General features: G+C 36.8%; 99 protein-coding genes and 4 tRNA genes (2 of these 103 only partly in view). 45 read left to right on the top strand and 58 right to left on the bottom strand.

Going from position 1 to position 115343, the window contains the following annotated elements; genetic code table 11:
- The 5 genes from ftsA to CGC58_RS08060 form a co-directional block, all read left to right on the top strand.
- On the top strand, window positions 1–677 hold the 3' portion of the coding sequence (gene ftsA, locus CGC58_RS08080) for a cell division protein FtsA (RefSeq protein WP_095897166.1). It extends 700 nt beyond the left edge of the window; the window shows 677 of its 1377 coding nt (coding positions 701–1377); its start codon lies off the left edge, out of view; its stop codon occupies window positions 675–677.
- An 18-nt stretch (window positions 678–695) separates the two neighbouring features.
- The gene (gene ftsZ / locus CGC58_RS08075; protein ID WP_095896259.1) at window positions 696–2537 is read left to right on the top strand and encodes a cell division protein FtsZ; all 1842 of its coding nucleotides are present in this window, start codon (window positions 696–698) and stop codon (window positions 2535–2537) included.
- A gap of 267 nt (window positions 2538–2804) precedes the next feature.
- Window positions 2805–3218, top strand: a complete 414-nt coding sequence (locus CGC58_RS08070) for a bactofilin family protein (protein WP_095896258.1) — start codon at window positions 2805–2807, stop codon at window positions 3216–3218.
- Window positions 3181–3411 (top strand): AtpZ/AtpI family protein, encoded by a 231-nt coding sequence (locus CGC58_RS08065; protein ID WP_095896257.1) that lies wholly within the window; start codon window positions 3181–3183, stop codon window positions 3409–3411. Before CGC58_RS08070 ends, CGC58_RS08065 begins: the two co-directional genes overlap by 38 nt.
- A 2-nt stretch (window positions 3412–3413) precedes the next feature.
- On the top strand, window positions 3414–3800 hold the full coding sequence (locus tag CGC58_RS08060) for a hypothetical protein (protein ID WP_095896256.1): 387 nt from the start codon (window positions 3414–3416) through the stop codon (window positions 3798–3800).
- Window positions 3801–3831: 31 nt separating this feature from the next.
- On the opposite strand, the gene era is transcribed toward CGC58_RS08060, so the two are convergent.
- The 7 genes from era to CGC58_RS08025 all read right to left on the bottom strand — a co-directional run bounded on the left by era (window position 3832) and on the right by CGC58_RS08025 (window position 10763).
- Complete coding sequence (era, locus tag CGC58_RS08055; protein ID WP_095896255.1) at window positions 3832–4713, bottom strand: GTPase Era; 882 nt, start codon at window positions 4711–4713, stop codon at window positions 3832–3834.
- 99 nt (window positions 4714–4812) lie between these two features.
- Window positions 4813–5517 carry a hypothetical protein gene (locus CGC58_RS08050; RefSeq protein WP_095896254.1) on the bottom strand — a complete coding sequence of 235 codons (705 nt, stop codon included), beginning with the start codon at window positions 5515–5517 and terminating at the stop codon, window positions 4813–4815.
- 36 nt (window positions 5518–5553) lie between these two features.
- Window positions 5554–6468, bottom strand: coding sequence for an OmpA family protein (locus CGC58_RS08045; RefSeq protein ID WP_095896253.1), 915 nt, complete (start codon window positions 6466–6468; stop codon window positions 5554–5556).
- 296 nt (window positions 6469–6764) lie between these two features.
- The gene (gene hemB / locus CGC58_RS08040) at window positions 6765–7754 is read right to left on the bottom strand and encodes a porphobilinogen synthase (RefSeq protein ID WP_095896252.1); all 990 of its coding nucleotides are present in this window, start codon (window positions 7752–7754) and stop codon (window positions 6765–6767) included.
- A 58-nt stretch (window positions 7755–7812) separates the two neighbouring features.
- Window positions 7813–8466: a tetratricopeptide repeat protein gene (locus CGC58_RS08035; RefSeq protein ID WP_095896251.1), complete on the bottom strand. Its 654-nt coding sequence runs from the start codon at window positions 8464–8466 to the stop codon at window positions 7813–7815.
- A 137-nt stretch (window positions 8467–8603) separates the two neighbouring features.
- A complete protein-coding gene (locus CGC58_RS08030) occupies window positions 8604–9449 on the bottom strand; it encodes a metallophosphoesterase (RefSeq protein ID WP_198540716.1) in 846 nt (281 codons plus the stop codon).
- Window positions 9450–9584: 135 nt separating this feature from the next.
- Window positions 9585–10763 carry an immunity 26/phosphotriesterase HocA family protein gene (locus tag CGC58_RS08025; RefSeq protein ID WP_095897164.1) on the bottom strand — a complete coding sequence of 393 codons (1179 nt, stop codon included), beginning with the start codon at window positions 10761–10763 and terminating at the stop codon, window positions 9585–9587.
- Window positions 10764–11003: 240 nt separating this feature from the next.
- Between CGC58_RS08025 and CGC58_RS08020 the strand changes: the two genes are divergently transcribed.
- Window positions 11004–11885 carry a helix-turn-helix domain-containing protein gene (locus CGC58_RS08020; RefSeq protein ID WP_095896250.1) on the top strand — a complete coding sequence of 294 codons (882 nt, stop codon included), beginning with the start codon at window positions 11004–11006 and terminating at the stop codon, window positions 11883–11885.
- Window positions 11886–11956: 71 nt separating this feature from the next.
- On the opposite strand, the gene CGC58_RS08015 is transcribed toward CGC58_RS08020, so the two are convergent.
- Genes CGC58_RS08015 through CGC58_RS08005 form a run of 3 tightly spaced genes read right to left on the bottom strand, consistent with a single transcriptional unit; the run spans window position 11957 to window position 14163 of the window.
- The gene (locus CGC58_RS08015; protein WP_095896249.1) at window positions 11957–12934 is read right to left on the bottom strand and encodes a N(4)-(beta-N-acetylglucosaminyl)-L-asparaginase; all 978 of its coding nucleotides are present in this window, start codon (window positions 12932–12934) and stop codon (window positions 11957–11959) included.
- Window positions 12935–12936: 2 nt separating this feature from the next.
- Window positions 12937–13431, bottom strand: coding sequence for a YqiA/YcfP family alpha/beta fold hydrolase (locus tag CGC58_RS08010; protein ID WP_095896248.1), 495 nt, complete (start codon window positions 13429–13431; stop codon window positions 12937–12939).
- Window positions 13432–13461: 30 nt separating this feature from the next.
- Window positions 13462–14163, bottom strand: a complete 702-nt coding sequence (locus tag CGC58_RS08005; RefSeq protein WP_232748815.1) for a Crp/Fnr family transcriptional regulator — start codon at window positions 14161–14163, stop codon at window positions 13462–13464.
- A gap of 122 nt (window positions 14164–14285) precedes the next feature.
- On the opposite strand from CGC58_RS08005, the gene CGC58_RS08000 reads away from it, so the two are divergent.
- The gene (locus tag CGC58_RS08000; protein ID WP_095896247.1) at window positions 14286–16673 is read left to right on the top strand and encodes a heavy metal translocating P-type ATPase; all 2388 of its coding nucleotides are present in this window, start codon (window positions 14286–14288) and stop codon (window positions 16671–16673) included.
- Between the two features lie 59 nt (window positions 16674–16732).
- Here CGC58_RS08000 and CGC58_RS07995 read toward each other — a convergent pair.
- The 4 genes from CGC58_RS07995 to CGC58_RS07975 form a co-directional block, all read right to left on the bottom strand.
- Window positions 16733–16805: transfer RNA gene (locus CGC58_RS07995), tRNA-Met, on the bottom strand.
- 68 nt (window positions 16806–16873) lie between these two features.
- Window positions 16874–18013, bottom strand: a complete 1140-nt coding sequence (alr, locus tag CGC58_RS07990; RefSeq protein WP_095896246.1) for an alanine racemase — start codon at window positions 18011–18013, stop codon at window positions 16874–16876.
- A gap of 59 nt (window positions 18014–18072) precedes the next feature.
- Window positions 18073–19413, bottom strand: coding sequence for an alpha-L-fucosidase (locus CGC58_RS07985; protein ID WP_095896245.1), 1341 nt, complete (start codon window positions 19411–19413; stop codon window positions 18073–18075).
- A gap of 418 nt (window positions 19414–19831) precedes the next feature.
- Complete coding sequence (locus CGC58_RS07975; RefSeq protein ID WP_232748814.1) at window positions 19832–21535, bottom strand: beta-N-acetylhexosaminidase; 1704 nt, start codon at window positions 21533–21535, stop codon at window positions 19832–19834.
- A 90-nt stretch (window positions 21536–21625) separates the two neighbouring features.
- Between CGC58_RS07975 and CGC58_RS07970 the strand changes: the two genes are divergently transcribed.
- A complete protein-coding gene (locus CGC58_RS07970; protein ID WP_095896244.1) occupies window positions 21626–21814 on the top strand; it encodes a hypothetical protein in 189 nt (62 codons plus the stop codon).
- Window positions 21815–22141: 327 nt separating this feature from the next.
- Here CGC58_RS07970 and CGC58_RS12695 read toward each other — a convergent pair whose 3' ends face one another.
- The 6 genes from CGC58_RS12695 to CGC58_RS07945 all read right to left on the bottom strand — a co-directional run bounded on the left by CGC58_RS12695 (window position 22142) and on the right by CGC58_RS07945 (window position 27120).
- Window positions 22142–22288: a hypothetical protein gene (locus CGC58_RS12695; protein ID WP_157909233.1), complete on the bottom strand. Its 147-nt coding sequence runs from the start codon at window positions 22286–22288 to the stop codon at window positions 22142–22144.
- Between the two features lie 156 nt (window positions 22289–22444).
- Complete coding sequence (locus tag CGC58_RS07965) at window positions 22445–23098, bottom strand: hypothetical protein (protein WP_095897161.1); 654 nt, start codon at window positions 23096–23098, stop codon at window positions 22445–22447.
- A 286-nt stretch (window positions 23099–23384) separates the two neighbouring features.
- Complete coding sequence (locus CGC58_RS07960; protein WP_095896243.1) at window positions 23385–23588, bottom strand: hypothetical protein; 204 nt, start codon at window positions 23586–23588, stop codon at window positions 23385–23387.
- A complete protein-coding gene (locus CGC58_RS07955; RefSeq protein ID WP_095896242.1) occupies window positions 23585–24355 on the bottom strand; it encodes an enoyl-CoA hydratase/isomerase family protein in 771 nt (256 codons plus the stop codon). Before CGC58_RS07955 ends, CGC58_RS07960 begins: the two co-directional genes overlap by 4 nt.
- 398 nt (window positions 24356–24753) lie before the next feature.
- Window positions 24754–26169: an MBL fold metallo-hydrolase gene (locus CGC58_RS07950; RefSeq protein ID WP_095897160.1), complete on the bottom strand. Its 1416-nt coding sequence runs from the start codon at window positions 26167–26169 to the stop codon at window positions 24754–24756.
- A 144-nt stretch (window positions 26170–26313) separates the two neighbouring features.
- Window positions 26314–27120, bottom strand: coding sequence for a sulfite exporter TauE/SafE family protein (locus tag CGC58_RS07945; protein WP_095896241.1), 807 nt, complete (start codon window positions 27118–27120; stop codon window positions 26314–26316).
- A 153-nt stretch (window positions 27121–27273) separates the two neighbouring features.
- Here CGC58_RS07945 and CGC58_RS07940 point away from each other — a divergent pair.
- From CGC58_RS07940 to CGC58_RS07910, 7 genes are all read left to right on the top strand, one after another.
- Window positions 27274–27347 (top strand) — tRNA-Ala (locus CGC58_RS07940).
- Between the two features lie 95 nt (window positions 27348–27442).
- Entirely contained in the window at window positions 27443–28849 is a 1407-nt protein-coding gene (locus CGC58_RS07935; RefSeq protein WP_095896240.1) for an arylsulfatase, read from the top strand.
- A 46-nt stretch (window positions 28850–28895) separates the two neighbouring features.
- On the top strand, window positions 28896–29345 hold the full coding sequence (locus CGC58_RS07930) for a FixH family protein (protein ID WP_095897159.1): 450 nt from the start codon (window positions 28896–28898) through the stop codon (window positions 29343–29345).
- On the top strand, window positions 29345–30061 hold the full coding sequence (locus CGC58_RS07925; protein WP_095896239.1) for a sulfite exporter TauE/SafE family protein: 717 nt from the start codon (window positions 29345–29347) through the stop codon (window positions 30059–30061). The genes CGC58_RS07930 and CGC58_RS07925 overlap by 1 nt, the downstream gene beginning before the upstream one ends.
- Window positions 30062–30209: 148 nt before the next feature.
- Complete coding sequence (locus tag CGC58_RS07920) at window positions 30210–32939, top strand: PD-(D/E)XK nuclease family protein (protein ID WP_095896238.1); 2730 nt, start codon at window positions 30210–30212, stop codon at window positions 32937–32939.
- Window positions 32940–33010: 71 nt separating this feature from the next.
- Window positions 33011–33676, top strand: coding sequence for a DUF4294 domain-containing protein (locus tag CGC58_RS07915; RefSeq protein ID WP_095896237.1), 666 nt, complete (start codon window positions 33011–33013; stop codon window positions 33674–33676).
- Window positions 33677–33822: 146 nt separating this feature from the next.
- Entirely contained in the window at window positions 33823–38079 is a 4257-nt protein-coding gene (locus CGC58_RS07910; RefSeq protein WP_095896236.1) for a T9SS type B sorting domain-containing protein, read from the top strand.
- Window positions 38080–38131: 52 nt separating this feature from the next.
- On the opposite strand, the gene map is transcribed toward CGC58_RS07910, so the two are convergent.
- The 12 genes from map to atpB all read right to left on the bottom strand — a co-directional run bounded on the left by map (window position 38132) and on the right by atpB (window position 53490).
- Complete coding sequence (map, locus tag CGC58_RS07905) at window positions 38132–38932, bottom strand: type I methionyl aminopeptidase (RefSeq protein WP_095896235.1); 801 nt, start codon at window positions 38930–38932, stop codon at window positions 38132–38134.
- Window positions 38933–38980: 48 nt separating this feature from the next.
- Window positions 38981–40600 carry a glucose-6-phosphate isomerase gene (gene pgi / locus CGC58_RS07900; RefSeq protein ID WP_095896234.1) on the bottom strand — a complete coding sequence of 540 codons (1620 nt, stop codon included), beginning with the start codon at window positions 40598–40600 and terminating at the stop codon, window positions 38981–38983.
- Between the two features lie 141 nt (window positions 40601–40741).
- Window positions 40742–42082 (bottom strand): M23 family metallopeptidase, encoded by a 1341-nt coding sequence (locus tag CGC58_RS07895; RefSeq protein ID WP_095896233.1) that lies wholly within the window; start codon window positions 42080–42082, stop codon window positions 40742–40744.
- Window positions 42083–42241: 159 nt separating this feature from the next.
- Window positions 42242–43018: a DUF3108 domain-containing protein gene (locus tag CGC58_RS07890; protein ID WP_095896232.1), complete on the bottom strand. Its 777-nt coding sequence runs from the start codon at window positions 43016–43018 to the stop codon at window positions 42242–42244.
- 242 nt (window positions 43019–43260) lie between these two features.
- Window positions 43261–44367 (bottom strand): ISAs1 family transposase, encoded by a 1107-nt coding sequence (locus tag CGC58_RS07885; RefSeq protein ID WP_095895210.1) that lies wholly within the window; start codon window positions 44365–44367, stop codon window positions 43261–43263.
- Between the two features lie 207 nt (window positions 44368–44574).
- Entirely contained in the window at window positions 44575–48240 is a 3666-nt protein-coding gene (purL, locus tag CGC58_RS07880) for a phosphoribosylformylglycinamidine synthase (RefSeq protein WP_095896231.1), read from the bottom strand.
- Between the two features lie 234 nt (window positions 48241–48474).
- Entirely contained in the window at window positions 48475–49332 is an 858-nt protein-coding gene (atpG, locus tag CGC58_RS07875) for an ATP synthase F1 subunit gamma (RefSeq protein ID WP_095896230.1), read from the bottom strand.
- Window positions 49333–49361: 29 nt separating this feature from the next.
- On the bottom strand, window positions 49362–50942 hold the full coding sequence (gene atpA / locus CGC58_RS07870; RefSeq protein ID WP_095896229.1) for a F0F1 ATP synthase subunit alpha: 1581 nt from the start codon (window positions 50940–50942) through the stop codon (window positions 49362–49364).
- A 69-nt stretch (window positions 50943–51011) separates the two neighbouring features.
- Window positions 51012–51560 carry an ATP synthase F1 subunit delta gene (atpH, locus tag CGC58_RS07865; protein ID WP_095896228.1) on the bottom strand — a complete coding sequence of 183 codons (549 nt, stop codon included), beginning with the start codon at window positions 51558–51560 and terminating at the stop codon, window positions 51012–51014.
- Window positions 51561–51566: 6 nt separating this feature from the next.
- Complete coding sequence (locus tag CGC58_RS07860) at window positions 51567–52058, bottom strand: F0F1 ATP synthase subunit B (protein ID WP_095896227.1); 492 nt, start codon at window positions 52056–52058, stop codon at window positions 51567–51569.
- Window positions 52059–52150: 92 nt separating this feature from the next.
- Window positions 52151–52357: an ATP synthase F0 subunit C gene (gene atpE / locus CGC58_RS07855; RefSeq protein ID WP_018280211.1), complete on the bottom strand. Its 207-nt coding sequence runs from the start codon at window positions 52355–52357 to the stop codon at window positions 52151–52153.
- Window positions 52358–52419: 62 nt separating this feature from the next.
- Window positions 52420–53490 (bottom strand): F0F1 ATP synthase subunit A, encoded by a 1071-nt coding sequence (atpB, locus tag CGC58_RS07850; RefSeq protein ID WP_095896226.1) that lies wholly within the window; start codon window positions 53488–53490, stop codon window positions 52420–52422.
- Between the two features lie 471 nt (window positions 53491–53961).
- Between atpB and CGC58_RS07845 the strand changes: the two genes are divergently transcribed.
- Window positions 53962–54411, top strand: coding sequence for a hypothetical protein (locus CGC58_RS07845; protein WP_095896225.1), 450 nt, complete (start codon window positions 53962–53964; stop codon window positions 54409–54411).
- Window positions 54412–54518: 107 nt separating this feature from the next.
- Here the strand turns inward: CGC58_RS07845 and pdxA are convergent, their stop codons facing one another.
- On the bottom strand, window positions 54519–55568 hold the full coding sequence (gene pdxA, locus CGC58_RS07840; protein WP_095896224.1) for a 4-hydroxythreonine-4-phosphate dehydrogenase PdxA: 1050 nt from the start codon (window positions 55566–55568) through the stop codon (window positions 54519–54521).
- Between the two features lie 194 nt (window positions 55569–55762).
- Between pdxA and CGC58_RS07835 the strand changes: the two genes are divergently transcribed.
- A complete protein-coding gene (locus CGC58_RS07835) occupies window positions 55763–56659 on the top strand; it encodes a GYDIA family GHMP kinase (protein ID WP_095896223.1) in 897 nt (298 codons plus the stop codon).
- A 92-nt stretch (window positions 56660–56751) separates the two neighbouring features.
- On the opposite strand, the gene CGC58_RS07830 is transcribed toward CGC58_RS07835, so the two are convergent.
- Window positions 56752–57321, bottom strand: coding sequence for a hypothetical protein (locus CGC58_RS07830; RefSeq protein ID WP_095896222.1), 570 nt, complete (start codon window positions 57319–57321; stop codon window positions 56752–56754).
- A gap of 160 nt (window positions 57322–57481) precedes the next feature.
- On the opposite strand from CGC58_RS07830, the gene CGC58_RS07825 reads away from it, so the two are divergent.
- The 6 genes from CGC58_RS07825 (at window position 57482) to CGC58_RS07800 (ending at window position 63434) form a co-directional block, all read left to right on the top strand.
- Window positions 57482–58588 carry an ISAs1 family transposase gene (locus CGC58_RS07825; RefSeq protein ID WP_095895210.1) on the top strand — a complete coding sequence of 369 codons (1107 nt, stop codon included), beginning with the start codon at window positions 57482–57484 and terminating at the stop codon, window positions 58586–58588.
- Window positions 58589–58703: 115 nt separating this feature from the next.
- A complete protein-coding gene (locus CGC58_RS07820) occupies window positions 58704–59480 on the top strand; it encodes a carboxylesterase family protein (RefSeq protein WP_095896221.1) in 777 nt (258 codons plus the stop codon).
- A gap of 208 nt (window positions 59481–59688) precedes the next feature.
- Window positions 59689–60495 (top strand): SDR family oxidoreductase, encoded by an 807-nt coding sequence (locus CGC58_RS07815; protein ID WP_095896220.1) that lies wholly within the window; start codon window positions 59689–59691, stop codon window positions 60493–60495.
- Window positions 60496–60972: 477 nt separating this feature from the next.
- Window positions 60973–61647 carry a DUF6261 family protein gene (locus CGC58_RS07810; RefSeq protein ID WP_095896219.1) on the top strand — a complete coding sequence of 225 codons (675 nt, stop codon included), beginning with the start codon at window positions 60973–60975 and terminating at the stop codon, window positions 61645–61647.
- Between the two features lie 252 nt (window positions 61648–61899).
- A complete protein-coding gene (fsa, locus tag CGC58_RS07805) occupies window positions 61900–62553 on the top strand; it encodes a fructose-6-phosphate aldolase (protein ID WP_095896218.1) in 654 nt (217 codons plus the stop codon).
- A gap of 50 nt (window positions 62554–62603) precedes the next feature.
- On the top strand, window positions 62604–63434 hold the full coding sequence (locus tag CGC58_RS07800; RefSeq protein WP_198540715.1) for a 1,4-dihydroxy-2-naphthoyl-CoA synthase: 831 nt from the start codon (window positions 62604–62606) through the stop codon (window positions 63432–63434).
- 75 nt (window positions 63435–63509) lie between these two features.
- On the opposite strand, the gene CGC58_RS07795 is transcribed toward CGC58_RS07800, so the two are convergent.
- The 6 genes from CGC58_RS07795 to CGC58_RS07770 all read right to left on the bottom strand — a co-directional run bounded on the left by CGC58_RS07795 (window position 63510) and on the right by CGC58_RS07770 (window position 68498).
- Entirely contained in the window at window positions 63510–64670 is a 1161-nt protein-coding gene (locus CGC58_RS07795) for an AI-2E family transporter (RefSeq protein WP_095896216.1), read from the bottom strand.
- A gap of 143 nt (window positions 64671–64813) precedes the next feature.
- Entirely contained in the window at window positions 64814–65605 is a 792-nt protein-coding gene (locus tag CGC58_RS07790; protein WP_095896215.1) for a superoxide dismutase, read from the bottom strand.
- Between the two features lie 62 nt (window positions 65606–65667).
- Window positions 65668–66702: an RluA family pseudouridine synthase gene (locus CGC58_RS07785; protein WP_095896214.1), complete on the bottom strand. Its 1035-nt coding sequence runs from the start codon at window positions 66700–66702 to the stop codon at window positions 65668–65670.
- The gene (locus CGC58_RS07780) at window positions 66702–67325 is read right to left on the bottom strand and encodes a PASTA domain-containing protein (RefSeq protein WP_095896213.1); all 624 of its coding nucleotides are present in this window, start codon (window positions 67323–67325) and stop codon (window positions 66702–66704) included. Before CGC58_RS07780 ends, CGC58_RS07785 begins: the two co-directional genes overlap by 1 nt.
- 39 nt (window positions 67326–67364) lie before the next feature.
- On the bottom strand, window positions 67365–67709 hold the full coding sequence (locus CGC58_RS07775) for a phage holin family protein (RefSeq protein ID WP_095896212.1): 345 nt from the start codon (window positions 67707–67709) through the stop codon (window positions 67365–67367).
- Between the two features lie 18 nt (window positions 67710–67727).
- The gene (locus CGC58_RS07770; protein WP_095896211.1) at window positions 67728–68498 is read right to left on the bottom strand and encodes an alpha/beta fold hydrolase; all 771 of its coding nucleotides are present in this window, start codon (window positions 68496–68498) and stop codon (window positions 67728–67730) included.
- A 178-nt stretch (window positions 68499–68676) separates the two neighbouring features.
- Between CGC58_RS07770 and CGC58_RS07765 the strand changes: the two genes are divergently transcribed.
- Window positions 68677–69669 (top strand): DUF4837 family protein, encoded by a 993-nt coding sequence (locus CGC58_RS07765; protein ID WP_095896210.1) that lies wholly within the window; start codon window positions 68677–68679, stop codon window positions 69667–69669.
- Between the two features lie 63 nt (window positions 69670–69732).
- Here CGC58_RS07765 and CGC58_RS07760 read toward each other — a convergent pair whose 3' ends face one another.
- The 4 genes from CGC58_RS07760 to hemH form a co-directional block, all read right to left on the bottom strand.
- Window positions 69733–70212 (bottom strand): DUF2271 domain-containing protein, encoded by a 480-nt coding sequence (locus CGC58_RS07760; RefSeq protein ID WP_095896209.1) that lies wholly within the window; start codon window positions 70210–70212, stop codon window positions 69733–69735.
- A 6-nt stretch (window positions 70213–70218) separates the two neighbouring features.
- A complete protein-coding gene (locus CGC58_RS07755; RefSeq protein WP_232748813.1) occupies window positions 70219–71697 on the bottom strand; it encodes an ankyrin repeat domain-containing protein in 1479 nt (492 codons plus the stop codon).
- A 97-nt stretch (window positions 71698–71794) separates the two neighbouring features.
- Window positions 71795–72319: a menaquinone-dependent protoporphyrinogen IX dehydrogenase gene (hemG, locus tag CGC58_RS07750; protein ID WP_095896207.1), complete on the bottom strand. Its 525-nt coding sequence runs from the start codon at window positions 72317–72319 to the stop codon at window positions 71795–71797.
- Window positions 72320–72334: 15 nt separating this feature from the next.
- Window positions 72335–73360, bottom strand: a complete 1026-nt coding sequence (gene hemH, locus CGC58_RS07745; RefSeq protein ID WP_095896206.1) for a ferrochelatase — start codon at window positions 73358–73360, stop codon at window positions 72335–72337.
- Window positions 73361–73575: 215 nt separating this feature from the next.
- Here hemH and CGC58_RS07740 point away from each other — a divergent pair, with 215 nt between their 5' ends.
- Window positions 73576–75207 (top strand): ABC-F family ATP-binding cassette domain-containing protein, encoded by a 1632-nt coding sequence (locus CGC58_RS07740; protein ID WP_095896205.1) that lies wholly within the window; start codon window positions 73576–73578, stop codon window positions 75205–75207.
- A gap of 75 nt (window positions 75208–75282) precedes the next feature.
- Here CGC58_RS07740 and dnaB read toward each other — a convergent pair whose 3' ends face one another.
- The 3 genes from dnaB to CGC58_RS07725 form a co-directional block, all read right to left on the bottom strand.
- On the bottom strand, window positions 75283–76791 hold the full coding sequence (gene dnaB, locus CGC58_RS07735) for a replicative DNA helicase (protein ID WP_394336612.1): 1509 nt from the start codon (window positions 76789–76791) through the stop codon (window positions 75283–75285).
- Between the two features lie 259 nt (window positions 76792–77050).
- Window positions 77051–77875 carry a DNA alkylation repair protein gene (locus CGC58_RS07730; protein ID WP_198540714.1) on the bottom strand — a complete coding sequence of 275 codons (825 nt, stop codon included), beginning with the start codon at window positions 77873–77875 and terminating at the stop codon, window positions 77051–77053.
- A gap of 85 nt (window positions 77876–77960) precedes the next feature.
- Entirely contained in the window at window positions 77961–78914 is a 954-nt protein-coding gene (locus tag CGC58_RS07725) for an acetyl-CoA carboxylase carboxyltransferase subunit alpha (RefSeq protein ID WP_095897157.1), read from the bottom strand.
- A 322-nt stretch (window positions 78915–79236) separates the two neighbouring features.
- Here CGC58_RS07725 and CGC58_RS07720 point away from each other — a divergent pair, with 322 nt between their 5' ends.
- The 3 genes from CGC58_RS07720 (at window position 79237) to uvrA (ending at window position 84908) form a co-directional block, all read left to right on the top strand.
- On the top strand, window positions 79237–79485 hold the full coding sequence (locus CGC58_RS07720) for a FeoA family protein (RefSeq protein ID WP_095896203.1): 249 nt from the start codon (window positions 79237–79239) through the stop codon (window positions 79483–79485).
- Complete coding sequence (gene feoB, locus CGC58_RS07715) at window positions 79485–81599, top strand: ferrous iron transport protein B (RefSeq protein ID WP_095896202.1); 2115 nt, start codon at window positions 79485–79487, stop codon at window positions 81597–81599. Before CGC58_RS07720 ends, feoB begins: the two co-directional genes overlap by 1 nt.
- Before the next feature lie 537 nt (window positions 81600–82136).
- Window positions 82137–84908, top strand: coding sequence for an excinuclease ABC subunit UvrA (gene uvrA, locus CGC58_RS07710; protein ID WP_095896201.1), 2772 nt, complete (start codon window positions 82137–82139; stop codon window positions 84906–84908).
- Window positions 84909–84974: 66 nt separating this feature from the next.
- Here uvrA and CGC58_RS07705 read toward each other — a convergent pair whose 3' ends face one another.
- Window positions 84975–85841 carry a sugar-binding protein gene (locus tag CGC58_RS07705; protein WP_095896200.1) on the bottom strand — a complete coding sequence of 289 codons (867 nt, stop codon included), beginning with the start codon at window positions 85839–85841 and terminating at the stop codon, window positions 84975–84977.
- Between the two features lie 300 nt (window positions 85842–86141).
- On the bottom strand, window positions 86142–86813 hold the full coding sequence (trmB, locus tag CGC58_RS07700) for a tRNA (guanosine(46)-N7)-methyltransferase TrmB (RefSeq protein WP_095896199.1): 672 nt from the start codon (window positions 86811–86813) through the stop codon (window positions 86142–86144).
- 244 nt (window positions 86814–87057) lie between these two features.
- On the opposite strand from trmB, the gene CGC58_RS07695 reads away from it, so the two are divergent.
- Window positions 87058–87969, top strand: a complete 912-nt coding sequence (locus tag CGC58_RS07695; protein WP_095896198.1) for a ClpXP adapter SpxH family protein — start codon at window positions 87058–87060, stop codon at window positions 87967–87969.
- 21 nt (window positions 87970–87990) lie between these two features.
- Window positions 87991–88500 (top strand): gamma carbonic anhydrase family protein, encoded by a 510-nt coding sequence (locus CGC58_RS07690; protein WP_095896197.1) that lies wholly within the window; start codon window positions 87991–87993, stop codon window positions 88498–88500.
- Window positions 88501–88809: 309 nt separating this feature from the next.
- Here CGC58_RS07690 and CGC58_RS07685 read toward each other — a convergent pair whose 3' ends face one another.
- From CGC58_RS07685 to CGC58_RS07670, 4 genes are all read right to left on the bottom strand, one after another.
- Window positions 88810–90651: a RagB/SusD family nutrient uptake outer membrane protein gene (locus CGC58_RS07685; RefSeq protein WP_095896196.1), complete on the bottom strand. Its 1842-nt coding sequence runs from the start codon at window positions 90649–90651 to the stop codon at window positions 88810–88812.
- Between the two features lie 12 nt (window positions 90652–90663).
- Window positions 90664–93858 carry a SusC/RagA family TonB-linked outer membrane protein gene (locus CGC58_RS07680; protein ID WP_095896195.1) on the bottom strand — a complete coding sequence of 1065 codons (3195 nt, stop codon included), beginning with the start codon at window positions 93856–93858 and terminating at the stop codon, window positions 90664–90666.
- A 565-nt stretch (window positions 93859–94423) separates the two neighbouring features.
- Window positions 94424–94497, bottom strand: a tRNA-Asp gene (locus tag CGC58_RS07675).
- A gap of 150 nt (window positions 94498–94647) precedes the next feature.
- On the bottom strand, window positions 94648–95199 hold the full coding sequence (locus tag CGC58_RS07670) for a hypothetical protein (RefSeq protein ID WP_157909232.1): 552 nt from the start codon (window positions 95197–95199) through the stop codon (window positions 94648–94650).
- A gap of 98 nt (window positions 95200–95297) precedes the next feature.
- Between CGC58_RS07670 and hflX the strand changes: the two genes are divergently transcribed.
- From hflX to CGC58_RS07645, 5 genes are all read left to right on the top strand, one after another.
- Window positions 95298–96515 carry a GTPase HflX gene (hflX, locus tag CGC58_RS07665; RefSeq protein WP_095896193.1) on the top strand — a complete coding sequence of 406 codons (1218 nt, stop codon included), beginning with the start codon at window positions 95298–95300 and terminating at the stop codon, window positions 96513–96515.
- Between the two features lie 214 nt (window positions 96516–96729).
- The gene (locus tag CGC58_RS07660; protein WP_018279821.1) at window positions 96730–96966 is read left to right on the top strand and encodes an acyl carrier protein; all 237 of its coding nucleotides are present in this window, start codon (window positions 96730–96732) and stop codon (window positions 96964–96966) included.
- 120 nt (window positions 96967–97086) lie between these two features.
- Window positions 97087–98334 carry a beta-ketoacyl-ACP synthase II gene (gene fabF / locus CGC58_RS07655; RefSeq protein WP_095896192.1) on the top strand — a complete coding sequence of 416 codons (1248 nt, stop codon included), beginning with the start codon at window positions 97087–97089 and terminating at the stop codon, window positions 98332–98334.
- 10 nt (window positions 98335–98344) lie between these two features.
- Window positions 98345–99094 (top strand): ribonuclease III, encoded by a 750-nt coding sequence (rnc, locus tag CGC58_RS07650; protein WP_095896191.1) that lies wholly within the window; start codon window positions 98345–98347, stop codon window positions 99092–99094.
- Window positions 99095–99272: 178 nt separating this feature from the next.
- Window positions 99273–100601, top strand: coding sequence for a sugar MFS transporter (locus tag CGC58_RS07645; protein WP_198540713.1), 1329 nt, complete (start codon window positions 99273–99275; stop codon window positions 100599–100601).
- A gap of 75 nt (window positions 100602–100676) precedes the next feature.
- Here CGC58_RS07645 and obgE read toward each other — a convergent pair whose 3' ends face one another.
- Window positions 100677–101678, bottom strand: coding sequence for a GTPase ObgE (gene obgE / locus CGC58_RS07640; protein WP_095896189.1), 1002 nt, complete (start codon window positions 101676–101678; stop codon window positions 100677–100679).
- Window positions 101679–101768: 90 nt separating this feature from the next.
- Entirely contained in the window at window positions 101769–102887 is a 1119-nt protein-coding gene (locus tag CGC58_RS07635; protein ID WP_095896188.1) for an adenylate kinase, read from the bottom strand.
- Window positions 102888–102986: 99 nt separating this feature from the next.
- Here CGC58_RS07635 and CGC58_RS07630 point away from each other — a divergent pair, with 99 nt between their 5' ends.
- The gene (locus tag CGC58_RS07630) at window positions 102987–104447 is read left to right on the top strand and encodes an oligosaccharide flippase family protein (protein ID WP_095896187.1); all 1461 of its coding nucleotides are present in this window, start codon (window positions 102987–102989) and stop codon (window positions 104445–104447) included.
- Between the two features lie 45 nt (window positions 104448–104492).
- On the opposite strand, the gene CGC58_RS07625 is transcribed toward CGC58_RS07630, so the two are convergent.
- Window positions 104493–105095 carry an SCO family protein gene (locus CGC58_RS07625; RefSeq protein ID WP_095896186.1) on the bottom strand — a complete coding sequence of 201 codons (603 nt, stop codon included), beginning with the start codon at window positions 105093–105095 and terminating at the stop codon, window positions 104493–104495.
- Window positions 105096–105183: 88 nt separating this feature from the next.
- On the opposite strand from CGC58_RS07625, the gene CGC58_RS07620 reads away from it, so the two are divergent.
- A complete protein-coding gene (locus CGC58_RS07620; RefSeq protein ID WP_095896185.1) occupies window positions 105184–105762 on the top strand; it encodes a PhnA domain-containing protein in 579 nt (192 codons plus the stop codon).
- A 60-nt stretch (window positions 105763–105822) separates the two neighbouring features.
- Here the strand turns inward: CGC58_RS07620 and CGC58_RS07615 are convergent, their stop codons facing one another.
- On the bottom strand, window positions 105823–108114 hold the full coding sequence (locus tag CGC58_RS07615) for a glycoside hydrolase family 20 protein (protein WP_232748886.1): 2292 nt from the start codon (window positions 108112–108114) through the stop codon (window positions 105823–105825).
- Window positions 108115–108208: 94 nt separating this feature from the next.
- Here CGC58_RS07615 and CGC58_RS07610 point away from each other — a divergent pair, with 94 nt between their 5' ends.
- The 8 genes from CGC58_RS07610 (at window position 108209) to CGC58_RS07570 (ending at window position 114410) form a co-directional block, all read left to right on the top strand.
- Window positions 108209–109180 carry a YheT family hydrolase gene (locus tag CGC58_RS07610; protein ID WP_095896183.1) on the top strand — a complete coding sequence of 324 codons (972 nt, stop codon included), beginning with the start codon at window positions 108209–108211 and terminating at the stop codon, window positions 109178–109180.
- Between the two features lie 125 nt (window positions 109181–109305).
- A tRNA-Ile gene (locus tag CGC58_RS07605) sits at window positions 109306–109379 on the top strand.
- Window positions 109380–109509: 130 nt separating this feature from the next.
- On the top strand, window positions 109510–110400 hold the full coding sequence (locus CGC58_RS07595) for a hypothetical protein (protein ID WP_157909231.1): 891 nt from the start codon (window positions 109510–109512) through the stop codon (window positions 110398–110400).
- 158 nt (window positions 110401–110558) lie between these two features.
- Window positions 110559–110876: a helix-turn-helix domain-containing protein gene (locus CGC58_RS07590; RefSeq protein WP_095896181.1), complete on the top strand. Its 318-nt coding sequence runs from the start codon at window positions 110559–110561 to the stop codon at window positions 110874–110876.
- A 2-nt stretch (window positions 110877–110878) separates the two neighbouring features.
- The gene (locus CGC58_RS07585) at window positions 110879–112039 is read left to right on the top strand and encodes a VapE domain-containing protein (protein WP_018279785.1); all 1161 of its coding nucleotides are present in this window, start codon (window positions 110879–110881) and stop codon (window positions 112037–112039) included.
- Between the two features lie 386 nt (window positions 112040–112425).
- On the top strand, window positions 112426–112869 hold the full coding sequence (locus CGC58_RS07580; protein WP_095896180.1) for a plasmid mobilization protein: 444 nt from the start codon (window positions 112426–112428) through the stop codon (window positions 112867–112869).
- An 11-nt stretch (window positions 112870–112880) separates the two neighbouring features.
- Window positions 112881–113789, top strand: a complete 909-nt coding sequence (locus CGC58_RS07575) for a relaxase/mobilization nuclease domain-containing protein (RefSeq protein WP_095896179.1) — start codon at window positions 112881–112883, stop codon at window positions 113787–113789.
- Window positions 113790–113795: 6 nt separating this feature from the next.
- Window positions 113796–114410 (top strand): hypothetical protein, encoded by a 615-nt coding sequence (locus CGC58_RS07570; RefSeq protein ID WP_232748811.1) that lies wholly within the window; start codon window positions 113796–113798, stop codon window positions 114408–114410.
- A 59-nt stretch (window positions 114411–114469) separates the two neighbouring features.
- On the opposite strand, the gene CGC58_RS07565 is transcribed toward CGC58_RS07570, so the two are convergent.
- Window positions 114470–115343 carry the 3' portion of a Fic family protein gene (locus CGC58_RS07565; protein WP_232748810.1) on the bottom strand. 68 nt of this gene lie beyond the right edge of the window, so 874 of the gene's 942 nt are visible here — the last part of the coding sequence; its start codon lies off the right edge, out of view; its stop codon occupies window positions 114470–114472.

The following is a 115343-nucleotide window of genomic DNA, read 5'->3' as shown; positions in this document are numbered from 1 at the left end:
GAGGAAACATCATTACGGAAGACATCAAAGAAGGGTGCGGCATTTTAGGAAGACAAGCCGAAATGCTAAAAGTAGAATTTGGCTCGGCTTGGCCAGGGGAAAATCGCGATAATGAAATCGTTTCAATTCCGGGAATTAAAGGCAAAGAACCGAAAGAAATTACTCTGAAAAACCTTTCAAAAATAATTCACGCTCGTGTAAGTGAAATTATCAATTTGGTTTTCAATACAATAAAAAGTTACGGACACGAAGAGCACAAAAAGAAACTAATTGCAGGCATTGTGCTTACAGGCGGTGGAAGCCAGTTAAAACACATTCAGCAATTAGTGGAATACATCACAGGAATGGATACCCGTATTGGTTACCCTAACGAACATTTGGCAAACAATTCGGACACGAAGATAATTTCTCCAATCTATGCAACATCTATAGGACTGGTAATGAGTGCCATTGATTATGAAGCAGAAGAAATTATCCGACAAAAAATGGAGGCAATAAAGGAAGTTACACCTCCTCAGCCCGAAGTTGTATATCAAGAATCTCCCATCTCTGAAAATTTTGACACTTTTCAAGAAGAAAACACTGAAAATCAGGAAGAAGTCAAAAGAAAGCCAAGAGGATTTTGGGAAGGAGTAGGCAGACGAATTAAAGATTTTTTAGACAGTAGCGACGAATAAATAATAAAACAAATAGTTATGAGTACAAATGATATGAACAACACAGGATTGAAATTTGACTTACCCAAAGGTAAAAGCAATATTATCAAGGTTATAGGCGTTGGTGGTGGCGGCTGTAATGCCGTAAACCATATGCATATTCAAGGAATAAAAGGAGTGGATTATGTTATCTGTAATACAGATGCTCAAGCTCTTGAAAATAGTCCGGTTACCAATAAAATTCAATTAGGAGTAACACTAACGGAAGGATTAGGTGCTGGTGCGGACCCTGAAATTGGCGAAAAAGCAGCTGAAGAAAGCTTGGAGGAAATCCGCAAAGTTCTGGAAGGAAACACACAAATGGTTTTCATCACAGCAGGAATGGGCGGTGGAACCGGGACCGGAGCGGCTCCCGTGATTGCCAAGCAAGCCAAAGAAATGGGAATTTTAACAGTGGCTATTGTTACATCTCCTTTTACTTATGAAGGCCTAAAAAGAAGTAAACAAGCACAAGCAGGAATCAAAAAATTAAGAGAATGTGTTGATTCATTGATTGTTATCAATAATAACAAAATCTCTGAAATCTACGGAGACTTGGGTATCAGAGATAGTTACGCTAAAGCTGACGAGATCCTCTTGAAAGGAGCCAAAGGAATGGCAGAGGTAATCAGTAAGCACTATATCGTAAACATCGACTTGAATGATGCCCGCACTGTACTTGGAGAAGGAGGAACTGCAATTATGGGGTCTGCAATCGCCGAGGGAGAAAACAGAGCTTTCGAGGCTATTTCAGGAGCTTTAAATTCTCCTCTGTTAAATGACAACAAAATCACCGGAGCCAAAAACGCCTTGTTGTTAATCGTTTACGGAAGCAAACAAGCAACAACTAAAGAAATTGAAGAAATCAGTAATTACGTTCAGATGCAAGCTGGCGAAAATATGGCTGATTTAATCACAGGTATTGGTGAAGACGAGTCGTTAGGTGATGCTTTGTCAGTTACTGTAATTGCCACAGGGTTCGATGCCAATCAGCAACACGAAATCGTCAGTGGTGAGACGAAGAAAGTTATTCACGTGCTTGATGATACTCAACCCATTGTACACGATTTAACAGAACGTAACACCCCAATTGTGAACACGAATGAGTGGCAGCCTGTTTATCCAACACCTACTGCTCCTTCTTCTCAAGAAAAGAAACCAAATCCTCAGGCTTCTTCTCTTGCTGAATTGTTCAACATTTGGGTTGATTGTGAAGTACTTTCTCCAGAGCAGCTTTTCACAATTGTTGAAAAACCCAAAGCTACCTTGAACAACAATTCATTTGCAGCAAAAGAACGAGTTCAACCTCAAAGAGTTATAAAACAAGAACCTGTTAAAGAAATTAATAAAAATTCTGACACGCCCGTTTTCTTTCATTTGAGCAGTGATATTAATGACGATTACGAAGAACCAAAACAAATCACTCCAACTGTAAATCAAAAAGGAGAAATTCGTCATTCTCTGGAAGATTATATGGAACTGGAAAAAACTTTTAACGAAGCTAAACCGTTTTCTTCTCGTTCCACAACAGAGGAAAGCAGAAATGAATTCATCCTTTACAGAAAAGAAGAAGTTGAAACTCCAAAGCCTACAAACATTGACGAACAAGGACAAATGAGTATGTTTTTGGAAGATGAACCTCAAGAAATTGACCCTGTAAATAGCAGAATTTCAGACGTTATGGCAAGACGCTCGAACAGATTGCAAAGTTACAATCACACTTTTGGTTCGTCAAGCAACTATTCTGAAAGTAACCAGTCAAGAACTTCAATCAGTAAGGACAGTTCAGGTGAATACCAGATACGCAGAAACAATTCGTTCCTACACGACAATGTGGATTAACGGTTGAAAAATATTCTCATAACAAATAAATTTTTAAATTTTCTTAGCATTCCAATACAAAAAAACTGTATTGGAATGTTTTTATTTTCTCAAAAAACAATACTCTAAAAATCAATATATTATCAAAAAACTAATCAGCAAACAATGGAATAAATTTTCCTGCCTCCTTCTTCAGTAACTTCAAAAAAGATTTTCATTTCTTTTTTTATATTTAAAAAAAGATTAACTTTGGGGGATAATTTTTAATCTCTCTAAAAATAGAAAATTATGTTTAAAGAAAATAAGAAAGTTATGGCTGAAAACACATCATCAGGAAGTAGCAACAGAATCGTTGCCGAAACAAAATTTAAAGGAGATATAATTTCTAAAACTGATTTTAGAATTGATGGTGAGATTGAAGGAAATTTCCAAACAAGTGGAAAATTAGTCGTTGGAAGAACAGGACTTATTAAAGGTGTTGTTATTTGCGAAAATGCAGACGTTGAAGGTAAAATTGAAGGAACATTACGTGTAAATGGCGTGCTGAGTTTAAAATCAACTTCAGTAATTGAAGGAGAGGTTTTTACAGACAAACTATCTATTGAACCTGGGGCTATCTTCAATGTTTCGTGTACTATGAAAGGCTCTAAACCTCAGATTTCAAATGAAAAATTACAAATTGCCGACAAAGCAACTAAATAAGTGGATAAAATTCTCCCAAGCGGGACTGCAAATGGCTATTACCATAGCCATTTGTGTTTTTTTGGGCGATTGGTTGGACGGAAAATTCCCTAATCTGTACCCGCTATTTACTGTGGTTCTCTCCCTTTTAGGAGTTTTTGTGGCTATATATTCCGTAATCAGGCAAGTGATGAATATGTCTGACAAATCTTAATTATGAGTATTTTTTTTCGTTTTTTTCTTCTTATAATTGCCTTGACTGTTCTGACGTATTTTCCTTTGGAAACTATTGTCAGCAAGTACGGATTTTCGTCTTTTTTGGGAGTTGACAAGATTTCTCTATTTCACTTTAGCCTATCTGTATGTGTGATAAGTATCATTTACACAATCTACTTATTTTTAAGAAAATACACTGCTTTTGCTTTTCTTGGGACAGCTTTAATTCGTATGATAGCTATTATCATTTTTATTTTTCCTTTAATAAATAACACGGAAAAAACACCCATATCCGATACCTTATTCGTGATAATTCCTTACTTTATTTTCACAATCGTAGAGGCTATTTTCACAGTAAAGCTAATCAAACGGAAGGCTGAAAACTAAAAAGAAGACAAACCTGTGTTCTTTAAATTCACTAATTTTCTTTGTAGCCAAATCGCCTCAATTGCCGTGCGTTGGAACGCCAATCTTTGTTTACTTTTACAAATATCTCAATATGAATTTGTTTTCCGAAAAATTTCTCTAAATCGGCACGAGCTTGCACACCCACCTTTTTGAGCGCCTCACCTTTATGACCGATGATAATTCCTTTTTGAGTTTCACGCTCCACCATAATCACCGAGCGAATATGAATGATTTGTTCGGATTCAACAAAAGCTTCTGTTTCAACCTCAACCGCATACGGAATTTCCTTTTTGTAATTCAGTAAAATTTTCTCACGGATGATTTCATTAACAAAAAATCGTTCGGGTTTGTCCGTCAATTGGTCTTTTGGGAAAAAAGGAGGTGATTCGGGCAATAATTCCAAAATACGATTGAATACTTCCCCAGTTTGAAAACCTTCCAAAGCCGAAATCGGGAAAATTTCTGCCTTTGGAACTTGTTCTTTCCAATAAGCAACCTGATTTTCTAATTCTTCCTGCGAAGATTTATCGATTTTGTTAATTAAAAGAAGAATTGGAACATTCATTTTGTTTATTTTTGCAAAAAAAGCTTCATCTTTGAGCTCTTTCTCCCCTACTTCAACCATATAAATGAGAATATCGGCATCTTCTAAGGCACTTTTCACGAAATCCATCATTGAATGTTGCAATTCATAGGCAGGTTTAATAATCCCAGGTGTATCTGAAAATACAATTTGGAAATCATCACCACTTACAATTCCAAAAATACGATGCCTTGTTGTTTGAGCTTTTGAAGTAATTATGGACAACCGCTCACCAACAAAGGCATTCATCAAAGTAGATTTTCCAACATTTGGATTGCCTATAATATTTACAAAACCTGATTTATGCATAAAACGAGAAATTTAATACGCAAATGTACTGAAAAAATAAACACAAAAAATGGTTTGCCGTAAAAACAAACCATTTTTAAACCTCTAAAAATCGTGTATCTATGATGGCTCCACGCCCCCGACAAGGAAATCTTGCCATTCTTTGAGTTCCTGCCACTTGCCTTGATATGCTAACTCTGCTTGACGAGGCCACGTGCCGGGATTATGAATGATAAATCGTTCTCCTCCGATGGTAAGAATTTCTTTAAGCCTTTCCACTGATGTTTCCGAAAGTTTTTTCCAAGTAGAAATTCCGTTTTCTTTAAACAATTCCTGAATTTTAGGACCTATTCCCTCAACGATTGTCAAATCATCTTCTTTGATTTTCTTACCGAAAACAAGTCTTGCAGCTTCTTCATCGAACAAAAATTGAGGAACTGGCGGTCTTTCCAAATCTTTTATTTGGCTTTGGAATCCAAAAATTTCATTTTCTTTGGATTTAAGTTTCTCTTCTAAATCAAATCGTATTCTTTCAAATTCAGAACGTTCTTTTTCAAAATCATTTAGCATATTTTTACGAAGCGACTCGCAATCATCAAACTTGCTTTGAAATCCTGAAATTTCACTTGTTTTTAGCTTAAGTTTTTCTTCCAAGTCGATTTTTATCTTCTGAAACTCGGAACGTTCCTTTTCAAAATCTTTCCGCATATTTTCACGGATTGATTCGCAATCGTCTAATTTTTTACACGCACAACGCTTGCCAAGTAAATAACCTAACAAAGCACAAATAAGTCCAACGATAATAGGTATAATCCAACACAACATATTTTTTGTAATTTAATGATTAACAATTTATTTTGATTATTCTAAAGTAATTTCAACTCTTCTGTTTTGGGCACGCCCTTCTTGGGTTTTGTTACTTGCGATGGGTTTGTCCGGTCCGTGCGAAATTACCTCAACAAGTGACTCAGGAAAGTTATTTTTAACCAAATACGATTTCACAAAAGCCGCTCTTTCTTCTCCCAAACGCAAATTGGAAGGTCGTTTCCCAACATTATCCGTATGTCCGATAACTTGCACACAGGCGCCTTCCACGTGCGAAATGTAATCGTTCAATTTTTGAATTTTTTCGCGTTCTTCCATCGTGAGATTGATGTGCGACTCACCCGTTTCAAAGTACAATCGGATAGGATTTTCACGAAGTTCTTTAGCAAAAGCCTTGAAAGATTCCATTTTTTCTGTCTGACTTTCAGCAGTTACCTCCGTTACCTCAAAAACGGTGGCAATATCTGCTTCTTCCAAGTTCTTTCCTATGCCTTGCTCCAATCGGTCTGAAATTTTTAACTGTCGGGAAGGGAAGCCTCTTTTCTCGAAGTACATTTTAACGGCGTTAGCCCTTGCCAAACCAATTGTAGGAAAAACAGAATGATTCGTTTCATCTGAGGAATACAAGCCAATAATTTCCAATACTTTAGACTCATTTTCTTTGAAATGTTCTTTTGATTGGTCAATTAAAGCATCTATTTGCGCAACTACGGGACGAATTTCATACGAATTTTTCGTGAATTTGAAATTATCCGTATGCTCTAATTTCAAAGGGCTGGTAACAATCAAAAAACCTAACGTTTTTTGCTTTTCCTTAGGAAGTTCTTCTTTTACAGTCTGTTCAGAGGAATTATTTGAGCAACAAACTGCCTGACAACAAAAATGGTACTGCAAAAAAGCACCAAGAATGATGGTCAATAAAATACCAAGTAAGTAAAAAAGTTGTTTCATAGTTTTCTTGTTGAAATACAGTCACAAAGTAACAAAAGATATACAAATAAAGCAACTCTATTTTAACATAAAAACTACTGAATAACAATATTTTAAGAATATAAAAAGATAAAAAAAATTGATTTTCAAACACATACAGAAAATCATCTCAAAATCAGCGGTTAAACTTTAACATTACTTTATGCTATATTCCTATTTTTCAGCACATAACATCAGAAAAATACAAAACTTAGTACCGCCCTAATATATAAAAAAATCACACAGATAACATTTCATATCTGTGTGATTTCAGCGTTTTAACCTATCAATTTAGCTACATCTTTAGCGAAGTAAGAAGCGATGATATCCGCTCCTGCTCTTTTAATAGCGGTTACTTGTTCGAGCATTACCGCATCGTGGTCAAGCCAACCTTTTTCGGCAGCGGCTTTGAGCATTGCATATTCGCCCGAAACCTGATACACCGCAACGGGAACTTCCGACATATTTTTCACCTCGCGAACGATATCCAGATAGCACAGCCCAGGCTTAACCATCACAATATCTGCACCTTCTTCAATATCCATTCGGGTTTCTCTGATGGCTTCCAAACGATTGTGATAATCCATTTGATATGTTTTTTTGTCTTTCGGAATATCCTGAATATCAACGGGAGCACTATCCAAAGCATCACGGAAAGGACCATAAAAAGCAGAAGCATATTTGGCACTGTACGACATTATCCCAACATTCTGGAAATCATTATTTTCCAATGTTTCACGGATATTCAATATTCTTCCGTCCATCATATCGCTGGGAGCAACAAAATCGGCACCCACCTGAGCGTGTGAAAGGCTCATTTGGCAAAGGGCATCTACTGTGGCATCGTTGGCAATTTGTCCGTTTTCGATAATTCCGTCGTGTCCGTAAACAGAATATGGGTCAAGTGCTACATCAGTCATTACCAACATCTGCGGAACGGCATTTTTCACGGTTTTAATGGCACGTTGCATTAATCCGTTAGGATTAGCAGCTTCCGTTCCTTTGTTATCTTTCAAATTGTCAGGAACTTTCACAAACAACAACACCGATTTCAAACCTAATTTCCAAAGCTCCTTCACTTCTTTTTCAAGCAAATCCAAGCTATATCGGTAATAATTTGGCATTGACGCGATTTCTTCCTTCACTCCTTTACCTTCCACCACAAAAAGTGGCACCAAAAAATCATCGGGCGTAACAATGGTTTCACGAACCAAACTACGAATGGCTTCGGTGGTACGCAATCTTCGGTTTCTTCTTAATGGATACATATTTTTCTCAAAAAAATTAAAATATTCAAAAAATTAAACAATCTAAAAAAAGTATTTTTTAGTTTATTAACTTCTTGAAAGCAATTGCTTTATAATTATATGGAACAAGTTCTATCGCCTTATCGTATTGAAGTAATGCAAGAGATTTATCTCCCTTAAATTCATACAACAGCCCCAAAAGAACATAGTACTCTCCTATTTGACTTTTTTGTGTATCATTCATTTTATTAATGTCAACTTCGTCTAATGTCTCTTGCATTTTCTTTATAAGCACTTCCACTTCTTTTTTGCTTTCAGAAGAAGCATCTTGTGTTGCTTTTTTGATGTAAAACGTCTTAAAATCACTCATTCCTTTCAGATAAATATCGCAATTATCAAGTGACTGTACAAGCATTTTTTTTCCTAATTGCCTTCCAAAAAGTCTTTCTCTTTCATAATCGGATAAGTTTGAATCAGGATAATTCAGTATTGCAAATTTACGTATATCAGCATACAGAATCTCATTTTCAGTGTATTGTTTCATTATTTTGGCTATACAATCCACCCATACTTGGGGAATTTGCTCTCCGTCTTTGCCTACAGATTCTTTTTCCAAGCAAGTACACCAATCCTTACTAAACATTGTTTCCAATTCTGCCTGAGTCAATTGTTTTTGTGCACAACCAAGATAAATGGACAGTATCAATGTAACTAATACAATTTTTCTTTTCATTTTTATAAAGCTAAAAATTTGATTTTATTAATGCTTTGAAATAATACCAAATCAGTAAAAAAAATAGACTTCCTAATAGCACAAAGGTATTAAAAAATTGTAAACTTTGTCCTTTTTAGGATTGTTTTTTTAATAATTTACCCTTTCTCAAGTTCAAAGATAGTAATTTCAGGACGAACATTCAACCGAATTTTCTGCGAATGTCCCAACCCACGATTGATATAAAGTGTTCTTCCGTCAGATAAGTTGAATTTTCCTGCGGTATAATTTTTATTTTTCACGGGAAGTATTGGAGGTGGTAAAAAAGGTGGTTTGCATTGCCCTCCGTGTGTATGTCCGGAAAGAATCCATCCTTTGTAATTGTGCCATACATCCAAATCGCACACATCAGGATTGTGGCAAAGCACTATATTTGCCTTAGTTGGTTCATAATTTGCAAAAGCTTTTTCTGCATCAGTTTGCTTTGCCCAATAATCATCAAGCCCAATAAAATTTAATCCTTCCATTTCCACAGAAGAATTTCTGAGCACAACAATTCCCTCTTTTTCAATTGTTCTTGTTATTTGGTCAGCAACTTCGGATTCACTCCACTCAAATCCGTAATCGTGATTTCCCAAAATAGCAATTGTACCAAGATTACCTTTGACGCTCTCTTCAAACACTTCTTCGAGTTTATCGTGCATCAGCCGTTCTTGATGAAGCGTAACATAATCGCCTGTATACACCACAAAATCAGGATTATATCTCTTTGCCTCTTTTAGCGAATTTATTAGGTAAGAATTATCTACCCGATTTCCCGTGTGAATATCACTTATCTGCATTAAAGTTTTGCCAACCAACGATTCAGGGAGATTCTTAATAGGCATTTTTACACGGACAAACTCCAACCAGTGAGGCTCAATTCTCCAAGCGTACAAGCCCGTCAAAGCCGTTACACCCACAGTTCCCCAAAAACTTTTCTTTATAAAACTTCGTCTATTCACTTACTGATTTTTCTTTTGAAAGAGGATTCACGACAATTTTTGTACCACAGCATTGTAGATACTTTTGACAAATATAAAACGTCCTGATTTTCTATTTTTTACTTGGAGTAACCTTTTTGAAGCTCTTTGTATTTTTCACATTCCAACTTCACTTGGTAGCCTCACACCTAATTTTTTGCAATTTTCAGCGTAGTTGTTCTTTGAGTCAAGCCCAAAAATGGTAAAAAGTTCGTTTTTAGCCTCTTCCCACTTGGGGTTTCGCAAGTCCTCTTTCCATATCCAATGATTGGGGTCAATCCCAATGCCTTTTAGTGCATTGTTGATTTCAAAATTATCGTATGCAGGCGAAAAACCAATGGTATTGTGTTTGAGTTCATTTTCCTTTAAAACTTGTTGTAACTTACTGGAAATATGTTTATCAAAATCACTTCGTTTCATTTCCAAGTGAATAAATCCCCATTGTAGTGTACAGATTTCAGGAGCGTTGTAATCCGTGAAACCGTAATAAAACGATATAGGAAAATCATACGCCTCATCTGCAATAGGCTCGTAGTCAATCACTTGATATTCACCATAGAAAAACGCATTATCCATCATCACCGAAGCAGGCAAAACAGATTGACTTTTAAGTATTTGTAAATCAACATTTTTAGTAGAAGATGCAAAAACAAACAACTGTACCAGCACAGGTTTTCCCATCAGCCAAAACAATTTATGGTCAAGAGGTAAAACATTGGTTTTCCGAACTTTATCTATATCCATCAAAATCCTGCCAAAACCAAACTCGGTACGGTTGAGCTTAAAGCAAAAATAATCGCCCTGTTTGAATTTTAAATTCTGCCGTTTTAACTGTCTGAATTTTTCAATTTCCTCAAAATGATTTTCAGGCGAATTTTGGATAAATTCATCTATTAAATCGGTAGGTTTCAGTCCTTTTTGCACAGGATACTCCCACAATCTTCGGTAAAAGGACGTTTGTGAGGTAAGGCTTCCTATGGTTAAATCTCCATATTCACCCACCGACAGATAAACCCCGATGGGCGTGCGTTTTTCAAAAGTAGAAGCATTGAGTTTCTGTTCTTTTCCTCTGGAAGTTTTCGGCAAAAGCACTTCTCTGTTGCGAGTCTGCTCGTTGTAATGGGCTTCTTTGTATTCCTTTTCGGTGGAGATAATACGGCGTTTGATAGTATCGCCATCAAAATACAAAATGCTATCGGGACGATGCATATCGCCTTTCAAAATCACTCTATTCCAATGAGATGCGATTGGGTCAAGCCCAAAATATCTTCGTTGGTGGTTGTTTAGTTCGTACATTTGTTGTTCTACGTTTATCAAATTACCTTTCACAGTACAAAGGTAACACCATTTGGAGTAAAACAAAATAAATTTCCAAAAAAGTTTGTCGAAAACAGCAACTTGCTCCGTATTTATGCCAAATTCTTACAGAAACATCATTCATTTGTGGTTTTATTCTGAAAATGACGTAAAAAAGGCGTATCAAAAATTAAAGAAAAAAGCTGAAATCCTCATATCTTTGCGAAAAATTAGGAGGCTATGAATATCGAAAAACTATCACAAAAAATTAAGGAATTACGAAAAGTTAAATGTCTTTCGCAAGAAGAATTGGCAACCCAATCGGGAGTTTCTCTCCGAACGGTTCAACGGGTGGAAAATGCAGAAAGCACTCCTTCGGGAGAAACTTTAAAACGTATTTTAACTACTTTGGGCACTTCATACGAGGCACTAATTACTGAAACTATAACCGAAAAACCCTTGCGAACCCTACAAGGTGTAAAAGAGTATCTGCATATTTTTAGTGATAAACTGATAATCAATAGGTCTGTTATTCCTGAAAATATCACAAAAACTTACGAAAAATCCATTTCGTTTTTGTTTAAAACGTTAGGTGTTGTATTTATTGGAACATTATTATTTTCTATAATAGCCGTTGTATTTTTCTTTTTGGACAACACTGATTTGGCTATTTTTGCAACTGGTTTTGCAACCATTTTTCTGATAGTGACTTTCCTCATAATGTGGTTTTCTTCGGGAGCAGCTCCCTATATTGAACGTAAACATATTGTAGCAACAAAAATAGAGAACACGAAACTCGGAAATATTCATTTCATAGTAACTTACCGAGACGGAAAACGTATAAAAGAAAGATCAATTACTTTCGAAACTCGTGATTTAACCTATATTCAAGAGGGATTACTATCAGAAAACCTCATTGAAACCAACAAAGTAAGTCAAAACTATGACACTTTAATTATTATGTTCTCCATACCTGTATTATCTTCCTTAACAAGATTTTCTGATAAATTTGATTTTCCTGTAGTTATTACTCTATGGAGCTTAACTGGTATTGTTTGTATAATAATCAAAGTCATCATAAAATCAATTCGAAATAACAAAAAATACGCTCAATCACTTTAAACTTTTCCAAACAAAAACGCACCAAATAATTGAGTTATTCGGTGCGTTTTTTTAAATTTATAAAATTATTTCTATTCCATCATATAAGTTGCATCAATGAGTGTATTTTGTTGATTTTTAGATTGCAGTGCGTAATTAAATCCTTTACGAACGCAAAATGCCCCAATTTCTCCACTTTTACTTAAAGCGATAAATCCAACTTGCAGATGTTCCAATTCGGGCGAGTTTTTGTACAAATCATAAATGCGTTTAGTAACGATTTCACAAGCTTCTTGCGGAGATTTCCCGTGTCGCATCAACTCCACCACCATCGCACTGCCTGCCGTACGGATAACCGCTTCGCCTAAACCTGTTGCTGCGGCTGCTCCTACTTCATTATCCAAAAACAGACCTCCGCCGATGATAGGTGAATCTCCCACTCTACCTGCCATTTTCCAAGCCATTCCGCTGGTGGTACAAGCTCCGGAAAGATTCCCGTTTTCATCCAACGCTAACATACTAATCGTGTCGTGGTTTTCAATATTGATAATAGGCTTATATTGAGAGGTTTTTAGCCATTCTTCATAAGCCTTCTTTGACTTTTCAGTTAGTAAATCTTCTTCTTTAAATCCCTGTGAAAGAGCAAATTGCTTAGCTCCGTCACCCACGAGCATTACGTGAGGCGTTTTTTCCATCACCAAACGAGCTACCGAAATGGGGTGCTTGATATTTTTCAGGCAAGCCACCGAACCCGCATTGTTTTGGCTGTCCATAATGCAGGCATCGAGCGTTACGTTTCCTTCTCGGTCGGGATAGCCTCCGTAACCTACGGAAGTTTCTTCGGGGTCGGCTTCAGCAGTCATCACGCCTTTTTCAACGGCATCTAAAGCATTTCCGCCCGAAGCGAGAATTTCCCAAGCAGCGTCATTGGCTGGCAATCCGTGATTCCAAGTGCTGATAACCACAGGTTTTACATTGACAGACGCTGTTTCTTCAGAGGTTTTTTCTGATGAATTCGATTTACAAGCAACTAAAAATAAAGGAATTGCAAAAAGATAAATTGTTTTCATTTCTATAAGTTTTGGTGAATCATTTTTATGAAGAATTCGGTTTCTTTTCGGAAAATTTCAATCGGGTAAGAATGTTCCATTTTGTTAATTAAGTGGATTTCAACATTCTGATTTTCAGAAATATCGTCACGAAGTAATTCCAAAGATTGCCAAGGCAGAATAACCTCATCCTGCAACCCGATTACAATTTGCATATACTGGGAGTATGAGCGATTGAAATTCGTAACGATGGGCATTTCACTGCGGAAAGCCAACGCGGGATTGAACAACAAACAGGGTTTTTGCAAGGCTTGAGCTAAATAGTAAGTTACTAATCCTCCGGCACTTGACCCAACTATAGCATCTACATCGTGGTATTCTTCCTGCAAGGTTTGAAACAGATTAGGCGTATTTTTATAGTCCAAAACAGGAGCAAAAACCGTTGCATATTGCTGCAAAACTTCTCTTCGGTCATCTTGCAGAAAACTATCCAATCCGTGTAAATACAGTATTTTCATTTTCGTGTATTTTTTAGAAAATTTGCATCATTAGTTCCCTAACGATACTTTTTCCAATTTTCTCTTATCCAGTATTTTAATCTTCTTCACACGCGTTTCAATCCATTTATTTTTACTAAATTCGGAAAGCATCCTGATGAGTGATTCTGTTGCAGAACCTATCATATTTCCAATTTCTTCACGTGAAAGTTGAATATTGATATAACCTTGTTCGTCGGTTCCGAAATTATTTTCTAAGAAAAGTAACGTATCTGCTAAACGCTGTTTTACAGTCTTTTGTGCCAAATCAACAATCGCGTTGTCGGCTTTCTTCAATTCATCACACACATTTCGGAATACTTCTACGGAAAACCCTACGTTTGTTGCAAAAAAATTAAATACTTCCTCTTTCGGAATAAAACAAACTCTCATATCGGTCAGAGCTATCGCACTCAAATTCACAGGGTCGCGAGCAATAACGCTGCGTTGCCCCAAGATATCTCCTTTTCCGACAAAACGAACAATTTGGCTTTTCCCGTTGGCACTCAGCTTACTAAGTTTGCAAATTCCTTCTTTAATACAATAAACACCTGCGAGTACATCACCTTCTTCAAAAATAACTTTACCCTTTTTTATTATTGAAGCCGTTTTGCATTCAGAAATAACCCGAAGTTCACCATCATTGAGCGTTCTTAGCATTTTTTGATGCCTTACAAAACAATGTTCGCACTTCGTATCCGCTTGATTACTCATATGTTCTTGTATTTTATCGCAAAGATAAAATTTTTTATGATAATTATCATATCTTTGCGAAGAAATAAAACTTTGCTTAAACTAACTTTTTCACCTGTGCAAAGTGAACAAACTCACTAAATATGAATTGCTATCATTGTGGAAATGAATTTGATAACGAACCACTTTCGGCAGACGACAAGGTCTTCTGTTGTTTGGGTTGCAAAACGGTTTATGAAATTCTGTCAGAAAATAATTTATCCTCATACTACGATATTGAGCAAAATCCGGGAGCTCGCCCTGAAGAATCGTTAGAAAAATATTCTTTCTTGGACAATGAAAAAATCGTAGAAAAGTTGCTTGAATTTAACGACGGAAATATTCAAATTGTAAATCTGTACATTCCTCATATTCACTGTAGTTCCTGTATTTGGGTGCTTGAAAATTTAGACAGATTGCATTCCGCAGTGGGAGGCTCTGTGGTTAATTTTCCTCAAAAAACAGTGCGTATTACCTTCAATTCCGACAAAGTTTCTCTTAAGGAATTAGTGTTGTTATTGGCTCACATTGGCTATTCTCCATACATCAGCTTGGAAGATTATCAGACGAAGAAAAACAAACCTAACCGACAGATTTACTACAAATTAGGTGTAGCTGCCTTTGCTTTTGGGAATGTAATGTTACTTTCTTTTCCTGAATATTTTGAAGCAGACGAGTTTTGGATTGAACAATACAAACCTTTCTTTCGTTGGATAATGTTTTTTCTGTCCTTGCCTGTGATGTTTTACTCGGCTTCGGATTATTTTATTTCGGCATATAAAGGCATCAGAAGCAAGATTTTAAATATTGATATTCCTTTGGCTTTGGGGATTTTGGCTATGTTCGTTCGTAGTTGCTACGATATTTTTACGGATTCCGGTCAAGGATTTTTTGACAGCCTGAACAGCTTGGTTTTCTTGCTTTTAATCGGAAAATTCTTCCAGCAACGAACATACAGTTTTCTCTCCTTTGAAAGAGATTATAAGAGTTATTTTCCCATCGGAATTACTAAAATTCTCCCTGACGGAAAAGAGGAAAGCGTTCAAGTTTACGATATTGCTCAAGGAGATAGATTACTAATTAGAAATCAAGAACTTATACCCGTAGATGCTATCTTGATTCGAGGAGAAGCTCACATCGATTACAGTTTTGTGACGGGTGAAGCCAATCCTGTTCAAAAAATCAGCGGAGATAAGCTTTTTGCAGGAGGAAAACAAACGCAAGGAGCCATTGAAATTGAAGCACTTAAAGGAATTTCACAAAGTTATTTAACTCAGCTTTGGAGTAATGAAATTTTCAGTAAAGATAAGGACGACAAATTCAAAACCCTGACAGATAAAGTTAGTAAATACTTCACAATCATAATTTTAGCAATATCTTTTATCTCTTTGTTCGTTTGGATTTATTTGGCATATAAAAATCTTGCCGAGCCTGTGATGCCTTTGAATGTATTCACCGCGGTTTTGATTATCGCTTGCCCGTGTGCATTGGCTATTTCTGCTCCGTTCACTTTGGGGAATATGTTGCGTATTTTCGGACAACGTAAATTATACCTGAAAAACAGCAAGGTTATTGAAAAAATGGCAAAAATCGACACGATTATTTTCGATAAAACGGGAACAATTACCACTGCCAACAAATCGGATTTGACTTACGAAGGAACAGAATTAACACCTGAGGAACAGATAGTTATAAAAAAGACATTACGAAACTCCAACCATCCGCTTAGTAGGCAAATTTATGATTACTTAACTGTTTCGGACACTTCAAATTTCATTAATAATTTCAAGGAAATCACAGGAAAAGGAATCGAAGCCAAAATTGGTGACGTTTTTGTTAAAATAGGTTCAGCAAAATTTATTGGCAAGGAAATAGACAAAGACAATCTGAAAACAAGTGTGCATATTTCGCTAAACGGAATCTACAAAGGTTGTTTCATTTTCAGCAATTCTTACCGAAAGGGAATTTCAGAGTTGTTCAAATCTTTAGCAAGTAAATATAAGTTGGTAATTCTTTCGGGAGATAATGAAAGTGAGCGAGATACGTTGGAAAAATTACTTCCTTCCAATTCCACTATTTTGTTCAACCAAAAGCCTGATGACAAATTAAATTATATCGAATTATTGCAGAAAGAAGGCAGAAAAGTAATGATGATAGGTGACGGACTAAACGATGCCGGAGCGTTGAAACAGAGCGATGTAGGAATTGCCTTAGCCGAAAATGTAAATGTGTTTTCTCCTGCTTGTGACGGAATTATGGATTCTACCAAAATTGGTGATTTGAGGGCTTTTTTAAAGCTTTCCGAAAAATCAATACAGATTATTAAAGGAAGTTTTATGCTTTCATTTCTGTACAATATTATAGGGGTTTCGTTTGCTGTAATGGGACATTTGTCTCCTTTGGTAGCAGCCATTCTGATGCCGTTGAGCTCCATTACTATCGTGCTTTTCACCACTCTGAACACGAATATAGCCGCAAGGAAATTGAAATAGTTCAATATTGAGTAGAAACAAAAAAAGAGTGATTTTTAAATCACTCTTTTTTAACCTCGTAGCGGGAACAGGACTCGAACCTGTGACCTTCGGGTTATGAGCCCGACGAGCTACCTACTGCTCTATCCCGCGATTTCTGGGTGCAAATATACAACAATATTTTATACTACCAAACTTATTGATAAAAAAATCTGAAAAAACTATTCTACGTACACGCGTTTTATCCTTCGGGAAAGCGATGTAATTAGCTCATATGAAATGGTTTGTGCCGTTTCTGCGAGAATTTCGGAAGTGTGTTTTTCATCAAAAATAATTACCTCATCTCCTTCCTTGCAATCAATTTCCGTAATATTAACCATCAGCATATCCATACAAACATTGCCCACAATCGGAGCTTTTTTATCGTTAATATACACAAAACCAATGCCTTTGCCGTAAATTCTATTCAGTCCGTCGGCGTGCCCTACCGAAATAGTTGCTGTTCGAGTAGGGATTTCAGCCTGAAAACCAAAGTTATACCCCACATATCCGCCTTTGGGAACATCGTGAATTTGAGAAATCAAACTTTTTAAAATGGTTATCGGACGGAAATTCGGCTGATATTCAGCATCATTCCCAAAACCATACATCCCAATTCCGCTGCGAACCATATCAAAATGTGCCTGCGGATAGTTCAAAATTCCCGAAGTATTACAATTATGATACAACACCTTATATGGAAAATATTTTTCAATAATTTTCTGACATTCAACAAATTTACGAATTTGTTCCTGCATACAATCTTCAGCGTTTTTGTCTTCCGAAGCAAACAAATGCGAATATGCCGTTCTTACCCTGACTTGCTTTTTATCTGATAAAATCTGACAAACATCTTCAATTTGCTCTGGAAGAAACCCTAAGCGATTCATTCCCGTATTACACTTAATGTGAACAGGATAACTATCCAAATTTTTATCCGTAGCGAAATCAAGGAATGCTTCCAAGGTTCGATATGAATACAAAGTAGGTTCTAACTCATACGTTACAATTTCTTGAAAATGTGCCACTTGCGGATGAAGCACCAAAATAGGCTTTGTTACTCCCGAATTGCGTAACTCAACACCTTCCGAGGCATAAGCCACAGCAAAATAATCTGCTAAGTCCTTTTTTTCCAAATATTTGGCTATTTCACAATGATTATTCCCGTATGAAAACGCCTTTACCACCGCCATAAATAGCGTATTTTCTTTCAATTTGCTTTTCAGGAAGTTTACATTGTGTTCCAAATTATCCAAACGGATTTCCAAAGTGGTTTCTTGTACTGATGTATGTTCGTTTTGCTCTTCTTTTTCTGTATTCATATGTTAATTTTTGTACTTACAATCCTTTTTCTCCTATTTACCGACTGATTTTTCATCTTTTATCGGGTTGGAAGTTCTTTTTCAAAGGTAAGTTTCAACACATAATCGGGAGATTCAGGTGTTTTTGGGAATTTTAGCAGTATTCCGTCTTTATCTTGAGTAAATTTAATCGCTTTTTTGCCATTATATTCAACGGCTTTGATAAGTTTATTGCCCGAATAAGGCAAAAATAAGGCTTTGTCAGTCAAATCCAACACGTGAACGTATAATGTCTTCCCTTTTTGAGTCGTTACTCCCCAATGGCTCGGTGGGACAACTCCTCCTCTTGTCCCCTGAATGGTAGGTGCGTAGGTTTGCATCCATTGTCCCATTTCTTTAAGGCGTTGCACGGCTACGGCAGGGATTTCTCCATTAGCTTCTGGCCCTACATTCATCAGTAAATTAGCATTTTTGCCTGCTGCTTTAACTAAATACTGAATAAGCGTTTTGGTGGACTTATAATTCTGGTCAGTAATTTTATAGCCCCACATTCCGTTCATTGTTTCGCAGGTTTCCAGCGGTAGGCGACTGATATCCTGCCCTGATAATCCAGCTTTGTTCTCACCAGGGAGGTCACGTTCAAATATTTGAATGTCTTCTCCGACAAAAGGCGTGATATGATGATTATTTCCGATAAGGCAAGCGGACTGCAAGCCGTGAATGAGTTTATATTGCTCGTCCAGATTCCACGTTTTGGCGGTCATTCCGTCAGGATAAATGTCTTTATCCCACATTCCGTCGAACCAGATAGCTCCTATCTTGCCGTAATTGGTAAGAAGTTCAGTAAGTTGGTTATTCATAAAGGTGTGATAATCTTCCCACTTGCCGTGATTGGTTCTTCCCGTGCCTTTGCCGGTACGTCCCAAAGGATAATAATCAGCCCGACGCCAATCCAAATGCGAATAGTACAAATGCAGACGTATTCCCTGCTTTTGGCATTCTTGTGCAATTTCTTTGATGATATCACGCCCAAAAGGTGTTGCCTTTACGATGTTATAATCACAGTGTTTCGTATCGAACATAGAAAATCCGTCGTGGTGGCGGGTAGTTATTGTAATGTATTTCGCCCCCGAAGCCTTAATGGCGGAAACCCACTCGGCTGCATTGAACTTTGCAGGATAAAAACCCTTAGCTATCTTTTCATATTCTTGCCAATGCAGATTTTTATTGTGCATAACCCACTCACCATCAGCGAGCATACTGTAAATTCCCCAATGGATAAAGATTCCGAACTTATCGTCCTGAAATGTTTCTCTAGCTTTTAGGTTCTCGGGTGATGGTTTATAATTGGGCTGGGCTTTTACCAAAAGAATTCCGAGGAAAACCCCGATGATGCTTGTGATGAAGTGTTTTGTTGTCATATTTTTTGTATTTAGGGTTGATGGTCTAACTAACTCTATATAGCTTGTCTTTTTTATTTCCGTTCTTTTGTCTTGAAACAAAAGAACCAAAAATTCAAGACTTTGGATACTCCGCTAAAAATCAATTCATTTCACTGGAAATCTCCAAACTTGCTCCCTGCGGTCGCTTCGAACAGTGGATATTTCCTGCGTTCTATTCATTGATTTTCTTAACGCTTCGTCTCCAAGGTCGAAAATCACTCTTGAAAATAGTGACAATTCAAAATGGGTTAGTTATAATTATTTTAGGTACTTCTTGTTTCATTCTTTCTTTGCTGTTTTCTTAAAAAAGAAGTTAGAAAAAAGACTTATTTTGGTTGTTTTAAAAATGAATCCCCTCCAACATTATGATTGAAAGGGATTCGAAACATATGAAAACTTATTTTTTGTCGTCAAACATATGTTTTGCGTAATTTACCTTCATTATATCAAAGATGTTTCTGATAGAAGAGATACGCTCCTTAAATTGGTTGTAATCTTTCTGTGCTAAGGGTGTCCATTGCACTTCGGAAAGGGCTGTCATACGCGGTGCTACCAAGTATTCGGCTTGTTCGGGGGAATGTACGTATTCCGTCCAGAGGTTTGCCTGCACTCCCCAAATGAGTTTAGCTTGTTCAGCAGTAAATTCAGCAGGTACGGGGTCGTAGGAGTATGTTTTCTCGACAGTGGTAAGGCAACAGATGCTCAAGTAAGGTTGTTTGGTCTCTGCATCTACTGCATCTTGATAATGGTCGAAGTAACAATATCCACCAGGGGTCATAATGGCTTTATGTCCTGCTTTGGCGGCTGCAATTCCACCTTCCACGCCTCGCCAACTCATCACGGTAGCATTAGGGGCTAATCCACCTTCTAAAATTTCGTCCCAACCGATAATTTGCCGTCCTTTACTGTTTAAGAACTTCTCTATACGGCTTATGAAATAACTTTGTAGCTTCTCTTCCTTCGTATGTTTCTTCCCATCAATAGGACTTGGCTCTGTATCGTCCTTTAATCCCAATTGTTTGATAACTTCCTGAGCTTGTGCAGACTCTTTCCACTCTTTTTTCGGTGCTTCATCACCCCCGATGTGAATATATTCACTTGGGAAGATATCCATCACTTCGGTAAGCACATTTTCCAAGAACTGGAAGGTTTCTTCCTTCGGTGCTAAGATTTGTTCAAAGATTCCCCAGTATTCGCCCACTTTGTAAGGACCTGTTCCGTTACCAAGTTCGGGATATGCAGCCAAAGCGGCAAGCATATGTCCGGGCATATCGATTTCGGGAATGACCGTGATATGACGGTCAGCGGCATATTTTACAATTTCGCGAGCTTGTTCCTGCGTATAGAAGCCTCCGTAGCGTTTTCCATCGCCTTTGAAGACAGCATCTTTGGCAGCTCCCGGAAAATTCTTGCCAATGGCGGTCTGTTCACGCCACGCCCCCACTTCGGTTAGTTTTGGGTACTGCTTAATTTCAAGTCGCCAGCCTTGGTCTTCGGTTAAGTGCCAGTGAAAACGATTCATTTTGTGCAACGCCAGCAAGTCGATGTACTTTTTAATGAAATCCATTGAGAACATATGCCGCCCTACGTCCAGATGCATTCCGCGATAAGCAAAACGAGGTGCGTCTTCAATCTTTACGGAAGGAATAACGTAATGTACCTCACCTTTTTCGGTAGTTACCTCCTTAATCATTTGGCGCAGGGTTTGCAATCCGTAGAAAACCCCTTGTGCATTGTTACCGCTAATGGTTATCAGCTTTGAATTTCCGTCGATTTTGTAACCTTCTTCCTCAGAAACTCTTTGGTCGATGTGTAGGAAAATACCTTTTTCAAATTTCCCCTCTGTTCCGAAGGTAACATCAACTCCGGTTTGCAATTTGATGTACTCTTTCAAGAACTCGGCTTCTTTTTGAAGCTCGTTGTCAAAATAAACCTTTGTTTTTCCATTCAAAAGGAAACGTCCGTTTTGGATTTCCAACTTCTGCGGAAGCGGAACCACCGCATAATCAGTCGCTACGTTTTGAGTTTCAGCATACGGATTCTTTTCCTCGCAGGAAACCAACGCAAAAGCCAAGGCAATGGCTAATATACCTCTTTTCATACGTGTTAATTTATATTGTTAATTAATTTTTCTACTTGTAATTGTGTTAAATTTTATCCGAATTTCTTCTTTCTCTATTCTTTTCCTTAGATGAAAAGAACCAAAAATCAAGGCTTTGGATATTTCGCTAAAAATCACATTCATTACGCTGAAAATCTCCAAACTTACTCCCTGCGGTCGCTTCGGACAATGGATATTTTCTACGCTACATTCATTGATTTTCTTAACGCTTCATCTCCAATGCCAATAAACCTAAACAAGAACAATAAAAATCATTAATATGTTTTTTTTTATGTCTATTGGTCTATATTGTTAATTAATTTTTCTACTTGTAATTGTGTTAAATTTTATCCGAATTTCTTCTTTCTCTATTCTTTTCTTTTAGATGAAAAGGAATCAAAGTGCGAACCGCACAGGCATTGATAGTTAGTCGTCGGCTTCCGACAAAATCTCTAAACTTGCTCCCTGCGGTCGCTTCGAACAATGGATATTTTCTACGCTACATTCATTGATTTTCTTAACGCTTCATCTCCAATGCCAATAAACCTAAACAAGAACAATAAAAATCATTGATATGTTTTTTCTTATATCTATTGTTCTGGATTGTTAATTATTATTTTCGTTACGAATTGAATTTACTAAATATTGTTCAAGCATTGTAACAGACGTACAATCGGTTAGGATGTCAGGCTGAGCGAAGTCGAAGCCATTTACGCACAGGACTTCGACTTCGCTCAGCCTGACAACGCCCATTACATCACAGAATTTTATACTTTTTAACGCAAGTCTGTTTAGTACTTCGATTTGTTTGGTACAAATTTACAATTTTTTATTTATTCCAAAGGATTACTTGCTTTCAAATGTTCCAAACACAATGAAAGACGCCCTGTTGAGCGTCTTTCCGTTAAATTAATTTCTCATAAACTTGCCAAGGCTCTCCAGCAATTGGGGCTGGTCTTCCAAAGCGATTTTGGCAATGCTGTAAAACTCACGTACCCACTTCTCTAACTCAGCAAAGGCAGTATCTTTGTTCTTCGTTGCCTGCTGGCTCTCCCCTTTTTCGTTGGTATATTGCAGATATGCCTGTCGTACCTCATTTAGGGCTTTAAGTTGCTCGGCGATATGCTCATCGGTGATTTTGAGTCTTTTCAGAGGCGTGCGAAGTTCCTCCCTTGCTTGCAATTGCTTGTAAAAAGTATCGATGTCATCAAGCATTGCACCGATGCGGATGCTCATAATGCCTTTAACTGCCAACACGGCAAGGATGGTGTCCTCATCTTTGAAGATGATTTTCGCTTTTTTGCGGTCGGTGGTGTATGTTTTTTTCAGCTCCTCAAACTTTTTGCTGAACGCATCGTACGCCATTTTTTCTTCGGCGGATTCGGTTTTGTTCAGGTCGAGTTTTTGTGCTGCATTATCGTAAAGGGCTTTTCCTTTAGCGATTTCTTGGTCGTCATAGCCGTACTCTGCCAGCTCGTTTTTCAGCAGTTCGTTCTTGCTGATGTTTTCAAAAATGGCTCCGTAATTGTGGAACCCTTCAAGAGTGAGTCTTTTTTGCCCCATAATCATCATTTTTTTCGTTAGACGTTAGTTTTCTTTTTATTTTATATCTATTTTATAGCAAAAAGCATTCCAAACAAGCTATTTTTCTACAGAAAATCGCTTCATTTCCTATCGTACGAGCATAATTCTCTTATAAACTTACTTCATCTTCCGTTGTACGGGCTTCATATTGCTCTGTACGCACTTCATTTCCTATTGTACCGACTTCATTTTACCCTGTACGAGGTTTATTTTCATCTGTACGGACTTTATTTTGTATTGTACAATTAATTTTTTCGTAAAAAAATCAATCAAACATTTCAGGGTCTTTATTTGCTCGGTTTTTCATATATGAATATAAAAGGTACGCAAGCAAACTTAGTACAATAACAGGAAGAAAGCTACCTATTATTAAACTAATTTCATAAGTACTATCGGGAGCTTCAGCAATTTTTTGTTTGATTTGTTCTAAATGCTGTTCCTGCTGTGGGTTTTGTAATAAAAGTATCATCGATTTTTGAATTTTGCTAACATTTGTTTGGTTTGTTCGGAAAGTACCAACTTTCCGGAGATTTCGGCATTCTTCGGAAGCTCCTCGAGCCAATGCTCGGTGTGCTGCCAAGTGATGCGTTTCATTTCGGAAAGTGCTACGGGATTGGATTGTAACAACTTCTCCAAGAAATATTCAATGGCTTCGTCCATTTCCTTATTGTTTTCGAACACTCGTGCGTAAAGTCCTTTCTGTTGAGCCCAATAGGCGTTCTTCCATTGGTCGGGAGCCATAAAAAGTTCGTTAAGTGCTGCTTGTCCCGTCTTTCTGAGGATTACGGGAGCAATCACGAAAGGACCAATCCCGAGCGAAAGCTCCGATAAGCGAATGGTTGCCGCCTCGGTAGCGAATACATAGTCACACGCCGCGATAAGTCCCACTCCTCCGCCAACAGTTTTGCCCTGTACCCGCCCGATGATGAGCTTTTTGCATTCACGCATCGCCAGAAAAAGATTCGCAAAGCCATTAAAAAAGCGATTGCCTTCTGCTTCAGTTTCCACTGCCAGCAGTTCATCGAACGAAGCCCCTGCACAAAAGGCTCGGTCGCCTTCGCTCTTAAGCAAAATGAGAGAAACCTCAGGATTATCGGAAAGTAATTTCAATTCCTTGGCAAGCCGTTCCAAAAGTTCTAACGGAAAAGAATTCGCATTGGGATGCCCAAACTCAATGATGGCAACTTTATTTTCAATCTTGGTGTACAATGAACCGTTTTGTCTGTCTGTTGTCATAATCTTATTTTTTTCCAAAGGTAGTAATATTTTTACAGATTATCGTGCTTTGGTTCATTTTTTTAGGTTCATCGGTTTAAACTCCTTGATGATATGAACAGGCTTTATAACAGAAAATCCCTGACAGAAAATTGCTTTTCCTCAGGGATTTTCATCATTTATGAACACATATTTAAACGATATAGCTAACTAAAATAATTTATCACTACAATTCCCCCTTTGAAAGGGAATAGGGAGATATGATTTTAATGTAACATCCTCCGTCCTTCGGACACCTCCTTAAAAAGGAGGATTTTAAAACTCAGTAATTCAAAGTGAATTAGCTATATAGCCTTTATATTAGGAATTTTATTCCACTGGCTGTTCTTTATCTCGGCAAAGTGCCACAATAAGGCGATTTATAAGGTTGTCGGACACACAAACGGACTAATTTTCAGCTCTTCCGATGCCTTTATGTCCTTAAATCCTCCTTGCACGTCAATCAGATTGTGATAACCTCTCGCTTTAAGGATAGAAATAAACACCATAGACCTGTAACCGCTTGCACAATGCACAAAATACGTTTTACCTTTATCTATTTCAGAAACATAGTTGTTGATATAATCCAGCGGTGTGTTCTTTGCACCTATCACGTGCTCAGAAATATGTTCGTTAGGCTTGCGTACGTCCAAAATTTGGATTTCGGGATTGTCTTTCATTCTCTTAGCCAACTCTTTAGGCGTGATTGACTCTATGTTATCCATCTCTTTTCCTGCTTGCTTCCACGATTCAAATCCTCCTTCAAGAAAACCGATGCTGTTGTCATAACCTACGCGAGCCAATCGGGTTACTACCTCTTCTTCTCTGCCTTGTTCTGCCACGATAAGGATTTCTTGTTTGATGTCCGGAATCAATGCGCCCACCCACGGAGCAAAACTTCCGTCAATGCCAATATTTATCGCATTAGGAATGTGTCCTTTGGCGAATACTTGCGGAGCACGCGTGTCCAACACCAAAGCTCCCGTTAGGTTTGCTTCCTTTTCAAAGTCATTGGGCGACAATGCTCTGAGCCCTTTTTTCAATACTTGGTCAATGCTCTCATATCCCTTGATATTCATCAGCACATTTTCAGGAAAATACTCGGGAGGAGGCATCAAGCCGTCCAATACCTTCACGATGAACTCCTGTTTTGTCATTGGCTGAAGTGCGTAATTGGTTTTCTTCTGATTCCCAAGCGTGTCGCTCGTTTCTTTGCTAATGTTCTTGCCACAAGCCGAGCCTGAGCCGTGTGCCGGAAAGACGATGATGTCATCGGAAAGCGGAATTATCTTACTATGCAACGATTCGTACAAATGTCCGGCTAATTTTTCTTGAGTTAAGTCGGCTATTACCTTCTGAGCCAAGTCAGGACGCCCCACATCACCTATAAATAGAGTATCTCCCGTGAATAGAGCCACTTCTTTTCCGTTCTCATTGATAAGTAAATAACAAGTGCTTTCCATCGTATGCCCCGGAGTGTGAATTACTTTAATGCGGACTTTACCTACCTTCAAAATCTCGCCGTCTTCCGCCACGTGAGCCTTAAAATGAGGCTTTGCCGTAGGTCCGAAAACGATAGTAGCTCCCGTTTTGTTTGCCAAATCAAGATGCCCGCTTACAAAATCGGCGTGAAAATGCGTTTCGAGCACATATTTGATTTTTGCTCCGTTCTTTTCTGCCTTTTCAATGTAAGATTTCACCTCTCGAAGCGGGTCAATCACAACTGCCTCTCCCTCACTTTCAATATAATAAGCCCCTTGAGCTAAACATCCCGTATAAATTTGTTCTACTTTCATAGTATTTGATTTTATATTATTTTTCTGTGCCTGAACTGTGCATAATCCCAACAAACTTAGGATTGTACAAATAACTTTCTTTATCATAATCTTCTTTATTAATCTATTAATATTCTTTTAAATTGTGTTTACGTCAAATATTTTCTACAGAAATAATTCTTTTACAAAGATATAAACTCCCATAACCAAAACAAACCACCCGAAAATGGATTTTAAGCGAGTTCCATCGATTTTTCCGGAAAGAAATATCCCTACGAAAATCCCCAAAACGGAAAGAACCGAAAAAATCATAAGCAATTTCCAATCAATGATTTCGGAATAATTCTGTAAGTCGCCTATAAAGCCCAATATTGACTTTATCGCAATAATAAACAAAGACGTTCCTACGGCAAGTTTGATAGGCATTTTGGCAAGAAGCACCAAAGCGGGAATCACCAAAAACCCTCCGCCAGCCCCGACAAGCCCAGTAAGCACGCCTACAGCTACGCCCTCCAACAAAATCATAGGATAATTGTAACGTATTTCAGTTTCTTCATCTTGCTGATATTTTTTTCTTGGACGAAGCATCGAAACCGAAGCCAAAATCATCACTACGGCAAAAAGAACCATCAAACCCATTGATTTGGTAAAAACCAACGAATCTATTCTGAAAAGAACGTCGGGTATCAAAGGCAATAAAAAAGCCCTGCTGAAATAAACCGCCAAAACGGAAGGCACTCCAAAAATAAATACACTTTTAAAATCGACCCTTTTCAGAAAAGCATTTTTAATTCCTCCCACAAGTGATGTAACTCCAACAATAAATAACGAATATGCCGTAGCTAAAATTGGCTCTACTCCCATCAAATACACTAAAATAGGAAGAGTAAGGATAGAACCTCCGCTACCTACCAGCCCCAAAGAAATTCCTATTAAAGTAGCCAAAGCATACCCCAAAATCTCTGTTTCCATACTTTTTGATGTTTTACGGGGCAAAAATAAATCGCATATTTGGGTTTGACAGCAACCAAAGTTACATATCAATATTTTCCTGAAAAAAGTACAATCTTTTTCCTCCGATAAGTGATTTTATTCAATTTTTTATCATATCTTTGCCCCACTTTTGGGGATGTAGCTCAGTTGGCTAGAGCGCTTGCATGGCATGCAAGAGGTCGTGGGTTCGAGCCCCATCTTCTCCACAAATATAATTCTTTGGAATACGTATCTGTCTTTTGCTGAGTCAGATACGTTTTTTAGTAAATATTTCTGCAAATATTAAAAAACACTTCTCATAATGAAAAATATTTTTACTCTTCTATTGTGTTTGTTCAGTGGGATTCTGGTGGCTCAAAAAGAACAAAAACCGAATATTATTTTTATTTTGGCTGATGATATGGGATATGGCGATATTGAGCCCTACGGACAGAGCATCGTGAAAACGCCTCACCTGAGTAAACTTGCCAATGAAGGAATGACCTTCACGGATTTTTATGCGGGAAGTACCGTTTGTGCTCCCTCACGAGCCTCTTTGCTTACAGGACAACACACCGGACGTACGAAAGTAAGAGGAAACGGCGAATTTCCATTAGACGAAAACAAGAAAATTTTTCCTGAACTTTTGAAAGAAGCCGGCTATCAGAATGCTATTTTCGGAAAATGGGGAATGGGACTCAAAGACAGTGGAAGTACACCTCTCACACGTGGTTTTGATGCCTTTGCAGGTTTTCTTCACCATATGGAAGCTCATTCCCAAACACCTGACGCTATTGATTGTATTGAAGATGGAAAAATAGTAAGAAAGCCACTTGCCGAAGGAACATACGCCAATGAAATTTTTATAACCAAAACACTTGATTTCATCAAAGATAATGCGAGTAAAAATCCGTTTTTCATTTACTTGTCATTGACCGTTCCTCACGCAGAACTTTCTGTTGCACAGCACTATATGAAAAAACAATTAGATGAAAATAAAAATAGTATTCATCCTAACGAAAAGAACTTTAAAGGAGGACATTACGGACCTCAAAAATTCCCCAAAGCGGCATATGCTGCAATGGTTAACGGAATAGATGATTATGTGGGACAAATTTCAACTTTGGTGGAAAAGTTGGGCATCGACCGAAATACGATTATCATTTTTGCAAGCGATAACGGCACACATATAGAAGGAGGCAGAACTATGGAAGATGTAGCTTATTTTCAAAGTAGTGGCATTTATCGAGGTGTGAAACGTGATTTATACGAAGGAGGCATACGTGAACCTTTCATCGTACAGTGGAAAGGAACCGTACCGGCTAATACTAAGAGTAATTTTCAAGGAGCTTTTTGGGATATTTATCCTACTTTTGCTGAAATGGCAGGCGTTCGCGTAGACAAAAACGACCCGATTGACGGAATATCGTTTATGAATACGCTCAAAGGAAATAAAAAACAGAAAAAACACAAATATCTTTACTGGGAATTTTATGAATTCGGTGGAAAACAAGCTGTTAGATATAAAAATTGGAAAGCAGTAAGGGTAAATGTAGATAAAGACAAAAATGCCCCCATTGAGCTTTACGATTTGAGTAAAGACCCTTCGGAAACGAACAATATAGCGGAAAAATACCCTAAAATGATAAAGAAATTGACCAAGTTTATGGAAAAATCCCGTACATCTTCGGATATTTTTAAATATTCGTGGGAAAAAACAAAAAAATAAATTCGTTTTTGTTTAGGTTACTTTGTTTTACAAAAAAGAAAAATATATGAAAATAAGTTGGGGAACAGGAATTGTGATTGCTTTTGTAATCTTTATCGCTTTTATAATGTATTTTGTTGTTAATATGACAATTAACAAGAAATATGACCACGATTTTGTAACCGAAGATTACTACAAAAAAGAATTATCATACCAAAATATGATGATTAAGGCAAAGAAAACCGAAGAAGAACAGATGACAGTTCAAATAAAGCCTTCTTCGGAAGGAATTACTTTGATTTTCCCAAGCAAAATTACTGAGGAGAATGTAGCAGGAACTGTTTCTTTCTATCGTCCTTCTGACCAAAAAAGAGACTTCAGAATTCCTTTACAATTGAAAAACAAACAGATGTTAATCCCGATAAATGTTTTATCCAAAGGACGTTGGAACGTTGAAGTAAATTACACTTTCAATAAAAACGAGTACATTTCTATCAAAAATATTACCATAGAATAATGTTTTATACTGCCTTTATATTGGGCTTTTTGGGAAGTTTTCATTGTGTGGGAATGTGTGGTCCTTTAACTTTAATTCTTCCGCTTGAGCATCGAAAACCTGTCAAAAAAGCCTTTCAAATCGCCTCTTACCACATCGGGAAAGCGTTGGCTTACGTGTCTTTAGGTTTGGTGTTCGGGTTGCTCGGAAGAGGGCTTTTTATCAGGGAATATCAACAGATTTTCTCCATCATTGTAGGTTCATTGATGATTTTGATTGTGCTTCTTTCCTTTGTAAACGTGAAAATGAATCTTTTCACCAAACCAATTTATTTCTTGATAGGAAAAGTGAAATATGCTCTTTCACAACAACTTAAGCACAAAAACGCTCTTTCAATCTTTTTTATTGGTTTTTTCAACGGATTTCTACCTTGCGGATTGGTTTATATGGCTTTGTTTGGGGCACTGGCTCAAGCTGAATTAAGTCATTCGGCAATTTATATGCTTGCTTTCGGGCTGGGAACTGTCCCTTTGATGACCGCTACTATTTATTTGGGAAATTTTTTAAGCCAAAAAACGAAAAAATATATTCAAAAAACAATTCCTTTTGTAATTATTATCATTGGCGGATTATTCATCCTTCGTGGGCTTGCTTTGGGAATTCCGTACATTTCTCCATCAAATATGAACTTGATGATTAAAGCCGATGCTGATTGTATAGTTCCCACTCCCAAATAAAATTTCTGGAGTGTTTTTCCTTTTTTACAAGAAATTTGTTGCTTGTTTTTCGCTCATTTTTTCAAAATAATCATATTTTTGCTAAAATTCGATTTGCTTCTTGCTTTGAAGCTCTTTATTCCTGATAAACAGATTAGTAGCTATAAAAATGAATTATTTAAAAAATGTAGTCGTTGATGTGTTGGAGAATTTTCCCAACGAAATTGAAAATCTGGTTTTTGTAACTTCAGGAAAGCGTCCTGCTCTTTTCTTGAAGAAATATTTCGCGGAACTTAATCGCAAAACAAGCATCGCTCCTGAATTTATCGGCATTTCGGAGTTCTTTTCTCGAATTTCGGGAGTAGAAAGTTTTGGAGAATTGCCTCTTTTGTTTGAATTCTACGATACTTACAAATCTGTTTGCAAGAAAGAACCTGATGATTTTGAAACATTTATCGGGTGGGGACAAACACTGTTGAAAGATTTTAGTGAAATTGACCAATATTTAGTTCAACCTGAAAAAATTTTTCCATACATACACGCACTCAAAGAGGCTGAACACTGGTCGGGGGCAGATGAGCTAACCGAAATGCAAAAAAAACACCTCGAGTTTTGGAACACGCTGGGCGACTACTATTTTGCTCTTAATGAAAAACTTACCTCATTAAATAAAGGATATTCAGGATTTATTGCCAAAAAAGCAGTTGAAAAATTACCTCACTATATCCAGAATAACACCAATAAAATTCACATTTTCGTGGGATTCAATGCTTTATCAAAAGCAGAACAAAAAATCATTCATTCCATTTTAATAGATTCAAAATCAGAAATTTATTGGGATATTGATGAATATTTTATAAAATCGGAAGAACACGATGCAGGCTATTTTATCCGAAAATACATAAAAAATTGGAAATATTACGAAACAAACCAACCAAAATGGCTGAATAATAGTTATTTACAAGAAAAAGAAATTCACATCACAGGAGTTCCGAAGAGCATCAACCAAGCCCACGAAGTTGCCGAACTTCTCAAAAATACGCCCTACAGCGAATTGGAAAAAACAGCTTTAATCATTGCCGATGAAAATCTGTTAATTCCTATGTTACAATCGGTTAAGCCTAACACATCGGTTAATATAACAATGGGATATCCGTTGCAGCAAACGCCTCTTAATGACCTTTTTACGGGTTATTTTAGGCTACATTTGTCAAAGAATTTCTATTATAAAGATGTTTTAAACCTCATTTCGCAACCTTTTTTGCAAAATATTTTCACAGAGGAAGCCATAATCAAAATTTCGGACTTCATAAAAGAACGCAATTTGAATTATTTAACTCGGGAAAAAATTCTGGAAGCAACCCCTGACACTCAAAAAGAATTCATCGAAATATTATTCCCAGAGAAAGATGAAAACCTAATTAACAAACTGATTGACAATGCTTTATTTCTAATTTATAGTATCAAACAGAAAACAAATAATGAAGATGGAAAACATACACTTACGTTGGAATTTCTGTATCGTTTCTATTTGTTATTCAATCAGTTAAAACAACTTCAAAATAAATTTGGTCATATTGATTCGGTAAAATCTTTATATCATTTCTATTTGGATGTTTTGCAGAAAAGTTCTCTGAATTTTGTTGGAGAACCACTTGAAGGACTGCAAGTTATGGGAGTTTTGGAAAGTCGAAGTTTGGATTTTGAGAACATTATCATAACCTCGGTAAATGAAGGTGTTCTTCCTTTGGGAAAAAGTGGAAATTCGTTCATTCCGTATGATGTGAAATATTTTTTAGAACTGCCCACTTACAAAGAAAAAGATGCTGTTTACAGTTACAATTTCTATCGTATGTTACAGCGTTCCAGAAAGATACACCTGATTTACGATACCGAAATGAGCGGACTGAAAAGCAAAGAAAAAAGCCGATTTATTTTACAATTGCTTGCCGAAAGAATTCCTACGCACCAAATTACGCATCAGGTAAAAGCCCCCGAGGTGTATCCTGCTGTGGTTCCGAAGATTATCATTCCAAAAACTGATGATATTTTGGAACGCCTCAAAGAAATTTCAGAAAAAGGCATATCTCCCTCTTCCTTAACGAATTACATTCTGAATCCGATTACTTTCTATCAGCAAAATATCCTTCAAGTTTACGAAGAAAGAGATGTTGAGGAAACGGTAGAAGCTCGCACCTTTGGGGATATCGTTCACGGAACTTTGGAAGATTTATACAAACCGTTACTCAAGCAAATCTTAACGGAAGACCATTTCAAGGCAATGCGTCCTAAAATACGTCCTTTAATTGAAAAACATTTTTTGGAAAAATACAAAAATTCCGAATTCAAAAACGGGAAAAACTTACTGATTTTCAATGTTATTTATGAATATGTAAATCGATTTCTTGACCTTGAAATTGCTGAAATTCGTCAAGGAACTGAAATTATAGTTTTGCATTTGGAACAGCGATTAAGTGTTCCTTTTGAAAGCAAAATTTTGCCTTTCCCTGTTCATTTCAAAGGAATTATTGACCGCGTTGATTTAAGAAACGGCGTTTTGCATATCATCGATTATAAAACGGGAAAGGTAAATCAAAATAACGTTTGCGTTTCCGATTGGGATTTGTTAATCACTGATTTCAAGTATAGTAAAGCTTTCCAATTACTTACCTACGCTTATATGTTTGGCAAACAGAATCAAAATCAGAAGAATATGATTGTAGGAAATTTTTCGTTTAAGAACCTCAATCAGGGATTAATAAAATTTCATACCAAACAAGGAAGAGAAATAGATTATGAAATAACCCCGCAAGTTATTGAAATTTACAGAGATTACGCAGAAAAATTGTTATCGGAAATTTTTGACCCAAACATTCCTTTTTACGAGAAAAATAAGTAGTTAAATTTTTACGTCTTGCTTTCTTATATTTTAGTTTGTACTTTTGTTTTCGGAAAAATTAAGCTTTTTGGATGAAATCACTTTTTTTGACTTTTTTTACAATCATTTGTTGCTCTCTTGCTTTCGCTCAAACCGATACTCTTTATCAAGGTGAGAATTTTCAGTTCATTGATACAATTCGGCTTCCTGAAGTTGTTGTGTTTGGAAAGGAACGGAAGTTTGTCAGTGAGGAAGCTCGCAAGCAATATCTGATTTTGCGTAGCCGAGTTAAAAAAGTTTATCCTTATGCCAAGCTTGCCGCTGACCGTTTGGAAATTATGGAGCAAACGATGGATACAATGCGTAACAAACGAGCTAAAAAACTATATACCAAGCGAATGCAAAAGTACATTGAAGACCGATTCACAGCCGAACTCAAGAAACTTTCACGCTCGCAAGGACGAATTTTAGTAAAACTTATACACCGGCAAACGGGAAGAACTGCCTATCAATTGGTTAAAGATTTACGCAACGGATGGAGTGCTTTTATGTATAACAGCACCGCTTGGCTGTATGATATTTCCCTTAAAACAGAGTACAATCCTGCCGAAAACAATGAAGATTTACTGATAGAAGAAATCTTACATCGTGCTTTTGCTAACGACGAATTGGACTATCAAGCTCCTGCCTTTGAGATAAATCTGAGTAAAATAATCGATGAGCGAAGGAGCAGGAAAAAGGAAAACAATTCAAAATAATTTTTCTTCATCTTAAAAAATATGATTGAGTTTCTGAGGAAGGAGAACTTTGATTGAGTTCTCTTTGAAAAATTGTGCTTTTTTATCATATCGTAAATATTTTGTACCTTTGCACAACTTTTTAAAGCAATCATATAATACTTCAAATGAAAAAATTAATTTTTCTTACTTTTTTACTTCTTTCTTATGTAGGAGTTTTTTCACAAGTACACATTCCATTTCAAATTCGACAAAAAGAAAACCTAAAAGGTGGCTTGAGGATGATTGGAAATCAAATACTAAACAAACATCCTGCCAATGAAAATCATAATAATGATTGGGGTATGAATGATTTACTACCGATGAAATACGTAGATATTGACAATGATGAAAATACCTTCAGTTCAAGTGCTGCTACATTGACTTTTGATAATCCTACCTGTTCCAAAATAAAATATGCCGGTTTGTATTGGGGAGGTGTATATTTACAAAACGACCCCAACCGAAGGAATATCAAAATAAAAATTCCTTCTCAAACGAATTACATTGACATAGAAGCTGATACGTTCATTTATGATGGCTATCCTTTAAACATACAGCAAGGCAGAGATTCTTACATTTGTTACAAGGATATTACAGAATTACTTTCCAACACAAACCCAACCGGTGAATATGTTGTGGCAAATGTAAAAGCCACCCAAACAACAGAAGCTTGGGAAGTTAGTGGTGGAGTATCAGCAGGTTGGTCACTTGTTATCATTTACGAAGACCCCGACAAAAGCAACAAAAACATTACGACTTTTGATGGATACGCCAGAATTACAAAAGGAGAAAAAGTTGATTTTTCCTTTTCCGGATTCAAAACCCTACCCTCGCCACTTCCCGTAAATGCTCGTTTTGGAGTGATGGCTCTTGAAGGAGATAAAGATATTCCAGGGGACAAGCTATCCATTTTAAAACCAGATGGTTCTTATGAAGACCTCTTTAATTCCATAAATCTGGCAAATAATTTCTTCAATAGTTCGATAAGTGAAGGTGAACATCAAATAACAAACAGACGCCCGGCATCAACCAATACTTTAGGTTGGGATATTGACCTGTTTTCTGTTCCAAATAAAGACAACTCCATTATACAAAATGACCAAGAAGATGCCTCCTTCAGAGCTCACTCAACGGGAGACCTTTACAACATCTTTTTCAGTGCTTTTGAGGTGGAAGTCATCGAACCAAAGATGAATTTGTTAAAAACTGCCGAAGATGCTGCAGGAAACATTTTGAATAACAAAACTATTCCTCTTGGCTCAACTGTTTATTATGGACTTGAATTTCAAAACGTTGGAAATGACGACGTCGTTGATTACCAAATCAAAGACTTTCTCCCCAAAAACGTAACTTTAGATACCAGTATTCCTTTTGAAATTCCTGCTGGAAGTGGCATTACGCATTCGGTAAATAATTCTGCTAACGGAAGTGAAATTACTTTCAGAATTCCTAATGAGTTGGTCAAAAAAGGTGGAGAAAAACATAAAATCCGATTTGCCGTAAAATTAAGTCCCAATTGTTCCGATTTCGAGGCTCCTTGTTCTGAAAAAATCATAAGCAAGGCAAAATCCACATATAAAGGAACTCTTAATCAATCAATTATCAATGACAATGGAAGTTTTTCATCAATTGATAATTGTAATATTGGTATTTTAGAAGATACTGTTTTTTATGCTGATTTAACTCCTTGCGTGATTCCGGAAAATATTGAACTACTTTGCGGAGAAAATCTGGTGTTAACGGCTCAGGCTGGTTTTGACAAATATGAGTGGAAAGACAATACGGGAAATATTATCAGCACAAACCAAACTGTAATTATATCTGCATCAGGAAGATATACTTTAATCAAACATACCAACAATTGTGTTGATAGACAGGAAATTTATAATGTTTCAACGGTACAACGTCAGGACACTAATCCACTTATTCCTTATTCCGAAGTTACTTTTACCTGTGCAGAAACACAAAGAACTTTCCCTCAAATATTTCTATGCGGAGCAGGAGCTTCAAAATCAGTTGATTTAAACTCAATCCCCGATGTCGCTACGGTTAATGTGGAAAAATACGCTGGTACACAATCGCTTGCTTTGGAAGAAACCTGTCCGCCTAACGACAATATGTGGCAAAGTATATCAACTTCCAAAACCTTTTCACTAACTGAAGAAGGAATTTACAAGTTAAATCTGACTTTCCAAAATGGTTGTTTGGCAACATATTATTTCCGTGTACACACATCGCCCATTAATCCAACTATCTCAAAGGAAGACATTTACTGCAAAAATGGGAAAATTTCCGTGCAAAATGCAAGTTCCGATTACGAATATGCTATTGAGATACAAGGAACAACTGAACCTCCTGTATATCAACAAAGTCCTGATTTTGAGATAGAAACAGCGGGAATCTATTCTGTTTTTGTTCGTAAAAAACTAAGATTGGAACAAGATTGTGTAATCAGAATTGACAACATCAATGTTGAAAAATTTGACCAACAACTCCAAGTTACAAAAACTCAAAGTCCTTGTGCTGAGCAAGTTCACGGAATTTCTTTCAAAGTTTTTGACGGGCAAACTCCTTACAAAGCTATTTTAAGAAATAACAAAACCAATGTAGCCGAAACATTAAACAACATTGCTGAAAACACAGAGTATTCTTTCACAGATTTATCTTTGGGAGATTACACTCTAACAGTCAATGATTCAGATGATTGCCCTAGCACTTATAATTTCGCTGTTGAAGAATCTGAGGCTTTCATCAACCTGCAAAAAGCAAATCCGCTAATTGCTCATTCTGGAGTTAGTTTTACTTGCTCGGAAACACACAGAACTTTCCCTCAAATATTTCTTTGTGGAATGGGAACTTCAAAATCAATTGATTTAACGTCCATTGCTAATGTTGCCACGGTTAATTTGCAAAAACACACTGGTAATCAGAAATTTGCTTTGGAAGAAACTTGTCCGCCTAACGACAATATGTGGCAAAATATATCAAATTCAAAAACTTTTTCAATAACAGAAGAAGGAATTTACAAATTAAACTTGAGCTTCCAAGATGGTTGTAAGGCTAATTATTTTTTCCGTGTGCACATATCACCCATTAACCCAACTATTTCAAAAGAAGATATTTATTGTGCAAATGGGAAAATCTCCGTACAAAACGCAAGTTCTGATTACGAATACGCTATTCAATTACAAAATTCATCAGCACAACCAACATATCAAGAATCAGCTGATTTTCAAATAAATGAACCAGGAATTTATTCAGTTTTTGTTCGCAAAAAAATGAGATTGGAGCAAGATTGTGTAATCAAAATCGAAAATATTAATATCCGAAAATTTGAACAACAATTACAAATTGTTCAGATTCATAACGAAAGTTGTGAAAATCAAAATGATGGTAGCATTAGCTTTAAAATTTTTGACGGAAAATTTCCCTACACAGCTGTTCTGAAAAATAACAAAACCAATACAACTGAAACTTTGAACAACATCGGTGAAAACATTGAGGTTTCATTTGCCAATCTCGCCCCAGCTGACTATACCCTAACTATCAATGATTCAGGAATTTGTGAAAATACGTACAATTTCTCCGTAAAAGAAGCTATTTCTTTGAAACTCAATGCATCAAACGAATTATTGTGTATCAACAACACCTCAATATCACAACTCACATTAGCTTTTGAAGATGCAAATTTAGATTTGTCAGAGGTTAGTTATAGCTTTAATAATGAAACAACTAAGCTTCCTTTTGATAAAATTCAAGGAAGAACCGCTTTGCTTTATCCTAAAAATCTACCTAATGGAAGCAACCAAATTTCAGTATTTTACAACAATTGTACTTTTACACAAACAATTGATTTTCAAAATATAAATCCTCTGAAAATTACACAAATCAGAGATAATTCCTTACTTTCTGCTATTAAAATTTCAGTAAGCGGAGGCAGTGGCAATTATTATTTCTATTTTAATGACGTTCATCAATCTTCTGACACGTATTATCTTCGCTCATTTGACGAAGGTTATGTGAACAGCAATGGACAAGAAGTTAAGAAAATTAGAGTACGCGTTGAAGATAGCTTGGGTTGCGTTATCGAAGAAGTTTTGGAAGAAATTTTCCACGATATAAAAATCCCAAATTATTTCACGCCTGATGGAGATGGAATTAACGACACTTGGCAAATTAAAAATGCCCAAGGTTATTCACGTATGAAAATTGATATTTATGACCGAATGGGAAGAAAACTTAAAACATTGACTTCCAGAGATTCTTGGGACGGAACATTCAACGGAGCTAACTTACCAAGTGGCGATTATTGGTATCATCTGCAATTCAATGAGGCTAAGGACAGACGAACGTACACAGGGCATTTCACTCTTTATCGATAGAAATTAATGAAAACAAAAAACGCAAAATGAAATTCATTTTGCGTTTTTTTATCTATTGAAATTCAGCATCCTCGTCACTTTCAATTCCCAAAGCTTCATAAATATATTTGAAGGTAGAAAGTAATTTAGGCTTTCCGTTTACGATAGCTACATCGTGTTCAAAATGAGCGGAAGGCTTCCCATCGGCGGTGAGTATCGTCCAACCATCTTTTAACTGTTTGATTCTGTGAGTTCCCAAATTAATCATAGGTTCAATGGCAACTACCATTCCTTCTTTAAACTTCTTTCCGCTTCCTCTTTTTCCGTAGTTTGGCATTTCAGGATCTTCGTGCATTTTTCTGCCAAGACCGTGTCCTACTAATTCACGAACCACGCCATATCCGTGATTTTCGCAATAGTTTTGAATGGCATAGCCCACGTCTCCCACACGATTTCCTACCTTGAATTCACGAATACCTATGTAAAGAGATTCTTTTGTTACTTGTAACAATTTTTTTACCTCAGGAGACACCTCTCCCACTTCAAAAGTATAAGCGTGATCGCCGTAAAATCCGTTTTTTAACGCCCCGCAATCCACAGAAACTATGTCTCCTTCCTGCAGAGGGATATTATTAGGAATTCCGTGAACAACTTGAGCATTTGGACTAACACACAGCGTATTAGGAAATTTATACAACCCCAAGAAACCCGGAATGGCATCTTGGCTTCGGATATATTCTTCAGCTATTTTATCTAACTGTAAGGTTGTTATTCCCGGTTTTATTTCCTTTGCGAGCAAGCCCAATGTTCGTGAAACTACTTGGGCACTCTCCCTCATTAGTTCAATTTCTTCTAATGTTTTTATATGTATCATTTTATAAAGAATTAAAAAACAGTATTTGTTCCCTTAACTTTTCAAATCTTATTTTTTAAACCTTTTCAGTAAACCTGTTGTTGAACCATCGTGTTTGGATATTTCAGCAGAATCAATATCTTTTAAGATGTTATTTGCCAATTGTTTACCAAGTTCTACACCCCATTGGTCATAACTGAAAATATCCCAAATCACACCTTCCACAAAAATTTTATGCTCGTACATTGCAATCAAAGCTCCCAAACTTTCAGGCGTAAGTTTTTCTATCAAGAAGGTCGTTGTTGGTCGATTTCCCTCAAAAACTTTAAACGGAACCAAAGCTTCATTTACTTTATCACCCATTTCTGCTCGTACTTCGGCTTCTGATTTACCTTTCAAAAGAGCTTCTGTTTGAGCGAAAAAGTTAGCCATCAATTTGTTATGATGGTCTGTATTTCCGTACAAAGAGTGCTTGTAACCAATGAAATCTGTTGGGATTAACTTCGTTCCTTGATGAATTAGCTGAAAGAAAGCGTGTTGTGAATTTGTCCCTGGTTCTCCCCAAATGATAGTTCCTGTTTGGTAGCTCACAGGTTTTCCATTACGGTCAATCTGTTTTCCGTTGCTTTCCATAATACCTTGTTGTAGATATGCAGAAAGACGGTGCAAATACTGAGTATAAGGAATAATAGCCTGACTCTCTGCACCATAGAAGTTATTATACCAAACACTTAGCAAAGCTATCACAACAGGAATGTTGTTTTTAAACTCCGCAGTTCGGAAGTGTTTATCCATTTGGTTGGCTCCTTTCAGTAGTTTATTAAAATTATCATAACCTACTGATAAAGCAATTGATAACCCAACTGCACTCCACAATGAGAAGCGACCGCCAACCCAATCCCACATCGGGAATACGTTGTCAGAATCTATTCCAAATTCATCGATTTTTTTCAAATTAGTAGAAACTGCCACAAAGTGTTTTGCAATATCTTTTTCTGAAGCCGATTTCAAAAACCAATCCTTGATTGTCAAAGCATTAGTAAGTGTTTCTTGAGTTGTAAACGTTTTAGAAACAATCACAAACAAAGTAGTTTCAGGATTCAAATGCTTGATAGTTTCCATCACGTGGTCGCCATCAACGTTGCTTACAAAGTGAATATTAAGATGATTTTTATAGAATTTCAGAGCCTCTGTAACCATTGCAGGTCCCAAATCCGAACCTCCTATTCCTATGTTTACTACATCTGTGAATGTTTTGCCTGTAAAACCTTTTCGTTTTCCTGAAATAACTTCTTCGGAAAATAATTTGATTTTTTGCTTAACCTCTTTAATTTCAGGAAGTACATTCTTTCCTTCTACCAAAACCGTACTATTTTCGTCAGCACGAAGAGCAGTGTGCAATACAGCCCTATTTTCAGTAGCGTTGATAAGGCCTCCGGTGAAATATTTTTCAATGGCATCTTTCAACTGGCTTTCCTCTGCCAATTGCAATAATAATTCCATCGTTTTTTCATCAACCCTATTTTTAGAATAATCTACAAAGAAATCATTCCATTCGATTGAAAATTTTTCAGCACGCTCTGGGTCTTTTTCAAAAAGTGTTTGTGTATGCACATTTTTTACACTTTCAAAATGTTTTTTTAATTCTGCCCAAGTTTTTGTTTCTGTGGGATTTATATTTTTTAACATATCTCAATAAATTTAGTCTTCAACTATTAATTTTCAATAACTTAGATAACAGAAAAAACCTTGCTAAAGCTTGAGAAGCTCCGGCAAAGTTTCATCTTTTTACAATCATTTCGTTTTCAATTTTTTGAATATGCAATATTTTTACAACTGTGAAAGTGTTTGTTGTTCCACTTTCAAATCTATTTCGTTTTCTTTCTCTTGAGTTTCCTCCTCAATCGGAACTGCTTTCAGGGCGTCTAATTGCTGTTTTACCGAAGCGATATCTTGCAAATATCTCTCTTTCAATTTCTCATCAATCGGGATGGACTCAGGCATTTTTTCTTTCAAAGGATCAACTTGTTTGCCATTTTTCCAAAAACGATAACAAACGTGAGGTCCGGTGGCAAGTCCTGTACTCCCAACTTTACCAATTATATGACCTTGTGGAACGTGTTGTCCTTTTTTCACCAAAATTTTGGACATATGCAAATATTGTGTCGTATAGGTCGCATTATGCTTGATTTTCACATAATTACCATTCCCTCCGTTATATCCGGCTTCTATGACCGTTCCTGCTGCCGTAGCCCGAATAGGTGTTCCGTGAGGTGCCGCATAATCCGTTCCGAAGTGATTTTTCATACGATGTAACACAGGATGATAACGCATTCCAAATCGGGAAGTTATTCGAAATATTTCCAAAGGAGCCTTCAGAAACATTCGCTTCATCGTATTTCCTTTTTCATCGTAAAATCCTTTTTTACCTGAAACAGAATCTGTTACGTAATTAAATGCATAATACGGCTTTCCTTTATGTTCAAAATAAGCCGCTTTCACATTAGCTACGCCTGCGTAAATGGTATCATCTACATAACGTTCTTCATATATAATTTTAAAATTGTCGCCTTCCTGCAAATGGAAAAAGTCAATCGTATAATCAAAAATTTGAGAAAGGTTGAACGCCACATTGTAACTCATTCCCACATCCAACGCCGACTCAATTAAGCTATTTTTAATAAAACCAGCCTTTTCTCGTTCCACAATCGTTATTTTGCGCTGCTCGCTGTAAGCATAAATGGAATCAGACATTTTTACAACCACATATTCCGTAAGTGAAGGCTGATATACGAAACTATGTGGTTTTGAAGGGTTTTTCTTATCGAAAAGCAGAGCGTATGCCTTCCCGGCTCTTAACATTCTGGAATCAAGCACTTCTTTCATCTTGGTAGAAATTTCGTGAATTTCAGAAGCTCCTACATTATTAGATGCCAATATCTTACCGAAAGTATCCCCTGACTTTACTGTATCCTTGACAATGTTGTACTCATCTAAGTTGAAGCCAAACTCAAAAACAGGTTCTTTTTTGGGCTCTTCAACCACAACCGTTTTCTCTTTTTCTTCCTTCTTCTCTTCCTTTAGTTTTGTTATCAATCCGTCACAACTCCAGAAGAGAGGCGTTGCCAAAAGGAAAAAAACACCTTTTTTAAAATCTTCTTTTAATAACATTTTTTCAATATTTTAATTCTGCAAGCAATCTTAATTCCTGATGAGATTACTCACTCTTACATTTCAAACCTAAAATCCGTCAAAAGTCGGAATAAAAAATGATAAAATCAAGTGTTTTGACATATTTATATATCTTCACACTTGATTTTAAGTCATTTACTAATTATTTTTAAGTTCTGTCGGATATTTCAAACCATTAAACCCGTCCAAATCGGCAACCAACGAACCTACCCGAAGACTTGCTTTCACCCTAACAGGAATTTTATTTTTATCATCTGTAATCCAAAGAGTTAAACTTTCTTGTTCTTTAAAGACACGTCCATCTTGCACCAAAGGCCTAAAAATCATTGTATTGACAGAACCGAATTTGGTTTTAATTCTCTCTTTTCCTAAGTATCTCAATTTGAATTTGAATATTTCATCATCGTCAAAAATCATATCCATTTCCACTTCTTGTCCTTTCTGAATACTATCTATTTCAGGACGATGGCGAAGAGAATAAAATCCGGAAATCACATCCTGAATTCCCATTGGCACTCCAATTTCCGTAGAAGTTCCCGTTTCAATGTTATCGATTTTTGCCTTTTGGGTATTATGATTGAAGTACATTTTCAGATGTTTAGTGTAGCCTCCTTCATAAATATCTCGTATAAAATGGCGAGGAGCGTCATCTTTTATCCCGAAATAACTCTCGTAAGTATCATCTACCTTAAAAAATACTCGAGCCAACCCAGTTGTAGAACCTTTTCCCACCGCGTGAAACACTCTTTCCCCACCATAGTTCACTTCTTTCAGATGCAAAGTAGCCTCACTCGTATTAAATATTCCGTATTTCACCTTGAATTTCAACCATTCGCCACCTTTAAAAGGTAGTTCCTGCCCTTGTACATTCCAAACAAAAGCCAAGAAGAAGAAAAAAATCACTATTCGCTTCATACATTTATCCGATTTTGTAATTATCCGACTTGTGGCAATGCAAGCATTATGCCAAATATTACGAATATTACATTCTAAAATAAAAAAAGCCCGATAAAACTATCGGACTTTTCCATTAACCAACCAAAACTTTAAATTATGAAAACTATTATTTGAAGTTTTACAATGAGCTACCACCCTCATTGCACTGCAAAGGTACGAATAATTTTCATAATACAATACCTTATCCCTACTTTAATAGGTCAAACGCATGAAAAATTTTGGATAATATCTTTTAAGTAATCTGTATTGTAGGCGGCTTTGAGTCTTCGTTTCTTTAAGCTTAATTTATCTTTTTGATTTTTAATCATTTGTAAGGCTAATTTCCGCAGAGCAGATAGGTTTTCAGCCGAAAATCCTGCTCTGGCTCGGCACGAATCCTCCCGAAATGTTACATCCAAATGCCAATGCAATTTATTCTCAATCCCCCAATGCCCACGAACTAATTCATTGAAATAATCCGCAGATAAGCCCTCTTCACTGCTGATGTAATACCTCGTTTCTTTCTGAATATCAGCACCTAAATGCCTTTCAGATTCAATTTGAATCAGGGTTTTCAACCCCGCCCAAACCGATAAATTTTCATCAAGCAACACATCTTTCGCTTGTAAAATACGGCATTTACGAGTTTCAAATCGAGACGAAGAATATTCCCATTCTTCTGAAAAACAATCACTTGACCTGGCTTTAAATCCGCAGACCACATCCTCAAATAATTCTGATTGATTCGATTTTAAAGACAGTAAATAATGCCCTTTTTTCGCCATAATTACAGATGCTATTTCTTTCTGACAGCCCATCGCATCAATGCTAACTACCGCATTTTCAATATCTAAACTATTGATGATTTCAGGAATAGCCGTTATTTCATTGGATTTGTCTGCTACTTTTTTCTGTCCGATGCAAAGTTCGTTTTCGCTCACCCAAGCATTTACAATGTAAAGCCCTGTATTTCCACGACTTCTAGGATTTACACCTTTAATCTTTTTACCATCAATGCAAATTTGTTTTTCGCCAAGCGTGTCCAAAATGGCTTTACCACAATCCATTAAGCATTTGTTTAAAACGCTAGTATCCAGCGAACTAAAAACTCGATTAAAGGTATCGTGGGAGGGTACTCCGTTGGGAAGCTTACAATATTCACGCACAAAATCAGGGTGATTTTCAGCAAATAATACCATATCTTCGTAGTCTTCGCCGTTGCTCAAATAGGTGAAAAGCCCAATGAGAAGTATGTCAGAAAGAAGATGATTGCATTTGTTCACCATACGAAAATCCTCAATGTCAGAAAAATAACTCACTAAATCCATAAAAACAAAAATATTAAATTTCGTGCGTTTGACCTACTACTTTAACAAAAAATTATTACCTAATATTTGTTTTTACCATCGTTTTTGGATAAAATTAAGGAATTAAATCCGTAAATTTTAACGGATATTTTAATAAGTTATTTGTTAAAATTTTATTGTTTGTTCATCTAAACAAGAAAAACAACCTCTAAATAATCGTATTTTTAACTATTTTCCTTGTTTTTCCTCTATCCATTTTCTGGCATTGACAAAGGCCTCTACCCAAGGGGAAACCTCATCGCGGCGATTTTCGGGATAGTTTGCCCAATTCCACTGAAAAACAGAACGTTCAATGTGCGGCATCGTTACCAAATGGCGACCCGTTTTGTCGCAAAGCATCGCTGTGTTGTAATCCGAGCCATTCGGATTGGCAGGATAGCCTTCATAAGCGTATTTTGCAACGATATTATATTCATTTTCAGCCATCGGCAAACGGAATTTTCCTTCTCCGTGAGAAATCCAAACACCTAATGTTGTTCCTTCCAATGAAGAAAGCATCACTGAATTATTTTTTTGAACAGTTACCGAAGTAAACCCACTTTCGTGTTTTCCGCTATCATTGTGTAACATTTTTCCGTGTGTTTCGTGTTCAGGATTAATCACTTCCAACTCCATAAATAACTGACAACCATTACATATCCCTACCGAAAGCGTATCTTCTCTTTTGAAGAAATTCTCCAAAGCCGTTTTTGCTTTTTCGTTATAAAGGAAAGCTCCCGCCCAGCCTTTGGCACTTCCCAACACGTCCGAATTTGAAAATCCTCCCACTGCTCCGATGAACTGTACATCTTCCAACGTTTCTCTTCCCGAAATAAGGTCGGTCATATGCACATCTTTCACGTCAAAACCTGCCAAATACATCGCATTTGCCATTTCTCGCTCCGAATTACTTCCTTTTTCGCGAATTACGGCTGCTTTTGGTCGATTTTCGGTTGAAAAAGTCGGTTTTTCACCTGTAAAATGCTTCGGAAACACAAACTCAAGCGGTTGTTCGGAGTAATTTTGATATCTTTCCGTTGCTTTATCGTTTTTGGTTTGCTTTTTATCCAACAAATAAGACGTTAAATACCAAATATCACGCAATTCCGAAATATTAAACGACAATTCTGTGTCAAAATTCTTAACATTCAGAATATCAGAATTTGTTACCGCTCCAATTTTGAAAACCTCAATTCCTTCTGATTTCAGATAGTTTTCCGCTTCTGTATTTGCCTGAAAAACAACACCAATATTTTCGTTAAATAATAATTTTGCTGTGTCTTCCTCTTTTAAAGCTGAAAAATCAAAATCAGCTCCCAAATCATTTTCAGCAAAACACATCTCCAACAAAGTAGTAATCAATCCTCCACTTCCGATATCGTGCCCTGCTTGTATTTGTCCTTGATTTACAAGATGTTGAATCGCATTAAATGCCTTTTTGAAGTATTCAGCATCTTTGATAGTCGGAGCTTCTTTTCCGATTTTGTTTAAAATTTGAGCAAAAGAAGAACCTCCCAATTTGAATTCATCTTGCGACAGATTGATGTAGTAAATCGCACCACCGTTTCGTTTCAAAACGGGTTCTACTACTTTGGTGATGTCGGTGCAATTCGCAACAGATGAAATGATTACAGTTCCGGGAGCGATTACATCTCCATTAGGATACTTCTGCTTCATTGAAAGTGAATCTTTTCCTGTTGGGATATTGATTCCCAGTTCAATAGCGAAATCCGAACAACCTTTCACAGCCTCATACAAACGAGCGTCTTCTCCTTTATTCTTACAAGCCCACATCCAATTGGCTGATAATGAAACGCCTTTAATTCCGTTTTTCAGCGGTGCCCACACGATGTTGGACAAAGCCTCTGCAATGGCGTTTCGGCTTCCTGCCACAGGGTCAATAAGTGCCGTAAGTGGTGAATGCCCAATGGTTGTTGCAATTCCCTCTTTGCCTTGGTAGTCCAATGCCATAACTCCCACATTATTAAGCGGTAACTGTAAAGCTCCTGCACATTGTTGTTTTGCTACGCGTCCGCCCACGCATCGGTCAACTTTGTTAGTAAGCCAGTCTTTACAAGCCACAGCCTCCAATTGAAGCACCTGCTCCAAATATGACTTTATGTTGCTTTGATAATACGTTAAATCTTCATAAGTATTTGATACAGAAGCATCTTCCATAATTGTTTTTGGAGAACTTCCAAACATATCTGAAAGGTTCAAATCCAATGGTTTGGTGTTTTTCTTCTCAGAAATAATTGAAAAACGCTTGTCCGAAGTTACTTCCCCCACCTCATACATCGGGCTTCGTTCACGTTCGGCTATGGTTTGCAATTTTTCAATATGTTGTTTTCCAATAACTAATCCCATTCGCTCTTGCGATTCATTTCCGATGATTTCCTTGTCGGAAAGCGTTGGGTCGCCCACAGGAAGTTTATCCAAATCGATTTTTCCGCCCGTTTCTTCGATTAGCTCGGACAGACAGTTCAAATGCCCTCCGGCTCCGTGGTCGTGAATGGAAACAATCGGATTTTCATCGGCTTCCACCATCGCTCTGATGGCGTTGGCAGCTCGTTTTTGCATTTCAGGATTGGAACGCTGAATCGCGTTTAGCTCAATTCCAGAACCAAACGCTCCCGTATCGGCACTTGAAACAGCGGCTCCACCCATACCAATACGATAATTTTCTCCACCTAAAATTACGATTTTATCCCCTTCTTTTGGTTTATGTTTTAGAGCCTGCGATTTCTTTCCATAACCTATACCACCAGCCAACATAATTACCTTATCGAAGCCTAACTTTTTCGCATCTTCCTCGTGTTCAAAGGTTAAGAGAGAACCCGCGATGAGTGGTTGTCCGAATTTATTCCCAAAATCAGAAGCTCCGTTTGAAGCTTTGATGAGAATATCCATCGGGGTTTGATACAGCCACTTGCGTTCGTCCATTGCTTTTTCCCAAGGGCGATTTTCTTCCAAACGAGAATAAGACGTCATATAAACGGCTGTTCCTGCGAGCGGTAACGAACCTTGTCCGCCTGCCAATCGGTCGCGAATTTCACCTCCCGAACCCGTAGCAGCTCCGTTGAAAGGCTCAACCGTTGTCGGAAAATTATGTGTTTCTGCTTTGAGCGAAATAACAGATTCAAATTTCTTAGTTTCAAAAAAGTCAGGCTTGTCCGAAGTTTTTGGAGCAAATTGCTCTACCACAGGACCTTGAATAAAAGCAACATTATCTTTGTAAGCAGATACAATTTCGTTGGGATTTGTTTCAGAAGTTTTCTTGATAAGTTTAAAGAGTGAGCTTGGTTTCTCTTCTCCATCAATGATAAAAGTTCCGTTAAAAATCTTATGGCGACAGTGTTCCGAATTTATTTGAGAAAACCCAAAAACCTCAGAATCAGTAAGTTTTCTTCCTGATTTTTTAGAAAGATTCTCTAAATAAGTCACTTCTTCCGCACTCAAAGCCAAACCTTCTTTTTGGTTATAGCCTTCTATATCATCAATTTCCAGAACAGGCTCCGGAGTGATATTTATAGTAAAAATATTCTGATTAAGTTCGTTATATTTTTGGAAGAGCATTGGGTCAAAATCAGTGAATTCTTCTGCCACTTCGGAAAACTCTTCTATTCGGATAATTCCTTGAATATCCATATTTTGCGTAATTTCCACCGCGTTAGTACTCCACGGAGTAATCATCGCTGCACGAGGCCCCACAAAGAATCCGTTAAGTGCCTGTTGGTCAATTTTTTCAGCTCCACCAAAAAGCCAATTTAGTTTAGAAATTGTTTGCTCAGACAAGTTTTCGGTGGTTTGCACCGCATATAAATTCTGTTTCGGATTTTTAAAGAAATGTATCATTGATTTATGAATTTAAGCGACAAAGTTAGACAAAAAAAGTGAAAAAAGGAAAGAGAAAATCAAAGCTTTGGCAATGTTTTCAAAATTACTCGAGTCCAAAACGATTTAACTCATAAAAACTTTAGTTTTTCCAAAAAATTTACTTCATAAAAAAAGGGAACATTTTTGAAAAACATTCCCTTTTCTTAATATAAATTTTAAACAAATAAACTATTTTCAGCCATTTACTTAAAATCAGCTCAAAGCTTCGGCACCACCCACAATTTCTAAAATTTCGCCCGTGATAGCCGCCTGACGAGCCTTGTTATAAGTCAATTTGAGTTGATTTTTAAGTTCATTGGCATTGTCAGTTGCTTTGTGCATAGCCGTCATTCGTGCTCCGTGTTCAGATGCCACTGAATCACGCAACGCTTTAAAAATCTGCATTTTCAATGACCTCGGAATCAATTCTTTTACAATTTCCTCTTTTGAAGGTTCGTAAATATAATCAATCATTGCACTTTCTTCTGCCTCGGCAACTGATTGAATTGGCAAGAATGTTTCTTCTGTAATAATCTGTGTGGCTGCATTTTTGAAACTGTTGTAAACCAATACAATTTTGTCAAACTGCTTGGAAGTGTACAATTCCATTAACTCGGAAGCCAACTCAGAAGCAGCTGTAAAAGTCAGACTATCAAAAATATGCGTTTCGTGTCTGTATATTTTATCCGTTTTTTTAAGTATATCATTTCCTTTTTTACCCACGGTATAAAATTTGACATTCATATTTCTGTACACTCCTGATTCAAGCTCCATTGCCTTTTTTACAATATTTGCATTGAACGCACCGCACAAACCTCTGTTTGAAGTAATTGGAACAATCAAAATATTCTTAACTTCCTCAGGACGTTCATTATACACGCTGTCATTTCCTAAGGCTGAGCTAAGTTGTTCCAACAATTGTTTTAATTTGTAAGCATAAGGTTTCATCGCCAAAATAGCATCTTGGGCTTTTTTAAGTTTTGCCGCCGATACCATTTTCATCGCTCCCGTAATTTGCATCGTAGAACTTACCGATGAAATCCTGCTTCGTATTTCTTTTAAATTTGCCATTTTTTAATAATGCAAAATTTGTTTTCTAATTATTTTGAGAATCTCTCAGCAATTTCTTTAGCTACTTTCTCTAAAGTACCTGTTATTTTATCGTTAAACTGACCTGCTTTCAACTCATCCAAAACATCACGATGTTGCAAGTTCAAGAATTCCAAATACTCTTTTTCAAATTCTTTTACCTTATTTACAGGCACTTGACGAAGCAAGTTTTTAGAACCTACGTAAATAATTGCAATTTGGTTTTCAACAGTATATGGGTCGTTTTGTGATTGTTTCAAAATCTCTACGTTACGCTTCCCTTTTTCGATAACGTTCATCGTAGCCGCGTCCAAATCTGAACCGAATTTAGCAAAAGCCTCCAACTCACGATATTGTGCTTGGTCAAGTTTTAACGTTCCCGCAACTTTTTTCATTGATTTAATCTGAGCTGAACCTCCCACACGTGATACCGAAATACCTACGTTAATCGCCGGACGTACCCCTGAGTTAAACAAATCTGACTCCAAGAAAATCTGTCCGTCAGTAATTGAAATTACGTTTGTTGGGATATACGCCGAAACGTCACCTGCTTGAGTTTCAATGATTGGCAAGGCTGTAAGTGATCCTCCTCCTTTTACCAAATGTTTGATACTGTCTGGCAAGTCGTTCATTCCTTGTGCAATTTTATCGTCAGCGATTACTTTAGCAGCTCTTTCAAGCAAACGAGAATGCAAGTAGAATACGTCCCCAGGATAAGCCTCACGCCCTGGTGGCCTTCTAAGTAACAAAGACACCTCACGATAAGCTACCGCTTGTTTTGACAAGTCATCATAAATAATCAAAGCCGGACGACCCGTATCTCGGAAATACTCCCCGATGGCTGCTCCCGCAAAAGGTGCATACACCTGCATTGGTGCCGGGTCAGAAGCATTTGCCGCTACGATGGTAGTGTAAGCCAACGCTCCGTGATCTTCCAAAGTTTTGGTAATCGCAGCTACCGTTGAAGCTTTCTGCCCGATAGCAACATATATACAGTACACAGGTTTCCCTGCATCATAGAATTCTTTTTGATTCAAAATGGTATCGATACAAACTGTAGTTTTTCCAGTTTGACGGTCACCGATAACCAACTCACGTTGTCCGCGTCCGATAGGAATCATTGCATCCACCGATTTGATACCTGTTTGCAATGGCTCATTTACCGGCTGGCGGAAGATAACCCCAGGTGCTTTACGCTCTAAAGGCATTTCGTACAATTGCCCTGTGATAGGTCCTTTACCGTCAATAGGTTGCCCCAATGTATTTACAACACGCCCAACAATGCCATCTCCTACATTAATTGAAGCGATTAATCCTGTTCTTTTAACTGTATCTCCTTCTTTGATATCTGTTGAAGGTCCTAACAAGGTGATACCTACGTTGTCTTCTTCAAGGTTCAACACAATACCTTTCAGTCCGTTATCAAATTTCACCAACTCTCCGTACTGTGCATTTGACAATCCGAAGATACGGGCAATACCATCTCCTACTTGCAACACGGTTCCCACTTCCTCTAAAGAAGCAGTTGCATCAAAATTAGCTAATTGTTCTTTTAAAATTGCTGAAATTTCAGCGGCTTTAATTTCTGCCATTTCTTAAAGTTATATCTTTTAATAATAAAAAATCATTTTTTTAGTAATGTTAATTGCGAAATACTGCAATTAAACAAAAAGTTTCTCCTGAAAATCTTGTTTTAGTTTGTTCAATTTGTAGGAAACGCTCGCATTGTATTGAATATCTCCTATACGAAGAATAAATCCCCCAATAATGCTTTCATCTACCTTATTTTCAAGAGTAATATTTCTATTTTGTGTCAAACTCTCAATCTTACGAAGCACCTCGTTTCTCATACTTTCAGTAAGAGGAACTGCGGTTGTCACGATTGCCGTTTTGTTATTTTTATGCTCATTGTACTGAATTATAAACTTTTGAGCAATTTGGTTTAGAATAGGCAAACGTCTGTTTTCAATCAATAATTTGAACAATCTGCGTACTTCAGGAGATATATCCACAAAGATTTTTTCCAAAACATTTTTCTTCACAATGGTTTTCACAATAGGAGAATCCAAAAGATGGCTCAACTCCTTATTTGCATTTATCGTTTTGTGAATCAATGTCATATCCTGAAATACTCTTTCAACAGAATTTTGCTGTAAAGAATATTCCAGAAGTGCTTTCGCGTATCTGTTAGCTGCTCTAAATCCGTACATAGTTTCTTAATTTAAAGTAGCTCCTTTTAAATACTCATCAATCAGGGCAGTTTGCTTTTTCTGGTCAGAAAGCTCACTTTTCATTACTTTTTCAGCAATTTCAATAGACAGAGAAGCTACTTGGTCTTTCAACTGAGCTACAGCTACTTTCTTCTCAGAATCAATAGCTTGTCTGGCTTGTTCGATTAACTTTTGACCTTCTTTTTGAGCCTCATCTTTTGCTTCAGCAACGATTTTGTCTTTCAATTCCTTTGCTTCTTTTAGCATAGCATCTCTCTCTGCACGTGCCTCCGCAAGCAAACGCTCGTTATCGGCTTTCAAGTTAGCCATTTGCTTACGAGCCTCTTCCGCAGCTTCCAACGCATTGTTGATAGAATCCTCACGTTGTTTAACTGCTGAAAGAATTGGTTTCCAAGCGAATTTTGACAACAAAAAGAGCAAAACGATAAAAATCAAAGTTGCCCAAAACAAGAGACTTTCAGGATGTGTAAAGTTCATTATTTAAAAAATATTTATTTAGTGATTAGATTTCTTTTTTTACATAAAAACCACCTTGCAACCAACCGTTGCAAGATGATTTTTGATTTTAATTACTTCGCGATTAACGCAACTACCACAGCAAAAAGGGCAACACCCTCGATAAGAGCGGCAGCGATAATCATAGCTGTTTGAATTTTTGAAGCTGCTTCTGGCTGACGAGCAATACCTTCCATTGCGGCTGCTCCAATTTTACCAATACCGAAACCTGCTGCTAAAGCTGCAATAGCAGCCCCAATTCCTCCTAAAGCTAAAGTCATAATAAAAAAATTAAGTGTTAATAAAAAATATAATTATAAAAAATCTTCAAATTGTGTAACTATTAATGATGCTCCTCTTCAACTGCCTGACCTATAAACAAAGCCGACAACAAGGTAAACACATAAGCTTGTAAAACTGCCACCAACAATTCCAATACATTGATAAATAAAGCAAAAGCAATAGAAACTGGCGACACCGCAAGAGTTTTGAATATAAAAATCAAAGACACCAAACTCAAAATAATGATGTGACCCGCTGTAATATTAGCAAACAAACGCACCATCAACGCAAATGGCTTTGTGAACATTCCCAAAATCTCAACAGGAATCATAATTGGCGATAACCAAACCGGAACGCCGGGAGTAGCAAAAATATGTTTCCAATAATTCTTATTACTGCTGAACAATGTTATTAAAAACGTTACTACCGCCAAGAAACCGGTAAACAATATGTCATTAGTTAAAGTACTTGCAAATGGGAAGAAAGGAATCAATCCAAAAAGATTTCCGAACCAAATCAAGAAGAAAATCGTCAATAAATACGGCATATAACGAGTGTGTTTCTTCTCTCCTATTTGAGGAATAGCAATATCGTCACGCACAAAAAGAACTATCGGCTCTAAAAAAGCAGCAACGCCTTTTGGAGCTCTTTGATTCTTTTTGTAAGAATTTGCCATTGGGATAAAAACCGCCAACAATAACAGCGAAACAATAATTAGTGAAAGTACGTTCTTTGTAATTGAAAAATTCCACGGACGATTGTTAGTCACGTGACCACTTTCATCAAAACTAAGCGTCCCGTCAGCATCTGTATAGAAAATTTCTTCGTGAAAACGAGCGAATTTCATTCCGTCACGCTCAACCACCACTTTACCTTCATTATCGTGATGAAACTCACTTGACATAAACGTTACTAACCCGTTTTCCGTCCAAAGAATAACCGGAAGTGGCAATGAAACCGAAGACTCTCCCGCACCATAGATATGAAATTCGTGCGAATCACCAATGTGATGCATAATCATCCCTACAGGATCGAAAGCTTCCCCTTCCTTAGTTTCAGCAGAAAATCCTTGAAAAGGCAGAAAAAATAATAAAGATAAAACGAAATGTTGAATTATGTTCCTTGTTATCATTATGTTTTAATAAAAGTACAATACAATATTTTTCTTAATTCGGCAAATTTACATTTTCAATTGTAATTAAGAAAATTTTTACAACGTTTTTTTTAAGTCTAATTTATTATTTTTCATAAAACACACATAATCAATCTTTTAATAACAATATAAAAATAAAGCCATCATTGTATCTAAATTCTTAAAACCCACATCCACAAGCTAAAAACTTACTTAATTCAGAAATGTTAATTTTTTTATTTTTCTTGATTTCTTCATTTTCTTTTCACACCTTTGTAATCAAATCATTTATAGCTATTTCACATTTCAAGAACAATAAAATGTCCAACTTTTTGTTTTTCATTTTGAAACGCAAATAAGTTTATAGAATTCAGGAAAAGATGGAAAGTGAAATAATTCATAAAAATTTATATCTAACTAATTTTTATTCGAAAACTGTACAATAAAAATATTCACTAAAAGAACATCGTTATGAAAAAAGTTTTATTTTTAGGTTTATCTCTGATAGCGTTAGCCTGTCGCGAAGAAAGCAATGAATGTTGTTCTCCCCCTCCCGTTTTTAACTTATACATAAACAAAAATTCCGAATCCTACAAAGAATTTTTGAATTCAGAAGGTAAGTTTGACACAAAAAACGTTTCTTTATACCGCTTGAATGGTAATGTAAAGAAAGAATACACAGTAGAACAGATTTATTTACTCTTACAGGAAAAATACCTTTCTGTGGGAACTCATCTTGATTATAAAAATGACATTTATACAGGTAAGAAAGAAACTCTTTATCTTAAAAACGCTTCAAAAACGTATAAAATAGAAGTGGAAGGAGAAATGGTTAGTCGCAACGGTTGTTGTCCTGTTGCTGAATTAAAAGAAATAAAAGTAGATGGAGTAAAAATTGAAAATTATTTCTTGGTAAAGTAAGAAAAGACGTTATTTCGAGCCTATTTTCCAATACAATTGACATCAAAACTGAAAAACACGACAGTTGAGTCGTGTTTTTCAGTTTTATGAACAAAAAAATCAATATATTATTTTTCTGCTTCTAAAACTTTTGTTTTTAGAGGATTTTCGGTCAATGAATCATATTCAAGTCTGTTTTTAAAAACGTCTATTGCCATAAAAACTGCGTGTCGGAACGAATCGGCATCGGCAATTCCTTTACCGGCAATCTCGTATGCTGTTCCGTGGTCGGGCGAGGTACGTACTTTGCTAAGTCCTGCCGTGTAATTCACTCCATTCCCGAAAGATAGCGTTTTAAAAGGAATCAGTCCTTGGTCGTGATAAGGCGCTATTACCGCATCGTAATTACAATAATTTTTTGTAGCAAAAAAACTATCAGCAGAAAATGGTCCAAAAACCAAAACACCTTCATCAAATAATTTTCTCAACGCAGGACGAATAATCTCATCGTCTTCCGAGCCAATCACCCCCCCATCGCCACAATGAGGATTAAGCCCCAATACGGCAATTTTAGGACGTTGCAAACAGAAATCTTTTCGGAGTGATTCATTCATCAAGCGTATTTTACTGAAAATCAAATTTTCTGTAATATGCGAACTAACATCTTTAAGCGGAACGTGGTCGGTAAAAAGCCCTACTCTAAGCCCCTCGCTTACCATAAACATCAAACTTTGTCCCTCCAATTCTTTAGCCAAATAATCCGTATGCCCGGGGAAGCTAAATTCCTCTGACTGAATATTATTTTTGTTGATTGGAGCTGTCACCAACACATCTATCAAGCCTTCTTTTAAGGCTTCAACGGATTTTTTCAAAGAAATAAAAGCATATTTTCCTCCATCTTCTGTGACTTGCCCAAAGGTTACATTTGGTGATTCTTTCCAGCAATTCAGCACATTAAGTTTCCCAGGAATTGTACTTTCAATTTTGTCAATCCCTTGAAAATTCGTATTTATATCGAAATGTTTACGCTGAAAAGAAACCGTTTTGTTCGACGCAAAAATAATTGGCGTGCACAACTCCAACATTTTTGAATCTTCAAATGTTTTGAGAATTATTTCCAATCCCACTCCATTCATATCACCAATGGAGATTCCTACTTTTATCAAATTATCTTTCATAAAAACGCATTTTTCACTACTTTCTTCCTAATTAATAATCAATTTATTAAATAAAAAGAAGCACAATACATAGCTTTAAAAAGTATTATATTCCGTGTATTTTATATATTTGTGGAATACAAGGCAACAAAAGTACAAAAAAATCGCAATTTTAAAAAGTTTGAGAACTTCAAATCAACAAAATTCTCTAAAAAATGGAAACATATCGCAGTAACGGAAAGCTTTTAATTACAGGTGAATATGCCGTTTTGGACGGAGCTTTGAGCCTCGCCTTGCCCACAAAACAAGGACAAACATTAAACATCATCCCGCAAAAAGACGATTTTACTTGGAAAAGCTACGACGTTCACAATAAAATTTGGTTCGAAACCCAAAACTTGAAAACGAATAATGACAAATTTATTCCAATTGTTGATACTTTAAAGAAAATTTTGAATGTAGCGAGCGAAATGAATCCTTCGTTTTCAGAAAAAATGAATAATTGTTTGGTTGAAACGCATTTGGAATTTGAACGGAATTGGGGATTGGGCTCTTCTTCCACGCTGATTAACAACATCGCACAATGGGCGGGAGTTTGTCCGTTTGAGTTGTTATTCAGAAGTTTTGGAGGAAGCGGATACGATATCGCCTGTGCAAAACACAACACTCCCATTTTGTACAAGTTAGACGAAGGAAAACCAAAAACTTATCCTGTAAATTTCAACCTTCCTTTTAGTAACAAACTATTTTTCATACATTTAAATAAAAAACAAAATAGTAAAGAAGGTATTGCTCATTACAGAATCATCAAGAAAGGTAAAGCAAAACTCTGCTCTCAACTTACGGAAATTACCGAAGAGCTTTTACGATTTCCTTCCGAAAAAGAATTTTGTTATTTATTGGAACAACACGAAGAAATCTTAGCTGAGTTTCTCGACATTCCTACTGTTAAAAGTTTGGAATTTCCTTATTTTGAAGGCACAATAAAAAGCTTGGGAGCTTGGGGCGGAGATTTCGTGCTTGCAGTGGGTGAGCCATCGTATGTGAAAAATTATTTTTCAGCTAAAGGTTTTTCAACGATTATTCCGTACAGCGAAATGATTCTGTCGTAAATTGACTACAAAATAAAAATCGCTTGATTAAATGATTAATCGAGCGATTTTTTTATACTTTCAGTTATTCTTTTCAGACTGAAAATCAACTACTACTTATCGTTCAAAGCAGCTTTTACTTTTGAAGTTGGAAGGAATATTTGGAAACCAATTCTTAGTCCTAAATCTCCTTGTCCGCTTGTGTTTCCTCCACCTACAACAGCATTGAATTTAAGCATTGCATCCAAACTCACGTTACGAGTGATGAAATAAGCATAACCAGCTCCTACTCCCAAATCCATTCCATTTGTTGTACTTCCTGAACTAGAGTTTCTCCCTCCAAATCCAAAACTTCCCTCTCCGAAGAAACGTCCGTTTTTCAAAAGATTTACATAATCTTTACCTACGTAGTAACGACCGAAAGCACCTACATTCCAGTTAGTTTGCGTATCGCTTGAACCTTTTGTTTTAGAAACTCCTAAACCTACAAGCCCACCTACTACGAAGTTATCTGCCACAAAATAACCAGCCTGAGGAGTCAAAAGAATATTCAATCCGTTAGTGAATTGCATATCCGCTACCTGACCACCTACCATCCAGTTTCCTTTTTGGATTTGTGCATTTGCATTGTTAAAAACAACCGCTCCTAAAACTAGAGCAACTCCTAAAATAAATTTCTTCATTATGTTAATAATTTTATCGTTTACGAAGGCAAAGATACACATTTTTTTGAAAAAACCAAAACTTTTTTGAAAAAATTACGCCATATGGTTATTTTTTTTCATCTGTTACCTTGCGAAAATCTACTAGGTCAAACGCACGAAATTTAATATTTTTGTTTTTATGGATTTAGTGAGTTATTTTTCTGACATTGAGGATTTTCGTATGGTGAACAAATGCAATCATCTTCTTTCTGACATACTTCTCATTGGGCTTTTCACCTATTTGAGCAACGGCGAAGACTACGAAGATATGGTATTATTTGCTGAAAATCACCCTGATTTTGTGCGTGAATATTGTAAGCTTCCCAACGGAGTACCCTCCCACGATACCTTTAATCGAGTTTTTAGTTCGCTGGATACTAGCGTTTTAAACAAATGCTTAATGGATTGTGGTAAAGCCATTTTGGACACGCTTGGCGAAAAACAAATTTGCATTGATGGTAAAAAGATTAAAGGTGTAAATCCTAGAAGTCGTGGAAATACAGGGCTTTACATTGTAAATGCTTGGGTGAGCGAAAACGAACTTTGCATCGGACAGAAAAAAGTAGCAGACAAATCCAATGAAATAACGGCTATTCCTGAAATCATCAATAGTTTAGATATTGAAAATGCGGTAGTTAGCATTGATGCGATGGGCTGTCAGAAAGAAATAGCATCTGTAATTATGGCGAAAAAAGGGCATTATTTACTGTCTTTAAAATCGAATCAATCAGAATTATTTGAGGATGTGGTCTGCGGATTTAAAGCCAGGTCAAGTGATTGTTTTTCAGAAGAATGGGAATATTCTTCGTCTCGATTTGAAACTCGTAAATGCCGTATTTTACAAGCGAAAGATGTGTTGCTTGATGAAAATTTATCGGTTTGGGCGGGGTTGAAAACCCTGATTCAAATTGAATCTGAAAGGCATTTAGGTGCTGATATTCAGAAAGAAACGAGGTATTACATCAGCAGTGAAGAGGGCTTATCTGCGGATTATTTCAATGAATTAGTTCGTGGGCATTGGGGGATTGAGAATAAATTGCATTGGCATTTGGATGTAACATTTCGGGAGGATTCGTGCCGAGCCAGAGCAGGATTTTCGGCTGAAAACCTATCTGCTCTGCGGAAATTAGCCTTACAAATGATTAAAAATCAAAAAGATAAATTAAGCTTAAAGAAACGAAGACTCAAAGCCGCCTACAATACAGATTACTTAAAAGATATTATCCAAAATTTTTCATGCGTTTGACCTAAAAATCTACTAATTTATTTATGTTTCTCATATTAATTATTATGAAATATTTTTTATTTTTGTGGGGCGTGAGAACGTGTAAAACAAGAGATAATTACTAAAAACAATTCGTATGAAACTTCACGTATTAATATTACTTTTAATTATGCCTACATCATTTTTTGCTCAAAATGAAGCCTTTTCAAAAGAGATATTCATCGGCAGCACTAAAGACTCGTTAAAGTACAGGCGGTTAATTCCTGAAAATTTGGAAAAAAACAGAAAATATCCGTTGGTGTTATTCTTGCACGGTGCGGGCGAAAGAGGCAAAGACAATGAAAGCCAGCTTCTTCACGGCGGAACGATGTTCTCCAATCCGTTAAACCGAGACAAATATCCATCATTTGTTTTGTTCCCCCAATGCCCGAATAATTTTTACTGGTCAATTGAAAAGCGACCGGAACAAGGATTTGACAGCTCCGCTCTGTTTTCTGAAAATCCTCCCATTACTTCACAGATGAAACTTGTCATAGAACTTTTAAATGACTTCACCGAAAAGAACCCTGTGGACGAAAAACGCATTTACGTAGTTGGGTTATCAATGGGAGCGATGGCTACTTTTGATTTGGTTTGTCGTTTGCCTGACAAATTTGCAGCTGCTATCCCCATCTGCGGAGCTGTAAACCCCGAACGACTGAAGCATCTAAAAACCAATACCCAATTCCGTATTTATCACGGAGATAGTGACCAGGTCGTTCCTGTTAATTTCTCCAGAAATGCCTACAAAGCTTTGAAGAAAACAGGCAAAAATGTCGAATACATCGAATTTTATGGCGTGGGTCATAATAGTTGGCATCCCGCCTTCAATATGCCCGATTTTCTGTCTTGGCTCTACCAGAATCAAAAATAGTTCCGTTTGGAAGTTTATCTACTGCTGATTAAATAATAACATTTTTAAAACCTGAAAAATAGAGAACTTCTGTAAAAATTGTTTCGTCAGAAATTGTAAAATAGCCCAACACTCAGCTGACGATACTAACGAGCTGACGTTTGAACTGAAATAAATACTTTTCATTCTCTCCTTTAATATTTTTATCTTTGCCCCAAAAAGAAATTCGATGAATCGTTCAAAAATTGTTCTAATTACGGGAGCTACTTCGGGGATTGGGAAGGAAACAGCCCTATTGCTCACAAAAAAAGGTTTCACCGTTTATGGTACAGCCCGAAATGTTGAAGGCAAAAACCTGCCCTTTAAGCTACTCCCGATGGACGTACGCAACCAAGAAAGCATCTCTCAAGCAGTGAAAACCATTCTCGCAGAAACCGGAAAGATAGACATCCTTATTAATAACGCCGGCGTGGGCATTACCGGAGCCGTGGAGGAAATCCCTATGGAAGAACTTCAAAATGTATTCGCCACGAATTTTTACGGAGCTATCTCCCTAATGCAAGCCGTTTTACCGTCGATGCGAGAACAAAAAAGCGGACTCATCATCAATGTCACTTCCATTGCAGGCTATATGGGGCTTCCGTTTCGGGGAGCATACTCCGCCAGTAAAGGTGCCTTAATGCTAATGTCCGAAGCCCTGCGGATGGAAGTCAAAAACTTTGGGATTGAAATAGCCACAGTAGCTCCGGGTGATTACGCCACCGATATCGCTTCACGCAGATACCACGCTCCTGTGAAAGAAAATTCGGCGTATGCGGAAATCTACCAAAAGTCATTGGATTTGATGAATCAGCACGTGGATTCAGGAGGCAATCCGATAGAAATGGCTGAAAAAATCTTTCAAATCATATGCACAAAACATCCCAACGTTCATTACAAACAGGGAAGTTTCTTGCAGAAATTCTCAATCGTTTTAAAGCGTATCTTGCCGAGCAAAACATACGAGAAAATGCTGATGAATCATTACAAAATGTAAACTCTTTCTTAAAGAATTTCAACAAAAATTATCAATAATTACTTCCCTAAAGGTCGATAATTCATTCAAAATAGTATGAACTTATCGACTTTTTTTGTATATTTACCCCAAATTAGTTCCTTTCTTTAGTAAAAAGAAGCAAATATTTCAGACAATAGCTCCAACCGATGGAGGTTGAAGCCGTTGTTCGCGAAAAACAGTCCAAACCGATGGAGGTTGGAGCTGTTGTTCGCAAACAACAGGCAAAAACCGCACCCGAGTAAGCTATTTTTCGCAATCAACAGCAAGAACCGATGGTCGGTAAGGCTGTTGTTCGGAAAAAACGGGCTATTTTCAGCTAAAATTGAAAGAATCGGTCAGAAAACAACGAAAAACAGGCACACAACATCACCAAACTTTGCAAATTTTGTTAGTTTCCGGCATCGTATATAGGAAAACATCTTAAAAAAGAATATAAATTTTAAAACAGAAATTACTATGATTAGAAATTTTAATTTGGGAAGAATCCCACAGATGGCTTTCTTGGCACATATGACTAATGTCAAGAATCATTTAGCGAAAGAAGATGCAACTTCATTAGGCTTAGAAGCAGTTCAAGCTGAATTTGTTACCGATTTAGAAGCTTTTGAAGAAGCTCTCAAACCTTTGCAAAAAAGTTTGCTTACTGAAAAAATTGAAGAAGCCGACAATCAACGCGACAAGATTTTAGTGAACTTTACACAACATTGCCGCACGTTTGTTTTCTTCCCCGAAGCTGAAAAATCAAATTCTGCAAAGGAATTATTGGCTGAAATTGATAAGTTTGGCAAAGCTCCGCAAGACAAACCCCGTGCCGAGCAAACTGCCATTATCAATTCTCTACTCAAAGACCTTGATACACCTACGCACAAGCAAAATTTGAGCAACATTTGGGCTACCGAATGGGTGAAATATCTTGCCCAAACAAACACTGAGTTTGAAAAGCTCTATAATGAACGTACGTATGAAACTTCGGGCAATGAACCAGGGCTGAGCAAGAAATTACGTATAAAAACATACGATAGCTTTAAGAAGTTAGTGCAGTACATCAACGCTTTGGCGACTATCAACGGTATGGAAAAATACAAAAACTTAATCGACAACATTAACAAAGAAATTGAACAAGTAAGGTAAGCACTGCTTTGAGATTTCCGAAAGCGGATTTCAGAAATTTGCAAACGAATATTTCAAAACCGATTTGCTTTTTTCTCAGCAAAAGGAATATATTTGCAGAACTATTCATCGTTTGAATAGAAATTTTAAAAAAATTTAAGTATCCATACAAGTAAGTACATTGGCTGAGTGAAGTTATATCTCCCTGAAAAGAGATGCTAACTTCGCTTAGCAATGCACTCGAAGTAACATCACCTAATACACTAATTTATTATGAAATTTTTTATTGACACAGCTAATTTAAACCAAATCCGTGAAGCACAAGATTTGGGCATTTTGGACGGCGTTACTACGAATCCGTCGCTTATGGCAAAAGAGGGAATCACCGGCACGAACAACATCTTGAAACATTATGTTGATATCTGTAACATTGTGGACGGAGATGTATCTGCGGAAGTAATTGCCACAGATTTTGAAGGCATTATAAAAGAAGGAGAAATGCTGGCTTCGTTACACGAACAAATTGTGGTAAAAGTTCCGATGATAAAAGAAGGAATAAAGGCCATTAAGTATTTTTCGGATAAAGGCATACGAACTAACTGTACGCTTGTATTCTCTGCAGGTCAGGCATTATTGGCAGCTAAAGCTGGAGCTACGTACGTTTCGCCTTTCATCGGAAGACTGGACGACGTTTCAACCGATGGGCTAAACCTCATTGAGGATATCCGATTGATTTATGACAATTATGATTTTGAAACAGAAATCTTAGCTGCCTCCGTTCGCCACACGATGCACATTATGCACTGTGCCAAAATTGGGGCAGACGTGGTTACCGCACCTCTTTCAGCTATTTTGGGCTTACTAAAACATCCACTAACTGACAGTGGTTTAGCACAATTTTTAGCAGATTACAAAAAAGGAAATTAATTAATCTATTAATTGTTCGTTAAAAATTTATTCATTGTTAATTGAGAAATATGAATTGGGAAACAGTAAAAGAATACGAAGATATTACCTATAAAAAATGTAACGGCGTAGCCAGAATCGCCTTTAACCGACCTGAAGTTCGTAACGCGTTCCGCCCTAAAACTACCTCTGAACTACTTGATGCTTTTAAAGATGCTCACGAGGATACTTCCATTGGTGTTGTTCTTCTATCTTCCGAAGGTCCTTCGCCAAAAGATGGTGTATGGAGCTTTTGTAGCGGTGGCGACCAAAAGGCTCGCGGACATCAGGGCTACGTGGGCGAAGATGGATATCATCGATTGAATATTTTGGAAGTACAAAGACTTATTCGCTTTATGCCTAAGGCTGTAATTTGCGTGGTAAACGGCTGGGCTGTAGGTGGCGGACATTCGCTTCACGTGGTTTGTGACCTCACGCTGGCAAGTAAGGAGTACGCCATCTTCAAACAAACCGATGCGGACGTAACCAGCTTTGATGCGGGGTATGGTTCGGCATATCTGGCAAAGATGGTAGGACAAAAGAAGGCACGTGAAATCTTCTTTTTAGGCAGAAATTACTCTGCTCAAGAAGCGTACGAAATGGGAATGGTCAATGCCGTAATTCCGCACGATGAATTGGAGCAAACAGCTTACGAATGGGCTCAAGAAATCTTGGCGAAGTCGCCTACTTCTATCAAAATGCTGAAATTTGCAATGAACCTTACCGACGACGGAATGGTAGGGCAACAAGTTTTCGCCGGAGAAGCTACCCGCCTTGCCTATATGACAGAAGAAGCCAAAGAAGGGCGTGATGCTTTCCTCGAAAAACGCAAACCGAACTTTGAAAAGAAATGGATTCCTTAGCAAGAATTATAACAGCAATAAGGGCGAACCAAATGGTTCGCCCTTATCGTTATTTTTTGCAAGCAAAGGAAAGCCCTATGGTGCGGGATTCTCTTGCGGTGGTTCTTCTTTTTTGGTTGCTTTCTTGTCCGCTGCAAGCGTTTTCAATTGCTTTACTTTATTGTACCACTGAGGGATTTTGGGCAAATCATCGCCCAATAAATACCCCCAAGGATTCAGCGACGGAACGTTGTCAAATATCACTTTAAGGATGGCAATAACAGGAATTGCCAAAAACATCCCTCCTATTCCGGCAAGGCTTCCTCCTACCAAAATCCCGATGATGGAAGCAAAGGCGTTAATCTCCACTTTTGAACTCACCACCAAAGGCACCAAGATGTTATTGTCGATAATCTGCACCACCACCGAAACTATAACCACCCCAAGGATTAGGCTTAAGTCGGGCGAGCCTGAAAGCGTTGCCAAAATAGTAATTACGCAAGCTAAAAGGTTTCCCAGATATGGGATAAGCCCCAAAATTCCGGTAATTACCCCCAAAAGAATTGCGTTTTGCACCCCAACAATAGAAAGCCCAATCGCCGTCAGAGCAGCAATACTTAGCACTTGTAAGCATATTCCTATCAGATAACTTTGAACAGCTGTTTTGATGCTGAAGAGTATATTTTTCAGGCGTTCTTGGTCGCCCTCGCCCACTAACTTTGAAAGGAACGTAATCAAATGGTTTTGGTAAAGCAAAAACAAAAATGCGTAAATTGGAATCATCGCCATACTGAAAACCACATCGGAAAATGAGGTAACGAGCATCGCCGCAGAATTCGTTAAAGCAGATTTGGTTTCTTCCCGAACCATATTAATATGCTGTGATTGATCAACCTTACTGATTCCGAAAAAATCAGTTATAAAAAGCTGTAATCGAGCCCAATGCGTTTCAATATTCTTGACTATGGCTTCCGTATCGCTGGCAATACCTCCAATTTCTACAGAAATAAACGTTGCTATGCCTAATATCAGCACCACGAAAAGGAAAATAGTAACCAGCGAAGAAATAGTGTTAGGAAAGCGACATTTCCTATTAAAAAACCGATTGATAGGACGCAGTAAAATGGCAAAAAGCATCGCCATAACTACGGGCACAATAATCTCTCTACCTAAGTAAAAGATAAGAAATGTAAGCACCGTTCCGAGCAAAATAAGTGCCAAACGTGCGTAAAAAGGAAAGACAATTTTATTTTTCATAATTTGTTTTATTGGTTTTTAAATCTTGTTAAAATTTCAAATCTAAAAAACGGAGCAATCTAAACTTTTTTAATCCAAAAATCTAAATTGCTCCGATATCTTTAATGCGGAACTATGGCAAGTAGTATCCTATTATTCAAATGCTATTTTATAGCTGCTTTGTAAAGCTCTGCTACTCTTTCCCAGTCGATTACATTAAAGAAGTTAGTAACATAATCTCCTCGTTTGTTTTGATATTTCAGATAGTAGGCGTGCTCCCAAACGTCCATCCCTAAGATTGGTTGTCCTGAAATTTCCAAACCTGGCATCAACGGATTATCCTGATTAGCAGTGCTTCCGATTTGCAATTTACCATCTTTTACCACTAACCAAGCCCATCCCGAACCAAAGCGTTTTGCTCCTGCTTCTGAAAATAACTTTTTAAAGTTTTCAAAACTTCCAAAATCAAGATTGATAGCCTCTGCTAAAACTCCTGTTGGTTGTCCGCCTCCTTTTGGTGAAATAACATCGAAATACATATTGTGATTGTAATATCCTCCCGCGTTATTTCTTAGCGTAGCGTTACTCATATCCAAGCCTTTAAGTACTTGCTCAATAGATTGCCCTGCTTGAGGTTTTCCTTCAACAGCTTTGTTTAAATTGTTCAAATATCCTACGTAATGCTTTGAAAAATGAATGAACATTGTTTGTGCATCAATGTAAGAATCTACCGCATTATAATCGTACTTTAACGGAACGATTTTAAAAGTGCCTTCATTGGCTTTAACGTCGCTTGGCTTGCCGTAATCTGCTGTTTTTGAGCAAGATTTGGCACAAGTTTCTTTTTTTGAACAAGTCTTTTCTTTCTTTTTTACCTGAGCATAAAGCTCTCCCGATGAAAATACAGCACCTGAAAGAAATAGTGCTGCCATAGGAACAAAGTTTCTTAGTTTCATATTACTTAATTTTTTTCCAAAGATAGATAAAAACACGAACTGTCGGTTTTTTTTAACATTTTTTATTTCACAAATTCACTTCCTGCCTTGTATTTTCTCCATTTTTCGATGCAGAGAACCATATCTTCAGGTAGTTCAGAATCAAAACGTAAAAACTGACCTGTTACAGGATGTTCAAAGCCCAATGTTTTAGCGTGAAGGGCTTGTCGTGGCAACACTTCAAAGCAATTTTCAACGAATTGTTTGTACTTTGCAAAAGTTGTTCCTTTTAGTATTTTGTTACCTCCGTAGCGTTCGTCGTTAAAAAGTGTATGCCCAATGTGCTTCATATGCACACGTATCTGATGTGTCCTACCCGTTTCTAACTTACACGAAATCAATGTTACATACCCAAATCTTTCTAATACTTTGTAGTGTGTAACGGCTTCTTTTCCGTGGTTACCATCGGGAAAAACATCCATTTGAAGACGGTCTTTCAAATGCCTTCCTATGTGTCCTTCTACAGTTCCTTCGTCCTGTTGTACATCTCCCCAAACTAATGCAACATATTCACGTTCAGACGTTTTCAAAAAGAATTGTTGAGCCAAATGAAGCATTGCCTCTTCTGTTTTGGCAATTACCAACAAACCGCTGGTATCTTTATCAATACGATGTACCAAACCAGGGCGGTTACTGCTGTTATTAGGCAGATTTTCAAAGTGATATATCAATGCATTGATGAGCGTTCCGCTGTAATTTCCGTGTCCGGGATGTACCACCATTCCCGCCGGTTTGTTCACAACCAACAACTGGTCATCTTCATAAACAATATCAATAGGGATATTTTCAGGAGTCAATAAATATTCGTGTGGCGGATGAGCAAACATAACTTTCACCTCATCGTTGGCTTTCACCCGATGATTTGACTTCACTGCCACTCCATTGACAAATATATTTCCTTGTTTTGCAGCTTGTTGCACCTTATTACGAGTAGCGTTTTCTACAAAATTCATCAGAAACTTATCTACTCGTAATGGTTCTTGCCCCTTTCCTGCCTTAAAGCTGTAATGTTCGTAAAGCTCGTCTTCTTTTTCTAACTCTCCTTCAAATGCTTGCATTACTCTAATTCTTCAACAGGAATAACAATTTCTTTTGTTGTAGGAATCGAATCCGAAACTCCCATATTTTCCAACCCGTTTCCGCAAACCAAATCAATTTTTGAGGTTTTCATCAGTTGCTCACCCGGCTCAATTTTTTTGCCTTTGTATGAAAGTTCAAGAACCATATCTTTCCCTATATCATCAACATACGTGACTTTACCTACATCAAGCCCAACAGATTTCAAAGTAGCCTCAGCACTGCGACGCGTAATCTGGATTACTTTAGGAACAGTTACTTTTCGGTAGCCCGAAGGATTAATTGTCAGATAAATTTTTCTGTTTTCCTTCACGTGCTCGGTAGCTTCAGGACTTTGGCTAATCACTGAAAAGGCTGGAAATTTCGGGTCATAATTCGTTGAATCAAGAACCTCATAACGCAAGTTGTTTTCTTTCAGAATAAATTCAACTTCGGTTAGTGTTTTCTTTGTTAAATCAGGAACTACAACGTATTCTCCGTGATTTGTCCACACTTTCAAGAATTTCAACATCAGAAATCCTAAAACTACAAGAGCCAAAACAGCCAAAGCCAAATGGAAAAATACATTTTTTACCTTTGGATTTTTTACAATATTTTTTAGCATATAATTTAATTTTTAGGCAGAAAATTATTTTTATCTGCATTATTTGCCATCATCCATCAACTTGAATGCAACCGATTGCACCAATGACAAACAAAGGCTGAAGAGCAAAGCACCGAAAAAGCCACTTACCTCAAAACCATTTACCAATTCTGCGGCTAACAAAATAATCACTGCGTTGATAACAAACAGAAAAAGCCCTAACGTAATGATTGTGATAGGAATAGAGATTATCTGCAAAACAGGCTTTACCAAAACATTCAAAATGGATAGCACAAAAGCGACCAAAATAGCTGAAAAATAGTCCGAAATTTGTGCGACGGGAAGAATATTTCCCAACAAAAATACAATAACAGCCGTGATAAGCAAACTTACAATATACTTCATAATCAAATATTTTTTAGTTTAAGAATTGAAAAACCTCAAAGTCCTTGCCAAAAATTCGGTTGGGTTTTGAGCGTGAAGCCAATGTCCTGATTTTGAAATCATATCAATTTCTGCATTTGGGAAATGAGCTTTTATAAGTGATTCATCTTCAGGCATTACATATTCTGAAAATTCTCCTTTTAAGAATAACGTTCGTCCGGCAAAGGTATTATTTTTAGGCAATTCCACACCAATTTCGGATTCGTTTTCCATCAAAGCTTCCAAATTCATTCGCAATCCTAACTTCTCGCGAGTTTTCCAGTACAAATTTTTTAACAAAAACTGACGAACCGAAGCATCACTAACGTACAAAGCCAATTGATTATCAGCCTCAGAACGTGATTTAACCACTTCAAAATCAATAGAAGCCAATCCTTCTAAAATTCCTTTATGATGTGGCGGATAATATTTTGGGGCGATATCGGCTACAACCAACGATTTGACCATTTGCGGATTTTCCGTAGCGAAAAGCATTGCCGTTTTTCCTCCCATCGAATGCCCTATCAAATCAAATTCAGAAATGGATTTCGATTGTGCATAAGCCTTCAAATCCTGAACCAAAACGGCGTAGTTAAACTCCTCTGAATGAAAACTATGTCCGTGATTTCGTTGGTCAATCAAGTGTACTTGAAACCCTTCTTCGGCATACTTGATTCCCAAAGTTTTCCAATTGTCGGACATTCCTAAGAAGCCGTGCAAAATGAAAAGAGGTTTGCCCTCGCCAATAACCTGTGAATGTAATATCTTCATCAGTAAACAGCTAAAATTATATTATTTTTCAAACTCTGCAAAGATAGGAAATAATTAACAATCAGCAATTAACATTAAAAAAAAATATTTTATGCTTTTTTTCTGAGAATTTGTGCTCAAAAAAATCAACTTTGGAACGATTTTAGCTATGAAAATTGTGTAAAATTAACTACCTCTTATGAAACGATTAGTACTTTTTATCATCGGGGCATTTTTGCTGATTTCCTGCCAAAATACATCAAACAAAAATAAGAACAATGGAGAAATTTATTTGCCTCAATCCAACGGACAAATAAATTCGCTTGCCGTGGTGATAGACAACACTTTATGGAAAGGCTCGGTGGGAGATACCATTCGTAAATACTTCGCCTCGCCGGTGGATGGGCTTTCTACCGAAGAACCAATTTTCTCGTTACATCAAATTCCACCACAAATTTTTACTGACAATACCCGAAATAGCAGAAATATCTTAATCATAGAAAAAGATTCTATCAATAATGTGGTTATAAAAGAAAATCTTTTTGCTAAACCTCAACGAATTGGCGTAATTCGAGGAAGAACAAACCGTGATATTACCTGCGAAATACAGGAACATTTTGCAAAAATCGTCAGAGAATTCAAAGAAAATGATATCGCAGAAAACCAGCTTCGTTTCCGAAAATCTTTAAACAAAGAAAAGGATATTGAAGAAAAATTAGGCTTCAAACTAACGATGCCTTCTGTTTATAAAATTGTGAAAAAGGAAAATAATTTCTTCTGGATAGAGCGGCAAATCAAAGGTGGAACGGCAAACATCATTATTTACGAAATGCCTCCTAACAGCATTCCTGAGGGCGATGCTCGTCCTGAAGCTATTGTTAAAATGCGGGATTCTATCGGGAAACGCTATATACCTGGGAGAGAGGAAGGAATGTATATGGTTTCGGAATCTGCCTTTGCTCCAAGTATTTACAACACCACAATTAAAGACCGAAAAGCCATTGAAAGCAAGGGCCTATGGGAAGTTAAAAATTTCCTACTGGGAGGTCCTTACATAAATTACATTATCGAAGATAAACCTAATAATCGCTTAGTGGTTGTTGAAGGCTTTGTGTCAGCTCCTATGACCGAAAAGAGAGATCATCTATTTGAATTAGAATCTATTATAAAATCTATTACATTTGTAAAATAATTATTGGTGGTTAAATAAGAAATGGGAGTCATAATTTTTGGCTCCCATTTTTTTATTCAATTTTTAGTTCGGCATCATTCGCACATAACGGATATAACCTTTTCCGTCAACCTTGCTTTTTACACTTTCAGAAGTGAGTTCAAACTCTACATCTGTTGCGTAATATTTTTGATCTTCCACCGCAGTTTCAAAACGTATTTTATATCCTTTATCAATTTTATCATTCTCAATTTCAATGACTTTAACTGCTCTTTCTCCTCCGCTAATTGTAGCCCCTGTGATAGCATCAATGGTTTCGCGTTTGCCATAGAACTTCCACCATTCAATCAAATCGCTGTACCATTCGGGGTCGTCGCCCAAAACTTGCAATGTTTTTTCATATTTTCCTTGCGGATTGATTAACGAAACTACAATGTAAGCTCCTTCTCCATCATAATTCGTAAGCTGAATCATACATTTATACTTGGTAGAAGGTTGTTGTTTTGTAAAAGAAAAACCAACAAAAATAACTGCTAAAATCCATAAAAAGTATCTGATTTTCATATATTTCTATTTTAAAAAATTAATATCCTTTCCTTTTAAAGCCTCATTCTCTTTGGCTAAGTCATACACACTTTCTTCAAAATCTGTCGTGACAGTTTTGTTTGCACCTTTTTCTAACAGAAATTTTATCATATCCAAATCCTTAGCTATCATCGCAGCTTTGTGCAGTGGTGTAAGTCCGTCTTTATTTTTTGCATTGATGTCAATATTTAACGAAGCTACTTTTTGTAATAATTTCAGGTCACCTTTATCTACTGCCAAATGATACAAGTTATTTCCTTTTTCCTGATTTTGTGCAAAATTCAATCCTTTTTCAGCTAAAATATTCCATTTTTCATCAAAATTTTCAGCTTCTCTTGGCGTATAACTCTCTAATAAATAATATACTAACGAATTTCCTTGGGAATCTTTAATATTTACATCTGCTCCCTTTTTGATTAGATAAGAAACCACGTCAGGAGTGTTTCTGCTAACAGCCCAAGTTAAAGCTGAATGCCCTTGATTATCAACTCCATTCACATTAGATGATTTATCTGTCAAAAGAGAAACAACCTCAAGAGTATTTCTGGAAGAAGCATTCATTAAAGGTGTATTTCCGTCCTTATCTGATTGATTTACAGAATTTCCTTTGCCAATAAAATGATTTATAACGGCAAGCTGCTTATGACGCCCCGAAAGTATGAAAAGAGGTGTTAACCCTTCCTTGTCTTTTTGATTAGGACTAACTCCCAAGCTTTCAATATATTCAAAAAATTCTAAATCATTGGATTTCATTCGTGAACCTTCAGCTGCTGCAAACATCAAATTCTGCCCTTTATTGTTTAGTGTTTTGGGGTTTAATCCCTTTTCAATCAACTGACTGATTATTTTTTTATTTCCGCTTCTTGCAGCGTAGAAAAGAGCATTATCTCCTTTATTATCAACACTTTTAAGCGACAATCCTTTTTTTGTAAAATATTGGGTTTCTTTTAAATCCTTCATATGCGGAATTGCCAAAAGCAATGCATTAGCTCCGTTTTCATTTTTTTCCTTGATGTTTGCACCTTTTTTTATCAAAACATCATAAAGTTCAGGATTTATATTTCCGCGTACAGCAGCAAAAAGAAGAGGCGTGTACATATGAGAATCTTTTACATTCACATCGGCACCTTTTCGAAGTAAGTAATTGATTAACGGTAAGTTATTCTGAAATGCCGCCCAGAATAAATAAGTACGTTTGTCGTGCGTAAGCTTATTAACTTCATTTCCTTCCAAAGAAAGTAAAAAAAGTATGGTTTCATAAGGAGCTCCGTTATTAATTGCCAACGAAACAGCATCATAAGCCCTCTCATTCAACTCAATAGGATTATTTCCTTCTATTATTTTTTGCTTTACTTGTTCAACAGTAGGCTTGGTTTTCCAGTAGTCGCTACTAAGAAAAATGTTTTTTTGTGCTAATAATAAGCCAGATACAAAAAAACATAAGGAGAAGATAACTTTTTTCATCACCATTCAATTTAAAATTAACGGTGCAAATATAGTTATTTAGATTTAATTTAAATATAAATTTTATTTTTATTTATATCGTAAGAAAATTAAGGCATTACATTTTGGAAAATCTTTCTGCAAAGGCGTTTACATTATCCCAATTGGTATATTCTATTTCTGCGTCAGAATTTGTAGGTCCTTTGGTCATAGTCATAATCAACTTAATGATTAACTTATCAAAAAAACCATAAATTTTGTAATTAATTTTACCTGCAAAAACCTCAACAACAGTGGGTTTCCACTTTATTTTATTTAAAAATTTAACTACATACGGATTTGTATCTGCTTGCCTTTTTTCAGCTTTTCGGGCTACTAAATTTACCGAAATAAAAACGGATTTTTTAGTATTCAGAAGTTCGTGATTTTCATCAATTAATTTTACAATATCCTGATTATGTTTACCATACCGAATACTTGAAGCCAAAATTATTTTATCAAAGTCATCCAGATTTCTACGGAAATCAGTAATAGAAATCATTTCTGCATTTTGATTTTTTGACAACAAAACTTCCTTGATACGTTCACATATCTTTTTCGTTTGTCCATCTACAGAAGCGTATATAATTACTGATTTTTCCATATTATAATCTTATTTTTATCGTTTTTCCCATCGATGAATCCACGTTGCGAGTGCATAAACCCACGCATCATCATCATTCAAGCACGGAATCATTTTAAACTCTTCTCCTCCATTTTCCAAAAATTCCTTTCCGGCTTCCATTTCTATTTCTTCAAGAGTTTCAATACAATCCGCCACAAAAGCCGGAGTTATCACAGCCAGCTTTCTCACTCCACTTCGGGCTAGCCCCACAACTTTGTCCGATGTAAAAGGTTCTAACCATTTATCCACCCCCAAACGCGACTGAAAAGCCTGCGAATATTGGCTTCTGGTTAATTGTAAGCGTTCAACTAACTGACGTGTAGTTTCAAAGCAATGCGTTCTGTAACAACGTTCTGCCTCATCCGATTTTGGGTCGCAACAGTATCTTCCCTCGGTGATTTTTTTGTGATTTTCCGTCTTCACCGTTTTCCACAGATGTCGTTCGGGAACACCGTGATACGAAAAGAGCAAATGGTCAAAATTATAGCCGTTCAAGTGAGTTTTAGTCACTTTTGCCAATGCATCTACATACTCAGAACGATTGTAAAAAGCCGGAAATTTTGTCAAGGTCATCTCTTTAAACTTCGTTCTGATGAGTTTTTCCGTTAGCACTTCCACAGTTTCGGTAGTTGCCATCGCATATTGCGGGTATAACGGCAACAAAAGCACTTCAGTAACTCCTTTAATCCTAAGCTGTTGCAAGCCAAATTCAATACTTGGATTTCCATAACGCATCGCCATTTCCACAGGTACTGAAACCTGCTTCTGTAACTTAGCTATTAATCGTTTTGTAATAACGATTAGCGGCGAGCCTTCTTCCCACCATATTTTCTTGTAGGCTTTCGCTGTTTTTTTAGGTCTTGACCTCAAAATAATTCCACGAACGATAAAAGCCCTCAACAGATACGGAACATCAATGACCCTGCTATCCATCAAAAACTCATCTAAATATCGCCTTACATCAGATACTTTAGTTGAATCAGGAGAACCTAAATTAACCAACAAAACTCCTTTTGACATATAATTACCTTGCTTACAAATACAAGGTGCAAATGTAAATAAATTTTAATAACTTTCCATCTTCAAATACAGAAAAAAGTTATACCTAAATTGATGTTACTTATTGATTTTTAATTCCGAATAATAAAACTATCTTTGCCCGCTGGTTTACAAAAACCTTTCTACTTCATAAGTAACTAAATAACAATATTTTAAAAATTTAAAAACAAGAAAAAATGATTACAGCAAATAGCTTATGTGTTGAATTTGGAGGTACTACGCTTTTCTCTGACGTTTCTTTTGCCATCAACCCGAATGACCGCATTGCTTTAATGGGGAAGAACGGAGCAGGAAAATCCACTTTACTCAAAATCTTAGCCGGAGAACGTGAAGCCACAAGAGGTAACGTTAGTATGCCTAAAGATTTTACAATCGCATATTTGCCACAGCATCTCATTATGGATGATAATTGCACTGTTTTTGAACAAGTTGCTAAGGCTTTTGCTTCCATTCAATCGATGGAAAAACGCATTGAAGAAATCAATCAGGAACTTACCATTCGTACTGATTATGAATCCGATGAATATATGAAACTCATTGAGGAAGTTTCCTCTTTAAGTGAAAAATTTTACGGAATAGAAGATACCAATTTTGAAGAAAAAATCGAAAAAACGCTACTCGGTTTAGGTTTCACCCGTGAAGATTTTCACCGACAAACGAATGAATTTAGCGGCGGATGGCGAATGCGTATCGAGTTAGGAAAATTATTGCTTCAAAACCCTGATTTACTGCTTCTTGATGAGCCTACAAATCACCTCGATATCAACTCCATTGAATGGTTTGAGGATTTTTTGATTAACTCTGCCAAAGCCGTGGTGCTTATCTCACACGACAGAGCCTTTGTAAACAATGTAACTAATCGCACGATTGAAGTTACAATGGGACGCATCTATGACTATAAAGCAAAATACTCTCATTATCTTGAACTTAGGAAAGAACGACGTGCTCAACAACAAAAACAGTACGATGAGCAACAAAAAATGATTGCCGAAACAAAGGAATTTATCGAGCGTTTCAAAGGTACTTATTCCAAAACATTACAAGTGCAATCAAGAGTTAAAATGCTTGAAAAACTGCAAATTATAGAAGTTGACCAAGAGGACACCTCAGCCCTAAAACTAAAATTTCCTCCTTCGCCTCGTTCGGGAAATTATCCTGTCATAGCCGAAGATTTGGAAAAAACCTACGGCGAAAAACAAATTTTTTCAAATGTAAATTTCACCATCAAGCGAGGGGAAAAAGTAGCTTTTGTAGGGCGAAATGGCGAGGGAAAATCAACTCTTGTAAAATGTATTATGCAAGAAATTGACCACGGTGGAACGCTCTCATTAGGTCACAATGTTCAAATTGGTTATTTCGCTCAAAATCAGGCTTCTTTGCTAAACGGAGAACTTTCTGTCTTTCAAACAATTGATGATATTGCTGTTGGAGACATACGCACCAAAATACGTGATATTTTAGGAGCTTTTATGTTTAACAAGGAAGAAAGCGAAAAGAAAGTAAAAGTGCTTTCCGGTGGCGAACGAACTCGGCTTGCGATGATAAAACTCCTGCTTGAACCTGTGAACTTGCTCATTTTGGACGAGCCTACAAATCACCTTGATATGCGTACCAAAGATATTCTAAAACAGGCACTTCTGGATTTTGACGGAACGCTCATTGTAGTTTCACACGATCGCGATTTTCTGGACGGACTTGTAACCAAAGTGTATGAATTTGGAGGCGGGAAAGTTACCGAACACTTGGAAGATATTTATGGTTTCTTACAGAAGAAAAAAATGGAAAATTTACGAGAAATAGAAAAATAGAAATATCTCTTAAAAATAAAAACATCTGGGAATTGGTTCTCAGATGTTTTTTATTTTTATTTTCTTTTTTACTTATTAAAAAGGAATATCATCTATGTTTTGATTTGAAAAATTAGGAGGAGTATCTCCAAAGGCTTCCTGTGCTAATGGTAATCTGGAGACATCAAAATCATCATTCATTTTCGAGCCGATTTCTTGCGTAAAAGACTGGAATCCAGAACTATCAAATTCATCCAAGTTATCAAATTTACCAAACTGACCCAAGAATTTCAAACGAATGTTATCCAATCCGCCATTTCGGTGTTTAGCAACAATAAATTCTCCTTGATTTTCAGTTGGGGATTGAGCTTCGTCATCCCATTCCATAATTTTATAATACTCAGGACGATATATAAATGACACAATATCAGCATCTTGCTCAATAGCTCCCGATTCACGCAAGTCCGACAATTGAGGACGCTTATGCCCGGGACGTGACTCCACATTACGCGACAATTGTGAAAGAGCAATCACAGGAATATCCAACTCTTTTGCCAAAGCTTTCAGGTTTCGGGAAATTGTTGAAATTTCTTGCTCCCGATTTCCTACACCTTTTGTTCCGCCTGCTGTCATAAGTTGCAGATAATCAATAATTATCAACTTTATACCATATTGAGAAGAAAGTCGGCGTGCTTTTGCCCTCAAATCGAATATTGAAATTGAAGGCGTATCATCAATGTATAATGGTGCTTTTTCAAGGTCTTTTACTCTAGTACTCAGTACGTGCCATTCGTGAGGTTCCAATTTCCCCGTACGCAATTTTTCGGAAGAAAGTCCCGTTTCGGAAGAAATTAAACGCGTAATCAACTGAACTGAAGACATCTCCAACGAAAAGAAAGCAACCGGAATTCCTTGTCCCACAGCGATATTTCGTGCCATAGAAAGCGTCAAAGCCGTTTTTCCCATACCCGGACGTGCCGCAATAATAATGAGGTCACTCGCCTGCCAGCCCGATGTAAGTTGGTCTAACTTTGTAAATCCGGAAGGAACGCCACTGAAGCCATCCGTTTTGTTGGAAAGGTCTTGAATTTTCTTTAAAGCCTTGATAACCAAATCACCAGCTGATTCACTTGAGCGTTTCAGATTTCCTTGTGTAACTTCGTAAAGCTTCGATTCCGCAGAATCTAACAAATCAAAAACATCTTTGGTTTCATCATACGCATCTTCAATTACTTCCGATGAAATTTGAATCAATCGGCGTTGAATGAATTTCTGCATAATAATACGTGCGTGAAACTCAATGTGTGCCGATGATGACACTCGTTGCGTAAGCTGAATTAGGTAAAATTCGCCGCCAACAGCTTCCAAATTTCCATTTTTGCGAAGCTGCTCCATAACTGTTAATAAGTCAATGGGTTGCGATTGTTGAAAAAGTTCAAAAATGGCTTGATAAATAAGCTGATGCTGCTTTCGATAAAAAACCTCAGGACTGAGTACGTCGATAACATCATCAACTCCTTTTTTGTCAATCATCATCGCTCCAAGCACAACTTGCTCTATATTAACATCTTGCGGAGGTATTTTCCCTCGCTCCAAATTAATCATAGCAGGACTTGTTGTAGCTTCTATTTGTAAAGATGGATATGTTTGTGCTTCTTTCATAGTGCGAAATTAGGAAAAAAAACGATTCTTTGAAAAAGATATGTGAACATCAATTGTTAATAAGCTGTTGATAAATTGTTTACAAGTAGCACAAAAACAATCCAAATCCTGAATATCAAGAGGCAGGAAAAACAGCAATTCAAGTAAAGTATTTTTGATAACTATTTTTACGTGCAGAAATTTTCTGTTGCTACAAAAGAAATTACTTTTTCAAAATTGTGCGAAGAGCTTTCTTTACGATGTATTGTGTGCTTTTTGTCGGACTTTCTTTTTTCCAACGTTCACAAAGTTGTGTAACAAAATCAGGTCGGGTTTTGGAAGCATCATTCAGCCAATTTCCCACACTATCCTGCACGTACTTAGATGAATCGGATTTGAGCTTTTCTAAAATAGGCAGAGCCAGTTCAGGTTTTTCCTTTAACTGGTCAATGTGCGAACACCAAACCCCTCGTGGTCGGGTAGATTCTGTGCAAAAGCGACGAACATTCTCATTCTCACTTTCTGCCCAATTTGATAAAAATTTTAAAGAAAAATCAAGATTTTCGCTAATATCTTTGCGTAAAGCCATCCACACAACTTCACGAACTCCAAAATGTGCATCGGAAATTAAAGACTTCAAATTCAAAAACTTATCTTCTACAGAAATATTTTTATTCAAAGCTAAAAAGTAAGTTGCATAACAACGTACAGAATCCGAAATATGCGAATTCAATTTTTGAAATAATTTCTCGTAAGCATCAGAATTTACGTACTCTTTGTAAAGTATTCCACCTACGATTTTTACACTATTCATTGCCGAAGCTTTTTTCTGTTGCTTCAGTTCCAAAACAATTTTATTTATAACCTCCTCAGAAACACTCATTTCAGGAAAAACAGAGGTCACCAAAACAGCGTGATTGACAGCCAGCCATTCCGTTAGGTTAACCGTTTCAATACGCCCTAAATTAAGCAATTGCAAAACTTCTGTAGGGATATTTTCAATTTTCGTTGCTCCTTTTCTGTTTAAAACATCCGAAGTTATATTCATTTTGTTTTTCATTTATGATTCGCGCTCTTTTCAATTTTTATTCTTACAAAAATGGTTGCCTTAGTAAGACAACCATTTTGCAATTTTATTGTTTATAAACTCCCATATTCAGATATTTATCCATCCGTTTTTCAACGAGTTTTTCCGGCGGAAGTTTCTTCAGTTCTTCGTATGTTTCTAAAATTACCTTTCTGACAGTGAGGAAAGTAGTTTCTCTATCACGATGAGCTCCTCCAAGAGGTTCTTTGATAATTTCATCAATCAGTTTAAGTTTTTTCATATCAGGAGCCGTAAGTTTGAGTGCTTCAGCGGCTTCTTTTTTGTATTCCCAACTTCTCCAAAGGATGGACGAACAAGACTCGGGAGAAATAACTGAATACCAAGTATTTTCAAGCATATAAACGCGGTCTCCTATTCCAATTCCCAAAGCTCCTCCTGATGCTCCTTCTCCGATGATAAATACAATTACCGGAACTTTCAATCGTGACATTTCCAATATGTTACGGGCAATTGCTTCTCCTTGTCCTCGTTCTTCGGCTTCAATTCCCGGGAAAGCACCCGGTGTATCCACCAAACAAACGATAGGAATCCCGAACTTCTCGGCAGATTTCATCAAACGTAACGCTTTACGGTATCCCTCAGGGTTTGCCATCCCGAAATTGCGGTACTGACGCATCTTGGTATTTACTCCCTTTTGTTGCCCCACGAACAAGAAACTTTGGTCATCGATTTTTCCAAAACCTGCTATCATTGCCTTATCGTCCTTTACGGTTCTGTCGCCGTGAAGTTCCAAAAATGTATCTCCGCAAAGGGCTCTGATATAATCAAGTGTGTAGGGTCTGTCCAAGTGGCGTGAAATTTGAACACGTTGCCAAGGTGTCAAATTACTGTAAATTTCTTTCTTTGTTTGGTTGAGCTTTTTTTCAATCTTCTTGCAGGCGTCGGTCATATCAACATTACTCTCATCACCGATAAGAGCACACTTCTGCATTTGCTCCTCCAATTCTTTGATTGGTAATTCAAAATCTAAATATTCCATAAGGTCGTTTTGTTTTGACTTATATTCGAGCAAAAGTACAAAATTTTGCAATTGAAAAACATCTTTGTAGCAAATATTTTCTCAAATTAGATTTCAAAATTGAAAATTCTGACAGCAACAAAAATAGCAATTTACTGATTTAAAGCGTTTTACTTCTTCACAAATAATCACTATTACGGCTTATCAATGCTGTTTGATTCCACATTATTTTCATTTTTGTGCTTTTGCCTTGTTTGAAAGAAAACTTTTCTTACTGCTGATTTCGCTTTTTCTTAAAAAAGAGTATCTTTGCCCTTAAATTAAGTCTAAATTAAACACTCTTATGGAGAAGACTTCTGCTAAAGGAAAACTTACTGTTTCTCATCTTAAAAAAGGCGAAAAGGGAATCATAAAACATATTGACATTGAGAATGTTCCGCTAAAACTAATTGAATTAGGATGCTTTGTGGGGAGCGAGGTTGAAGTCATTGAAAAATCTGTTTTCGGTGACCCAATTTATGTTAATATGAACAATTCATACCTTTCCATCCGCAAGGAAATGGCTTCACTAATTGAAATTGAAAAAATATAATGAGGAGAGATATAAAAGTAGCCCTTATAGGAAATCCGAATACGGGAAAGACTTCTATTTTTAATGCACTTACGGGATTAAACCAAAAGGTAGGAAACTATCCCGGAATTACGGTCGAAAAAAAAATCGGGCACTGCAAGCTTACCGATGATGTTAAAGTTGAAATCATCGACTTGCCGGGCACGTACAGCCTCAACGCTAACTCAATGGATGAGCGTGTTGCCGTGAATATTCTTCTAAACAAGAACGAAGAACTTTATCCCGATGTGGTTGTCGTTACTGCAGATGTCGAAAATTTAAAACAAAACTTGCTCATATTTACGCAGATAAAAGACCTTAACCTGCCTACGGTTCTGGTTGTGAATATGGCAGACCAAATGAAGCGAAAAGGCATCAAGATTGATATTCCTGCACTTGAAAGAGAACTGAAAACCAAGGTTATACTAACCAGTACACGCACTCGTACGGGCTTGGACGAACTCAAAATCGTTCTTGCCAATTACAGCGAGCTTCCCGTACATTCTTTCTTGGATATCAATCGGTTGGATGCTCCGTACTTCCATAATTTAACTACGCTGTTTCCTAAAGAAAACCCGTATAAACTCTGGCTGATAATATCACACAATACGGACTTTATTGAGAGTCACAAAGAAATCGACCTTGCCGGCGTACGAAATACCAAAAGCGAGAGCGAAATCAAACGGATGAAGCAGCGAGAAACCATCTTGAGGTATCAGCAGATAAACGATATACTAAAGAAAACATATTCGGTAAGCCTTTCCGAAGCCAAAACACTGCGAGCAAAATTAGATAAGATTCTTATTCATAAAATTTTCGGATACGTAATCTTTGCAATGGTGCTGTTGCTCGTGTTCCAAGCTGTGTACGATTGGAGCAGTTATCCGATGGATTGGATAGAAGGGAACTTGGAGAAATTTACAAACTGGGCGTCCGAAAAACTTCCTAAAGGAGCATTAACGGAATTACTAACCGAAGGAATCCTGCCGGGAATCACGGGAATTTTGATTTTTATTCCCCAAATCGCTATCCTTTTCTTCTTCATTTCTTTGCTCGAAGAAAGTGGATATATGAGCCGAGTGGTATTCTTGATGGATAACATTATGAGGCGTTTCGGGCTTAACGGTAAGAGTGTTGTTCCGCTGATATCGGGTGCGGCGTGTGCAATTCCTGCCGTGATGATTGCACGAAACATCGAAAGTTGGAAAGAACGCCTTATCACAATTTTAGTAACTCCGTTTATGACGTGTTCTGCCCGACTGCCCGTTTATCTGATTATCATTGCTTTGGTAATCCCTGATGGCGAGTTTCTGTTCATAAGTTACAAGGCGTTTACGCTATTTGCACTGTATGTTTTAGGTTTTGTTGTGGCGTTGCTTTCTGCTTTTGTGCTGGACAAACTTCTGAAAATCAAGAAAGGAAAAAGTTTTTTCATTGCCGAAATGCCCAATTATAAAGTACCTCTATGGCAAAACGTAGCTATCACTGTGTATGAAAAGACGAAAAGCTTTGTATTGGGAGCTGGGAAAATCATCTTAGCAATCTCTGTGATTCTGTGGTTTTTAGGGTCGCACGGAATGGGAGAGAAGTACAACAATATCGAAAACGAAGCAACTACTTTGGCTCAGCAACAGCAATGGGACGAAACCCAAACTGCTCATTTCATTGAATCGGCACAGCTGGAATATTCCTACTTAGGCTACATCGGAAAGACAATTGAACCTATTTTCAGACCTCTGGGCTACGACTGGAAGATTAGCATCGGCGTACTTTCTTCCTTTGCCGCACGTGAAGTTTTCATCGCTACATTGGCTTCAATTTATAGTTTAGGTGGCGATTTGGACACAGAAGAAGAGGAGGGTGAACGCACCATTCTAAGCAAATTACGAAGCGAAACACGCCCTGACGGAACGTCCGTATATACCTTTGCGACAGGCATCTCGCTACTTCTGTTCTACGCCTTCGCTATGCAATGTCTAAGCACAATGGCAGTAGTGCGTCGCGAAACCAATAGCTGGAAATGGACTGCCGTACAATGGTGCTTTATGACAGGCATTGCTTACATTAGTGCGATGCTGGCATATCAATTTTTATAGGCTATATTTTTGTGCAAATAAGTTACTTTTAATACAAACAAACCACACTTTACACACATCTTTAAAGTGTGGTTTTTCTTTGGACACGCTTTGGAAAATTTTTCTATTACAACAAAGCAAAATTTCTATAAGGCAAATCTTTTTTATTTTACCGTCAAAAAATTTTTAAACTAACGTGAGAAAAATTCCAGAAAAAAACATAGTTTTTTTATCCAAATATCTTTTAAAAAACAGAAATTCTTTCTATTTAAAAAACACACACGTATCGAGCAATATTTCCATACAGTTTTAAATTTCTCACAGATACTACACATTTTTACAAATAACAAACAGAAAAAATCCGTAAAAATATGGGATTTTCCTCTTTATAAGTTTTACAAGAAAAAAAATAAAGCCACTCTATTTCTGTTACTTTTTGCTATCTTTGCAAGCAGATAAGTTGAAAAACAGCAAATCTCACAAAGATTTTTCAAAAACACCCGTTTTAAATTGCTGTTTTACACCTTTTGAACATTTTAGAACTTCCTTTCATAAAAAATGAAAACCAAAGAAATACTTATAAAAGGAGCGAAGCTCCACAACTTAAAAGACATCACAGTCGGGATTCCGCGTAATAAATTGGTGGTTATTACGGGCTTATCGGGTTCGGGTAAGTCCAGCTTGGCATTTGATACACTCTATGCCGAGGGGCAACGCCGCTACGTGGAAAGCCTCTCCTCCTACGCACGTCAATTTTTAGGAAGGCTTGACAAACCCAAAGTGGACAACATCGTGGGCATTGCTCCTGCCATCGCTATTGAACAGAAAGTCAATACGTCTAATCCGCGTTCTACCGTCGGGACATCCACTGAAATCTATGATTATCTGAAACTTTTGTTCGCCCGCATCGGCAAAACCTACTCGCCCCTTTCCGGAAATGAAGTAAAAAAACATTCCGTTACCGATGTGGTTGATGCCGTTTTGAGCTATCCTGAACGCACCAAATTACTGCTTCTGGCTCCTGTTCATATCGCCGAAGGCAGAAAAATACCCCAAGTGCTTCAAATTTTATTACAGCAAGGATATGCCCGTATTCAGTATAAAGGCGAAATTATTCGCATTGATGAAGCCGATTTAAACAGTATCAATTCTGATTTTCTGTTGGTTATCGACCGAATTATCGTACAACATAACGAAGATTTTCGTCATCGGTTGGCTGATGCTATCGATACAGCTTTTTTTGAAGGAAAGGGTGAATGTATCATTGAAGAGGTTGAAAATCAAAACAAACAGACGTTCAGCAATAAATTTGAGTTGGACGGCATTGAATTTTCTGAACCGAACGTGCATCTGTTCAGCTTTAACAACCCATATGGGGCTTGCCCAAAATGCGACGGTTACGGCGATACCATCGGGCTGGACGAGGAGCTAATTATCCCAAATACAGCCCTTTCCGTGTACGACAACTGTGTTTATCCGTGGCGAGGTGAGGCGATGAGTTGGTATCGCGACCAGTTGGTTTTGAATGCTTATAAGTTTGATTTTCCCATCCATAAACCGTGGTTTGAACTCACCAAAGAGCAAAAAAAATTAGTTTGGAACGGCAACAAATTTTTTACCGGACTGACGGATTTTTTCAAAGAACTGGAAGAAAAAAGTTACAAAATACAGAATCGGGTAATGTTGGCACGTTACCGCGGAAAAACCAAATGTAGCGAATGTGATGGCAAACGCCTGCGAAAAGAAGCCGATTACGTGAAGATTAACGGAAGGAGCATTTCGGATTTGGTGGATATTTCCGTAGAGGAATTACAACGCTTCTTTAAGGAATTACAACTTTCTGACTATGAAAGAAATATTGCCCGCCGTTTGCTTGTTGAAATTGAGAATCGATTGCAATTTTTGGCTGACGTTGGGTTAAATTATCTGACCCTCAACCGAAAATCAAACACACTTTCGGGCGGGGAGAGCCAGCGTATCAACTTGGCAACTTCACTGGGCAGCAGTTTGGTAGGCTCGATGTATATTCTGGACGAACCCAGTATCGGTCTGCACCCGAAAGACACCGAAAAACTCATCAGCGTACTCAAATCGTTACGCGACTTGGGCAATACCGTGATTGTGGTGGAACACGATGAAGATATTATGAAAGCCGCCGATTACATCATCGACATTGGTCCCGAAGCCGGAACACACGGCGGGGAAGTGGTGGCACAAGGCACGTATGCCGAAATTCTGAAAGCGGATTCACTTACGGGTAAGTACCTCAGCGGGCGAATGCAAATTGACCTTCCGAAAGAACGACGCACTTCGCCGCATTACATCACGCTTTTGGGCTGTCGGGAAAACAACCTAAAAAACATTGACGTTACGCTTCCGTTGGATATGCTCACGGTGGTAACGGGCGTTTCCGGAAGCGGAAAGTCCACACTCATCAAGCAGATTTTATATCCGGCGATGCTTAAAGAGCTGGATATGAACACCGAAAAAGCAGGGCAATTCTCAAAGCTCGAAGGCAAGTACAAGCACATTCAGTCGGTAGAGTTCGTTGACCAAAATCCGATTGGAAAGTCCTCGCGCTCCAACCCGATTACCTATATAAAAGCCTACGATGACATTCGGAATTTGTATGCCGTACAGAAACTTTCAAAGTTACGCAACTTTCAGCCCAAACACTTTTCGTTTAATGTGGACGGCGGGCGTTGCGAGGTGTGCAAAGGCGAAGGCGAGGTTACTATTGAAATGCAGTTTATGGCGGACGTGCATTTGCCGTGCGAGGCGTGTGGCGGGAAACGTTTCAAAAAAGAAGTGCTGGAAGTAACTTTTGAAGGGAAATCCATCGATGATTTGTTAAACACCACCATTGACGATGCTATTGTATTTTTTGAAAGACATAAGCAACAGAAAATCAGTGCGAAATTAAAGCCTTTGCAAGATGTCGGGTTGGGTTATGTTACTCTTGGGCAATCCTCTTCGACGCTATCAGGTGGGGAGGCACAACGCATCAAGTTGGCTTCTTTTTTGGCGAAGTCCGAAAGCAAAGAGAAAGTATTATTCATCTTTGACGAACCTACTACGGGGCTACATTTTCACGATATTCGCAAGTTATTGGCTTCCTTTCAGGCACTTATAGAAAAAGGGCATTCTATCATTGTTATTGAGCATAATCTGGAAATGATAAAGTCCGCCGATTATGTAATTGACTTGGGGCTTGACGGAGGCGACAAAGGCGGAACAGTCATCGCTCAAGGCACTCCTGAAGAAATTGCCCGAAACACGCAAAGTTATACGGGTAAGTATCTGAAAGAAGTGATGCAACACCAAAAATAAAGAAAGCTGTCTGCACAGACAGCTTTCAAATTCATCAAACGTATAAAAATCGTATGGAAATTAAGTTTAGTAATAAACTATTTCTCTTTCGTACATAATCTTCGGAAAACTATTCACGTAATCAATGCGTTGTATCCAGTTTCCGTATGCATCAAATTGGTACTCGTAGTCTGTTTCCTCTATAAAACGTCCGTCACTATCGTACTCTTTTATTTGCACAGGATTCCCATAAGCATCATACTTAGTAACTCTCTTTCTCAAAAGTTTGTTCTCCTTATAAGTGTGCAATTCCGTCACCAAACCTTTTCTGTCGTAAACATACTTCCAAGTAACTTCAGGAACATCATCTTTTGAATATTGGGAAAGTTCTTCCACATTTCCTGATTTATCGTACTTGTAGAGAAACTTACGAGTTTCTGAAGGACGTTTCGGAACTTGATAAATCACCTCGACTTCACGCCCCCTATCGTCATTGTTGTAAATCCAAGACTCAACCAGCTCACCTCTGGGATTATAACAATGATAAGCTATTTTGTGACCTTTATCATCATATATGTAAACGTACTTGTTTTTGATATAGCCACGCTCGCCATAAACATCACGGGAAAGTCGTTTATTCTTATCGTTGTATTTGTATATAATCTTATTTTGAAGATTTCCTTGTTTGTTGTACATATTACTTTCAACCTTGTAACCTCTGTCATCAAACGTAGAAAGTATATCCCCCTTCCAGAACTCAGGTTTACCTGTTTTCTTTATAATTCCAAAAGAATCAAGCACGTGATAAGGCGTTAACTTATAAGTTTTTACCTTCCCTCTCAACTGGTAATCCTCCAACCTGCTCAAAGGTTTCTCGGGAGTGCCAACTTGTGCATATCCAATACACGATACAAAACACGACAACGCCCCAAGTAGTAATATTTTCCCTCTCATCTTGTAGTAATTTTAAATTATTTGCACTAATCTCATCTCTGAAACAAAATTACTACTATTTTATGAGATAATAAAATCGAGAAAATCAGATAAAACTCAATAAAAATCTATCAAAATCAACCTTTTAGCAATAAAAAAGTTAAATTACAACAAGTAACCTCGCCTATTTAACAAATAAGCAAGATATTCGGAAATTTATTTAAAAAAGAAAAATTATCAAAAATAAATCTTTGAAATCAATATTTTAAAAATTAAACAAATGTAAATCAGCAATATAGAAATATCAAAATTTTTCTAAATTTAAATCTGAAATTTGATGTAGGTTATTGGTTTATTCTGTTCCAAATAAAATTTTTCATAGAAAGTTTGAATTTCAGTCACTTCCGAAGGAACGCCGTCACTATTGTAAATATTATGGTTGGCATACAGCACTTTATGTCCCAATCCGTGTAACAGCCCGAGCGTGTAACCGTGCATAAATTCGCTATCCGTTTTCAGGTGTATGCATCCGTCCGTAGCAAGAATATTTTTATATCGACTCAAAAATTCTGCATTGGTTAACCGATGTTTGGTACGCTTATATTTTATTTGCGGGTCAGGGAATGTAATCCAAATTTCACTGACTTCACCTTGTGCAAAACAATGCTCAATAAGCTCAATTTGAGTACGCAAGAAGGCTACATTGTTGATATTTTCTTCAATAGCAGTTTTTGCACCACGCCAAAATCGTGCCCCTTTTATGTCAATCCCTATGAAATTTTTGTTCGGATACTTCTTTGCCAACCCCACAGAATATTCGCCTTTTCCGCATCCTAACTCCAACACAATGGGATTGTTATTCTTAAAATAATCGGAATGCCATTTCCCTTTGAAAGGAAATTGTTCTGATAGTAACTCGTCACGTTTAGGTTGCAATACGTTTGCAAAAGTTTCGTTTTCTTTGAATCGTTTTAATTTATTTTTACTTCCCACAGTTTAAATTTTGGGCAAAAATACAAAAAACCGCTTTATTTAATAACAAAAGAATTTGGCAATATCTAAAAGAACATAATAATAAATTATTTATCAATATTTTGTGAATACTTTTACAAAAAAATAATACTTTTGCCTAAAGCTGTAAAGCAAACGAAAAATAATTTCCGTACTAATTTGAAAATTCAAAAAAACTATGAAGTTCATTATCAAATTTTTATTTCTAACACAATCATTTTTAGCTATGGCACAGAATACTAATCCGCTACTTTGTGACCCCAAAGAGGGAACTTGTGGCGTACCTCAAACCGAAAATAACGCTGTAAAATCTCAGCTCCCACAAACGGAGAAATCAATAACAGTTACTTATTATACTGACCCAATATGCTCTTCGTGCTGGGGCATTGAACCTCAAATCCGTAAGCTTAAATTGGAATATGGCGATATCATTACCTTCAATTACCACACTGGCGGGCTTCTACCTGATTGGAGCTATAACAGCGGAGGCATCAGCAAACCATCGGATGTAGCTCATCATTGGGACGAGGTGAGTCTCTACTACGATATGCCAATTGATGGCGATATTTGGCTGGAAAATCCTTTAAATTCTTCTTATCCTCCATCAATAGCATTTAAAGCTGCTCAAATACAGGACAAAAACAAAGCAATTTCTTTTTTGAGGGAGCTGAGAGAAATGGTCTTTCTTCAGAAGAAAAATATCACTCAGTGGGAGCATATTGCAAAAGCTGCCGATGTAACAAAACTTGATGTAGAACAACTGAAAGCAGATATTCAAAACAAAGCAAAGGAACTATTTGAAAACGATTTGAAATTAGCAAGAGATTTGGGAATTCGTGGTTTTCCTACAATGATTTTCACAGATAGTCAAGGCAATAGAGAAGTAGTTTACGGAGCAAAACCATACCTTAATTTTGAAAGAGCCATACTGAAGCTGGAGCCCAAAGCTACAAAAAAAGAATACAAAAAAGATTGGCAAACACTCTTTGGTTATTATCCAACTCTCACTGCTCGAGAATTTTCGGAACTATCATCAATGCCACGAAAAGAGAGCGAAATATATCTTAATCAACTCACAGAACAGGGCTTTTTAGAGAGATACACCACCAAAAATGGTTCCATCTGGAAGAAAAAATAGTTATTCAAAAAGAGTAAAAAGATGATTATCAAAAAAGTCAATGGAAAAGAGCCTTCTTTTGGAAAAGATTGCTTTATTGCTGAAAATGCAACAGTTACAGGAGATGTTTCCGTAGGTAATCAATGTACCATTTGGTATAACGCTGTAATTCGGGGCGATGTAAATAGCATCAGAATCGGAAACAAGGTAAACGTACAGGACGGAGCTGTCATTCACGCAACTTACCAAAAATATGCCACAAACATAGCCGATAATGTTTCAATCGGGCATAATGCTATTGTCCACGGTTGTACAATTCACAGCAATGTATTAATTGGAATGGGAAGCATTGTGATGGATGGTTGCATAGTGGAAAGCGACAGCATCGTTGCAGCTGGTGCCGTAGTTACCGAACATACCCGAATTGAATCCGGAAGTATTTACGCCGGCATTCCCGCAAAGAAAATAAAAAACTTGTCAGGAGAACAGAAAACAGCCATCCGCAGAACGGCAGACAATTACGTGAAATACGCCTCGTGGATTGAGGATTAGAAATTAGACCATTTTCTTACACATCTTCTCTTTTCCAGGTCAAATCTGGGAATGAATCAAATTATTTCAATTTTTAGAGGAAATAACAAAAAAACTTAGAACTTAAAAACTGGGGCAATTTTTCCCCAGAAACCATTAAAAACCAACTTGTTAAATCCTTATAAGATTAGTAATTCCATAGCCTTATAACTCATTGTATATCAAATTTTTTATTGATATATAAATTTGAGAAACCAAAAAACTGCCCTTAAAATATATTTTTCAAGAGCAGTTTATATAATCTGATAGTAAAACGATTAAGTTGCAATACTATTCATAACCAGGGTTTTGTATCAAATTCTTTGTGATTTGTATTTGATTTAAAGGAATAGGGTACAGGTAATATGCACGTTTAAAATCTCTTTTTTCGTATGAGTGTCTTTCAAAAAATTTAGCTTTATCATCTGTTTGCATATTCATTCCATAGAAATCACCTCCTTGTCCTCCTTCTCCCACAGGATTTTCGGCAATCATCCAACGACGAACATCAAAATAACGTTGCCCTTCGGTTGCTAATTCTACACGCATTTCGGCTCTGATGGCTTTTCGTTGTGCTTCTTGATTACCTAAAACAGAAGGATTACTTTCCTGCCAATTGGGAATACCAGCTCTTTCGCGAACTCTATTCACATACTCTGCTATTTTTGAGTCAGAAGGATTAACCTCATTAAGGGCTTCTGCATAGAGCAAATAAAATTCAGCTAAGCGGAAAATAATTGACGGACGATATTGTGAACGTGGATGCGAGCCTTCATTTCTGGTATTACGTGCAATTCGTTTGTATAAGAGGTAACCAGTCCAAGGATAGTCACCTTTTGAGCGGTCGTTTCCATCGCCATAAGTAAACTTAACATCTTTTTTACTGATGTGCCACTTTCTTCCGTGAAAGAAAACGGTTTGATAGAAACGAGGTTCTCTATTTATCCACATTCGATATGTTCCCTCTTCTGTTTGATTTGATTGATCTTCACCAGCGGTGGAAAAACCAGTCTCATTATATAGTGGGGATTCCTCTATTGATTTTCCATCAATCATAAAAAAGTCATCTACCAACTCTTGCGAAACAGAAATACAAGCAAATCCGTTACGTTCAGTACGAGGTGTGCATCGTCTATCTGTTCCTTCACCACCAACTCCTCCCCAATTGTGTTTACTACTAGCCCAAATAATCTCATTATTGTACTTCATAAATAAATTATATAACGATTTATGTGGGTCATAAGTAGCACCTTCATATTCCTTGTACAACTCATACTTTCCATTGGCAAAGTTGATGAAATCTTCCAATGCACTAACTGCTTTTTGCCATTTCCCTTTATCGGCAGCAGGGAATAACTTTTTCCCATCAGGATTCGTCAGCGATAAAGCCTCGCTGTACCCTCCGTTAAACAATGGACTTGCGGCATACATCCATAATTTTGCTCTAACGGCTAAGGCAACTCCTTTGGTTGGTAATGCTCGGTAGTTCTCCTCCGTTTCAACATCGTTAAGCCCTTCGCTTGCTTCTAACAATTCACTATCCAAGAAAGCAACTACTTCATCCACTGAATTACGTGGATAGTCCCAGTCGCTTGCTTCAGGATCAGCAGGTTCAGTGAGTATAGGGATAGGACCATACATTTCAAACAACAAATAATGATAATATGCACGTAAAAAACGAGCTTGTGCTTTTAGTCTTACTAATTCAGCTTCATCAATATATTCGGCCAAACCTGTTTGAGGAATTACTTTTGCATTTTTCAAAAACAAGTTTGCTTGTCGTATGAGTTTATATAATGTTGACCAACGATGGAAAGGTGCGTTAGATTCGTTAAATCCGTTTTGGGTTAAGCCACGCAAAGTACCTTGTGCCATTTTCAATTCATCAGAAGCACCTGCCCAAGGATTGTCAAGCCCGGATAATTGATAATTTGTAGAGAAAATCATATTTGATGAATCAGGTATTCCTACAAAAATATTCCTATGAAATCTACGAGTAAGAGTAGCGTCGTCAAAAATTTCTTTTTGTGTCAATTCCCCTGCCAATTCATCGGAAACATCCAAATAATTGCTACACGATTCCGTAAAGAAAGTAGCTGTAATAATTCCTATGGTTATAAAAATCTTTCTCATTTTCTGTCATTTTTAAAAACTAAATTCAACTCCGAATGTATAACTTTTTGATAACGGATAATTCATACCTGCATTATCGTTACCCATTTCAGGATCCCACATTTTAACTTTATCCCAAACGTGCAAGTTGTTTCCTATCAGGTAAAAACGTCCTGAACTCATTTTTAATATCTTCAAGACCTCCTTAGGCAAGCGATATCCTATTTCAACATTTTTTAAGCGGATGAAGCTAGCATCTCTAAGCCACCACGTACTTGCTTGCTCGTTATGATTAAATGCTACGTTTCGAAGTCTTGGGAATAAAACGTCTTCTGAAGGATTTTCAGCAGTCCAACGATTAGTTACCTCACTTCGGAGTGAACTTTCATCTACACCGTATTTGAAAGGGAAGAACCCTTGGGGATTACTAGAACCTAAAATTGTTGATACATTTCCTGCTCCTTGGAAAAACACATTCACGTAGAAGTTTTTATATTCCATATTCGCCCCAAAACCATATATTATTTCGGGAACTGTCGGATTACTTACATCGTAGGTTCTATCATAATCATTGATTTGACCATCACCATTTAAGTCCTTATATTTGATATCTCCGGGCAATACCCCTGAACTGATGGTTGAAACCGGCAGTCCGGATTTGAGTGCATATTGCTTCGCTCCTGTCGCAGGGTCAGTTGTTATATCGAAGTCACTCTCTTGGTATAATCCCTCGGCAATGTAAATTCGAGGTAGGTTAATTCTTCTACCTGTTACGTTCATCCATTCATATTTCTGAGGAACTTCATCATATTCAAGAATTTTATTTCTTGCATAAGTAAAGTTACCTCTTGCCCCCACCGAAAAGTCATCTGTAAAGTTATGTCTGATGGACAAACTTGCATCAAATCCTTTATTACTTACTCTACCATAATTTTGCCAAGGTCTGTCTCTAAATCCTGTGTGTTCAGGAACGGTTCTACGTTGTAATAATATACTATGTCTTTCATTATCAAAATAGTCCGCAGTTAATGTTATTCTATTTCTAAATAATGAAATATCAATACCTATATTGCGTTTGTCCTCTATTTCCCATCCGATAGCAGGAGCTTCAAAACGCCCTTCTGCAAGTCCGGACATATTGTTAAGAGGCCCACTACCTCCAATACCTATATGATAACCTCCTGCGTTGCTGTAAGTTCCTCGGTATAGGAAGCGAGCACCTCCCGTATTGTCATTTCCTGTCTTTCCGTAAGAAGCTCTAAATTTTAAATCATTAATTGTATTGCTTATTCCTTCAAAGAATTTTTCATTACTAACTATCCACGACAAACCTATAGCAGGAAAGAAACCAAACCTATTTTCTTTGGAAAAAGCCTCGCTTCCTGTAAAACCAAAGCTCCCCTCGATGGAGTAGCGACGATCATACATATACGTAGCACGCCCGATATAAGCTTCTTTACGAAAAGCCAAAGCCTGATCGTGAGTTTGTGCTTCTTTACGATAATATAGTAACATACCAGTAACATCGTGTTTATCAGAAAACAAACGTTTGTAATTCAAAGACCCTTCAATGTATATTTTCTTATTACCTCGGTTGCTTTCAGATGGTTCTCCGAATTTAACTTCATCAACTACTTTACTGAAAATTAGATTTCCTTTATCATCACGCCCACTGGCAGTAAATTGCGGAGGAGTTTTTGCCCTATTCATAAGGTAAGTGGCATTGGAATCATAACTAACAGAACCCTTAGCTGTCAATCCTTTTGTTATAACATCTAACTTTTGTTCGATAATCACATTTGATTGAAGCATCGAACGCCATTCTTTTGCGTAACCGGATTCCATTAGTAAATTATATGGATTGATTCGGTTATTACTATTACGAGGATGTGCAGCATTGGTTCCATCAGAATATACCATCGGGAAAAGATAAGGAGGAGCCGTTGAAATTCGTTGAAGAAGTCCATTAGTACCCACTCCCGGTGCCGGATAGTTCGTTTCTAAGTATTGTCCACTTAAATCTACCCGTAGAAGAGTTGTTGGAGTTACGTTAAAATCAACATTACTACGTAAATTATATCGATTTAACCCAATGTTGTTGTTATACTCCGCTTTAGGATTTCCTCTAAAAAGACCACTTTCGTTATAAAAAGCACCAGATATAAAGAATCGCGCTTTTTCTCCACCACCTCTAAAGTTTAGGGTATGTCGGACATTCGATGTGGTATTCTTTATCAAGCTCATCCAATTCACATTCGGGTACAAATCAGGGTCTATCCCAGATGCGTGTTTAGCAATAATATCTTCAGTGAATATAGGTGAATTTCCTGAATTTTGAAGTGCTTCGTTATAGATTCGCATATAGTTAGGAGCATCTAAAAACGAAGGAAGACGAGTCGGGGAAAGAAGCCCGTATTCACCACGATAAGAAATTTGAGTAGTTTGATTTTTTCCTCTTTTTGAGGTAATTAAAACAACTCCGTTAGCACCTTCTGCACCATAAACTGAGGTTGCCGCAGCATCTTTAAGTAGCGTAAAACTCTCAATCTCATCTGGTTCAATATCATTCATTGACCGAGGCACTCCATCAACCAATACAAGAGGAGAAATAGCAGCACCGCTTGCAAACGAACTAATTCCTCGTATATAAAACTCTGACTCATCGTAACCAGGTTCTCCTTTACGTTGAATAGCAATAAGTCCTGAAACTTGCCCAGCCAAGTTGTTTGTTAAACTACGAGTAGGAAGACGTAAGTCAGTTCCTTTTACTGTGCTCACTGAACTAACGACACTTTCCTTTTTCTGAGTACCAAAACCAACAACTACAACATCCCCTAACTGTTCAGCTTGCTCCTTTAGTATAATATTGATAATCAACTGATTACCACCCCCTATTCTTTTTTCTTGGGTAGCAAAACCTACAAAGTGATACTCTAAAACTTCTCCCTGCCTTACTAAAATTTCATACTTACCGTCAAAATTTGTAGAAGTTCCTCGAGTTGTATTTTTCACAACTACACTCACACCAGGTAAAGGCACTCCGTTCTCATCAGTCACCGTTCCTGTAATTTTCTTATTTTGTTGGGTAGCTACTTGAAATGTAGAAAACTTACTTCCTACACCTTCACCACCGGCGTAAGCAATCTCGTCAGTGGCTAGGAATAACACGAGTAGAACCATTTTACAAAATAGAATTTTGCTTCTTTTGGTTGAAAATAGTTTTTCCATATTCAAAATGTTATTAGTTAATATTTCTCTGCAAATTTTGGTAGTAAACTTATGATAAACAAACATTATTTATAGAATCCTAAGTAACTATTTTGACGTAATCTTGGTTGTTAGCTAAATAAATCCTTTAAGAGGAAAATTAATTTGGCTTAAGTCGCACAAAACTACAAAAACATATTTTGTTTTTCAAAATTTTTAACAATTAATCTTTCAAAATATTTTCGAAGCCTATCCTTTTTGTTTCGGTTTATTTCTTTTTTATTATGAATAATTAATTTTATTTCGTGATCATAAAAACATAAAAAACTGAAAAACAAATAATTACATTGGATCTAAGTAAAGTAAATTTTTAGAAAAAAAAGCATTTACGGAAGAGAGATAACCAAAAGCTATAATAGAGATGTTTTGATTTTGGAATTGAAGACTTCGGAAGAAGAAAAGAAGTAGGGGTTAAAATAACAAAAAAGCACAAAAAAAGCCTTCCTTAAAAGGAAAGCCTTCCATTGGTTTACTATAAACCCGTGTAAAAGTATTTACACAAAACAACACAACTAAATTTTACTTGCGGTCTGGACGGGACTCGAACCCGCGACCCCATGCGTGACAGGCATGTATTCTAACCAACTGAACTACCAGACCAATTTGCTTATGAACGTTTCATTTCATCATTGCGGTTGCAAAGGTAGTACATTTTTTCAATTGTGCAAATATTTTTATCAAAAAAAATTATTTTTTTCTTCTTCAAAAAATCAAAATATTGAAAATCAAAACCATTTATCTGAAAAAAAATTATCTTTTTTCAACGTAAAAAACTTCTCGTTTGGCTTTAACTTGAATTTCAAAGAGTTTTTTTTCTTCATCATTGCTAAAAATTCTCACTTTTGACAAATGAGCTATACCTATTTTTGAGTACGAATCGTGAAAAATATCTGATATTTTCACCAAAACTCGTTGGCGATAAACTCTATTTGTTTGCCACACTTCGTAACGATGTGCAAATATTTTCATCATATAATCCGTACCTTCAATATTTTTTTCAAAACTAAATTGATGTTTTAACACCCAATGATAAAACAAACCAAAATTCGACATCATCAAAATCAAAAAGATATAAAATTTCAATCGCTTTTTGAATAGCAAAATAAGACTTACAAGACAAGCAATCAGCCAAACCGAAGCTATAACAATCAGATAACGATTATAGAAAATAATTTCTGTCTGAAAAAAGAAATTCAAGAGCAATTCCAAAAAACTCAGCATAGGAACGCCCCACCCCACTACCAAAAACAAATTCCATAAAATCCGAACGACTCTACGAAAAAGAAAATCATATTTCCCCAAAACAATGACTAATAAAATGATTTATAGGCACAAATACACTTTTTTTCTGCAAAGAAAAAATTATTTTGCTATTTTTGCACAAAAGAATTAAGCATACTATGCTCGAACAGATAAATCTAAATTACGAAAAAGTAGTGTTGGTAGGAATCATCAACCAATTGCAAGACGAAGAAAAATCAAAAGAATACTTGGATGAATTGGAATTTTTGACCTATACCGCTGGCGGTGAGGTTTTAAAAAGATTTACCCAAAGATTAGACGTCCCAAACCCGAAGACCTTTATAGGAACAGGAAAAATGGAAGAAGTACAACAGTTTGTGGAAGAAAACGAAGTCGGAACCGTTATTTTTGACGATGAACTTTCGCCTGCACAACAAAAAAACATTGAACGTATTCTGAAGGCGAAAATCCTCGACCGAACTGGACTTATTTTGGATATATTCGCACAGCGAGCTCAAACCAGCTATTCCCGAACTCAAGTGGAATTAGCTCAATATCAATACCTTTTACCTCGACTAACGGGACTTTGGACGCACCTTGAACGTCAACGTGGGGGGATTGGTATGCGTGGTCCCGGGGAGACGGAAATCGAAACCGACCGCCGTATCGTACGTGACCGCATTGCACTTTTGAAGAAAAAACTCGCTACCATTGACCGTCAGATGGCTGTACAACGCGGAAATCGTGGGGCGATGGTGCGTGTGGCACTTATCGGATATACCAACGTTGGGAAATCTACCTTAATGAATGTTATTAGCAAAAGTGAGGTGTTTGCCGAAAATAAACTTTTTGCTACTTTGGATACCACTGTGCGAAAGGTAGTTATCGGGAATCTTCCTTTCTTACTATCTGATACTGTAGGATTTATCCGAAAATTACCTACTCAGCTCATTGAATCGTTTAAAAGTACTTTGGACGAGGTGCGTGAGGCGGATTTACTGCTTCATATTGTGGATATTTCGCATCCGAATTTTGAAGAACACATCCATTCGGTAAATCAAATTCTTGCAGAAATCAAAAGTGCTGACAAACCCACAATTATGGTTTTCAATAAAATAGACGCTTACAAACATCAAACCATAGCTGAAGACGACCTAATTACCGAGCCTACCTCCAAGCATTTTACGTTGGAGCAATGGAAACAAACGTGGATGAACAAAGTGGGTAACGATGTGCTTTTCATTTCGGCATTAAATAAAGATAATTTGGAAGAATTCCGTGAAAAAGTGTATGCCAAAGTGCGAGAAATACACATCACGCGTTTTCCGTACAACAATTTTTTATATCCCGAGTTTATAGAAGACGACACAAATTAGATTCCATAAGCCATATACAATTTGCAATTTTAAACATTTAAAAAGGTTGAAGTATTTGCTTTTGTAGTTATTTTAGTCATCACATAAGTATTTGTTTTTTAGCTTATTACTAACTTTAACGTTAAAAAAACAGCATATTTTTTGATAAAAGTGGCTTTTTAGAAAAAAGTTTATTATTTTTGCCCCCGGTATTTATAATTAAAAAAAGAAAATTATGTCAGACATTGCATCAAGAGTTAAAGCTATTATTGTTGATAAGTTAGGTGTAGATGAAAATGAAGTAGTTGCAGACGCAAGCTTCACAAACGACTTAGGAGCTGATTCATTAGACACAGTGGAATTGATTATGGAATTCGAAAAAGAATTTGACATTCAAATTCCTGATGACCAAGCAGAAAACATCTCAACTGTTGGTCAAGCAATCAAATATATTGAGGAGGCTAAACAATAATTTTTTAAGTTGTGAGCTATGAACAGTGAGCTGTAAGCCTTGAACTGTAATTTTTTTAGAGTTATAGCTTATAGCTTACTGTTTTTTTATTAAAATTAATTTATAAATTTGTTTAATTCTATGAAAAACAGACGTGTTGTAGTAACAGGCTTAGGTGCTTTAACCCCAATTGGAAACAATGTTCAGGAGTATTGGGAAAGTTTAATTGCAGGTATAAGTGGAGCAGCTGCCATAACACATTTTGATGCTTCAAAATTCAAAACAAAATTCGCTTGTGAGGTGAAAAACTTCAAAGTGGAAGATTTTTTGGATCGAAAAGAAGCCAGAAAATTAGACAAATTTGCACAATATGCTCTTGTGGCTTCTGATGAAGCTATCAAAGACGCCGGAATAGATTCCGAAACCATTGATAAAGACCGAGTTGGTGTTATTTGGGGTTCAGGAATCGGAGGATTGGAAACTTTTCAAGAAGAAGTTATCAATTTCACAAAAGGAGACGGAACGCCACGTTTCAATCCTTTCTTCATTCCGAAAATGATTGCGGATATCGCATCGGGAATGATTTCAATTCGTTATGGGTACAGAGGTCCAAACTTCACTACTGTATCCGCTTGTGCATCAGCGGCTAACGCAATGATTGATGCTTTGAATTACATCCGTTTAGGACACGCAGACGTCATTATTTCTGGAGGTTCGGAAGCAGCAGTAACTATTGCGGGAATGGGAGGTTTCAACGCTCTTCACGCACTCTCTACACGCAATGATGACCCTGCAAGGGCTTCTCGTCCGTTTGATGCTAACAGAGATGGCTTCGTATTAGGAGAAGGAGCTGCGGCGGTAGTTTTGGAAGAATATGAGCACGCAATTGCTCGCGGAGCAACTATTTATTGTGAGTTGGCCGGAGGAGGACTTTCAGCAGACGCTCACCATATGACAGCACCACATCCTGAAGGATTGGGAGCTAAAAATGTAATGCTCAACTGTTTACGTGATGCAAGCGTACAACCTGAAGAAGTTGATACTATCAATCTGCACGGAACTTCTACTCCTTTGGGTGACATTGCCGAATCGAAGGCTGTGTTGGATGTTTTTGGAGAACACGCCTACAATATCAATTTGAACTCTACAAAATCAATGACAGGGCACTTGTTAGGTGCGGCGGGAGCTGTTGAGGCAGTTGCTTCAATTCTTTCTGTAAAACACGGAATGATTCCTCCGACAATTAATTTTGAAACCCCTGATGAGAAAATTGACCCAAAACTCAATTTCACTTTCAATAAGGCTCAGAAACGCGACGTGAAAGTTGCAATGAGTAATACATTCGGTTTTGGAGGACACAATGCTTGTTTGTTATTCAAAAAGATATAAACCTTGATTTGTGTTTAGCTTAAAAAAAATATTCAATTTAACCCGTTTTGACAAGAAAAAAGACGGGATTTTTTATTCCAAAATGAAAGCTCTTTTAGGGTATTCACCTAAGAGCTTATCTATTTATAGTGAGGCTTTTACGCATCCTTCGTATCAATATAAGAAAAGTACGCGTAAAAGTTACGAGCGATTGGAATTTTTAGGAGATGCCATTTTGGGAGCGGTTATTGCGGATTATATTTTCAGAAGTGCTCCTGATGAGGACGAAGGATACCTTACCAAGATGCGTTCCAAAATTGTGGAGAGACGTAATCTTAATCAGTTAGGTGAAGAGTTGGGTTTGTTGGATTTTCTTCGTACTAAACTAACTCACAAGCAGTTAGGAAATAATATCACAGGAAATTTATTTGAAGCTCTCATAGGAGCAATTTATTTGGATAAAGGATACACGGAATGCTCCAAATTCATTGAAAAAAAGTTAATAAATCCTTATATTAACTTAAAAAATTTAGAAGAAAAAGTCATCAGCCATAAAAGTCTTCTTATCGAATGGTGTCAAAAACATAAACGAAGCTTTACCTTTGAAACTGAGGAAGATACAGAAGATAGGTCGGATGTTCGTTATTTTGTAGCAAAAGTATATGTAGAGGGATTTTCTGTTACAAAAGCCAGAGCAACATCCAAAAAGAAAGCTGAAGAAAACGCCTCAAAACGTGCGTGTTATAAAATTCAAGGAAAAAATTATTCTCTAAAAACATAGTGTAGAATTTTATTTTTTTTGTGGTTTTCAGCAGAACAATAACGTAACACAATTTTTGCCTTTGATGTGTTTCGTTTTCTTTTCGTTATAATTATAACAAAATAAAATGTTAAAAAATAATTAATGTATGGGATAATATTGCTAACTTTGCTTTCGCAATTTTAACAACCATAACATAATGAATACACAAAAAAGTTACAAAAAGGCATTCGTATTTGTTACTGCATTATTCTTTCTTTGGGGATTTGTCACAGTGTTGATAGATTCACTCATTCCGCGCCTTAGAGATGTTTTCACATTGAATTATTTTCAAGCGGGAATGATTCAGTTTGCGTTCTTCACGGCATATTTTTTGTTTTCAATTCCAGCAGGATTTATTTTATCAAGAATTGGTTATCAAAGAGGAATTATCTTAGGATTATTGACAATGGCGGCGGGTTGCTTTTTGTTTTATCCGGCAGCCTCGCAACGTATGATGGTGGTATTTATGTTGGCGGTATTTGTGCTGGCTAGTGGAATTACCTTCTTGCAAGTGGCTGCTAATCCGTATGTTTCTGTTTTGGGAGAGGAATCAGGAGCTTCAAGCAGATTGAACTTATCGCAGGCGTTCAATTCTTTAGGAACTACGATTGCTCCTATTGTTGGTGCAATTTTTATTCTCAGTGACAGAGTAAAAGGAGCCGATGAGATAAATGCATTAAGCCCAGCAGAACAGGAAGCCTATTTTGCATCGGAAGCCTCTGCTGTACAAACTCCTTTCATAAGCATTGCCGTTTTCATAATCATAATGGCAGTAATTTTTTCCTTCGTAAAATTGCCAAAAATTATTGACGAAAGCAGTAACACAGGTTCTTCCAAAGGATATTTTTCTTTGTTCAAAAAGCAAGGATTAATGTTGGGGGCTGTTGCTATATTTTTGTACGTGGGAGCTGAGGTAGCAATAGGAAGTTACTTGGTTAACTATTTTGTTGAAATTAATATCGCGAAGGAAGTTCTTGAGAATCAGGTAATGCGTTCCATAATCGTGAGTTTAGGAAAAGTATTTGGCGAGCAAGACCTTACAAGTAATGACCCTAAAGCTGTTGTTGGTATTTTTGTTACATTCTACTGGGCAGGAGCAATGGTAGGACGTTTTGTGGGAGCATTCCTTACGAAAATTATCGCTCCGGCTAAAGTGCTTATTTTCTTCTCGTTGATTGCTATATCTTTGATATTGATATCAATAAATACCGATGGATTATTATCAATGTGGAGCATTTTATCAGTAGGATTATTCAATTCAATTATGTTCCCTACTATTTTCACATTGGCTTCGGAAGGGCTCGGAGAGTTGAGACCTCAGGCGTCAGGTATTTTATGTACGATGATTGTAGGAGGAGCTATCATTCCACCACTTTTCGGATTTTTAACAGATAATATTGGGTTTAAAATGACTTTCTTAGCGTTGGTTGTTTGTTACAGTTTTATCCTTTTCTTTGGGTATTACAAACGATTTGTGAAAGTTTAGAACCCAAAAAAATAATACATTTATAAAAAATAAATCCCTTACATTTGAGTAAGGGATTTATTTTTTTATACTTTTTTACTTATTAATCATTTTCCAGAGAGTATCTTTTAACTGCTGAATGCCTTTGCCCGAAACGGATGAAATAAATAAGAAAGGAATCCCTTTTAATGCAGGTTTGATTTCTTTTTCAATTTCGACGGTGAGTTCCTCATCGAGCATATCTGATTTTGAAATAGCTATAAGTCTGTCTTTATCAAGCAATTCCGGATTGTATTCTTTGAGTTCGTTCAGTAAGATGTGATATTCTTCCACAATATCCTTACTATCAGCAGGAATAAGGAAAAGAAGCGTTGAGTTTCGCTCAATATGTCGTAAGAAATAATGTCCTAATCCTTTTCCTTCCGCAGCTCCTTCAATGATGCCGGGAATATCTGCTACCACAAAGGATTGAAAATCACGATGTTCTACAATCCCCAAATTAGGCTTTAATGTTGTGAAAGGATAATCTCCGATTTTTGGTTTGGCAGAAGTAATTACCGATAACAAAGTCGATTTTCCTGCGTTCGGAAAGCCAACAAAGCCTACATCGGCAAGAACCTTTAATTCCAACAAAAGTTCCATTTCCTCGCCGGGAATGCCCGGTTGTGCGTATCTTGGAGTTTGGTTGGTGGCACTTCTGAAATGCCAATTCCCCAAACCACCTTTTCCTCCGTGTAAGGCGATGATTTCTTGCTTATCTTCCGTGATTTCGAACAAAACTTCATCAGTTAAGGCATTTTTCACGATTGTTCCCAGAGGAACTTCCAAATAAACATCTTTTCCGTCGGCTCCTGTACTGCGATTTGCTCCACCACCCTCACCGTGTCCTGCCCTAAAATGCTTCTGAAATTTGAAGTGAATGAGCGTCCAAAGATTTTTATTCCCTCGGATGATGATGTGTCCGCCTCTTCCGCCATCTCCACCATCAGGTCCGCCTTTGGCAACGAACTTCTCCCGATGCAAGTGCATAGAACCTTTTCCGCCATTTCCCGAGGCGACAAATACTTTTACATAATCCGTGAAATTTCCTTCTGTCATAATGATTTATAGAAAATGAACAAGCCCAAACATTTGAAAATAAGACTGTCCTTCCAAAAGTTTGGGTTTGTACTGATACTTTTTCAATTTTTATTTTAGTGCGTCAATAGCGTTCGAAAGACGTCTTGTGATTTCTTCAATTGTTCCGATGCCATCAATTCCGTGATATTTATTTTGTTTCTTGTAAAATTCAATAAGCGGAGCAGTTTTTTCGTTGTATTCCACAAAACGATTTCTGATTTTGCTTTCATCCTGGTCATCAGTTCGTCCGCTTACTTTTCCTCTTTCCAAAAGGCGTTGTATCAAAACTTCGTCATCAGCTTCTAAGGCTAATGTCCCGTGGATTTTCATTCCTTTTGATGTTAAGAAATCATCCAAAGCTTCTGCCTGAGCGATAGTTCTTGGAAAACCATCAAATATGAAACCTTCGGCTTTCGGGTTGTTCTCTATTTCTTGTTGCAACATCTGAATGGTTACTTCATCAGGAACCAAATCGCCTTTATCCATATATGATTGAGCTAATTTTCCTAATTTGGTTTCGTTTTTGATATTGAATCGGAATAAATCTCCTGTTGAAATATGTACCAAATTGTATTTATCTTTCAAAAATGCAGCTTGTGTACCTTTTCCGGCTCCCGGTTTCCCGAATAAAACTAAGTTTGTCATCGTTATTGAAGTGTTTAATTGATATACTTGCGGTAAATTTCGTCCTAATTCATCATAATCAAGTCCGTAACCAACGATAAATCGATTTGGAATGGGCAGCCCTACATAATCAATTTTTAAATCTTTCTTATAAGCATCCGGTTTGAAGAAAAGTGTGGCAATACGCAATGATTTTACTTTTTTGTCGTGGAAAATACGATAAATTTCTTCCAAAGTGTTACCCGTGTCGATGATATCTTCCAAAACAACTACATCACGCCCTTCTACCGGAATATCCAATCCGATGAGCTCCACCACTTTTTCAGTAGATTGCATTCCTTGGTAAGAAGCCAATTTCACGAAAGTAATTTCACAATCCGCTTTGTAATGCCGAACAAAATCGGAGGCAAACATAAAAGCTCCGTTAAGTACCGAAACAAACAGCGGACACGTATCTTCCATATCCTTAGCTACTTCCGAAGCCATTCGCTGAATAATTTGCTGAATTTGTTCAGCTTCAATGTAAGGTTCAAATGATTTGTCGTGTATTTTTATGATTTCCATAGAAAATAAATAAAGCACAAAGGTACATTTTTTTTGTCAAGAAGCAAGATGTTTTTGTGCTATTTTGTGTAGTTTTGCGGTGCATTATATTCTGAAAAAATGAGCAAACTACAAAAATTATTCAAACACACCCTCATATACGGACTGGCAACGGTTCTTCCGCGTGTAATCTCCTTGATTCTCACGCCTTTGTATGTTGACAAATTGAATTCTACCGCAGATTTTGGAGTTTATTCAACTTTGTTTGTGTATCTCATTTTAGGAAATGTACTGCTTTCCTACGGAATGGAAACGGCTTTTTTCCGATTTGTAAACAAAGAAAATGATAAGCGTAAGGTACAATCTACGGCACTTACCTCTCTGTTTATTAGTTCATTATCTTTTTTGATTATTGCGTTACTCGCTCGAAATTTTATATCAGAATGGTTGAAATATGACGTGAATTTAATCACTTTTTGTATTATTATTTTAACACTTGATGCACTGGTTGTCATTCCTTTTGCACAGCTACGAAATGCAGGGAAATCGCTCACGTATGCTATCATAAAAATCGGGAATGTAACTGTGAATCTTCTGCTGAATTTATTTTTCTTTTTCGTTTTGCCAAAATTTGAAAATAATTCTTTTTGGAGTTTGTTCTATTTTGAAAATCAGGTATATTACATATTCATTGCCAATGCGATAGCAAGTTTGCTGACACTTATTGTGTTGTTGCCAATTTATTTTCAAATTCGGTTCGATTTTTCACTTGCTTTATGGAAAAAAATGTTCCGTTATGGATTTCCGATATTAATTGCGGGGATTGCTTTTGCTGTAAATGAAGGCTTTGACAGGGTGTTCTTGCGGATGTTGCTTCCTTTTGAAACTGCCGATGCTACCATCGGGATTTATTCAGCTTGTTATAAAATGGGAGTTTTTATGACGCTTTTTGTAACAGCTTATAAATTAGGAGTTGAGCCATTCTTTTTCAGTAATGCACAGGATAAAAACGCACCGCAAACGTATGCTTTGGTAACGGAATATTTTACCATTTTCGGAGCGTTTATTTTGCTTTTTATTACTGTTTTTATAGATGTGTTTAAGCTTTTTTTAATACCCAATGCGAAATATTGGGAGGCTTTGTGGATTGTCCCCGTTATTTTGCTCGCAAATCTTTGTTTGGGTGTATATCACAGTCTTTCAGTATGGTACAAAGTAACTGACAGAACGCACGTTGGGGCATACATCTCCATACTTGGAATGTTAATAACTGTTTTATTAAACTTTTTGCTCATTCCCGTAATAAGCTATAAGGGTGCAGCTTTAGCTACATTGGCTACTTATGTGGTTATGATGCTGACTTCATATTTTATTGGGCAAAAAAAATACCCGATTCCGTATAATGTGAGGAAAATCGGGTTTTATTTAGGATTCAGCGTGTTGGCTTCATTCCTTTCGTTTTATGTTTTTGGCAGAAATATATACGTAGGAATTTTCCTTCTATTGCTATATATTTTCGCAGTTTTTCAGAAAGAAACCGAAATCAAAAAACGCTTAAAATCTGTTTTGACAAAAAGATAATTTGAAATTCTCTTTCTAAATTTTTGGAAGAAATTACAATCAAAATTAAGGCATTCCGATAAGTAACCTGATGTCTTCTATCAACATTTCAATTTGCTTGTCTTCCAATCCGTTATAGTAAATCATCGGATTTCCGTCGGCATCTTTACGTGAAACGATATTCCCTTTTTGGTCAATCAAAGCAAAAAGCCCTGAATGTTCAAACCCGTCCACTCCTTTGGCGTTATTTTGTGCGTGCAGATTAAATCCGTTGTTCGCCAAATCGTAAATCGCTTCTTCATCGCCTGTTAGTAAATGCCAATTCGGGCTTGTTATTCCGTGTTGTTTGGCGTATTCTTTCAGTACTTCAGGGGTGTCATTCTCAGGATTGATTGAAAACGATGCAAAACCAATGTTTTTCCCTTCAAGGGCATTTTGTACCTTTACCATACTCGAAGTCATTATCGGACAGATAGTTGGGCAAGTTGTAAAGAAAAAATCCACAACATAAACCTTTCCTTTGTAATCTTTATTGGAAATAGTTTGATTGTTTTGATTTGTAAATGAAAATTCAGGAGCTTTTCCGATAGTAACTAATTTAGAATCAGAACAGCTAACTAAAAATAATAAAGTGCATAAAGCAAAAAATGAATATAATTTTCTTCTCATAATGGCGTAATTCAAATTTATTTAAAATAGTTTTTTTGTCATTTTTTTCGGAAAAAATGTAACTTTGCAAAGTTAATAAAATTTTCAGATGAATTTACTTCAAGAATTACAAAAACGAAGCGGAAATACCTGCGAATTATGCGGAGCAACCAACAATTTAGAAATTTATGAAGTGCCCCCCACCAGCACTGGCGGATTGGATGGCAGTTTGTTGGCTTGTAAAACTTGTGTTTCACAAATTGAAGGTTCTGCGGACTTGGACAGCAATCATTGGCGTTGCTTAAATGACAGTATGTGGAGCGAACATCGGGCTGTAAAAGTTGTAGCGTGGCGGATGCTCAATCGTTTGAAAAACGAAGGCTGGTCGCTTGATTTGCTCAATATGATGTACTTAGACGATGAGGAACTTGCTTTTGCAAAGGCTTCGGATGACCACTTGGATGAAAGTGAGAAAATTATCCACCGAGATAGCAACGGAACTATTTTGCAAGCCGGCGATAATGTCGTTCTGATAAAAGATTTGAAAGTGAAAGGTTCAAGTATGGTTGCCAAACAAGGAACTGTGGTTCGTAAAATTTCATTAGACCGTGAAAATGCACAATATATTGAAGGAAAAGTTGATGGACAACAAATTGTGATTGTAACACAATACGTTAAAAAAGTTTAGAAATCCTTCACAGAAGAAAAACAGGTCGTATAACTCAATTTATACGACCTGTTTTTTATTTTAGAAAATTTGAATTTCATCAATAAACATCCAAGAATCGCCTCCTTTTGGCGGATGACCCAAGTTTTGTACTTTCAATTTCACAAACCTAACTTTTTGTTTTTCAAATTCAAATTTGAAATCTTTTAAAATTGCATATCCGTTTGAAGCGTGCGGACGATTAATTTCATTGATTTTGGTATAATTTTTTCCGTCGGCAGAAATTAAAAGTTCTATTTTCGTTGGGAAATAAATTCCTGAACCTTGATTTTCCATCGCCCCTATAATTACCTTTTCAATTTCTGTATTTCCCTCTAAATCAACTATAATAGTAGCATCATCCACGAGCCAAGCAAGCCACTCCTTGTCGTGAAAGTTTTTTGTACCACGCACGATATTGGTTAATGTGCCATCTCCTTGCCCCTGATAACTTTTGTGATAAACAGGATTGTATGTGGCTTTTTTCCCTACTGCTTTATGAAAAACAATCGTATCGGAATAAATAACTTCATTGGGTTTTTCATTAAAGAAAACGGTTGCTTTTATATTTGTAGTTTCTTTTATTTCAATGGATTGCGTGTATTTTGTGGCTTTTGATAAATCGCCTTCCAACGTATAACGAATATCTGCTTTCGGCAATTCACTACTTAATGTCACAGAAACTTTATCACCCTGATTTTCAATTTTAGACGATACCTGATACATTGATTTTGCGTAATTGATATCCATTATTTCGAGTCGGGGAAGTGACTTTTGAACTCTGTTCATAAAATCGTCCCAGTTTTTCATCTCTTTGGGAGTCCAAACGGTTTCGGCAAGGGCTAAAAGCCGCGGAAAAATCATATATTCAGAATGTTTTTCGTTGGGAATGTATTCCGCCCACAAATTTGCTTGGCTTCCAAGTATTTGTTTTTGTTGCTGTTCCGTCAGCTCGTCTTTGTGTAATGAATAATTATAAATTTTACTCAAAGGCAAATACCCACCGATTGCAAGCGGCTCATTATCAGGAAGCCCTTGATATTGGTCTATGTAACAATCACTTGTAAGAACCACCTCGTGACCCTGTTCAATGGCTTTTTTGCCGATGTCAATTCCACGCCAATTCATCACAACAGCTTGCGGAGGCAATCCTCCTTCAATGATTTCATCCCAACCTACTAATCTTCTGCCATTTGCAACCAAAAAATTATCAATTCGTTTTATGAAATAACTTTGCAGTTCGTGAGCATTTTTGAGTTTATGTTCTTTCATTCGTTGTAAACATTTTGGGCATTTTTCCCATTCGGTATGTGTAGCTTCATCGCCTCCGATATGAATGTATTTACTTGGAAATAATGTCATTATCTCCGTAAGAACATCTTCCAAAAAGGTAAAAGTTTCATCTTGTCCGGCACAATAAATATCCGTAATAGGCCAAACCCCGCCCGATGGAACTCCTATCGGTCGTTTGTGACACGAAAGTTCAGGATAGGCGGCAATGGCACTCATAACGTGTGCAGGCATCTCAATTTCAGGGATTACCGTAATGCCTCTTGCGGATGCGTAAGCCACAATTTCTTTAATTTCTTTTTGAGAGTAAAAGCCTCCGTAAGTTCCCTTAACGCCAGGCGGATTTGTGCTTCGTGCGTTCCAATGTTTTTCTTCTTGGTCAATTCGCCACGCCCCAACATCGGTAAGTTTAGGATATTTTTTGATTTCAATTCGCCATCCCTCATTATCAATTAAATGAAAATGAAACGTATTGAGTTTGAGCATTGCCATTCGGTCGATGGTTTTTAAGATGTATTCTTTCGGGAAGAAATGCCGTGCTACGTCAATCATCAGTCCTCGCCAAGGATATTGCGGTTGGTCTTCAATAGAAACGCTTGGAATAACCCATTGTTTTTCAGTGTTTTTTGTACTTTCTATTTCATTGGGAAGCAATTGCCGCAACGTTTGCATTGCATAAATAAATCCGTTACGGTCAGAAGCTTTTACTGTTACTTTTTCACCATCAGAATTAAGTTTGTAGCCTTCTTTCGGAAGCGATTTATCAACTTCCAAAACGACAAAATTGCTTTTCGGAGCTTCATTCGTTATTTTCAAATCCCACCCCGAAGCTTTTTGAAATTTTTCGGTTAATAATTTCGCTACGTTTTGCAATGTATCAGGAGCAACGAAGGTCGTTTTTGACGTAAATTCAAAATAACCATCTGATAGAGAGATGTTTTTTGGTTTTGGAATGATATTAATATCACTTTCTTTGAAAGAAATTTCTTTAGGAGTTTGACAGCCAATGGCTAACAACAGGAAAAGAAGAACTACTTTTTTCATCATTAAAATATTTATTACACTTGCGAAAATACTATATTTTTGGTATAAAACCTAATTCTTTTATTAATTTTGCATATCCAAAATCAGATGAAAAATGCCTATTATTCAATCCGCGTACAAACCACCGTTTTTATTTCAGCAAGCGGATATTTCTACCATTTATTCCGGAAAAATTAGAAGTGTATCGGGTGTAATCCAGAAAAGAGAGCGATTGGAACTGCCCGATGGTGATTTTTTGGATATAGATTGGAGTTATTCTGGGCAAAAAACGAATCGTTGTGTCATTATTTTGCACGGATTAGAAGGCTCAGCTCAACGACCTTACGTGTTGGGTACAGCAAAATTATTCAATCAAAACGGATTCGATGCTTGTGCGATGAATTTCAGAGGATGCAGTGGTGAAGACAATCGCTTACTTTCATCGTATCATTCGGGAAAATCTTCTGATTTGGAAGAAGTTGTAAAAAATGTGATTCACTTAGGATACACTGAAATTGTGATAAAAGGCTTTAGTATGGGCGGAAATATCAGTTTGTATTATGCTGGCACACATCAACTTCCGCAAGAAGTGAAAACAATAATTGCAGTTTCCACACCTTGTGATTTGAAGGGAACTTCAGAAAGGTTGGATCAAAAAAGAAATTGGATTTATGCCCAACGATTTTTGATAACATTGAAGCAGAAAGCCAGAGAAAAGTTCAAACAATTTCCTGATAAATTGGTGATTTCTGAAATAAATTCGGTAAAAACGTTAAAAGACTTTGATGATTTATATACTTCAAAATTAAATGGTTTTGCTAATGCAGAAGATTATTACCAAAAATGTAGCTCACTTACTGTTTTGAGCCAGATTACAAAACCGACTTTGCTTTTAAATGCTCAAAATGATTCGTTTCTTTCCGAAAGCTGTTTCCCGAAAGAAATTGCCAAAAAAATGCCTCATTTCTATCTGGAAATGCCAAAATATGGAGGTCACGTAGCGTTCTATGACAAAGGAAATGTGTACTATAATGAGAAAAGAGCGTTGCAATTCTGTACAGAAATGATGAATAAACACACATTGTAACATATTAATAAACAATGTTTTATATGAAAAATATATTTTTAAATTCCGAATTTTTATTTTATTTTTCAGAAAAAATTTGTGCGAAAGAAAAATAATTGTACTTTTGCACCTGTCTGAAATGGACGGGTCTCATAGCTCAGTTGGTTAGAGCACCTGACTCATAATCAGGTGGTCGCTGGTTCGAGCCCAGCTGGGACCACAAAGAAAATCAAGCACTTACAATTTATTTGTAGGTGCTTTTTGCTTCTGTGACGAACATTTGACGAACAAATATTCTTCATTTTGTCTTATAATAGTTTATTTTTAATTTTACCCCAAACTTATATATTATGAAAACTTTTTTCTCTATCTTTCTTGTTGTAGACCTTTTTTGCATTGTGTATCTGATAGGGAGAGTTCTCTTTGCTATTGAGCCATTAATAGTAAACTTTTGTACGAAAGAGCGATTTGCTTGGTATGGAACGTGGAATCGGAATAGGTTGTTAATAGTATCATTGCTTTTATTACTATTTGTAGGAATTACAATAAGTTTTTGGGTTTTTAAAAATTTTTTGACCAATAATATATACTTAAGCACTTTTTTGTCCATTATGTTAAAATGTTACATATTCATTGTAATTGAATACAAAATGGACACTCCTTTCAAGCCTTTAAAAGTTTTTTTAAATTTTTATAAAAAACCGTATCAAGAACATTTTAAATTTCAAGAAACAAAGGTTGAAAAAGTTGATACACCACCCATAAATAATTTTCTAATCACCAACACTACAAACAATAATTTTTCATTTCAAAAGACGTATAACACAACTAATATTACTCACATAGAAGCGGAAAGAGAAGGTCATTATCCTTTTCAAATTTTTGAGAAAAAAGAATCTGTTGAGGATATAATCAATTTGTATGGTATAAAACAAACCAAGGATTCAAAAGAAAATTTATCTTCATTTTTCGCAAAACAAAAAGTTTTATGTAAGATAGAATTTATCAATAAAGCCAAAAATGGTTTGGGAGTAGAGTCTATTTTTAACTTTTTTGCAAAATATACATCTGTTTTTGAGGATTACGAATCGAAAACAAAGGGATTTGAAACGTCTCAAAAAGTAGCCGAACTTTTAAATGAAATTGTACTCTCAGTCGACAAGAAAGGTAATCCCAAAGAAAATCCTATAACTCCTCAGAATTTTAATGCTTACCATAATAACATTTGGAAAAAAGCATAATTTTTAACCCGAATCACATCAGTTTTAAATTAATATTCCTATTGTAAAATATTGATTTTAAGAGGTTAGTAAATTATTTAAAAATATCTTCTTCAGGTTTTTCTGCCTTATTTATTTCACGATACTTTTGCTCCGAAACCATTAAAATATCAGAAATAATGAACAAAGAGGCGTTGGAAAAAGCAATCCTATTGCTTACTGAAAACCAAAAAAAATTTAATGAAACCATAATTCAGTTACTTTCACTGGAAATCAAACCTTTCTATAGTAAGGAAGAGGCTGCCCTATTCCTTAACCTTGAGCCAGAATATCTTTACCAACTGAAACATCAGAGAAAGATAAAGGCATACAGGAAAGAAGGACAGCGAAAACTTTATTTTAGGAGGGAAGACTTGATTGCTTACATTCTTTCATCAAGTCAAAATCAGGAGGACGAAGATTTTGAGAACGAAATCGTAAATCACTGGAACAAATAAAGATGAAAGAAACTAAACTTTATCATTCTTCCAGTGCTGGTCAGACCATATATGACCGAGCGATAGCTTACCTAAACAAAAAATACAACATCAGGTACAATAGCATTGCTCTGGAATATGAAATTCAGCTTAGGGAAAATCCCAAAAACTGGGAAATTCTCAATATCAATTCGTTATTGATAGAACTTTCCCAGTCAGGGATAGAAATTACGTTAGCAAAGTTGGAAATTCTTTTGCGAAGTCACTTTATTCCGCAGTACAATCCACTTGAGGAATACTTTGAGAACCTCCCCGAATGGGACAATTTTGATGCTATCGGAGTTCTAGCAAGCTACATCTCCACCGATAATGACCCGCTTTTCCGTTATCATCTGGAAAAGTGGCTTACACGGGCTGTACTTTGTGTATTCAAAAAAGGATATATCAACAAACAATGCATAGTGCTTACATCGGAGCAGAACACAGGTAAATCCTTTTTTTTACGTTTTCTTACACCACCCGAGCTGTTGCCGTACTATACTGAAAATATCTCAGTGGATAAGGATGGCATCATCGCTATTTGTAAGAATCTTATATGTAATTTGGACGAACTGGCAGTACTTTCTAAGGCAGACATAAACATCTTGAAATCATTTATTTCTAAGAGTTCGGTGAACGTTCGTCTTCCGTACGGACGAAAAGCAGAGCTTTTGGAACGCATCTGTTCGTTTGTTGGCTCTACCAACCGTACAGACTTTCTAACGGATGAAACGGGAAGTGTTCGCTGGCTCGTTTTTGAAGTGACGAAAATAAACTTTGCGTATACATCTGAAATTGATATAAATAAAGTTTGGTCACAAGCTTATTTCAATGCTTTTAAGAGAAAAAATTACGATCCGGAACTTACAGTCGAGGACATTGAAATTAATGAAAGGCGGAATGAAAAATATTCCGCAATTAGCCTTGAAGAAGAGTTTATCAACAAGTATTTCGAAAAATCCGAGAATATTGAAGATTTTCTCACCGCTTCTGATGTGATGTTGATAGTAAATACAAATTTAAGGGTGAAACTCAATATTATTAAAATCGGAAAAGTTCTTACGCGTCAAAAATATAAACGCATCAAACACCCGCAAAAACAAACTTACGGATATCTCATTTCTAAGAAGATAGAAATTATGTAAATCCTCTTACCTAAGTTACCTGCTTGCCTTGATTAGATTAATATACTTATTATCAATTGTTTATAAAGGTAGTTTCATTTTAATTTTAGGTAAAAATAGGTAAGAAGGTAGGAAAAGATAGGAAGTTAAAAATAGGGAAAACTTAGAGAAATCAATCTGTTGGTAAGAAGGTAAGATGCCAAGAGAAAACAAATGCAGAGAGAAAATTTTTAACCAACCCTTCTTCTTTCTGCAACCTATACGGAAAAGTTTTGCTTGTTTTTGAGTGCAAAAAGTACCCATTGTTTACAAAAAGCGTGGGGCTTTAATGTAGAGGATGGGTCTTTTTGGTTTTCTCCTATCGTCGAAAACACATTGTAAGTAACTATAATCTAATAATTAGCGATATGAAACAGGATTTTTTAAAAGAATTTGTCACCCAAATTTTCGAGCATCAAGAGCAAAAAAATGCAGAAGAAAAAAGGAAAAATCATTTTCGGGATATCGGCAGAAAAGGAGGACTGGCAAGGAAAAATACGCCTCTTTTTTCAAAATTGATTTCTGTACGGCTCACCCCAAAAGAATATCAAAAGGTAAACGAAAACGCCCAAAGGCTGAATCTGAAATTATCAAAATACGTCCGATTGCTGATTATGGAAAAAGAACTGAAAATCAATGAATTTAAAACGGACGAAGTGCTTTTGTCCTACGGAACTCATTTTGTAAGGATTAAAAATCTGCTACGAAATCGCGAATTTTCAAAGTTGGAAAGCAAACAAGAAATTTTGAAAGAAATTGAAATAGTTACTAAGCTTATTTATAGATATTTATATGAAAGGGGGCAAAAATAAAAAAGAATAAAATGAATAACTCGGCAACGACTCGAAGAATTTCCAAAATTGCTGTGGAATATAACGGCAACGATAAGGGAACCGCTCGGATGGTGTATAGCAACAATTTACTTTCTGAAAATGCTGAACATCAGTTTAAAGAAATGAAAACTGTGGCGAATAGAAATCCTAAGGTAAAGAATTGGGCACTTACGGGATATATTTCCCCCGAAAAATCCATCGGTGATGCACTTACAGACCAACAACTGGTTGATTTGACCTTGAAAGCACTTCGGAAAGTGGGTGTAACGGAAGATAATCAAATTCGGTTGGACATCCACAATGCGACCAAACAGAAACATATTCACTTTATTGTTAATCGGATGAATACCTGCGGAAAGAATACCATCAAGGCACACAATATCGGCGAACGTTTTGGAGCAGCTGTGCGGGAGGTTTGCAAAGAAATGCATTTGAAAACCGATGTGGAAATTGGCAAGGAAAAGAAGGCAGAAATGCTTGGCGCTCTGAAAATGTGCTTAAGAACCGCCAAAAGTTTTGAAGAGCTAATTGCCAAAATGCACCAACAAGGCTATCGGGTCACACTTTCGGAGAATGTAAAGGTGGGCGTTTCGGGAATGCGAATTGTAAAACACACAGATATTAACGAGCAAACACAAAGGGAATATCTGCCGGGATACAAACTTTCTGAAATTACCAATCAACTGAAAATTAAAGACATCAAAGAGATGATAAATAAAAATTCGGAAGCATTTAATACTCAAAAATCTTTCAACGAAAAAGGTGAAACAATAAAAACGGATTTTGGACAAAATTATGTGGAAAGAGAAAATAACTTGCTTAAAAATCTTTTTCGTCCCACGTATGTATCTGCTGATGATGAACTTGTTAGAAAGGAGAAACGTAATTTTAAAAAATAAATAGATATGAAAAATTTAATGGAAAACACAGAAAATCAACCTCAGGATGATGGTTTGGAATTGCTAAAAAGAGTGATTAAAAGCAATGAAGAACACATTGAAGAATCTGCAAGACTGACTTCTTTGTATGAGGATTTTTTAAGCCTTTTGGGAGAATATGAATCGACTCTTAGAGGCACGACTTATTCACAGGAAGAAGTTAAAAGACTTGTGAAAGAAGAAAAAGAGGAACGCATTCGGTTTTTAGAAAGGCTTAAGGCTACCAAATTGGATTTGTCGAAACAGGCTATTGATAGATTAGACCAGTTTGAGAACAAACTAAAAAGTCTGAAAAATAGCTTCAACGGAAGTATCGGGATTTTGATTCTTTCCATTGTGATTTTGGTAATTACTTCTTTTTCTGCAAAATATTGGTTTGCGGAGAGCGTCAGAACAAAGATGGAAGTCCGCGAAGAATTGCTAAGAGAGATACACAATGAAGGCAAAGGGATTTATGAGAAAACCTACATAAACAATTTGGAAAACAATACAAAAATGATGCAGGAATTTGTCCGAAAGAACCCGAACGAAGGCAGCAAATTGGTGCATTTCAAATCGGGATTTGATGCGAGGAAGGAATAACAAGTAACAAATAACAAGTAACAAGTTAAAAAAGTAACAAGTGATAAAAAATCACCAAACTATTTGTTACGTCCAAACTTAAAAGGTAGCTCTTTCTCTTGTCCGATTTTCTTTTGTTTATCGATTTCTGTTTGCAGATATTTTTGGTATTGGCTGAACATAAAATCGTAATATTCACGAAAGCTTTCTGTCTTTTTTACGGAATTTAAAGCATCGTAATATTGGAATCTGTCTTCTGCAAATACAAAACCCAATGGCAATTGGTATTTTCGCTGTATAAAATTCATCAAAAGCCTTGAAGTGCGTCCATTTCCGTCTAAAAAGGGATGAATGTTCACCAATTGATAATGTGCATAGAAAGAAAACTCCAATTGAGAAAGGCTATCTTTTTGACTGTCAAAATTATCGTTTAGCTCTTTGACTAAATTATCCACTGCGGGTACAACCTTACTATAATGCATAAAAGAGGCTGAGCCTGCGGCAACATTGGCTTTTCGGAATTCGCCTTTGGAGGTATCTATGGTTCCGTTGATGTTTGTAAAGAGCTCTCCTGTGCATCTCATCACTTTTGCAGCAATTTCTTGTATGAATGCTTTGGATATATTCCGACCGATGTCAGCTTCTTTTATAATGAAATTCAGAGCTTGATGATGGTCTAAGGTTTGGTTTGAAAACAGAATATTTTTCCCTCCGGGAGTGTTGCCTTTTTGTATGAGTTCAATGCATTCTTCGTAGATAAGGGTAGAACCTTCGATACGGGTAGAATGACTCGTTATGAGTATTTTATGAAATTCCTCATAATTAAAAATATTCTCGATATCTAATCTTTTATACTCTTCTATGGAATCGGCTACTGTCATTTTAAGATTGATGTTTTCAATGTTTGGCAAAGGTAGGGTTTTGGTTTTAATAAATAAAATCATCGGGAAGATT

Source organism: Capnocytophaga stomatis (assembly GCF_002302635.1).
In the GTDB taxonomy this organism is placed as follows: Bacteria; Bacteroidota; Bacteroidia; order Flavobacteriales; family Flavobacteriaceae; genus Capnocytophaga; species Capnocytophaga stomatis.
This window is presented reverse-complemented; position numbering and strand designations above follow the sequence as displayed.

Bases quoted from the DNA above. Each gene is read 5' to 3' on its own strand.
- ftsZ (WP_095896259.1), top strand. From the start codon at position 696: ATGAGTACAAATGATATGAACAACACAGGATTGAAATTTGACTTACCC.
- CGC58_RS08070 (WP_095896258.1), top strand. From the start codon at position 2,805: ATGTTTAAAGAAAATAAGAAAGTTATGGCTGAAAACACATCATCAGGA.
- CGC58_RS08065 (WP_095896257.1), top strand. From the start codon at position 3,181: ATGAAAAATTACAAATTGCCGACAAAGCAACTAAATAAGTGGATAAAA.
- CGC58_RS08060 (WP_095896256.1), top strand. From the start codon at position 3,414: ATGAGTATTTTTTTTCGTTTTTTTCTTCTTATAATTGCCTTGACTGTT.
- era (WP_095896255.1), bottom strand. From the start codon at position 4,713: ATGCATAAATCAGGTTTTGTAAATATTATAGGCAATCCAAATGTTGGA.
- CGC58_RS08050 (WP_095896254.1), bottom strand. From the start codon at position 5,517: ATGTTGTGTTGGATTATACCTATTATCGTTGGACTTATTTGTGCTTTG.
- CGC58_RS08045 (WP_095896253.1), bottom strand. From the start codon at position 6,468: ATGAAACAACTTTTTTACTTACTTGGTATTTTATTGACCATCATTCTT.
- hemB (WP_095896252.1), bottom strand. From the start codon at position 7,754: ATGTATCCATTAAGAAGAAACCGAAGATTGCGTACCACCGAAGCCATT.
- CGC58_RS08035 (WP_095896251.1), bottom strand. From the start codon at position 8,466: ATGAAAAGAAAAATTGTATTAGTTACATTGATACTGTCCATTTATCTT.
- CGC58_RS08025 (WP_095897164.1), bottom strand. From the start codon at position 10,763: ATGTACGAACTAAACAACCACCAACGAAGATATTTTGGGCTTGACCCA.
- CGC58_RS08020 (WP_095896250.1), top strand. From the start codon at position 11,004: ATGAATATCGAAAAACTATCACAAAAAATTAAGGAATTACGAAAAGTT.
- CGC58_RS08015 (WP_095896249.1), bottom strand. From the start codon at position 12,934: ATGAAAACAATTTATCTTTTTGCAATTCCTTTATTTTTAGTTGCTTGT.
- CGC58_RS08010 (WP_095896248.1), bottom strand. From the start codon at position 13,431: ATGAAAATACTGTATTTACACGGATTGGATAGTTTTCTGCAAGATGAC.
- CGC58_RS08005 (WP_232748815.1), bottom strand. From the start codon at position 14,163: ATGAGTAATCAAGCGGATACGAAGTGCGAACATTGTTTTGTAAGGCAT.
- CGC58_RS08000 (WP_095896247.1), top strand. From the start codon at position 14,286: ATGAATTGCTATCATTGTGGAAATGAATTTGATAACGAACCACTTTCG.
- alr (WP_095896246.1), bottom strand. From the start codon at position 18,013: ATGAATACAGAAAAAGAAGAGCAAAACGAACATACATCAGTACAAGAA.
- CGC58_RS07985 (WP_095896245.1), bottom strand. From the start codon at position 19,413: ATGACAACAAAACACTTCATCACAAGCATCATCGGGGTTTTCCTCGGA.
- CGC58_RS07975 (WP_232748814.1), bottom strand. From the start codon at position 21,535: ATGAAAAGAGGTATATTAGCCATTGCCTTGGCTTTTGCGTTGGTTTCC.
- CGC58_RS07970 (WP_095896244.1), top strand. From the start codon at position 21,626: ATGAAAAGAACCAAAAATCAAGGCTTTGGATATTTCGCTAAAAATCAC.
- CGC58_RS12695 (WP_157909233.1), bottom strand. From the start codon at position 22,288: ATGGGCGTTGTCAGGCTGAGCGAAGTCGAAGTCCTGTGCGTAAATGGC.
- CGC58_RS07965 (WP_095897161.1), bottom strand. From the start codon at position 23,098: ATGGGGCAAAAAAGACTCACTCTTGAAGGGTTCCACAATTACGGAGCC.
- CGC58_RS07960 (WP_095896243.1), bottom strand. From the start codon at position 23,588: ATGATACTTTTATTACAAAACCCACAGCAGGAACAGCATTTAGAACAA.
- CGC58_RS07955 (WP_095896242.1), bottom strand. From the start codon at position 24,355: ATGACAACAGACAGACAAAACGGTTCATTGTACACCAAGATTGAAAAT.
- CGC58_RS07950 (WP_095897160.1), bottom strand. From the start codon at position 26,169: ATGAAAGTAGAACAAATTTATACGGGATGTTTAGCTCAAGGGGCTTAT.
- CGC58_RS07945 (WP_095896241.1), bottom strand. From the start codon at position 27,120: ATGGAAACAGAGATTTTGGGGTATGCTTTGGCTACTTTAATAGGAATT.
- CGC58_RS07935 (WP_095896240.1), top strand. From the start codon at position 27,443: ATGAAAAATATTTTTACTCTTCTATTGTGTTTGTTCAGTGGGATTCTG.
- CGC58_RS07930 (WP_095897159.1), top strand. From the start codon at position 28,896: ATGAAAATAAGTTGGGGAACAGGAATTGTGATTGCTTTTGTAATCTTT.
- CGC58_RS07925 (WP_095896239.1), top strand. From the start codon at position 29,345: ATGTTTTATACTGCCTTTATATTGGGCTTTTTGGGAAGTTTTCATTGT.
- CGC58_RS07920 (WP_095896238.1), top strand. From the start codon at position 30,210: ATGAATTATTTAAAAAATGTAGTCGTTGATGTGTTGGAGAATTTTCCC.
- CGC58_RS07915 (WP_095896237.1), top strand. From the start codon at position 33,011: ATGAAATCACTTTTTTTGACTTTTTTTACAATCATTTGTTGCTCTCTT.
- CGC58_RS07910 (WP_095896236.1), top strand. From the start codon at position 33,823: ATGAAAAAATTAATTTTTCTTACTTTTTTACTTCTTTCTTATGTAGGA.
- map (WP_095896235.1), bottom strand. From the start codon at position 38,932: ATGATACATATAAAAACATTAGAAGAAATTGAACTAATGAGGGAGAGT.
- pgi (WP_095896234.1), bottom strand. From the start codon at position 40,600: ATGTTAAAAAATATAAATCCCACAGAAACAAAAACTTGGGCAGAATTA.
- CGC58_RS07895 (WP_095896233.1), bottom strand. From the start codon at position 42,082: ATGTTATTAAAAGAAGATTTTAAAAAAGGTGTTTTTTTCCTTTTGGCA.
- CGC58_RS07890 (WP_095896232.1), bottom strand. From the start codon at position 43,018: ATGAAGCGAATAGTGATTTTTTTCTTCTTCTTGGCTTTTGTTTGGAAT.
- CGC58_RS07885 (WP_095895210.1), bottom strand. From the start codon at position 44,367: ATGGATTTAGTGAGTTATTTTTCTGACATTGAGGATTTTCGTATGGTG.
- purL (WP_095896231.1), bottom strand. From the start codon at position 48,240: ATGATACATTTCTTTAAAAATCCGAAACAGAATTTATATGCGGTGCAA.
- atpG (WP_095896230.1), bottom strand. From the start codon at position 49,332: ATGGCAAATTTAAAAGAAATACGAAGCAGGATTTCATCGGTAAGTTCT.
- atpA (WP_095896229.1), bottom strand. From the start codon at position 50,942: ATGGCAGAAATTAAAGCCGCTGAAATTTCAGCAATTTTAAAAGAACAA.
- atpH (WP_095896228.1), bottom strand. From the start codon at position 51,560: ATGTACGGATTTAGAGCAGCTAACAGATACGCGAAAGCACTTCTGGAA.
- CGC58_RS07860 (WP_095896227.1), bottom strand. From the start codon at position 52,058: ATGAACTTTACACATCCTGAAAGTCTCTTGTTTTGGGCAACTTTGATT.
- atpE (WP_018280211.1), bottom strand. From the start codon at position 52,357: ATGACTTTAGCTTTAGGAGGAATTGGGGCTGCTATTGCAGCTTTAGCA.
- atpB (WP_095896226.1), bottom strand. From the start codon at position 53,490: ATGATAACAAGGAACATAATTCAACATTTCGTTTTATCTTTATTATTT.
- CGC58_RS07845 (WP_095896225.1), top strand. From the start codon at position 53,962: ATGAAAAAAGTTTTATTTTTAGGTTTATCTCTGATAGCGTTAGCCTGT.
- pdxA (WP_095896224.1), bottom strand. From the start codon at position 55,568: ATGAAAGATAATTTGATAAAAGTAGGAATCTCCATTGGTGATATGAAT.
- CGC58_RS07835 (WP_095896223.1), top strand. From the start codon at position 55,763: ATGGAAACATATCGCAGTAACGGAAAGCTTTTAATTACAGGTGAATAT.
- CGC58_RS07830 (WP_095896222.1), bottom strand. From the start codon at position 57,321: ATGAAGAAATTTATTTTAGGAGTTGCTCTAGTTTTAGGAGCGGTTGTT.
- CGC58_RS07825 (WP_095895210.1), top strand. From the start codon at position 57,482: ATGGATTTAGTGAGTTATTTTTCTGACATTGAGGATTTTCGTATGGTG.
- CGC58_RS07820 (WP_095896221.1), top strand. From the start codon at position 58,704: ATGAAACTTCACGTATTAATATTACTTTTAATTATGCCTACATCATTT.
- CGC58_RS07815 (WP_095896220.1), top strand. From the start codon at position 59,689: ATGAATCGTTCAAAAATTGTTCTAATTACGGGAGCTACTTCGGGGATT.
- CGC58_RS07810 (WP_095896219.1), top strand. From the start codon at position 60,973: ATGATTAGAAATTTTAATTTGGGAAGAATCCCACAGATGGCTTTCTTG.
- fsa (WP_095896218.1), top strand. From the start codon at position 61,900: ATGAAATTTTTTATTGACACAGCTAATTTAAACCAAATCCGTGAAGCA.
- CGC58_RS07800 (WP_198540715.1), top strand. From the start codon at position 62,604: ATGAATTGGGAAACAGTAAAAGAATACGAAGATATTACCTATAAAAAA.
- CGC58_RS07795 (WP_095896216.1), bottom strand. From the start codon at position 64,670: ATGAAAAATAAAATTGTCTTTCCTTTTTACGCACGTTTGGCACTTATT.
- CGC58_RS07790 (WP_095896215.1), bottom strand. From the start codon at position 65,605: ATGAAACTAAGAAACTTTGTTCCTATGGCAGCACTATTTCTTTCAGGT.
- CGC58_RS07785 (WP_095896214.1), bottom strand. From the start codon at position 66,702: ATGCAAGCATTTGAAGGAGAGTTAGAAAAAGAAGACGAGCTTTACGAA.
- CGC58_RS07780 (WP_095896213.1), bottom strand. From the start codon at position 67,325: ATGCTAAAAAATATTGTAAAAAATCCAAAGGTAAAAAATGTATTTTTC.
- CGC58_RS07775 (WP_095896212.1), bottom strand. From the start codon at position 67,709: ATGAAGTATATTGTAAGTTTGCTTATCACGGCTGTTATTGTATTTTTG.
- CGC58_RS07770 (WP_095896211.1), bottom strand. From the start codon at position 68,498: ATGAAGATATTACATTCACAGGTTATTGGCGAGGGCAAACCTCTTTTC.
- CGC58_RS07765 (WP_095896210.1), top strand. From the start codon at position 68,677: ATGAAACGATTAGTACTTTTTATCATCGGGGCATTTTTGCTGATTTCC.
- CGC58_RS07760 (WP_095896209.1), bottom strand. From the start codon at position 70,212: ATGAAAATCAGATACTTTTTATGGATTTTAGCAGTTATTTTTGTTGGT.
- CGC58_RS07755 (WP_232748813.1), bottom strand. From the start codon at position 71,697: ATGAAAAAAGTTATCTTCTCCTTATGTTTTTTTGTATCTGGCTTATTA.
- hemG (WP_095896207.1), bottom strand. From the start codon at position 72,319: ATGGAAAAATCAGTAATTATATACGCTTCTGTAGATGGACAAACGAAA.
- hemH (WP_095896206.1), bottom strand. From the start codon at position 73,360: ATGTCAAAAGGAGTTTTGTTGGTTAATTTAGGTTCTCCTGATTCAACT.
- CGC58_RS07740 (WP_095896205.1), top strand. From the start codon at position 73,576: ATGATTACAGCAAATAGCTTATGTGTTGAATTTGGAGGTACTACGCTT.
- dnaB (WP_394336612.1), bottom strand. From the start codon at position 76,791: ATGATTAATTTGGAGCGAGGGAAAATACCTCCGCAAGATGTTAATATA.
- CGC58_RS07730 (WP_198540714.1), bottom strand. From the start codon at position 77,875: ATGAATATAACTTCGGATGTTTTAAACAGAAAAGGAGCAACGAAAATT.
- CGC58_RS07725 (WP_095897157.1), bottom strand. From the start codon at position 78,914: ATGGAATATTTAGATTTTGAATTACCAATCAAAGAATTGGAGGAGCAA.
- CGC58_RS07720 (WP_095896203.1), top strand. From the start codon at position 79,237: ATGGAGAAGACTTCTGCTAAAGGAAAACTTACTGTTTCTCATCTTAAA.
- feoB (WP_095896202.1), top strand. From the start codon at position 79,485: ATGAGGAGAGATATAAAAGTAGCCCTTATAGGAAATCCGAATACGGGA.
- uvrA (WP_095896201.1), top strand. From the start codon at position 82,137: ATGAAAACCAAAGAAATACTTATAAAAGGAGCGAAGCTCCACAACTTA.
- CGC58_RS07705 (WP_095896200.1), bottom strand. From the start codon at position 85,841: ATGAGAGGGAAAATATTACTACTTGGGGCGTTGTCGTGTTTTGTATCG.
- CGC58_RS07695 (WP_095896198.1), top strand. From the start codon at position 87,058: ATGGCACAGAATACTAATCCGCTACTTTGTGACCCCAAAGAGGGAACT.
- CGC58_RS07690 (WP_095896197.1), top strand. From the start codon at position 87,991: ATGATTATCAAAAAAGTCAATGGAAAAGAGCCTTCTTTTGGAAAAGAT.
- CGC58_RS07685 (WP_095896196.1), bottom strand. From the start codon at position 90,651: ATGAGAAAGATTTTTATAACCATAGGAATTATTACAGCTACTTTCTTT.
- CGC58_RS07680 (WP_095896195.1), bottom strand. From the start codon at position 93,858: ATGGAAAAACTATTTTCAACCAAAAGAAGCAAAATTCTATTTTGTAAA.
- hflX (WP_095896193.1), top strand. From the start codon at position 95,298: ATGCTCGAACAGATAAATCTAAATTACGAAAAAGTAGTGTTGGTAGGA.
- CGC58_RS07660 (WP_018279821.1), top strand. From the start codon at position 96,730: ATGTCAGACATTGCATCAAGAGTTAAAGCTATTATTGTTGATAAGTTA.
- fabF (WP_095896192.1), top strand. From the start codon at position 97,087: ATGAAAAACAGACGTGTTGTAGTAACAGGCTTAGGTGCTTTAACCCCA.
- CGC58_RS07645 (WP_198540713.1), top strand. From the start codon at position 99,273: ATGAATACACAAAAAAGTTACAAAAAGGCATTCGTATTTGTTACTGCA.
- obgE (WP_095896189.1), bottom strand. From the start codon at position 101,678: ATGACAGAAGGAAATTTCACGGATTATGTAAAAGTATTTGTCGCCTCG.
- CGC58_RS07635 (WP_095896188.1), bottom strand. From the start codon at position 102,887: ATGGAAATCATAAAAATACACGACAAATCATTTGAACCTTACATTGAA.
- CGC58_RS07630 (WP_095896187.1), top strand. From the start codon at position 102,987: ATGAGCAAACTACAAAAATTATTCAAACACACCCTCATATACGGACTG.
- CGC58_RS07625 (WP_095896186.1), bottom strand. From the start codon at position 105,095: ATGAGAAGAAAATTATATTCATTTTTTGCTTTATGCACTTTATTATTT.
- CGC58_RS07620 (WP_095896185.1), top strand. From the start codon at position 105,184: ATGAATTTACTTCAAGAATTACAAAAACGAAGCGGAAATACCTGCGAA.
- CGC58_RS07615 (WP_232748886.1), bottom strand. From the start codon at position 108,114: ATGAAAAAAGTAGTTCTTCTTTTCCTGTTGTTAGCCATTGGCTGTCAA.
- CGC58_RS07610 (WP_095896183.1), top strand. From the start codon at position 108,209: ATGCCTATTATTCAATCCGCGTACAAACCACCGTTTTTATTTCAGCAA.
- CGC58_RS07595 (WP_157909231.1), top strand. From the start codon at position 109,510: ATGAAAACTTTTTTCTCTATCTTTCTTGTTGTAGACCTTTTTTGCATT.
- CGC58_RS07590 (WP_095896181.1), top strand. From the start codon at position 110,559: ATGAACAAAGAGGCGTTGGAAAAAGCAATCCTATTGCTTACTGAAAAC.
- CGC58_RS07585 (WP_018279785.1), top strand. From the start codon at position 110,879: ATGAAAGAAACTAAACTTTATCATTCTTCCAGTGCTGGTCAGACCATA.
- CGC58_RS07580 (WP_095896180.1), top strand. From the start codon at position 112,426: ATGAAACAGGATTTTTTAAAAGAATTTGTCACCCAAATTTTCGAGCAT.
- CGC58_RS07575 (WP_095896179.1), top strand. From the start codon at position 112,881: ATGAATAACTCGGCAACGACTCGAAGAATTTCCAAAATTGCTGTGGAA.
- CGC58_RS07570 (WP_232748811.1), top strand. From the start codon at position 113,796: ATGAAAAATTTAATGGAAAACACAGAAAATCAACCTCAGGATGATGGT.